The sequence below is a fragment of the Nocardia brasiliensis IFM 10847 genome (genome assembly GCF_000710915.1).
In the GTDB taxonomy this organism is placed as follows: domain Bacteria; phylum Actinomycetota; class Actinomycetes; order Mycobacteriales; family Mycobacteriaceae; genus Nocardia; species Nocardia brasiliensis_A.
Genome location: NZ_BAUA01000118.1, coordinates 1 through 92,441, shown reverse-complemented (window position 1 = coordinate 92,441; position 92,441 = coordinate 1). Strand labels below are relative to the sequence as shown.

Below are 92,441 nucleotides of genomic sequence, written 5' to 3'. Positions count from 1 at the left end.
GCTCTCGCTGGTCGGCACCGCGGTCGCGATCAACCCGGACTCCGATTTACGCGAGGTCGCGAAGAACCGGGGCTGGGAGATCCGCGATTTCCGCACCGGCCGCAAGGCCGCGAAGATCGGCGTGCCAACGGCTTTGGCGCTCGGCGCGGCCGGTGGCGCGGTGGCCGCGGCGGTCACGCGCAAACGCGATCACTGAGCAGGCACCCGCGAGCCCCGCACCCTCGGGTCCGGCGAACGCCGGAAACCAGTGCGGCCGAGGGGTTTACCGACTGGTGCCCGGCGTTCGCCGGGACGACGGGCGGCGCGCGGCGCACCCGGCGCCCGCCGCTACCCCGTAAACGGGTTGCGGCGCTTGGTGAGCAGTTTGTACAGCGTCGACTGGATGGTCTCGCGCACCTGGTCGGTGACCTCGAACATGGTCATCGGGTCGTCGGCCGCCTCCGGGTCGTAGCCGGTGGTCGGGATGGGTGTACCGAATTCGATGTACCACTTCGACGGCAGCGGTAGCGCGCCGAGCGGGCCGAGATGCGGAAACAGCGGCGTCACCGGGAAATACGGCAAACCGAGCAACCGGGCCAGCGGCTTGATGTCGGCCAGCTTCGGGTAGATCTCCTCGGAGCCCACGATGGAGCACGGGATGATCGGCACGCCGGTGCGCACCGCCGCGGCCACGAAACCACCGCGGCCGAACCGCTGCAGCTTGTAGCGATCGGCGTACTGCTTGCCGACGCCTTTGAAGCCCTCGGGGAAGACGCCGGTCAATTCACCTGCGCGGAGCAGCCTTTCGGCGTCTTCCCGGCAGGCCAGCGTGTGCCCGGCCTTCCTGGCCAGCGAGCCGAGCACCGGCGTCTCGAAGATCAGGTCGGCGGCCAGCAACCGCAGCGCCCGCTGCTTCGGATGCCGATCGTGGATCGCCAGCTGCAGCATCAGCCCGTCCAGCGGCACGGTGCCGGCGTGGTTGGCCACGATCAGCGCGCCACCCACCTCCGGGATATTCGCCATACCGCTCACCTCGGCCCGGAACCACAGCTCCGACATCGGGCGCAGCGCGGGCAGCAACACCGACTCCAGCAGGTGCTCGTCGAAACCGAACTCGTCCACCTGGTAGTCGCCGGTGAGCCGGCGCCGGGCGAACTCCGCGGTCTTGCCGATCTGCTTACCGATCGCGCCCCGCACCAGATCCGAGAGGGACTGCGGGGCAGGCGGTTCGGCGGCGGCGAGCCGCTCGGTCAGCGACGTCACCTGGCCGGGTGCCTCGCCCTGCGGGTGCTCGGGCCAGCGGCGGGCAGGCGGGCGGGGCCTGGCCTCGACCTGTATGTCGTGGAGTTGGATGACTTTCGCTACGTCGTTCATTGCTGTGCTCCCGTACCGGCCCCGAGCAGGCCGAGCAGTTTGGATTCTGCGGCATCGATCCATTTGGGGTCGATGACGGGTCGCGACGCTGCGCCCCCGATGAAGTCGTCGAAAGCCTGCACCGTCGTCCAGCGCGGCACGAAACCGAGTTCGGCCCGCATCCGGGTGGTGTCCAGGCCGCAACCGAAATGGAAATAGTCGAGCTGCTCGCCGGAGAATTCGCGCATCACCGGCCCCATCAGAATCCGCCCCGCGCTGCGGAACAGCGCGAACGGCACCGGGAACTCGATCCGCCCGGCCCGCCGCACCGCCTGCGACAGCGCCAGCGCGCCGTCACCGGCCACGTTGACGGTGCCGCCGCGCCCGGCGAGCGCTGCGTGCGCCAGGGCGGCGACCGCGTCCTCCTCGTGCAGCAGTTGCATCCTGGCGTCGCGGCCGAACACGGTCGGCGTGAGGGGGGACCGCAGATATTGCGTACCGCGCCCGGCCAGTCGCGGACCGACGATCGGTGCTAAACGCAGAATTGTCGTCGCGATATCGGGCCGGCGCCGGGCCAATCCGCGCACATACCCTTCGATTTCGATCATGTCGCGGGCGAAGCCACCGCTCGGCGGCGTGCGCGCGCTCATTTCCTCCGCGAATTTCGCGGGGTCCTTCGCGCTGCAGCCGTACACCGCGGACGAGGAGCGCACCACCACCCGGCGCATCGTCGGCGCCTTCTGGCACACCGCGAGCAGCTGCATGGCGCCGAGCACGTTGAGGTCCTTCATCACCGCACGCGACGCGCCGGCGGGCGGCTTGGCCAGCACCGCGGTGTGCACCACGGTATCCACGGCGCTGCCGTCGACGACCTTGCGGATCAATGGATTTCGGATATCCGCGCGGACGAACTCGGCGCGGCCCATCCGGCGCTGCAATTCCCGGCTGGGGGTCATGGTGTCGACGGCGAGAATGCGTTCGATACCGGGATCCTGCGCGAGACGAGCGACCACGTTGCCGCCGAAAAAGCGGCTCGCACCGGTTACCAACACCACCTTCGGTGTGTGTCCGTCCCGAACGTCAGAACCAGCCGGCACCGCATCCCACCTTGACAAGCCCCCACTTCGTTTGCCCCGCTCCTAGCGTAGCCGCTGCGTCTGTGCGTTCCGATGGGATTTACCTGGATCTAACGATGACTTCAATCACCGAAATACCGAAAGGCCCGCCACCGCTTCGGTGACGGGCCTCGCAGTTGACGCGCAGATCGTTTCGAGCGACCTGCAAGCAGTCGCTACGCCGGGCTTACTTGCCGAGTTTGCGCCGCTGCACACGTGTGCGGCGAAGCAGCTTGCGGTGCTTCTTCTTCGACATGCGCTTGCGGCGCTTCTTGATCACAGAACCCATAGGGTTGTTCCTCGCGTTCTCTCTACTCGGCGCGCACGCTACTCACGTGCGCCAACTGACCGGTCGCTCGGCAAGCCTCACGCCCAGTGCCCGCGCCGCCGGATACCTCGGGGCACCCCGAAGCGGTGCCACCGGCGGGCGAACACGAACCGAGGATCTATCGTACCGGCACGTCCGACGACCTTCGAAACCGCCTGATCGCTCGCCGCCGGAACGCCTCCGGCGACCGCCTGCGTCGGTGTGACCGCAGCCGTCTCAGCCCGCGTCGAAGTAAGACGTTTCCAGATAGTCGTGCACCGCCTTGGCATGCACCCGGAACGACCGACCCACCCGCACCGCGGGCAGCTCACCGGAATGCACCAGCCGGTACACCGTCATCTTGGACACTCGCATCAGGCTCGCCACCTCGGCGACCGTGAGAAATTGAGTGCCGCCGAGCATGGGTTGACCCTGCGCACCCGGACCACTCGGTGCCCGGGAACCGCTCCGGCTGCCCGAGGGACCGGAGCCACTCGAACTCCCTGAGCTACTTGCAGACATCTTGTTCGAAGACATCATTGCACCATTGACCTCCGGCACGTCCGCGCCGCCGGCTTCCCCACCGGCGGAACAGACACGCACGTGCTCCTTGAAGCTTAGCGGGACCAGTGGTGTTACTGCGACGGGAGTGAGAAATAAGCTTTTCCGATCGGAATCCGACCGGTCATCCCGTGGATGTGCGATGTTCGCCTCGCCGCCGTCTGGGCCCGATTTGCCCCGTCGGTCCGGATCCCGGTGGGAGCAAACTCACGGCGAGTCCGGCCTCTCGTCGTGTCGCGCGCCGAGGGCGCCCCGGCTCACGCTCCGGCGCCGACTCCGGTCCCGACGCCGGTCGGACCGTCGCTCACGCCGCCTTGCTCGGCGGAGCGCTGTTTGGCGGCGTGCAACGCCTCCAGGAACGCCGAACGGACGCCGCCGCGCTCCAGCTCACGGACCGCGGCCGCGGTGGTGCCCGCCGGCGAGGTGACCGCGGCCCGCAACTCGGCCGCACTCTGCTCGGACTCCTGCAGCAGCGCCGCCGAACCGATCATGGTCTGCACCACCAGTTCCGTGGCCACCTCGCGAGTCAGTCCGAGGCCGACGCCCGCGTCCACCATGGCCTCGACGATCAGGAAGAAGTAGGCGGGACCCGACCCGGACACCGCGGTGACCGCGTCCATCTGGGACTCCGCGACGGTCACCACCTTGCCGACCGCGCCGAGCACGTCGGTCACCAGTTCCAGCTGCTGGGCCCGGGCGTACCGGCCCGGCGCGATGACGCTCATGCCCTGACCGACCAGCATCGGCGTGTTCGGCATCACCCGGACCACCGGGAAACCGGCGGGCAGCTTCGCCTCCAGGCGCGCGGTCGGCACACCGGCCGCCAGCGACACCAGAATCTGGTCCCGATCGTTGCCCACGCTGGCGTTGTCGCTGAGGGCGGCCTTGCCGAGCGCGGTCATCACGGCGTCCACATCGGCGGGTTTCACCGCGACGACCAACAGGTCCGCGCCGACCGCGGCGTCGGCGACGGAATCGGTCACCCGTACCGAGAACTGCTCGGCGATCTGCGCGGCCCGCTCGGTCACCGGCTCGACGACAACCAGGTCCTTCGCCAGCCGTCCCGACTCGAGTAAGCCCGCGATCAGCGCCTCCCCGATGCGTCCGCCACCGATAACCGCAATTCTCGTCATGGGAGTCAAGGCTATGCGAGGGCGAACTCAGCGCTGTTGCGGGATGAGCGCCAGCTGCCTGCTCTGCGCTACGACGGCGCCGGTCGAGTCGAGCACCAACTGGTCCTCGTCGAACATGCGCTCACCCACCTCGTGCGTGGTCGCGATGATGCGCAGCCAGCCCGCGGCCGGCTTGCGCCGCAGGTAGGTGGCCATCTGCACGGTCGGCGCCCAGCCGAAATGACCGAGGTTCACCGGCACCGGCGGACTCATGTCCGCGCCCATCATCGCCATGAACATGGCGGTCTCGGTGTTCTGCTCGTCACCCGGACGCGGGCGCAGCCACAGCCGCAGCCGCGGCTCGCCCTGCTGACCTTCGAGGAAGCGGGCCCAGTCCCGATCGATGAACAGCTCGGCGCCCTGGCCGACGTGCACGACACTGCTCATCGGCGAGTCCGGCCCGTAGCCGATGGCGTCGGCGGGCGGTTCGACCGGCATGTCGTCGTGCTCGCGGGCGTAGCGCGGTTCGGCGTCGTCCAGGCGGCTGAACGTCAGCGCGGTACGCACCAGAGTCCGCCCGTGCTGCATCAGGTTGGTGTCGGCGAGGCAGATCTGCCGGCCGATCTTGCGGATATGCACCTCGTATTCGACCTCGCCCGGCTCGGGCGCGCCGAGGAAGTCCGAGCTGGCGGCGACCGGCGCCATATCGGCCAGCGCCGGGTCGGCAGCGCGCAGCCACTTCAGGCCTGCCGCGGCGCTGGCCGCGACCATGGTGCCGCCGTGCACCTTCTTGCCGATCGTCCAGACCTTGTCGATCAAGCCGAGGTAGCGACCGGTGTCGGGGGTCGTCGAGAGCAGTTCGGTCAGCGCCAGCACCCGACCGAACGGGGCGTCGGTCGCCGTGGCCTGCGTGAGATCCAGGTCGGCCGTCATCGTCACTCCTGTCGTCGACTCACCGCGTCGGCGGGCAGGGTTACCGTTCCGCGACATTCATACAGCGTAGAACGAACCCGCTCGGGCTTCCCGTCCACCCTCGGTCGCATACATCACACTGCCGTGCCCGATTGGATTCGGCCCACGCCGTCCCCGACGATTTCGGGTGCGCGGAAACGAATCGATGCACGGAATTACCGCACCTATTTTGTTGGGGTACAGATTATTTCGTAGCCGCACAGTCCACTTATGTTGCGGCGCAAGGATTCAGGGGTGAATTGCGGGTGTCGGCGCGGTCACGCCGTTGAGATGCAAGCGCGCGAACGCGAGCGTGCGATGCAACATCGCCGCGCGAGCCTGCGTGGTGCGCGCGTTCTGGGTATTGATCTCCGCCACCGCCTGCCCCGTGAAACCGGTGCGGACCAGCGTCTCGCACAGCTCGACGCACGGCTGGGTGCCCTCACCGGGGATCAGGTGCTCGTCGTGCGCGGCACCGCGACCGTCGGCGAGATGCAGATGCGCCAGACCCGGCCCCATCCGGGCGGCCAGCGCCAACGGGTCCGCGCCCGCCGTCGCGGTGTGCGAGAGATCCAGGGTGTAGTGCGCGAAACCGGTATCGGTCGGATCGTAGGACGGGCTGAACGCGGTGAGCCCGATGCCGGGGCCGCCGCGACGCTCCAAGCGCTTCACCGACCGCGCTCCGCGCCCGAACAGGGTGTCGGCGCGCATTGGAAACATGTTCTCCACCGCGACGACGACCTCGCTGTCGGCCTCGAGCTCGGCCACCTGATCCGCGAAATTCTCCGCGTACCTGCGCTGCCAGCGGAACGGCGGGTGCACCACCACGGTGCGCGCGCCCAGGGCCTCCGCGGTGCGCACGCTGCGTTCGAGCTTGGCGGCCGGGTCCGCGCCCCACACCCGCTGCGAGATCAACAGGCACGGCGCGTGAATCGCGATGACCGGGACGTCGTACTTGCGCGCATAGGACTGCACGGTGGCGATGCTCTGACTGGCGGGTTCGGCCCAGACCATCAATTCGACGCCGTCGTAACCGATTTCGGCCGCGTACCGGAAGGCGGCCTCGGTGTTCTGCGGATAGACCGACGCCGTGGACAGCCCGACCAGGATCTGCCGTCGATCCGCACCGCCGGCCGGTTCGCCGGGGGCGACGGCGGCCGGACGCGTCTCGGCGTCGACCGCATGCTGCCCGGCAATATCGGCCCCCTGCCGCGCAGCAGTGTCGGACGCCTGCCGCGCTGCGGTATCGGCCCCCTGCCGCGCTGCGGTATCGGGCGCGTGCCGCGCCGTGGTCTCGTTCGCCTGCCCGATCTTGCCCACAGCCGCTCCCCTGCCTCAGTTCGTACTGAGCAGAAAGGCTAGCGGTCCCAGCGTGACGAAGACGCCGACGACCACCGCGATCACCGTGCTCAGCACGTCATCGGTCCGGCGCAGAATCCGGACCAGGGCGACCAGACCGAGGATCACGATCATCGCCAGGGCCAGCGCCACCCAGGGCAGCATCTCCCACATGCGCTCGAAACCCTTGAACAGCAGCATGCCCGCCACGGCCGCGCCGGTGCTCTGTCCGCCCAGGATCAACCACTGCCGGCGGTTGGCGTCGAACTCGGCCTTGCGCGCGACGCGGGACGAGCGGCGGCGCGCGGCGGCCCGGCCCGGCTCGCGCTCCTCGTGCTCGTCGAGGTCGTCGTCGTCCTCGTCGACCAACTCGACCGGCTCGTAGAAATCGGTCTTGCCGTCGTAGATGTCGAGTTCGTCCTCGTGCGGCGCGGCATCGCGCTTCGAACCGCGTTTGCCTCGACCGGCATTCGCGCGTTCGGCTCGCTCGACCCCGTCCCGGAGCAGATCGCCCGCGACGGTCTGGCCGGAGAGCAACTGCTGGTCCTGGCTGGCCAGCGACCACGCGGCGGTCGGCAAGCCGCCGGACTCCGGGCCGAGGTCCTCGGGTTCCGGCGCGGCGGGTTTGTGTCTTCGCGCCGACCAGGCGGGTAACGCGCGCTCGCCGTTGCGCTGGTTGGATCTTCGTTCCAGCTCCGGCTTGGGTTCGGGGGTCGGCGCCCACGGCGCGGCGGTCCTGGGCTCGGGCGGCGCCTCGGCCGCGAAACCGTTCCAGGCGGCGGTCGACGGCCCGGCCTCGAGTTCGTCGGCTTCCGCGGCACGCCGACGCGCGGCTCGGCCGCCCGCACCGTTGCGGGGCTGCCTGCCGTTCGTGCCCGCCAGGTCCGGCAGCCCGCTGCTCGCGGCACCCGGCTCCGGGCCGAGATCCCGCAGCGGCGGGCGCACCTCGGTGGTCTCTTCTTCCGGCTCGGCATGCCTGCGCCGGCGACCGGACCGCGTCGAGGACTCCTCGGCGGGCGGGACCGCATACGGATTGGGCGAGGGCGCATACGGATTGGGCGAAGGCGCGTACAGCTCCCCGACCGGCGTGCTCGGCGAGAGCGGATCGGCCGCGGGCGTGTGCCGCGACGACGGCATCTCCCGTCCGGGCATCACCCGATTCGAGCGACCGGGCGGCGGATCGTCCTGCGGTTCCGGCTGGGCGTACGCGGCGAGCGGGTCGTACATCGAGATCGGGCCCGACATCGGCGAATACGGTTCCGGCGACGGCGCATACGAGACAGGTTCCGGCGCGGGCGGCTCGTACGACGGCGTCTCGTAGACCGGCTCGTCGGCCGCGTCGTCCGGTGCGGCATGCGACGACTGGCCGCTGCCGATGGCGGGCATGTCACCGGTCAGCTCGGCCACCGAGATGCCCCGGCCGCCGCGGCGGCGCCTGCCGCCGCCGGCCGACGACGCGCCCTGCTGCCCGTTACGGGCCAGCAGCTCGGCGACCGATAGCTGCTTGGAGTCATCGCTCATGACGAAACCGTTCCTATCGGCCCAGATAGCGCCACCCCATCGCCGGGCGCCGGGCGGCCGCTGTCGGTCGCCGGGCCCGGTATGGCTGTCGCTCGGGGTCCGCCGTTCATGTCGGTATCCAGTTTGCGCAGGATCAGCCCTTCCCGCAGCGCCCACGGACAAATCTCGAGGGACTCCAGCGATAGTGCCCGCATACTCGCCTCCGCGATCAATGCGCCAGCCACCAATTGCTGTGACCGATCGGAACTTACGCCTTCCAATTCTGCACGGTCGGCGGCCGTCATTCGCGAGATGAACGCAATCAGTTGGCGCAGACCTGAGCTGGTGAGTGTACGACGCACCCGCGGCCCCGCCGCAGAGGGTGCGGCGCCGGTCAGCCGGGCCAGCGAGCGGAAGGTCTTCGAGGTGCCCACCGCCAGGTCCGGTTTTCCGGCGTCGATCAGCTGTTTCGCGGGCAGCGCGAGCTCCGCGTCGAGCCAGTCGCGCAGCACGTTGACCCGGCGCTTACCCGGCGGGTCCTCGCGCAGCCACTCTCGGGTCAACCGTCCGGCCCCGAGTTGCAGCGAGAGCGCGACATCGGGTTCCTCGTCGCCGCCGTTCGTCATTTCCAGCGAGCCGCCGCCGATGTCGAGGTTGAGGATGCGGCCCGCGCTCCAGCCGAACCAGCGCCGCACCGCGAGGAAGGTCAGCCTGGCCTCGTCGACACCGGTGAGCACCTGCAGATCGACGCCGGTCTCGGCGCGGACACGCCCGAGCACCGCTTCGGAATTGGTGGCTTCGCGCAGCGCCGAGGTCGCGAACGGCATCAGCTCGACGCACCTGGAAGTCTCGGCGATGCTGGCGAATTCGGCGACGGTCGCGATGAGCCGCTGGGCGCCGGATTCGGTGATCCGGCCCTCGTCGTCCATGTTTTCCGAAAGCCGTAGCGTCGCCTTCGTGGAGCTCATGGGCATGGGGTGACCGCCCCGGTGCGCGTCCACCACGAGCAGGTGGACGGTATTGCTTCCGACGTCGAGTACCCCTAGCCGCACAAGAACACGGTACTGGAGTCGGCCACCCCTTCAGGCCAAGCCGGTGAACTGTTAGCGTCTGGCAGTGTGACGGTAGGCGCATCAGCCAATGACTCGGCCCGGCCCCGACCTGCGGGAAAGATCGATCCGAGCCCCGAGGTGGATCTGGATTTCCCGCGCGAGTGGATCGAGTTCGTCGATCCAGCAAACGATGAGCATCTCATCGTCGCCGATCTGACCTGGCTACTGTCGCGCTGGACGTGTGTCTTCGGCACCCCGGCATGTCAGGGCATCCTGGGCGATCGGCCCGACGACGGCTGCTGCTCGCACGGCGCGTTCCTTTCCGACAAGGACGATCGCAAGCGGCTGCAGAACGCTGTGAAAATGCTCACACCTGCGGATTGGCAGCTGATGGGCGAGGCGACCGACGCCGCGGGCAAGGTCACCAAGAAGGGCTATCTGGAGCTCGACGAGCTCGAGGACGAACCCGCGTTGCGCACCCGGCGCTTCGACGGCGCCTGCATCTTCCTGAACCGGCCCGGCTTCGAAGGCGGGGTGGGCTGCTCGCTGCACACCATGGCGCTGCGCCGCGGCATCGAGCCGCTGGAGGTCAAACCGGACGTGTGCTGGCAACTGCCCATCCGGCGCACCCAGGATTGGGTGGACCGCCCCGACGGCGTGCAGATCCTGCGCACCACGATCACCGAATACGACCGCCGCGGCTGGGGCCCGGGCGGCGCCGACCTGGACTGGTACTGCTCGGGCTCGCCGGACGCGCACGTCGGCAGCCGACCGGTCTGGCAGTCCTACGGCCCGGAGCTGAAAGAACTGCTCGGCGCGCCCGCCTACGAGGAACTGTCCAGGCATTGCCGGCGCCGAGAAGGGCTGGGGCTCATCGCGATTCACCCCGCGACCGTGCACGCCGATCGGCTGAAGACCGATCAGCCCGCCTAGCTCCGGTTTTCGCTACAGCGACAACTGATCTCGGATGCACATGGGTAACTCGCCGGGTACCGGCTGACGTGCACAGCACGCCGAAGTGGCCGGCGGGTGAAGGCACCGCGAAAAACGAGTCACTCGAATCGAGGTGTGCATTACGTTCATGTGGAGGGAGTGCGCTCGTCACCTGTTTAGGGTTTGATGTGCGGTCATGTCCAAGAAAGTTCTGACCATTGCGGCCGTTGCCGCAGGCGCAACGCTTTGCCTCACCGGTGTCGCCAACGCGGAGCCGAACGGCGACCCCGCCAAGTACTTCGATGTCACCACCAATTTCGTGCCGGCCAACACCCCCGAGGCGCTCGGCGCGGCGGCCGCGGGCAAGAGCGTGATCATGAGCCCCTACGGCACCGCGCGCACCATCGCGTGCCGCGGCACCAGCCCCGCGGACATCTACGACTGCCTGCAGGAAGACGATTTCGGGTGGATCACGTTGAGCAAGGTCGACGTGCCCGGCGTCGGCCCCACCTGGACCTACCTCGGCCAGCCCGCCGAGGGCGCCTGAACCGCACGCGCGACACGAACCCCTGTGCACCCGTGCACAGGGGTTCGTTCTTTGCGTCCTGCCCTAGGCCTCGAGCTTGTAGCCCAGGCCACGCACGGTGACCAGGTGTTCCGGCTTCGCCGGATCGGCCTCGATCTTCGACCGCAGCCGCTTGACGTGCACGTCGAGGGTTTTGGTGTCGCCCACATAGTCGGCGCCCCAGACGCGGTCGATCAGCTGGCCACGGGTCAGCACGCGGCCGGAATTGCGCAGCAGGTATTCGAGCAGATCGAATTCCTTCAGCGGCAAGGTGACCGGCTTGCCGTTCACCAGCACGGTGTGCCGGTCCACGTCCATCCGCACGGGGCCCGCCTCCAGCACGCCGCTCTCGTTGCCGCCGTCCAATTCGTCGCCCGCGCCGCGGCGCAGCACGGCCCGGATACGCGCGATGAGCTCGCGCGCCGAGTACGGCTTGGTCACGTAGTCGTCGGCGCCGAGCTCGAGCCCGACCACCTTGTCGATCTCGCTGTCGCGCGCCGTCACCATGATCACCGGCACGCCGCTGCGGGTGCGCAGCTGCTTGCAGACATCCGTGCCGCTCATGCCGGGCAGCATGAGATCGAGCAGCACGATATCGGCGCCGGACCGATCGAACTCGGCGAGCGCGGACGGGCCGTCACCGACCACGGTGACCTCGAAGCCCTCCTTGCGCAGCAGGAACGCGAGCGGATCGGCCAGCGACTCCTCATCCTCGACGATCAACACACTCGTCATCTGCGTGCCTCCACACCATTGGGTCGGCCCGGCCCCGTGGGGCGCGGGCTTGTTTCTCTCGTGCTCACCGTCGGTCCGGCGGAATCCTCTTCTCCGTCGGTCTCGTGGTGGGCAGGTATTCGCAGCGTGAACGTCGAGCCCGTGCCCAGCTTGCTCCACAGGGTGATCTCACCGTTGTGGTTGGCTGCCACGTGCTTGACGATAGCCAGGCCGAGCCCGGTCCCGCCGGTGGCGCGCGAGCGCGCCTTGTCCGATCGGAAGAAGCGCTCGAACACGCGCTCCTGGTCTTCTTTGGCGATCCCGATGCCGCGATCGGTCACGGCCATCGCGACATGATCGCCGCGCAACGAGCGGCTGACCGACACGTGCGAACCGGCCGGTGAGTACGCTATCGCGTTCTCGACCAGATTGGACAGGGCTGTGACCAGCAACGTTTCGTCGCCGAGCACCTCGAGCCCGCTCGGACGGTCGGTGCTGACGGTGATGCCGGCGGCCTCCGCGGCGGTCCGCGAGCGGTCCACCGCCTGCATAACGACGGTGTCCACGTCGACCACCTCGAGCTCGGGCAGCTTCTCCGCGCCCTGCAGCCGCGACAGCGCAATGAGTTCGGTCACCATTTTCCCGAGACGCCGTGACTCACCCAACACCCGCTGGCCGAAGTGCCGGACCGCCTCGGGGTCGTCCGCGGACTCGAGCATGGCTTCGGCCAGCAGGCTCATCGCGCCGACCGGGGTCTTGAGCTCGTGACTGACGTTGGCCACGAAGTCGCGCCGCGTCGCCTCCATCCGCGCCTGTTCGGAGTCGTCGTCGGCGAACAGCACGGTGAAGTTGGTGTCCTCGCGCGAGAGCTGACGGGCGACGCCGCGTACGGCGATCCGGCCGCGGCCGGGCACCGGATTCTTCGCGGTGAGATCGAATTCGGCGGACTCGCCGGTGGCGAGCACCTTCTCCACCGCGGTCCAGGCGCGCTCGTCGAGCAGTCGGTTGCGGACCAGGCCGAGTTCCTCGGCGCGCGGATTCACCAGCACCACGTCGCGGTACTCGTCGACGACGGCGATGCCGCTCTCGGAGGCGAGCACGATCAGGTCGAGCACCTGCGACATGGTCAACCCCGAGTCGGCCTGCCTGCGGGCGGCCTGCCGGGCGTTCATATAGGGAATCAGTAGCCCGCCGACTGCCAGCCCTACGACAGCCGCCAGGACTGCCAATAGCACCGCCTGCGGAACACTCACCTTTGAATCGTACGGTCGCGGAAGGTTCAACTATCGCGGGGTGCGCGATGTTTCGCGCAGGTCATAGCGCCTTCCGGCCCTGTTCGCCCCTTGTTTACGCGCCGTTCTCATCCGGCCCGCGCCCGGTGTGTCAGTCCACGTCCTCGCCCGCCATGGCCGCGTTCACCGCGCGGCCGTGTTTGTCCACCCAGTCGCCGAGCGCGTAGATCGGGGTGAGGAGGTCGCGGCCCGCCGCGGTGAGCTCGTACTCCACCCGCGGCGGCGCTTCGGCATAGCGGTGACGTGCGACGAGGGTCATCCGTTCCATCCGACGCAGGGTCTGGGTGAGCATCTTCTGGCTGATCCCGCCGATGGCGGTGCGCAGGTCGCCGGGACGCATCGGCCCCGCGCGCAACATGTAGACGACCACCGGTAGCCAGGAGTTGCCGAAGACGTCGACACCCATCCGGGCCGGGCAGTCGGACTCGAAATCGCCGTAGGGCGCGAACTCCACCTGGTCGGCGGTGATCGGCTCGGCGGGCACGGCGGTCATGTCTTCAGCTTGCCACCGCCGTCGCGCACCCGAGGGTGCCTATCGGAGTTCCTACCGTCGGTGCCGAAGACATCGCTGACTAGGAGTTGAGATGCGAATCGGAATCATCGGAGCCGGAGCCATGGCGCGCGCGCTCGGCGGCGGCTGGGTCGCGGCGGGCCACGAGGTACTGGTCGGCGCGCGATCGGCCGCGGCCGCACAGGAATCGGCGGCGGCGATCGGGGCGCAGGGCGGAAGTGTCCGCGCCGCAGCGGAATTCGGTGACGTGGTGCTGCTCGCGCTGCCGGTGGACGCGCTGGACGAGGTGCTGCGCCCGCTCGCCGGGCTGCTCGCCGGGCGCACGCTCGTCGACTGCACGAACGCCTTCGCGCCGGACACCGCCGCACCCACCGGTGCGGCGGGCTTCGTGCTCTCGGAAGCGGCTGTCGCCGAACGTATTGCGGCGATCGTCCCGGGCGCGCACGTGGTGAAAGCGTTCAACATGTGCGCGGCCGAGGTCTGGGCCGCCGAGGCGCGCGTGTTCGACGGGCGCAGACTGGCGGTGCCGCTGTGCGGCGACGATCCCAGGGCACTCGCCCAGGTCACCGCTTTGACCGAAGACCTGAAACTGCAACCCATTCCGGCAGGCGGCCTGCACCGGGCGAAATATCTGGAGGCAGTCTCGGTCTTCACCGTCGGCCTGTGGTTCGCGGGACATGATGCGCGCGCGGCCTTCCCGCCGCTGGCGGCCGCGTTCGCGGTCGTGGACTGACCGAGAAAACCCGGCCTGAGCATGCACTATCAACCCATACTCCGCGAATTCGAGCTTCGATGCGCGATAGGTGCACGCTCAGACCGGGTTACGGTTTACCAGCCCGGATTTCCGCGCACCGGGATATTCACGAAACTCGGCTGATTCGGATCGAGCAGCAGGTGCTGGGGCCGCAGTTCGCTGTCCACCACCAACGGCATCGGGGCCAGGCCGCGCGGGAAATTGCCCGCGTAGACGTCGACGCGCAGCCGGTGCCCCGGTTGCAGCACCGCCTCGATGCCCGGCACCGAAATGTCCAGTGCCGTCGGCTCGCCCGGTACCAGCGGCTGCCTGCTGTCCAGCGACAGGTCGGGCACCGGGTCGGTGTAGTCGCCGTTGGCCGACCGGGTGCTGCGCGCGTCATCGATGGCGCGCAGCGAGGACACCAGCTGGCCCGAAGACAGCACCGTCGAATAGCCGTCGGGGCCGACATCGTTCACCGTGACGTTCCAGTAGCCGTCGGTCGCGTCGTGCACCGTGTTGAGCCGGACCGCGATCGGGCCGGAGATGCTGGTCGGCTCCGCGACCGGGGCGCTGGTGAAGGTCAACGCGTTGAGCTCCTGGATCCGCGCGTCCTTGCTGCACCCGTCGATGATCGAGGTGACGCCGGCGCTCTCCTGCGCCATGTCACGCGAGCACAGGCCCGTCAAACCCGGTGCGACGGTGAGCCGATCGACGCTCGGGCTCGGCTGGGTGTACAGCGAACCGTCGTGCACGCCGGCGCCGGCCCCGCTCGCCGCGGCGGACAGATACATCCGCCGATGCTCGGCGCCGGGCTGCGGGAAGGAAGGCGCGGTGATCCACCCGCCGCCCTGCTGCTTCAGTGTCACCGGGCCGAATTCGTCGATCCCGTTGTCGATTCCCTTGAGCCACTTGTCGAACCAGGCGCGCTGCAGCACGTCCATCCGCGGCGGCATACCGGGTTTGCCGGACTCGTTGCCGTTGCTGATGTGGTAACCGTCGCCGACGAGCAGTTGCTTCCGGCCCGGTGGCAACTCGAGCCGCCGGTACACATCGGCCTGCGAGTTGACGAACACGTCGTGCCAACCGCCGCTCACGAAGGTGGGCACGGTGATTCGGCTCGGGTCGTTCTCCCAGGCCTGCCGGAACGGGCTGTCGGAGTGCAGCAGAGTCTGCACCTTCGGATCGAGCTGATCGATCTCCGGGGTGATCAGAATGTTCACCAGCGCATCGATGAAGGTGAACGGATCCGCGAGCCGGTCCATCAGCCACTTGTTGTCGAACTGCCCGCGCAGCGCCGACGCCAGGTCGGGCACCAGCTTGCCGCCGTTCACCGCGAGCAGCCAGGCGGGCATGAAGGTGATGCCGATGCCGCCGCCGGGTGCGACCAAGTCGCGGAACGGGTTCCGGCTCGGCACCACCGGGAACAGCGCCTTCAGCGCGGGCGGGTGCTTGGCGCCCGCTTGCAGCTGGTTGAGCCCGGAGTAGGAGACGCCGTTCATCCCGATATCACCGGTCGACCACGGCTGCCGCGACGCCCAGTCGATCACCTCGACGCTGTCCTGCTGCTCGCGTTCGCGCAGCAGATCCCAGATGCCCTGGGAGAAGCCGGTTCCCCGAACGTCGACCACGACCTGGGTGTAGCCGCTCTTGATCAGCTGCCGGTCCACCGTGAAATTGCGGAGCAGACCGCCGCCGAGCGCCTTGGTCAGGTCGGTGACGCCGGAAAACGGTGTGCCGGAGAGGTCGACGTCGCGCGCCACCTGCATCACCGCGTCCGACAGCCACGGGATCGAGATCATGCTGTCGGCGATCATCGAGCCGAGCTTGGTGTAGGGCGTCATGTTGACGATGGTCGGCGTCGGGGTCGAAATCGGTTGTCCCGCAGCGTCGGCCGGGTGGTAGACGTTCCCCTTGAGCACCGTGCCGTCGCTCATGGTGATCGGGACGTCCCATTCGATGAACACATTCGGGTACTGCTGCGGACCGTCCTCGGTCGCGGCCCACGCCGCACCGGTCGCTCCGCCGTCCGGGCCGACCGGGCTCGCGGTGGCCGAGGGCGAAAGGAAGGGGGCCAAGGCCACCGCCGCGACGGCCACCGCCGCGGTTCGGAGCGCATACCTCATTGAATCCACTCTCTTAGGGGAACGAATGCTCTCTAACTAGGGGAGGGAAGCAGGTACCGACCGGTCCGCGGAGCGAAATCATGAAACTTCGTGCATGGTCACAAAGGCGCGCCCCACCGCACCGGCACGTTCTCGACCGACGAAAAAGCGCCTCCGCTCGAAATTTTCGAAGCGAAGGCGCTCTTTCGGATCTTCGGTCGTGACTACCAGCGCGGATTGCCGCGCACCGGAACATTCACGAAGCTCGGCCGATTCGGATCGAGCTGGACATGCTGCGGCTTGAAGCCGGTGTCGAGCAGCATGGGCAGGATCGGCAGACCCTTCGGGAAGTTGCCCGCGAAGACGTCGATCCGCAGTCGGTGACCGGGTTGCAGGATCGCCTCGGTGGCGGGCAGCGCGATATCCAGAGTGGTCGCCTCGCCGGGCACCGTCGGCTGCCGCCGATCCAGCGAGGTGAACGCGCGCGGATCGGTGTAGTCACCATTGGCCGAGCGGCTGCTGTTGGCGTCGTCGATCTCCCGTAGCGATGCCATGATCTGCCCCGAGGACAACACAGTGGACTGCCCATCCGGCGCGACATCGTTGATCGTGGTCACCCAGTAGCCGTCTGCCGCGTCCTGAACGGTGTTGAGCCGCACCGCGATCCGGCCGGAGATCGAGGTCGGTTCGGCGACCGGGGCACTGGTGAAGGTCAGCCCGTTCGTCTCCGCGACCCGCGAGTCCTTCGCGCAGCCATCGATGATGGACAGGATGCCCGCACTACCCTGCGCGGCGTCGTTGGAGCACAGGGTGGTCAGGCCGGGACCGACGGTGAGCCGGGCGGTATCGCCGTTCGCCGCCGCCGTCAGCGAACCGTCGTAGGCACTACTCGCGGTGCCACTGGGGTTGGCGGACAGGTACATCCGCTGATACGTCGGCTGCTGCGCACTCGGGTTCGCGGCTTCGGTCGGCGCGGCGAACGAGTCGGTGGTGATCCAGCCGCCGCCCTGCTGGCGCAGCGTGATCGGGCCGTACCGATCGATGCCGTTGTCGATGTCCTTGAGCCACTTGTCGAACCACGCGCGCTGCAGCACGTCCAGTCGCGGCGGCAGACCCGGCTTGGCGTACTCGTTGCCGGAATTGACGTGATACGTATTGCCCATCAGCAGCTGCTTCTGGCCCGCGGGCAGCGGAATCTCGTTGTAGATCTTCGATTCCGAATAGGTGAACAGGTCGTGCCAACCACCGGTGACGAAGGTCGGGATGTCGATCCGGCTCGGATCGCCCAGCCAGCCCTCGCGCGGACGCGACCCGGAGGTCAGCAGTTCCTTGGCCCGCGGATCGAGGTCGTCGATCCGTGCCGTGGTGTAGACGTTGAGCAGTACGTCCATGAACGTCAACGGATCTCGCACCCGATCGGCCAGCCACTGCGTGTCGAACTGCCCGTTGAGCACCGACGCCAGATCGGGCACCAGTTTGAGGCCGTTGATGGCGGTGAGCCACAGGGGGATGAAGTTGAAGCCGAAGCCGCCGCCCGGCGCGAGCACGTCGTTCACCAGGTCGCTGCCCGGCACCACCGGGAAGATCGCCTGCAACGCCGCCGGATGCTTCTCGGCGGCCTGCACCTGGTTGATGCCGGAATAGGAGATGCCGTTCATGCCGATGCGGCCGTTGGACCAGGGCTGGCGCGCGGCCCAGTCGATCACCTCGACGGTGTCCTGCTGTTCACGCTGGCGCAGCATGTCCCAGGTGCCCTGCGAGAAGCCGGTGCCGCGCACGTCGACGACCACCTGCGAGTAGCCGCTGCGGATCAGCTGCCGGTCGACGGTGAAGTTGCGCAACTCGCCGCCGGCGAAACCCTTTGTCAGGTCGGTGATCCCGGACAGCGGGGTACCGGTGAGATCGATCGAGCGGAGCAGGCCGAACAGCGCGTCGGACAGGCCGGGGATGGCCTGCGCGTGGTCGGCCAGGTTCGACACCAGCTTGGTGTACGGCGTGAGGTTCACCACCGTGGGCGTCGGGGTATCGATGGGCCGGCCCGCGGCGTCGGCGGGGCGATAGACGTTGCCCTTCAACACCGTTCCGTCGCTCATCGTGATGGGGACATCCCATTGGATGTTGATGTTCGGGTACTGCTGCGGACCGTCCTGGGCCGCGGCCCAGGACGCGCCCGCGGCCCCGCCATCGGGACCGGTCGGCGTCGACGCGGCGGAGGCGCCGCTACTGAGGAAGGGGACGAGCATCGCCGCGGCAACTGCCGCGACTGTGACCCGCAACGCGTGCTTCATCGGACGTGATCCACCTCTCGGACTGGTCGAACGCCCAAAGTGTACATACCTACTTGTCGGTAATGACAAGGGGTAACAGGTAACCAATTCCGAATAGTGGTTCACATATAGCTACCGTTCGGCGTGAGTAGCGCCCAAAGCCCTGCTCGATGCGACCTCGCGCGAGCCCTACGAGCCAGAACACTCACTCACCGGCTAGCAGGTCGACCTCGCCAGTCCGCACTGGCAGCCAACGGGTAGCTGTGTCGCAAGACACTTTCGGCCGACACGGACTGTCGCACATCCGCAGCACTCCGGCAAGCCTGTAGCGATCTGCCGCCACCGTGAAACAGCAACGCGCTGCGTCCGATTCGGACGCAGCGCGTTGGAAGTCTCAGAGCTGTCGGCTATTTCCCGCCCTGGTTCGCGACGGCGGCGGCACCCGCGGCGGCCGCCTCGGGGTCGAGGTAGACGCCGGGACCGGTCGGGCGCAGGTTCTCGTCCAGCTCATAGCGCAGCGGAATGCCGGTGGGAATGTTCACACCCGCGATATCGGCGTCCGAGATCTGATCGAGGTGCTTGACCAGCGCGCGCAACGAGTTGCCGTGCGCGGCGACCAGCACGGTCTTGCCCGCGCGCACATCCTGCGAAATGGTCGACTCCCAGTACGGGATCATGCGCTTGACCACGTCGAGCAGGCATTCGGTCTTCGGCACCTCGATGCCCGCGTAGCGCGCGTCGCCGTCCTGGCTGTACTCGTCGTCCGGGTCGATCGGCGGCGGCGGGGTGTCGTAGCTGCGCCGCCACAGCATGAACTGCTCGTCGCCGTACTTGTCCCGGACCTGCGCCTTGTTCTTGCCCTGCAGCGCGCCGTAGTGGCGCTCGTTGAGCCGCCAGTCCCGCACCACCGGAATCCAGTGCCGGTCGGCGGCGTCCAGCGCGATGTTCGCGGTGTTGATCGCGCGGCGCAGCAGCGAGGTGTAGACGATATCGGGCAGGATGCCGTGCTCGGCGAGCAGTTCTCCCGCGCGTTTGCCCTCGGCGATGCCCTTGTCGGTCAGATGCACGTCCACCCAGCCGGTGAACAGGTTCAGGGCATTCCATTCGCTCTCGCCGTGGCGCAGCAGCACGAGGGTGTACGTCATGGGGCCCATCCTTCCATGGGTCGAGGAGCCGGTCGCAGCGTTCCCCCGCTGGTCCGAGCCCGGCCCGGGTCAGCCCGCCGCGTCGGCGGTGGCATGGTCCGCCGCGAGCACGCCCGCGCCGACCAGCGTGGCGCCGTTGGTCACCTCGGAGAGCACGACACTGATCTCGCGGGTGAAATCGAGGCGCGCGTGCTTGCGCAGCGCCGCGCGCAACGGATCCCACAGCGGCGCACCGGATTGCGCGAAACCCCCGCCGATCACCACCCGATCGACGTCGAGCAGCGCGCAAGCCGAGGCGATCGCCTGACCGAGTGCGGTGCCCGCGCGCTGCAGCGCCGCGAGCGCGATCCGCTCGCCCCGGCGCGCGTCCTCGGCCAGCTGCACGCCGGTGCTGCCCGGCCAGCCCTGTTCGACCGCCCAGCGCACCGACGACATTCCGCTGGCGACCGCTTCCACGCAACCGACGCCGCCGCACAGGCAGGGCACGTCCCAGCCCGGGACCACGATATGACCGATGTGACCGGCGTTGCCGGTGCGGCCGAGCAGCACCCGTCCGTCCGCGATGATCCCGCCGCCGATCCCCGAGGACACGGTGAGCGCCAACCCGTTCGGCACCCCGCGCAGCGCGCCGACGTGATGCTCGGCCAGCGCGAGGCAGGCGCCGTCGATGGCGAAGTGGATCGCGGCGCCGGGGAACAGCTCCCGCACCGATGCGACGATCGGGAAGCCGGCTTTCCATTCCGGGATGTTCAGCGGGCTGGTGACGCCGGTGCGCGTGTCCACCGGCCCCGCCGAGCCGATGCCGACAGCGGTGATCGTCGTCTCCCCCGCGACCTCGAGCAGCAGCGCGCGGCACGCCTCCCACACCGCCTCGGGCGGCACCTGGACCTGGCGCACCCCGCCCACCGTCCGGTCGGCCTGCGCGATACCCGCCGCGAACTTCGTCGCGCCGATATCGAGAGCGAGAACTGTCATCGGGCTGCCACCTTCATGATCGGAACCACAAGCGATTGTCACCCGCGCCCGGCACGGTCGCACCGTATCCGTGCCGATTGGCAAAGCATTGTGCAGCTCCGAATATCGTGCAGCGACGGCGCTCAGGGCTTGTCGGCGGCGTCCACCAGATGCTCGAAGGCGCGCAGGTTCTTCAGGGATTCCCCGCGCGAGACGCGCCACTTCCATTCCTTGCGAATGGATTCGGCGAAACCGAGTTCGAGCAGCACGTTGAAATCGGCGTCGACCGCCTCGAGGGTCTGGCCGAAGATCCGATCCAGCTCGTCGGCGGTGACCGCGTGCGTGGCGATCCGGCCGACCAGGTAGATGTCGCCGACCCGGTCCAGGGTGTAGGCCACGCCGTAGAGCCTGCGATTGCGACGCAGCAGGAACTTGTAGACGCCCTCGAAGTTCTCGTCCGGCTTGCGGCAGACGAACGACTCGATGCGCACGCCGTGCTTGCCGACGGTGAGCATGACCGTGGTCTTCAGTTTGCGCTCGCCGGGCAGGATCACGACGAAGGTCTCCGCGCCGGAGCGGCTGTATTCGATGTCCCGATCGCGCAGGGTCTCCTCGATCACCTGCACGGTGGCCTGCACCTCGGTCGCTCGCTCACCTGCACTCACTGACGTGCTCCCATCCGGCGCCGCCACAGCGCCCGCGATCTGGCCTGACCGGAGTCGAGGCTAATGCGTTCACCGGATACCCGTTCCCGGGTGTCGTCACGCACGAGACGTCCCGCGCCCAGCGCGGCCCGTTCCGCCCGGAAATCGTGCAGTGCGGCGGAGTAGCTGGTCAGCAGGCCTGCGGCGGTGTGTTCCCAGGAGAAGTTGGCGGCATGCTCGATCGCACGGGCACTCATCCGTTGCAGCCGCTCGGGATCGTCGAGCAGATAGCCAAGGGCGCCGGCCCAGTCCGGGGTGCGGTGGCCGGCCACGAGCAGCCCGGACTCGCCGTGGCGGACGGCGGTGCCGAGCCCGCCGACATCGGCGGCCAGCACCGGGGTACCGCTGGCCTGCGCCTCGATCGCGACCAGGCCGAAGGATTCGTTGTAGCTGGGCACCGCGACCAGATCCGCGGCCCGATAGACCAGCACCAGCCGCTCCGGCGGCTGCGGCGGCAGGAAGGTGACGCGGTCGGCGATGCCGAGCGCCGCGGCGAGTTCGATCAGCGCGTCGGGTCGCTCCAGGCCGCTGCCCGAGGGCCCGCCGACGATGAGCACCCGCAGGTTGCGCGCCCGCCCGGCGCGCAGCACCTCGGCGGCGGCGCGGACCAGCACGTCGGGCGCCTTCAACGGTTGGATGCGCCCGACGAACGCGACGATCTGCTCGTCGGCGGCCAGGCCGAGCGCAGCCCGCGCGGCCGCCTTGTCGCCGGGCCGATACCGGGACAGGTCCGCGCCCGGCGGCACGACATCGATACGTTCGGGTTCGGCGCTGTACAGCTCGACCAGCTGGCGCGCCTCGTCGTCGGTGTTGGCGACCAGCCGGTCCGCCTCGGCGATCACCTGCTTCTCGCCGATCTCCCGGGTCAGCGGCTCCGGACAGTCACCCTCCGCGAGGGCGGCGTTCTTCACCGCCGCGAGCGTGTGCGCGGTGTGCACCAGCGGCACCCGCCAGCGGTCCCTGGCCAGCCAGCCGACCTGGCCGGACAGCCAGTAGTGCGAGTGCACGAGGTCGTAGTAGCCGGGCTGATGCCTGGCCTCCTGCCGCAGCACCTCGGCGGTGAACGGGCACAGCTGAGTGGGCAGATCGCGTTTGTCGAGGCCCTCGAACGGGCCCGCCACCACATTGCGCACCAGCACGCCGGGGCCGGCCTCTTGCACGGGTGGGAGATTGGAGCTGGTGGCCCGGGTGAAGATCTCTACCTCGGTGCCGCGCCGGGCCAACTGCAATGCGGTCTGCAGCACGTAGACGTTCATGCCGCCCGCGTCGCCGGTACCGGGTTGCGCCAGTGGCGAGGTATGCACCGACAAGACGGCGACACGGTTCGGCCGTAGGTCCAGGCGGCGTTGACTCACACTATCCATAGTGCACGTTGCATTCCCCCGCTCAGAGCCCTCAGCCCGCCAAGTGAGAGCTATCACAAGCCTCCGGTGAACCGGCTCACAGTGCCGCGCCGCGCCTACCTGCGACGACTCCGCACGGTCCGGACAAACCGGAGCCAACTGGGGAAACGGCGGGCACGCGACGATCTCAGAGCCCGTCGGCGAACGCGCTCACCTCGGCCACGAAACGCGCCCGGTCCTCGATGAACAAGCCGTGCTGGGCGCCCTCCCAGTACGAGGTGCGCGCATCGGGCACCGCCTCCGCGATGTAGCGGCCGTTCTCGATCGGCACCACCGGGTCCGCGGTGCCGTGCAGGACCAACACCGGAATATCAAGTGCCCGTAGGGTTTCGGTGTTGTCGACGGTGCGATAGAACAGCGCTTTGCGCACCGCGGGCACGGTGGCCAGGCTCGCGCCGAACAACCGCTGGGCATCGGCGCCCTTGTCCGCGCCCGGACCGGTGTTGGCGTTGCCGAACGCGCCGAACGCCTTCACCGCGCGCCCCGCGCTCTCCTCGAAGACGCCGGGCATCGCGGCCTGCATCGCGGTACCGACCGCGGCGCCCGGTACGCCGCGGCCCAGGTTGGCCGTGGCACCGGTGTAGATCACGCCCGCGAGCGCGCCGGTGCCGTAGGCGGTGAGGTAGTCGCTGAGCACGATGCCGCCGTAGGACCAGCCCAGCAGGATCGCGCCGGTGTCGATGCGTTCGGCCGCCAGCACGGCCGCGATATCGGCGGCCCAGTTCTTCGGGTCGTCGTAGCCGGCCGCAGGTACGTCGGAGTAGCCGTGCCCGCGCAGGTCGACGGCGATCACCCGATAGCGCGTCGCGAGCTCGTCCGCGGCCCGGCCCCAGCAGAGCAGGTTGGCCGACCAGCCGTGCAGGAGCAGCAGCGGTCGCGCGCTCGCCGGGCCGGTGACCCGATAGACGATGTTCGTGCCATCCGCGCTCACCACGCCCCGTATTGCCATGCGGCTCAGGCTAACGGTGATCCCCGCAACAGCCCCAGCGTCGGTCGCGAACCCGGCCCCTAGGATCGCAGCCATGAGTACTCGCACCGCCGTCGTCACCGGAGCCAGCTCGGGGATCGGGGAGGCCACCGCCCGGGAACTGGCGAAACAGGGCTACCACGTGGTGGTCGGCGCCCGCAGGCTCGATCGCCTGCAGCGGGTGGCCGACGAGATCGGCGGCACCGCACTGGAACTCGACGTCACCTCGGACGAGTCGGTGCGGGCGTTCACCGACGCGATCGAGCGGGCCGACGTGCTCGTCAATAACGCGGGCGGCGCCAAGGGGCTCGCGACCGTCGCCGACGCCGACCTCGACGACTGGCGCTGGATGTGGGAGACCAACGTGCTCGGCACCCTGCGCCTGACCAAAGCGCTGCTGCCCAAACTGATCGCCTCCGGCGACGGTCTCATCGTCACCATCACCTCGGTGGCCGCGTTCGTCGCCTACGACAACGGCTCGGGCTACACCTCGGCCAAGCACGCGCAGGCGGTGCTGCATCGCACGCTGCGCGGCGAGTTGCTCGGCCAGCCCGTGCGGCTCACCGAAATCGCGCCCGGCGCAGTGGAAACCGAGTTCTCCCTGGTCCGCTTCGACGGCGACGAAGACCGCGCGGCCAAGGTCTACCAGGGCATCGACCCGCTGGTCGCGCAGGACATCGCGGAGATCATCGGCTTCGTCGCCTCGCGTCCGTCGCATGTGAACCTCGATCAGATCATCGTCAAGCCGCGCGATCAGGCCGACGCCGGACGCTTCGCCCGCCGCGACTGAGCGCTATAGCTGAAGCGAATAACTCACTGCGCGTTCGACGTTCGCTGAGCATTTGCCCGGCCGACGCCGGTCGAGCGCGGCCGTTAGCATCGGGACTTCGACTGCCAGCTCACTCAGATCGGAGTTGTTCGCCTCATGCTCAAGGGGTTCAAAGAGTTCCTGATGCGCGGGAACGTCATCGACCTTGCCGTCGCCGTGGTGATGGGCACCGCGTTCACCACGGTGGTCACCTCGGTGACCAAGGGCGTCATCAACCCCCTGCTCGCCGTTTTCGGCAGCACGAATGAGCTGGGACTGGGCGTCCAGTTGATCGCCGGCAAACCCGCGACGTTCATTCAGATCGGCCCTATCATCACGGCCTTCATCAACTTCGTCGTCGTCGCCGCGGTGCTCTACTTCGTGCTGATGGTGCCGATGAAGACCATCAAGAACCGGTTCGGCACCACCAAAGCCGCCGAGCCCACCGAGACCGAACTGCTCATCGAGATCCGCGACCTGCTCGCCGAGCGCCACGACGAGGTCCGCAAACAGCGCGCGGCCGATCGCGCCGTCGAGGCCGAGGTCGACGGCGAGACCGCCGGGCGGCGCTGACCGCGTTCGGTCAGCGGGGCGGACCGGGCGCGACCGGGGTGGCCGAAACGACCGAGGTGGAGCCGTCCAGGGCGGACATGGTTTTCCAGGTCGCCCAGTCGATGGTCCAGTCGTAGAGGTCACCGTCGGCGGCGGAAAGCTGGATCGAGGTGCCCGTGACCTCGACCGGGTCGCCGTAGAGCGCCGTCGGGAAGTAGGCCTGCGCGTCGGCGGGCGAGAGATTGATGCAGCCGTTGGTGACGTTCGAAGACCCTTGGGCGGACAGCGATTCCGGGTTGGCGTGGATGAATTCGCCGTTGTTGGAGATGCGCACCGCCCAGCGTTCGCGCACGTTGGTGTAGAAGGGCGGATTCGACATCATGAAGTCTTCGTACTTCTCGGTGACCACGTGCAAACCCGAGCGGGTCACGTTGCGCGGCTCGTTGCCCTCGCCGTAGCTGACCGCGAAATCGAACACGGTCTTGCCGTCGCGGACCACCTGCATGCGATGGCTGGGCGCGTTGGCCTTCACGATCTGGCTGCGGCCGATCCGGAAATCCGTGGTCAGGTCGGTGTAGCCGTAATTGCCGCCGCCGAGGTCGAGGCCGTACAGCTTCGCCGAGACCTGCACCGTGGTACCCGGCGTCCAGTAGTCCTTCGGCCGCCAGTGCACGCGCGAACCGTTGTCGTCGGGGAACCAGGCCCACGCGCCCTCGGTGGGCGGATCGGTGGTGATGCTGAGTGCCTTCTCCACCGCGGCCTTGTTCTGCACCGGCGCCTTGAACTGCAGGATGATCGGGGCGGCGATGCCGACCTCCTGGTTGTCGGCGATGTTGATGGTCGCCGGGACGGTGTTCTTCGGCGCGAGCGTGCTGAACTTGCCGTCGATCGGGATCGGCTTGCGATCGGTGCCGATCGCGGTGCCCGACCAGGTGTAGGTCGCGTCGTAGCCGAGCGGCTCGGTGATCTTGTAGCTGCGCTTGTCCGGCGAGAACTCGCCCGCGACCTGTTTGCCGCTCGCGTTCGTGAGCGCGACCTGATCGATCGTTCCGTCGGTGATGGTGACCGAGACCGGCGCGGTCGGGTTGACGCTCTTTGCGTCGTTCTCCGGCGCCAGGGTGACCTTGGCGACCGGGCCGGGGTCGCGCGCCGCGTTCTGGCTGCCGCCGTTGTCGCCGGCGCATCCGGCCACCAAGGCGACCACGACGAACAGCACGGCCGCCACGGCGGCCACCGGTCTGCGGATCACTGGACGGTTGTTCACTTCTTCGAATTTACGCGGGCCGATTCGGTCGACCGTCCAGCGAAGCGTGTGGTGTCCGTTTCATCGCGTCACAGCTCGACGCCCACCGTGACCGGCTCCGGCTCCAGGCGGATGCCGAACCGTTCGGCCACGCCGTCGCGCACGGTCCGGGCCAGCTCCACCAGATCCGCAGCGGTCGCCGCGCCCCGATTCGTCAGCGCGAGCGTGTGTTTCGTGGACAGCCGGGCCGGGGCGCCGGAGCCCGGGAACCCCTTCGCGAACCCGGCCCGTTCGATGAGCCAGCCCGCGGAGAACTTGACGCCGTCGGGCGCCGGATAAGTCGGCACCGTGACCTCACCCACATGGGCCGCGATCGCGGCCCGCACCGCGGGCACCCGGTCGGCGGCGACCACCGGATTGGTGAAGAAGGAACCGGCACTCCAGGTGTCGTGATCGGCCGGATCGAGCACCATGCCCTTGCCCGCCCGCAGACCCAGCACCGCGTCGCGGACCTCGGCCGCAGGGCGCGACTCGCCGTCGGCGGCGCCCAGCCGCGTCGCGAGCTCGCCGTAGCGCAGCGGCGCGCTCATCCCCTTCGGGTCGAGCGCGAAATCGACCGCGAGCACCACGGCGTCGTCGCGATGCTTGAGCACGCTGGTGCGGTAGCCGAAGCCGAGTTCGTCGGGCGTGACCCAGCGGATCGCGCCGCTCGCCCGATCCAGCAGCTGGACCCGGCGCAGCAGTTGCGCCACCTCGGCCCCGTAGGCGCCGACATTCTGCACCGGGGTCGCACCCGCCGAACCCGGGATGCCGGACAGACATTCGAGCCCGCCGAGGCCGGCCGCGACCGTCGCCGCCACCACCGCGTCCCAGTTCGCGCCCGCCTCGGCGACCACCCCGTCCGCGCCCAGCTCGACGCCGTCGGTGGCGACCCGCACCACCACGCCGTCGAAGCCCGCGTCGCTGATCAGCAGGTTGGAGCCGCCCGCGAGCAGCAGCACCGGCACACCCGCCGCGTCGAGCGCGCGCACCGTCGCGACCAGCGAGTCGGTGCTGCGGCATTCGGCGACCGTGGCGGGCCCGCCGACCCGTAACGTGGTCAGCTCCGCCAACGGCACCGCGACGCGGATCCGAGCGCCCGTGGCAGCCAGCACATCCGACGGCACCACACGTGAAGTTCGCACAGGCAGACGGTAGCGTGTCCGACCATGGCTACACCGCTGGCGTACACGGCCCGCTACTCGCACCCCGCTGCCGCCGTGCGCGCGGCTTTCGCGAACGACCAGTACTGGAAAGACCGGGTCGCCGAGGTCGGCGGGCCGAACGCCCGGCTCGACTCGGTGACCGTCGACGGCGACCAGATCCGCATCCACCTGGTGCAGGCCATCGCCGCCGAACTGCTGCCCGCCGCGATCACCGCGGTGCGCCCCGGCGACCTGATCATCCCCCGCGTCGAGACCTGGACGGGCGACAACGCCACCTTCCAGGCCACCGTCGAGGGCGCGCCCGCCGAGGTGCGCGGCACCATCACCCTCACCGATGACGGCGCGGGCTCCACCGCCGCCGCCAACGGCACCATCGAGGTCAAGATCCCGCTGTTCGGCGGCAAGATCGAGAACGCGATCGCCGAACACCTCACCGAGGTCCTGAAGAACGAAGAAGAGTTCACCAACACCTGGCTCGAGTCGCACTGATCGACCGGTCCGTAACGGCCGCAAGGTCGTTGACGGTCGACCTCAGCTGACCTGAGACACACGGCCCACCCGTCGCCCGACCGCCGCCCCTCATCGAATCGCTCCGCGATGCTGAGCTGAGGGGCCGCGAACCACGCCGCGGCCACGCGGCCGAAAACACCTCCAGTAATCTGTCCCCTCATGGCCCGTCGACTGGATTACTCCGCTCGCTACCCGCTGCACACCACCAAAGAGCTGTATGCGGCGCTGTCGAACCGCGACTATTGGGACGCGCGGATGGCGGAGATGCTGAAGTATTCCCCGGGTAACGAGGTCGCCTCGCTGGAGGGCGGTGACAGCGGGATCGATATCGTGCTGCACCACATTCTGCCGCGCGAGATGCTGCCGGAAATCGCGCAGGCCGTGATGCGCAAGGACATGGTGATCACCCGCAAGGAGAGCTGGGGTCCGTTCGGCGACGAGGAGATCGTCGGCAAGTACTCGGCCAGCATCCCGGCGGGGCCGGGCAGCCTGGGCGGCACCATCCGGCTGTTCCCCACCGACACCGGCTGCACCATGCGGTTCTCCTCGGAGGCGAAGGTGTTCATCCCGATGGTCGGTCCGCGCCTCGAGCAGCTGATGCTGGTGAACCTGGTGGATCTGTTCCGCGCCGAGGCCGAATTCACGGTGCAGTGGCTCGACGAAAATCACCCGACCAGCTGAGCAAACCGGTCGGCACCATCACCCGCGGCACCACCGGGGTGAATCGGCTGCGCCGCAGCGACCGCTGGCTGGTGCACGACGAACTGGTCACCGCCCGGCTGCTGGCGGCCCCCGATCCGCTGGTGGTCGATCTCGGCTACGGGGCGAGCCCGTGGACCACGCTGGAGCTGGCGACGCGGTTGCGTACAGTGCGCGCCGATGTCCGAGTGGTCGGGCTGGAGATCGATCCGGAGCGAGTGGTGCCCGGGCGGGACGGCGTCACCTTCGCCCGCGGCGGGTTCGAATTGGCCGGGCTGCGACCGGTTCTGGTGCGGGCGTTCAATGTGCTGCGGCAGTATCCGGAGGCGGCGGTGCCCGAGGCGTGGGCGACCATCCGGTCCGGTCTGGCACCGGACGGCCTGCTCGTCGACGGCACCTGCGACGAGCTGGGCCGCCGCTGCGCCTGGGTGCTGCTGGACCGCGCCGGGCCGCGCTCGCTCACCCTGGCGTGGGATCCGTTCACCGTCGAGCAGCCGTCCGATATCGCCGAACGCCTGCCGAAAGCGTTGATCCACCGCAATATTCCGGGCGAGCCGATCCACGCTCTGCTCACGGCGGCCGACCGCGCCTGGGCGCACGCCGCGCCCCTGGCACCGTACGGTCCGCGGGTGCGCTGGCGCGCCGCCGCCGAATCGCTACGCCGAGAAGGCTTTCCGATTCGAATCTATCGGCGGCGCATGCGTGACTGCGTGCTCTCGGTCCCGTGGGAAACGGTCGCGCCGAATCCCGGAATCGCCTGACCGACAACGGGTCACCGCGATCGCTACGCCCCGGACAGCGCCCGGTGCACCCGTTCGACCGCTCGGGCTGTCAATTGCGCACTGGCCAAACGTATTTCGTCAGCGGTGCAGCGGCTGATGGCGACGGCGTCGCCGATCACCTCGTCCAGGGCGGTCTGGCCGATATCGCTTTCGGCGAGGTCGAGCACCGTGCGCAGCGGCGTGGTGACCAGGAAGGGCCCCGCGGACTCGATCTCCGCGCCGATCAGCGAGCGGCGCAGCACCACCAGCCGCGGCGTCACCGGCGGCCGGCCTGCCCCCACCGACAGGTGCAGGAACCGGGGCCGCAGCCTGCCGATGCCGTGCAGGTCGGCGGCGCTGTGGTGGGAGACCGCGGCGGCCCCGTCGAACCAGGCCGCCCACATGGCGTATTCGTCGAGCGGACCGGTCGGCCATTCCGCCAGCCGCAGCATGCCGACCCCGGCCCTGGTCACGGTGCCCGCCCCGAGACCGGCCCGGACCTGCGCCTCGCAGCCGGTGCGCAACACCTGCCGGGTGGTGAAGAACCCGGCGTGCCGACCGGCCAATCGCCGCAGCACACGCCAGCCGTGTTCCGCGGATCCGAGAGCGCGGCCCACCGCATCGCCAGCCATGTGCATCAGGCTACGCCCGATTCTTGTGTCAGATGTCACAATCGAAGCCCTCAAAGACCCCTCAGAGACGGCACAGAAATGTGCGGAAGAATCGGCCGCATGAATACCAAGTCTCCGTCCAGCTCGACGATCAACCGGCGGACCCTGCTGATCGCCCTGACCGTGGTGGCGATCCTGCTGGCCACGGTGCTGGTCGGCGGCGAGGCGTACGCCCGGCACACCGTGTCCCGCTGCATCAGTACGCAATTCGAGAAGGAGATGGGGTCGAAGATCGATGTCGGCTTCGGCTTCAAACCGATGCTGATCACCTGGATCGACGGCAAGGTGCCCACTGTGACAGTGGACAGTGACGACACCAAGTTCGGTCCCGCCGTCGGCATGGTGGTGCACGCCGAATTCCACGATGTCGAGGTCGTGGACAACGGGCGCGGCGGCGGCGCCATCGGCAGTTCGTCGGCCGAGGTCACCTGGAGCAACGACGGCATCCGGCAGACGCTGGGCAACCTGGTCAGCGGCGTCCGGTCGACGCCGGGTTCGGACATGCTGTCGCTGGACGTGCTCGGCGGGCTGGCCCAATTGCAGGTGCAGCCGGTGATCAAGAACGGCGTCATCGAGGTGGAGACGATGTCGGCCCAGCTGCTCGGCATGGGCCTGCCGACCGACCTCGTGCAGGGCATCGTCGAGGTGTTCACGCAGAGCCTGCAGAGCTACCCGTACAACATGCGGCCGACCGAGGTGAAGGTCACCGACAACGGCATCGCGGTCAAGCTCGCCGGCACCCGCGCCGAACTGCCCGCCGCGACCGGCGACAGCAACGCCACCTGCGCATGACCGGATGAAAGCGGCCGAGCGTCAACGACTTCTACCCGCTGGGGGCCGAAATCGTCTGGCGCGCGGCCGGCCGTGGTCCGCTCAGGCCGAAAAGCCTGCCAGCACTTCGCGCGATTTCGACAATCCGAGTCGCGTCGCGCCCGCCGCGATCAGCTCCGCCGCGGCCTCGGCGGTGCGGATACCGCCGCTGGCCTTGACGCCGAGCCGCCCGCCGACGGTCGCCGCCATCAGCTCGACGGCGTGCACACTGGCGCCGCCCGCGGGATGAAAGCCGGTGGAGGTCTTCACGAAATCCGCGCCCGCGCGTTCGGCGGCCCGGCACACCTCGACGATCGCGGCGTCCGGCAGCGCGGCCGCCTCGATGATCACCTTCAGCACCGCCCGGTCGCCGATCGCCTCGCGCACCGTGACGATATCGGCGAGGACCGCGTTGTATTCGCCCGCCAGCGCGGCGCCGACATCGATCACCATGTCCACCTCGGCCGCACCCTGATCCACGGCCAGCCGCGCCTCCGCGCCCTTGACCAGCGAATGGTGTTTGCCCGAAGGGAATCCGGCGACGGTGGCCAGCACCAGCCCCGGCGCCCGCACCGGCAGCATCGACGGCGACACGCAGATCGCCAGCACCCCCAGTTCGCGGGCTTCGTCGATCAGCGCGGCGACGTCGGCGGGGGTCGCCCCCGGCGCCAGCAGCGTGTGATCGATCATGGCGGCCACTTCGGCCCTGGTCGGTGACGCGGAACTAGCCATGGCCCGAGAGTCTGGCACACCGGTGGCGAATTCCGTTGCGCGCCTGGCGACACTTCCCGCACACTCGTACTGGTGCCGGATCGACGGTAGTGACGCGGCGGCCGACTGGTTAACGTGTGCGGATGGGGCTCTACTTGGTTCGGGAGGAGACAACACCGTGCTGATCCGTCGCGAACGCGCCGACGACATCGCGGCGATTGCGGCCGTCCATCGCAGTGCGTTCGGACCGCAGGCCGCGGACCGCGACCCGGCTGCACCGCCGGACGCCGAACCGCCCGAGGTCGACCTGGTCGCCCGGCTGCGCAGCGATGCGGGCTGGATACCCACCCTCTCGATGGTCGCGGTGGAGTACGACACCGTGGTCGGTCACGTCTGCCTGACCCGGGCCGCGGTCGGCCCGTTCCCGGCATTGGCACTGGGCCCGATCGGTGTGCTCGCCGAGCACCAGGGCAGCGGGGTCGGCGCGGCGCTGATGCACGCCGTCCTCGGGGCCGCGGACGCGCTCGACGAACCACTGGTCTGTCTGCTCGGCCACCTGGACTACTACCCGCGCTTCGGCTTCGTCCCCGCCGCCCGGCTCGGCATCACCCCCGACGACCCATCCTGGGTCTCGCACTTCCAGGTCCGACCGCTCAGCGCCTACGACTCGCAGATCACCGGCGAATTCCGCTACCCGGAACCCTTCTACGACCTTTGACCGCGCCTTCGGCGGGCGAGATCACCACCTGACGCCACACCACGGAGCGAGCCCGACGAGCGACCGTTCGCGACCCCTCACTGAATCGCTCCGCGATGCTGAAACACGGGGCCGCGAACCACGCCGCGGCCACGCGGCCAATAGCATCAGGGGATGAGTTCCACCCTCCCCACCTCCGATGACCGCCGGTTCGTGCTGACCCTCGGCTGCCCGGACCGCCCGGGCATCATCGCCGGGATCACCTCGTTCATCGCCGGGTTCGGCGGGTCGATCGTGGAGGCGGGGTACCACTCGGATACCGACACCGGCTGGTTCTTCACCCGGCAGGCGATCAAGGCGGCGACGGTGCCGTTCGGGCTCGCGGAGTTGCGGGACCGGTTCGCCGAAGTTGCCGCGCGGCTCGGGCCCGAGACCGAGTGGCAGTTACTCGATTCGGGCGCCCGCCGCCGGGCCGTGCTGCTGGTCAGCAAAGACGGGCACTGCCTGCACGATCTGCTCGGGCGCGCGGTGAGCGGCGAGCTGCCCGCGACGATCGAGGCGGTGATCGGCAACCATCCCGATCTGGCCGGACTGACCGAAGCGCACGGCGTGAAGTTCCATCACGTGCCGTTCCCGAAGGACCCGGCCGAGCGCGGACCGGCGTTCGCGCAAGTGCGCGCGCTGGTCGACGCGTACGATCCGGACGCGGTGGTGCTGGCCCGTTTCATGCAGGTGCTGCCGCCGGAACTGTGCGCGCACTGGGCGGGTAAGGCGATCAACATCCACCACAGCTTCCTGCCGTCCTTCGTCGGCGCCCGTCCGTATCACCAGGCTTTCGCGCGCGGGGTGAAGCTGATCGGCGCCACCTGCCACTACGTCACGGCGGAATTGGACGCGGGCCCGATCATCGAGCAGGACGTCAGCCGCATCGATCACGCCGACGACGTGCGCGACATGGTCCGGCAGGGCCGCGATATCGAACGCGTCGTGCTGGCCCGCGGACTGCGCTGGCACCTGGAGGGACGAGTCCTGGTGCACGGCAAGCGCACCGTCGTCTTCAGCTGACGACGGGGACCGCCGCTCAGCCCGCGAGCTCGACGCGCTGACGCGCGGATTCGAGGATGTGGCGCAGTTCGTCGTTGAACTTCTCGTAGGCCTCGACGTTGCCCAGATGGCCGGTGGACAGCACCACGTACCGCGCCAATGTGCCGGTCTCCCGGACCATTTCGGCGATGCGCTGCGAATGCACCACCGGGGTCAGGTCGTCGAATTCGCCCGCGATCACGGTGGTCGGCACCACCAGGTTGCGCGCGGATTCGCCGACGTCCATGTGCGCGAGCAGTTTGCCGAACTCGGCCCGGACCCAGGCGCGGCAGCCGCGCACGATGTTCATGCCGTAGTCGAGCACGTCGCCCTTGGCCGCGGTGCTCATCACCTGACGCGCGAACAACCAGCGCACCGGCGCGATGGGCGGGAAGACGATCGGCGTGCCGAGGCCGAGGCTGCCGAGCAGGAAGGGCAGCGGCACTTTCAGCTGCAGCAGTCGCATGGGCCGGTTCAGCAGCGGCACCACCGTGGTCTCGAGGACCAGCCGATCGGGCGCGCTGTTGTTCAGCAGCACCGCGAGGGCCTGCTTGGCGACGCGCTCGGGGTAGCGCCCGGCCCACGCCTGCAGGGTCATCCCGCCGAGGCTGTGGCCGACCAGCACGGCCCGCTGGCCGGGCCGCAGGGCCGCGTCGAGCACGTCGGCCAGGTCGTCGGCGAGCAGGTCCATGGTCAGCGGGCTGGAGCCCGATTCGCTCTCGCCGTGACTGCGCAGGTCGAAGGCGATCACCCGGTACTCGCCGGCGAAGGCATTGATCTGGGCGTTCCAATATTCGATGCTGCAGGTCCACCCGTGCACCAGCACGACGACCGGGCGATCGGCGGCGCCGTAGGCGAGCACCCGCAGCCGGGCGCCGTCGCGGGTGACGACGGGGATCTCCTCGTGCGGGACGGTCGGCGGGTTGAACGCCGCGGTCGCGTAGGTACGCGAACGCAGGCTCGCACGGTGCGCGTCGAGCGCCCCCCGAATCTGTCCCGGGAAGTTCGCCAACGCAGACGGCAGCATTGCACGCATCGGACACTCCTTTGTGTTACTGCTCGATACAGTAACTCCGATCCGTGCCGCTTGCTAGTGCAAGCACGCAAAAAGTTATCGATTATTCGCGGCCGGAACTGCTCGACCGGCGAAAATCGCGGCGCTGCCGCGCAGGCTCACCAGCGCGGACCGCGCTGGATCTCGTCCACCTTGGGCCGCACATCGGCCAGGTAGACGCCGGTCGCGATGATCGCGGCGAACGAGAGCAGGCCCAGACCCGCGGGCGAGAGCAGCAACAGCAGTACCGCGACGCCGAGGATGGCCAGCCAGATCGGCTTGGTCAGCTTGTCTACCGCGGTGAACGCGTCGGGCCGCTGCCGCACGGCATGAATCAGCGCAAAGATCGTCGCGCCTAGTGCCGCAAGCCACAGCACGAGCAGGATCATCCCGGTCAATCCGTGCACCATATTCACCTCACCCATCATACGAGCAACGCCCCCGCACCTCAGGGTGTGCGGGGGCGTTGCCTCATCGATCTTCAATCACCTTGCGGCCCTACGGAATCAACCCTCCGTGCGGCAGGCGACGGGGCGTTGTCACGCCTTCTTCGGCGCCGCCTTCTTGGCGGGCGCGACCTTCTTGGCCGGGGCCTTCTTGGCGGCGGGCGCCTTGGCGACCGGCGCGGCGGGCTCCTCGGCGGCGGCCGGGGCGGTCTCGGTGGTCACCGTGACGACCTCGGCGTCGACGACCGGCGCGACGGCCTCGTCCTCGACCTTGGCCGGACGGCCGAGCAAGCCGTTGACCCGGCCCAGCACGTCCTCGGCGCGAGTGACGGCGTCGGTGTAGAGCGGCTTGACGCGCTCGATCTGCTCCTCGACCAGGTGGTTCGTGCGCAGCCGCTCGACCGTCTCCTCACCGCGCACGGCGAGATCGGCGTAAAGGTCGAGCACCTGGTGGTAGTACTTGTCGGCCAGCGCGCGCAGCTCCTCGGGGGTGAACTTCTCGCGCAGCTCGGCGAGGTCCTCCGGCAGCTCCGAGGGCAGTCCAGCCAGGCGCTCGCGCAGGGTCTCGAACTGGGCCTGCACGTCGGCGGGCACGTTGGCGAAGCGCTCGCGCGCCTCCTCGACCCGGGCGGAGACGTCGGTGGCTGCGGCGCGCTCACGCACCTGGGTGACGACATCGGTGACGGCGGTGTAGAGCGCGTCGCCCGCGCCGACGGTGGCGAGCAGCGGCTTGGTCACGGTGGGATTGGTCTTGTCTGTCATGGTGTTTCGTGCTCCTGGCGTGGCGGAGTTTCGGTATTCGTGCGTGGAACGGCGCTGTCCCCTTCCCCCCCGGGCTCGTTCCCTCCGTTTTCCCGGCGAAACGATTCATAGATCTCGAGCAGCACCTGCTTCTGCCGTTCGCTGATCGACGTATCGGCAAGCAGGGCATCGCGAACCGGGCTGTGTGCCCGCTGTTCGAGATAGCCGGCCCGGACGTACAACACCTCCGAAGACACCCGCAGGGCTTTGGCGATCTGCGCGAGTACCTCGGCGGACGGATTGCGCAACCCGCGCTCGATCTGACTGAGGTACGGATTGCTCACTCCCGCAAGGGTGGCGAGCTGGCGCAGCGAGACTTGCGCGGCCTCTCGCTGTGCCCTGATGAAGCCTCCGATGTCATGCGCCGCGTGCACGACGCGCGCCGCTTTTTCTCCGACGCCGGCCGATTGCTCGGCCGCACCTTCGGGGTACTCGGCGGAAACCTCGGGCTGGTCTGCCATCACTCACCTTCTGGCGGTTGTACGGGTTCAATTCTAGGTCAGGGTGCTAACTATTGCAAGCAGTCTGCTAGCACCCTCTCGGCAAACATTCGGCGCGGCTGTCGCTCAGCCGCCGAACATCAGCTGCGAGATCGTGTAGATCGCCAGGCCCGCAAGCGAACCCACGACCGTTCCGTTGATCCGAATGAATTGCAGGTCACGACCGACCTGCAATTCGATCTTCTTACTCGCCTCATCGGCATCCCACCTGGCAACCGTATCGGTGACCAGCGTCGAGATCTCCCCGGCGTAGTTCTCCACGAGATACCTTGCCCCGCGGTCGATCCACCCGTCCACTTTGGCACGCATGTCGGCGTCGTCGCGCAACCGCTCGCCGAGTTGCCGCACATTCTCGCCGACCTTACGCCGCAATGTGCTGTTCGGATCGTCGGCCGATTCCAAGATCAACCGTTTGGCCGCGCGCCAGGTCGCCTCGGCCATTCCGGTGATTTCCTCGCGGCCCATGATCTGCGCCTTGATCCGCTCCGCCTTTTTGATCATGGCGTCGTCGTGCTGGAGATCGTCGGCGAATTCCTCGAGAAAACGATTCGCCGCCAGCCGCACCTCGTGCTCCGGATTCGAGCGCACCTTCCAGGTGAACTCGACCAGTTCCCGATAGATCCGCTCGGACAGCAAGATGTTGACGAACTTCGGCGCCCACTGCGGCGCGTCGCGCAGCACGATCCGATCGATCGTCTCCTGCGAGCCGAGCGCCCACTGGTGCGCGCGCTCGGCGAGCAGATCGAGCAGCGCGAGTTGCCGGTTGTCGGCCAGCAGTTCGGCGAGCACCCGGCCGATCGGCGGACCCCAGAGCGGTTCGGCGATCCGCTTCACGATGGTCTGGTCGATGATCTGTTCCACGTCCTCGTCGCGCAGCACGCCGACCACCGCGCGCAGCAGGGTGGAACTCTCCTGCGCAACCCGGGCGGCGTGCCCGGGATCGGCCATCCAGCGCCCGACCCGCCAGGAGATCTGCGCCGAATTGACCTTCGCCGAAACCACTTCCGGGGAGAGGAAGTTGGTGCCGACGAACGCGCCGAGGCTCTCGCCGAGCTGATCCTTCTTCTTCCGGATGATCGCGGTGTGCGGGATGGGCAGGCCGAGCGGATGCCGGAACAGCGCGGTGACGGCGAACCAGTCGGCCAGCGCGCCGACCATGCCCGCCTCCGACGCGGCCCGTACGTAGCCGACCCAGTCCCCGCCCGAACCGCGCGATTCGAGCCAGCGACAGAACAGATAGATCGCCGTCGCCGTGGCGAGCAGCCCGGTGGCGAGCGCTTTCATCCGCCACAGATCCCGCCGTTTCCCCGCCTCGTCGAGGACGGCGGCGAAGCCGAGAGGCGCGGCCGCGGGCGGCGCCGGGGCCGCCTCCACCACCGCGATGTTGCCGGGAGCTTTCTCCATGTCCTCCATTCTGCTGTGCATACCCGGCACAGCGCCGCAGGCACAGAAGTTGTGCAACCCGTCGCACTGGGACCCAAACGCGCATATCACCGCCTGCCGGGACCTAAGCTTGAGGCGCACGGAGAATCCGACTAACAAGGGAGCCCACGCTGTCCACCGATGACCTTGTCGACGTCGGCGAGATCGCCGACCGACCGGCGGCGGTGCGCACCGGCCGAACGGACGGCCGCAAACGCCGATGGCGCCAGCACAAGATCGATCGCCGCGAGGAGCTCGTCGACGGCACCCTGGCCGCTGTGCGAGCCCGTGGCAGCAACGCGGGGATGGACGAGATCGCCGCCGAGATCGGCGTCTCCAAAACTGTGCTCTACCGCTACTTCTCCGACAAGAACGACCTGGTCCACGCGACCATGCAGCGGTTCATCGAGACCACGCTGATGCCGCGGGTGTACGGCGCGATCAGCCTCGACGCGGACGAGTACCAGCTGGTTCGCTCGGCGCTGGCGGAGTATGTCGGCACGGTGGACGAGGACCCCGAGGTCTATCGCTTCATCATGGGCAACGGCTCGGATCCGTCCTCGCTCGCCGAGTTCGAGAAGCTGTTCGCCGAGGTGGTCGCCGCGGTCATCATCGACCGCGCGTCGGCCAAGGGCATCCAGACCGACGGCGCGATGCTGTGGTCCTACGTGCTGGTCGGCGGCATCCAGCTGGCCACGCACTGGTGGACCACGAACAAGTCGATGTCGCGCGAGGAAGTGATCGACTACCTCACCATGATGACCTGGAGCGCCATCGACGGGATGGCGCGCGCCAACGGTTCGCGGGAGATCTTCAACGCGCAGCCGCATGTGCTGCCTACGCCGGGCGCCGACGCGGAAAACTGATCGCACGTCCGAGTTCCGGGTGCTAGCGGCGTGCCCGAACGAGCGCGGAAGTTCCTGGGCACGGCGCTAGCTGGGGTGCTAGCAAAAGTGTGACACAGGGCTCGACAACGCCGTGCGGTTGGCTACTCTGAACCCGAGCGGTGCGCCGAGTGCGCTGCGTCACCGCCCCGCGCGCCGGCACCAATGGAGGTACCTCGATGGCGAAGCAAGTACCGACCTCGCGGCTTGCTCGTGGCACCAAGCTCGGTGCCGTCGCAGCCAGCTCGGTGATCCGCACGCAACGCGCGCGGCTGTCGATGCGCGGCAGATCCGAGGCGGTGCGCGCGAAGATGGCCGAGGAGTCGATGATTCGCACCACCGAGCAGGTGGTCATGGTGCTCGGCACCATGAAGGGCGTCGCGATGAAGCTCGGGCAGATGATGTCGGTGCTCGATCTCGATCTGGTGCCGGAGGACCATCGCGAGCGCTTCCAGAAACGACTGGCGGTGCTGCGCAACGCGGCGCCGTCGGTGTCCTTCGAATCGATGCGCCAGGTGATCGAGGACGATTTCGGTCAGCCGCTGGACGCGATCTTCGCCGAGTTCGAGGCCGAGCCGATCGCCGCCGCCTCGATCGGCCAGGTCTACCGCGCCCGGTTGCGCGACGGTCGCCAGGTCGCGGTGAAAGTGCAGTACCCCGGGATCGACGCCGCCGTGCGCGCGGACCTGAAGAACCTGGCCATGTTCCGCCGGGTGCTGCAATCGGCGATGCCGTGGGTGACCCCGGCCGTGCTCGACGAGTTGCGGCTCAATATGGAGAGCGAGCTCGACTACCAGGCCGAGGCGAACACCCAGTTGCAGATCGCCGAGCTCTACGCCGGGCATCCGTTCATCGTGGTGCCCCGCTCGATGCCGGAGCTCAGCACCACCCGCGTGCTCGTCAGCGAATACGTGGCGGGCAAGGGCTTCGAGGAGATCCGCCAGCTGCCCGACGCCGAGCGCGACCGGATCGGTGAGATCATCTACCGCTTCTACGTCGGTTCGCTGTTCACCTTCAACGAGTTCTGCGGCGACCCGCACCCGGGCAATGTGCTGCTCGCCGCGGACGGCCGGGTCGGGTTCCTCGACTTCGGGTTGTTCAACCGGATGGACGCCGACCACGTGCAGTTCGAGCTGACCTGTCTGCGCGCGGCCGCGGAGGATCGCGCGGAAGACCTGCGCCAGTTGATGATCGAGCGCGGTGTGATCGATTCGCCGGACGAGATCGGCGCCGAGGAGTGCCTGGAATACGTGCTGGCCGCGTCCGAATGGTGTTTGATCGACGAGGATCTGACGATCACCCCCGAATTGGCCAGCGGCGCTTTCCTGCTCGCGGTCGACCCGCGGGCCAGCGAGTTCGCCGGGATGAAGCAGCAGAACCTGCCGCCGGAGCACCTGTTCTCCCGCCGGGCCGATTTCCTCACCTTCGGCATGCTCGGCCAGCTGGGCTGCACCGCGAATTGGCATCGCATTTCCCGGGAATGGCTCTACAACGAGCCGCCGGTCACCGAACTCGGTCAGGCGCACCATGTCTGGCTGGCCGATCATCCGCCGGTCGCGCCGAAGAAGTCGCGCACCAAGGCCGCCAAGGCCGCCAAGCCCACCAAGGCCGCCCGTCCCCAGGCCTGAACCCGCAGAACGGAAGACAATGGCAGACACTCGAGAATTCGACCTGGTCCTGTTCGGCGCGACCGGCTTCGTCGGCAAGCTCACCGCGCAGTACCTGCTCACCGCCGCACCGGAATCCGCGCGCATCGCGCTCGCCGGTCGCTCGCTGGACAAGCTGACCAAGGTGCGCGACGAACTCGGCCCGCCCGCCGCGGGCTGGGGTCTGGTGGTGGCCGATTCCAGCGATCAGTCCGCGCTCGACGCACTCGCCGCGCAGACCAAGGTCGTCGTCACCACGGTCGGGCCGTACCTGCGCTACGGCCTGCCGCTGGTCGCCGCCTGCGCGAAGGCGGGCACGCACTACGCCGACCTCACCGGCGAGCCGCTGTTCATCCGCGACGCGATCGACCAGTACCACGAGCAGGCCGCGCAGACCGGCGCGAAGATCGTGAATTCCTGTGGCTACGACTCGATTCCGTCGGACCTGAGCGTCTACCAGCTGTACCGGCGCTCGGTCGCGGACAACACCGGTGAGCTGGAGGAGACGACGCTGGTCGCCTGGCTCAAGGGCGGGGTCAGCGGCGGCACCATCGATTCCGGCCGGGCGATGATGGAGGCGATCGCCGCCGACCCGAAGAAGGGGGCCGTGCTGAGCCACCCGTATTCACTCAGCCCCGACAAGTCGATGGACCCCGATGTCGGCCGCCAGACCGACCAGGCCCTCTCGCGCGCCAGCGCCATCGACCCGAGCCTGGACGGCTGGGTGAGCACCTTCGTCATGGCGTCGCACAACACCAAGATCGTCCGCCGCACCAACGGCCTGCTCGGCTGGGTGTACGGCAAGAACTTCCGCTACCGCGAGGTGATGAGCGCGGGCAAGTCGCCCGCGGCGCCGCTGGTCGCGGCCGGCCTGGCGGGCGGCATCGTCGCGGGCATGGCCGCGGGCGCGGTGCTGTCCCGGGTGGCGGTGGGCCGCAAGCTGCTCGACCGCGTGCTGCCCAAGCCCGGTACCGGCCCCAGCGAAAAGGCCAGGGACAGCGGCTGGTTCACCATGAAGACGTTCACCCGCACCTCCTCCGGCGCGAGGTACGTCGCGACCTTCGCCGGCCAGGGCGATCCCGGCTATAAGGCGACCGCGGTGCTGCTCGGGGAGAGCGGGCTGTGCCTGGCCTTCGACACCGCGAACCAGCCGGAACTCGCGGGCATCCTCACCCCGGGCGCGGCCATGGGCGACGCGCTCACCGAGCGCCTGCGCGGCGCGGGCATGACCATCGAGGTCGAAACCGCCTGAGCCGCAGGCCGCACGAAATCTCCTGGGGCGTAAACGGTTGCCCCGTCGGACGAGATACCGGTAAGGGGTCACGGGCGACGGAGTGGAGATCTGGTGCGGTATTCCTGGCTGACGGCCGCCGTAGTTGCGGCGGTGACGATGTCGACGTTCGCCGGGGCGGGGGTCGCGGTCGCCGAACCCGGCTCCGCCCCGGTGGGATTGCAGGCCGACCTCGATCTGCTGATCCGGTCCATCGGTGTGCCCGGCGCCCAGCTGGTGGTGCGCGGCGCCGACGCGAACGCGCAGATCGACAGCGGCGTAGGCGATCTGGCCACCGGCGCGCCGTTCCCGGACAACGCGCAGGTGCGGATCGCCAGCAATACCAAGACCTTCGTGGCGACGGTGGTGTTGCAGCTCGCCGCAGAGGGCAGGGTCGAGCTGGACGCGCCGATCGAGCAGTACCTGCCGGGAGTGGTCAACGGTCCCGGCGGCGACGGGCACCAGATCACCGTGCGAGATCTGTTGCAGCACACCAGTGGGATACCCGACTACCTGGCCTACCTGGATCTGACCTCGGTCGACCGATTGCAGCGTCCGCGACCGGCCGCGGAGCTGATCCGGCTCGGTCTCGATCAGCCCGCGGTCTTCGCCCCGCGCACCAGTTCCGGCTATTCCAATACGGATTTCCTGCTGGCGGGCGAGTTGATCGAACGCGTCATGGGGGTACCGGTGGGGGTCGAGGTCACCCGGCGGATCATCATCCCGCTCGGCCTGCGCGACACCTACTGGCCATTGTTCCCGCTGGAGCACGTGATTCGCGCGCCGCATCCGCGCGGATACCACGCCTTCGACGGCGCGCTGGTGGACATCACCGATATCGATCCGGGCTGGGGACTGGCCGACGGCGCGATGGTCGCCACCGGCGCCGACCTCGGCCGGTTCTTCATGGCCCTGCTGTCCGGCGAACTGTTGCCGCCCGCGCAGCTGGCGCAGATGCAGCGCACCGTGCCCTCCGGCGACCCGCTCCGCGACGCCGATTTCGGTCTCGGGCTGTTCCGCCGGATCAACGCCTGCGGGATGGAGATCTGGAGCCACGGCGGCGCGATGAACGGCTTCTTGGTCGTCAACGCCGCCACGCCGACCCGCGCCGTCACGCTCAGCATGAACCTGCTGCCCGATCCGCTCACCACCGTGATGTATCAGGCGGCGATGAACAGCGTGCTCGACGCGGCCTTCTGCGCGGGCTGAACCCGGACGATCACCTACCCCGGCCCCGACTGCGAAAGGGCAGCCAGGTCAACGACACTCAGGAAGCACTGCCGGTGGGCGGACGCTGCCGTCGCGCTTCGCAGGCGGCGTGATCGGCATCCGGCTTGTCCTCCCCGGAACGGGCGCAGCCCTGTGCGGTGTATCCCCAGCGGTCATAACCCCACCGGTCGAATCCGTTGTGGTTGTAGCCGGATCGGTCGTAACCCCACCGGTCATAACCTGAACGGTCGAAGCCGGAACGGTCGAAGCCCTCGTCGTTGAAACCGTCGCGGCCGTAGCCGGACCGGTCGTTACCCCAGCGGTCCAGCCCGGAGCGGTCGAATCCGTCGCGGTCGTAACCGAATCGGTCATACCCGAACCGGTCGTAACCGGAGGAGTCGTAGCCGTCGGGACCGTACGGATCGGCCGGCGGCTTGGGCGCCGTGGTGGGCGGCGGGGTCGTCGGTGCGGGCGAGTTGGTCGGCGGGGGTGTCACCGGCGGGGCCGGGGTGACCGGCGCGGCGGTGGTGGGCGCAGCGGGCGCGGTCGTGTCCGGGGCCGCGAAGGCCGCCACCGGCGCGAGGGCCGAGGCTCCGATGACAACTGTCAGCAGGACCAGTCGCCGGAACTTGCGGCTACTTCTTCCCGGATTCACCATGTTCGACCTCCATTTCGAGCACAGGCGCGCATACCGCACCCCCGCTCCCCTATCGGCCGAACGCTCGAATTCGATACATACCAGTTACTTTCACGCCGTTGCCTCAGCCTATATCCCTTTGCTCTCATTCGGTGAGCGCTGCGGGACCGGCCTCAGCGCACCGGCGGGAAGGTGTCGGAGATCTGGGCGACCAGCCGCCACGGACGGTCGGTGTCGGTGGTCGCCTTGCCGCTGGTGAGCACGGCCCCGGCGAGCCCACGTGCCGGGTCGGCCCAGCCGTACTGGGTGGTGAGGCCGCTGCGGCCGAAGTGCGCGCGGGTGTCGCGGCCGAACTTCGATCTGCGACCGCCCAGTTCGTACCCGGCCCGGCTGACGCGGCCGGCGAGACCGGGCAGCCATTTCGCCGGTTGTACCGCGGCGCGCACGGTCTCGGGCCGCATGATCCGGATCCCGTCCAATTCGCCGCCGCGCGCGAGGATTTCGTAGAAGCGCGACAGCTCGGCCGCCGTGGTGACCAGGTTGCCGGAGGGCAGCTCCGCGGTGAGCAGCGCCCGCGTGCCCGCATCGGAGACCGCTTTGCCCATGCCGCCGCCGAGGGCCTTGCGCGCCAGGAACTTCGACACCCGCGAAGGTCCGGGACCGGTCTGCACGCTCGGCACGACCTGGTCGACCTCGGCGGCGTCGACGCCGAAATTGGTCCACCGGAACCCGAGCGGGTCCAGCACCTGCTCGGCCAGGTGCTCGCGCATCCGTTTGCCGGTCGCCCGCTGCACGAGCAACCGCTGGATGAGCCCGCCGGTCATCGCGTGATAGATCCGGAAGCGGCCGGTCGGCCAACTGGGCACCAGATCGGTCAGCGCGCGCACCGCCAGATCTTCGTCGACGATGAGCTGAAAACCCTTGTAGGGCGGGGTGATGAACGGCACGCCCGCCGAATGCGACAGCACGTCACCGATGGTGATCCGATCCTTGCCGTTGGCCGCGAACTCCGGAATGTAGGCGCATACCGGCTCGTCCAGGCCGAACGCGCCCTGTTCGGCGAGCATGCACATCACCGCGGCCGCGACCCCCTTCGCGGTCGAGAACCCGCAGAACGGGCTGTCCGGCGTGGCGAGCACCTGCACCGCGTCGGGCGCGTCGCCCGGCGCGTTCCCCCAGCCGTGCCCGATGGCGCGGTTCAGCACGATCTTGCCGTCGCGCCGCAGGCAGAGCTGGATGGCCGGGGTGGTGCCCATCCGGTACCAGTCGCGCACGGACTCCCACACCGCGTCGACCGCCGCGCGGGTCGAGCCCGCCGCGGCGGGGTCGTCCTCACGCCCCACCGTCGTCACCGAGTCCAGATCCTCGGCGACCGTCACCAAAGTGCCCGCCAGCGCGCCCATCCAGCCAGCATACGGACCTGTCACGGGCCGGCCGCGACGCTGCGCGCACCGCCGCCGGCCGGCAATCGTGCCCCTGGTCACAGCCGCCGAAGGCGCGCCCGCCGCGCCTTACCGACCGGTAGAGTGCCCATCCAATACCGCGGCAGGCAGTGGACCGAACAGAGGGGGTTCCCACATGGCGGTACCGGATACCGGGCAGGGAACGGCACGGCTGCTGTACGCGGCGGCCACCGGCGGCACGGGCAAGCCCTTCGAGTTGGACGCCGAGGTTGCCGAAAACCTCGCTGCCGCATGCGACAAGCTCGTCGAGGACCTACGCCGCGCCATGACCACCGGCCATCTGGTGACCGAAGTGACGGGCTTCCCGAACCTGCCCACCGGCCACGGCCTCACCCGCGGCTTCCGCGACAAGGGCAGGCAGTACCTGGACACGCTCGCGGCCTTTCAGGAGACGGCGCTGCTGTTCAAGGCCGCGTATCTGGCCGCGGGCAAACGCTTCGCCGACGCGGAGGCGGCGCACCGTGCCGCGCTCGCGGTGGTCACCGCGCATCTGGAATCGCGATGAGAGCAGCAGGGAACTGAAGCGATGGCAGACTCCGCAGCCCGGGCCGTCGCCGCGCTCATCCGCCAGGAGCTCGCCGGGTTACGCACCGGCGCAACCGATCCCGCGTACGCGGCGGATCGGGAGTTGTTCGGTTCCTATACCCACCAGGAGATCTGGGAGCTGGCCCGCGAGCCGCTGAACCCGGCCGCGCTCGGCCAGGTCGCCGCGGCCTGGCTGGCGAACGCCGGCGCGTTGGCCGAGGCGTTCCAGGCCTTCTCCGATGCCGCCAACCGCGAATTCGCCCGCTGGTCGGGCCAGACCGCCGACGCCGCGCTGCGCGCCACCCGGGAGTTCGTCCGCACCGGGATCGAGGCACAGGACGTCTGCCGTGCGGTGGCGCGGCTGATGGAACTGAACGCTGATGCCGCGCAGACCATTCGGAGCGCGATCCCGCCGCCCGAACCGTATCGGCCGCTGGACGATCCGGCCGCCGAGGCCGTCTACGGCGGCAAGCGGCGGATGGCGCACGACAGCGCCGCCGCCGATGTCGAGGCCGATGTCCGGGACACGATGACCTACGTCTACGCGCCGACCATGCCCGCCTCCGGCGACTGCGTGCCCCAATTCCTCGCCCCGCCCGACGGACCGCGACCGGCCGGCGACGGGGGCGGCGCGCGGTGAAATGGGTGCTGACCCCGGACGAGTTCTCGCATGTCTGGGAAAACGAGACGGGTCTGGATCGCAGGCCGTATCCGGTCAACATGGTGCCCGCGGCCACCGTGCGCACCGAATCCGAGTACGCCGCACTGCGTCTGCCGCAGCGCTTCGCCCGGCAGGCCGACCCGGACCTGGCCGCCGCGCTCATGCTGTGCGGCCGCACCGACGCCACCACCCTCACCCTGTCCGGGGAACGGAACACCCCGCCGCGCAACGGTTCCGGCGCCGATACCGAACGCATCCTGGCCTTCGCCGCGGTGGTGCACAATCACGCGGGCATCCTGGTCGCCACCCCGGAGAAGGTCACGGTGCTGATGTGCCACGCCCGTGCGGTGGGCGAGCGTCTGGTGCAGATCATCGGCCCGGCCCGCGCGGGGAAACTCGGCACCATGCGCGAGCCCCAGGACGCGGTGCTCGGCCAGGAACGCACCGAACCGTTCGGCGCCAACGGACAGCGTGGCGCCGCCCGCTTCCGGCACACGCTGCGCAAGCCGGTCGACGGGCGGGGCTTCCTGACCGTCACCGTCGAACCCGACAATCCGATGTCGCCGCCCACCCGCCATCGCACCTGGCTCGATTTCACCGGCGACGGCCGCTACCTGCTGACCACCTCGCAGGACCTCATCCTCACTCCGGTCTCGGACGAGGATTTCGCCGCGCAACTCGTCGCGCTCGCCCATATCCGGGGGTGACACGCTGCGCCGTCGCACCGACCCGCGCGGCGCGCACCTGGTTAGCTGTAGTGCATGGCTAAGAAGGGCTGGTCCGTTCCGGCTACCGAAGCGCTGCAGGCCGACGGCTTACAGATCGCCGAGCTGGACACCTCCGCGACACCGGGCTTCGCCGGTGACAAGGCAGCGGGGCTGGACCTGCTGGCCGAACGCACCACGGTGCTGTCCGCGCTGCAGGAACGGCTCTATGCCAACGGGCGCTCCGGCGACCTGCGCAGTGTGCTGCTGGTGCTGCAGGGCATGGACACCGCGGGCAAGGGCGGCATCGTCCGGCACGTGATCGGTTCGGTCGATCCGCAGGGTGTGGACCACCACGCGTTCGGCGTGCCGACCGAGGAGGAGAAGCGCCACCACTACCTGTGGCGGATCCGCAACGCGCTGCCGCGCGGCGGCCAGCTCGGCGTGTTCGATCGCTCGCACTACGAGGACGTGCTGGTGGTCCGGGTGCACAACCTGGTGTCGAAAAAGGAATGGGAACCGCGCTACGACGAGATCAACGCCTTCGAGCGGGAACTCGTCGACGAGGGCACCACGGTGGTCAAGGTGGCGATGTTCGTCTCGCTGGACGAGCAGAAGAAGCGGCTGCGCGAACGGCTGGACCGGCCGGACAAGTACTGGAAGTTCAACCCCTCCGATATCGATGAGCGCGGCTACTGGCCCGCCTATCAGGAGGCGTACCAGGCGATGCTGGATCGCACGTCCACCGAGTACGCGCCGTGGCACGTGGTGCCCGCCGATCGCAAGTGGTTCTCCCGGCTCGCCGTCACCGAACTGCTCATCGACGCCCTGGAGCGGCTCGACCTCGAGTGGCCCGCCGCGCAGTTCGACGTCGAGGAGCAGAAGCGGCGACTCGACAAAGCCTGAGCACTAGATGAGCGGGCGAACCTGTTCGGCGACAAAGCGAACGAAGCCTTCGGGATCCGGCTCGTCTCCGGTCGGCTGGATCACCACGGTGTCGGCGCCCGCCTCGGCCAGCGCGCGGACCGCGTCCGCGACCGCCTGCGCGTCACCGGCGACACCGGCCAGCGGCGGTGTCGTGGTGGCTTGGACGTGCGCGAGCCGCGCCGCCGCGTCCGGGCCGGTCACCGCGAGCAGGTTCGCCACCACCACATGCCGGTCGGTGCGGCCCGCCGCGGCCCGGCCTTCGTCGATCAACGCCCGAGCGGCCCGCACGCTGTCCGGGCCCGCGATCGAATCCAGCAGCGTCCCATCGGCATGCGACCCGCACAGCCGGATCGAGCGCGGCCCCCTGGCTCCCGCGTAGATGCGCGGCGGCGCCAGTGGCGGCCAGTCCAGGGCCACATCCTCGAGCTGCACATAACGTCCCGAGGTGGTGACCCGCTGGCCCGCGAGCAGGGCGCGCAACGCGTCCAGGTACTCGGCCAGCAACGTCACCGGCGACTCGACCCGCGCGCCCACCTGACCCATCCAGTCCAGCACGCCGTGCCCGACGCCGAGCAGTACCCGCTCGGGGAACAACCGGTGCAGCGTCGCGGCTTCCATCGCGGTCAACGCCACATTGCGCAGCGGCACCGGCAGCAGCCCGATGCCGATGTGCAGTCGCTCGGTCCACGCGAGAGCGGCCGCCGCACTGGCGATACCGCTCTCGAAGAAACAGTCCTCCCACAGCCACAGTTGTGCCAGCCCCGATTCCTCGGCGACCCGGGTGACGGCACGCAGCCGTTCCGGCGGATTTTGCGGACGAAACACAGCACCGAGAGCAGTCATCCCACCATTCTCGACCGGAACTCCCGAATACCCACACGGATTTTTCGGCGTCGCCAGTGCCCGATATTTCGGAATCTCTCAGGTTCGTTCACGATGATGTGGGCCGTGGCCCGACCACACGGGGACGAGTTCGCGCTCTACCATCGTGGCGGCAGGTACCGGCAGTCGAGCGAAAGGCGTGGTGAACGCACGGTGAGCAAGAACCCGGGTGGGAAGAAGAATCCGTTGCTGGCGGCGAATCGCGCCGACCGCAATCGCAAGATCTTCATCCAGGTGGCCGTGGCCGCCGTGCTGATCGGCCTGATCGCCGCGATCGGCATCGGTGTCGCGGTGAAGAAGGCCCGCAAGGACGATCCCGGCCCCACCCCCTCGATTCCGGCGGCCGCCAACGCATCCCCGGACGGGGTCACCGGCACCATCACCGACAACGGGGCGGTGCGCATCGGCAAGCCGAACGCGAAGGTCACCGTGCGGGTCGTCGCCGACCTGCAGTGCCCTGCGTGCAAGGGCTTCGAGGGCGCGAACGCCCAGGTGCTCGCCGACGCGGTGAACAACGGCACGGCCGCGGTCGAATACGACGTGATCGCCTTCTTGGACAAGGCGTCCACCACCCGCTACTCGACCCGCGCGGCGAACGCCTCGTACTGCGTGGCCGAGGCGGACCCGACCAAGTACCAGGCCTGGGTGTCCTCGATGTTCGCCCAGCAGCCGCCGGAAGGCGGCGCGGGCTTGCCCAACGACAAGCTGGTCCAGATCGCCAAGGACGCGGGCTATCCCGACGCGGTGGCGAACTGCATCACGGATGTGAAGTACGACAAGTACATCCAGGCCCGCACCGATGACGTGCTGAAGAGCGGCATCAAGTCGACCCCGTCGGTGTTCGTCAACGGCAAGCAGGTCGAGTCGAGTCAGGAGATCTTCGGGCCCGGCGGTCTCGGTCCTGTGATCGCCGCCGCCGCGGCGCAGTGATCACCGCCCCGCCCCGGGCCGCCTGGGTACTGCTCCTGGGCGGGCTGGCCGGCTGGCTGGCCTCGATGGCGCTGACCATCGAACGGTTCAAGCTGTTCACCGAACCGGGTTACACCCCGTCGTGCAGCATCAATCCGATCCTGTCCTGTGGCTCGGTGATGGTGACCGACCAGGCCGCGGCGTTCGGGTTCCCCAACCCGATCATCGGCATCGCGGCCTTCTCGGTGGTGGTCACCCTCGGGGTGCTCTCGGTGGCCGGGGTGGGGTTGCCGCGCTGGATCTGGGGCGGGCTGTGGCTGGGCACGCTGCTCGGTGTCGGCTTCGTCTGCTGGTTGATCTTCCAGAGCCTGTACCGGATCAACGCGCTCTGCCCGTACTGCATGGTGGTGTGGGCGATCATCACGCCACTGCTCGCGGTGGTCACCGATCAGCTCTGGGGCGGCTCACGCGGTCCGCTGCGGGTGCTCGCGGAATGGCGGTGGACCATCGTCGCGCTGTTCTACGCGGTGGTGCTGCTGCTGATCTTCCTGCGCTTCCAGGACTACTGGCTGTCGCTGTTCTGATCGGCTAGTTGGGGGTGCCGCGGGCGAGCACGACGGTCACCGTGCGGCGGTTGCCGCCGGTGTCGGTCACGTCGAGCTGAATCGCGTCGTCGGGTTTGCGCACGTTGATCGCCGAGTGCAGGGCGCGAGCCGAGGTGATCGCGCGACCGTCCACCGACGTGATCACCTCGCCGTGAGTCAGCCCGGCCGCGTGGGCGGGCAGCCCGTAGATGGCCAGATCGATCCGTGCCCCAACGGGTTTCGCGTCGGAGGTCAGCACGCCGAGAGTCGCGGTCGGCCCGATGTGCACGGTGTCGGTGGGCACGCCGGAACGGATCTGCCGCACCACCTGCATCGCGGTGTCGATCGGCACCGCGTATCCGTTCGGCGGCCTGCCCCCGGCACGCGCCGGATCACCGGAGGCGGCCGCGATCACCCCGACCACCGCGCCGTGCCGGTCGGCCAGCGCGCCGCCGGACTGCCCGGAGCTCACCGCGGCGGCCACCTCGAGCATGCCGGTGAGCGGCTTGCGGGACAGATCGGCGGAGTTGAGCGCGACGATGGTGCTGTCCAGATCGGTGAGCGTGCCCTGGATGGCGGTCGGCGTGCCGCCGATGCCGCCCGCGTTGCCGATCGCCAATACCTCGTCGTGCACGTGCAATTCGGCCGAGTTGCCGATGCGGGCCGTCGCCAGGTCGGCGGCGCCGGAGAGCGCGAGCAGCGCGATATCGGCGGCGGCGTCGTAACCGAGCACCATCGCGTCGTAGGTGCGGCCGTTGCCGACATCGGTCGCCGTCACCGTGTCGGCTCCCTTGACCACGTGATGACTGGTCAGCACCTGGCCATCGGCGGTGAGCACGATGCCCGACCCGGCCGCGCCGAGCCCGAACGGCCGCATCGACGCGCTGATGTCGACCAGCGCCGGGTCGACGGCGGCGGCGACCGCGACCGGATCGAGCGGCGGCGGTAGCTCGACCGGCGCGGCGATCTCGGCCGTACCCGGCGGCCAGCCGGGCAGTTCGCCTCGATAGCCGAGGAATCCGGCCACCGCGAGCAGCGCGGCGACGATCGTCGCCAACGCGCGGCCCCCATACCGTTGTTCGCTCATCGCTCTCCGCTCGGTCCACCTGCGCATTCCATTGTGGCTGGCGATGATCATGTCCGGGGGCTATCGACGACTCTGCGAGCCGCCGCCGTACGGAACTGTTTACCTGTCATGGTTGGCAACCGGGCGCATGCGACGGTAGGCATGTATGCATGACGACAGCAGCCGCATACGCGATATCCGCACCCGATGGCTCGTTCGAGAAGCAGACCATCGAACGCCGGGAGCTGGGCCCGCACGATGTGCTGATCGACATCAAATACGCGGGCATCTGCCACTCCGACATCCACACCGCACGCGGCGAGTGGGGCGGTACGAAGTACCCCTGCGTGCCCGGCCACGAGATCGCGGGCCTGGTCGCCGCGGTCGGCTCCGCGGTGCGCAAATACCAGGTGGGCGATCGTGTCGGGGTCGGCTGCATGGTCGACTCGTGCGGCGTCTGCGGCCCGTGTCTGGCCGACGAGGAGCAGTACTGCGTCCGCGGCGCCACCATGACCTACAACACGCCTGTCGAGGAGTCGGTACAGCCCGGCGGATACACCCTCGGCGGCTACTCCACCCAGATCGTGGTGACCGAGAACTTCGTCGTCGGCATTCCCGAGGGCATCGGGCTCGACGCGGCGGCCCCGCTGCTCTGCGCGGGCGTCACCCTGTTCTCGCCGCTGCGGCACTGGAACGCCGGGCCGGGCAAGAAGGTGGCCATCATCGGCATGGGCGGGCTCGGTCACGTCGGGGTGAAGATCGCCGCGGCGCTGGGCGCCGAGGTGACCGTGCTCAGCCACTCGCTGAGCAAACAGGAGGACGGCAAGCTGTTCGGCGCGAGCCACTACTACGCCACCAGCGACAAGCAGACCTTCCGCGACCTGCGCGGCCAATTCGACTTGATCCTCAACACCGTCTCGGCGGACCTGCCGATCGACTCCTACCTGAGGATGCTGAAGCTCGACGGCACGCTGGTGATCCTCGGCCTGCCGGAGAACCCGATGAGCATCAAGCCGTTCACCCTCACCGGGCTGCGCCGCTCGCTGGCCGGTTCGACGATCGGCGGTATCGCGCAGACCCAGGAGATGCTGGACTTCTGCGCCGCCCACGGCATCGGCGCGGAGATCGAGGTGATCTCCGCCGACGAGATCGACGGCGCCTACGACCGGGTGGTGGCCAGCGACGTCCGGTACCGGTTCGTCATCGACGTCTCGACCATGTGAGCCGCGAGGTATCCGTACCGGCGATAACGCGGTGAGACGGTCCGGTATGGGTACGTTTGCGATGTGGCCTCGGAAGAAGACGACAACGCGCCAGCGCCCTCGGACGCGCAGGCCCCGGTAGCGCCCGGCGAGGCCGTGGTCACCGCGGAGATGACGTCCACGCCGCCGCCGTGGCTGCTGCGCGCGTTCCTGCTCGCCGCGGCCACGGTGGCCGGACTCTTCGCGGGATTCTGGGCGCTGACCCGGTTGCAAGGCTTGCTCACCATCGTGCTGGTCTCGCTGTTCCTGGCCTTCGCCATCGAGCCCGCGGTGAACTGGCTCGCGCGCCGCGGCATGAAGCGCGGACTCGCGACAGGGGTGGTCTTCCTCGTCCTGATCTCGGTGGTCGTCGCGTTCTTCTGGACGCTCGGCTCGCTGCTGATCGACCAGATCACCACCCTGGTCAACAACGCGCCGGAGTACGCCGATCAAGGCATCGACTGGGTCAATCGGACCTTCCACACCCACATATCCGGCACCGACCTCGAGAAGTACACCAGCAACTGGAGCAAGTACCTCGAGGGCGCGGCCGGAAACGCCTGGGACATCAGCACGAAAGCGGTGAGCGTGGTGTTCCAGTCGCTCGGGGTGCTGCTGTTCACGTACTACTTCGCCGCCGACGGCCCGCGGTTCCGCAACGCCGTGTGCTCGCTGCTGCCGCCGCGCAAGCAGCTGCACGTGCTGCGCGCCTGGGATATCGCCGTGCAGAAGACCGGCGGCTACATCTACTCGCGCGGATTGCTCGCGCTCGCTTCGACTTTGGCGCACTACGTGGCGTTGCGGGTGCTCGACGTGCCCTCGGCGTTCGCGCTCGCGCTGTGGGTGGGCGTGGTGTCGCAGTTCATCCCGACGGTCGGCACCTACCTCGCGGGCGCACTACCGGTCATCGTGGCGCTGGTGCACGGACCGTCGGACGCGCTGTGGATCCTCGGCTTCATCGTCCTCTACCAGCAGTTCGAAAACTATGTGCTGCAACCGAGAATCACCGCGACCACGCTGGACATGCATCCGGCCGTCGCCTTCGGCGCGGTGCTGGCGGGCGCCGCTCTGCTCGGCGCGACCGGTGCGCTGCTCGCTATTCCGGTCACCGCGACGGTTCAGGCTTTCGCCGGGGCCTACATCCGGCGCTACGAAGTGCAGACCGATGTCGACCTGGACGCGCCGCTGCCCCCGCCGCCGCCCAAGCCGCACCGAAAGTGGGCCCGGCAGCTGACCATCCGTTTCACCGGCACCGATCGTTCGAAAGGCGCGTAGTCGCGCGCCGAACCGCTTGTCGGCGGGATGCACCGTGGCCGACCAACCGGGTGACGAACTCGCCGATCGGAGATGCCGGGCGCGCCGCGACCGATCGCCCATGCTGGTGCGATGGCGATTCTGCTGGCGCTGGTTTCCATGTGCTCCACGCTGGTCGGCGGATTCGTCGCGGTCCGCATCGGCGACCGCAGACACCTGGTGCTCGGGCTCGCCGCGGGCGTGATGCTCGGCGTGGTGTTCTTCGATCTGATCCCCGAGGCCCTGGAACAATCCGAGCAGGATGTGCTCGGCGTGCCCGCCGTGCTGATCGCCGCCGTCGGCGGCTTCCTCACCATCCACGTCATCGAGCGCGCGGTGGCCATCCATACCGGCCACGAACAGGAATTCGGCACGCACACACACGGTTTCGAGTCGGTCGGCGTGCTCGCCGCGGCCGGACTGATCTTCCACAGCTTCTTGGACGGACTCGGTATCGGGCTCGGCTTCCAGGCGGGCGCCACCGTCGGTGCGGCGGTGGCCATCGCCGTCATCTCGCACGACTTCGCCGACGGTTTCAACACTTTCACCATCTCGACGCTCTACGGCAACGCCCGCAAACGCGCACTCACCCTGCTCGGACTCGACGCCATCGCACCGGTGATCGGCGCGGTGGTCGGCACGCTCATCCATGTGCCCGAGGGCATGGTCGGCCTCTATCTCGGCTACTTCAGCGGCTTCCTGCTCTACCTCGCCACCGCCGACATCCTGCCCGAGGCGCACGCCGTACACCCGTCCCGCCTCACCCTGGCCTGTACCGTCCTCGGCGCCGCCCTCATGTTCGTCGTCGCCGCCCTGAACCACTGAGCCGGCGCATCCGACCCCGTGCGTCGATCGGCAAAGGTCCGACCAGCTGCGATAGCACCGCGCCACCCCGCTCACCCGGCGTATTCTTGCTCCCGGTTCGGCAGTCGAGAAAGGTTGGCCGTGGTGCGGTTGCAGCCGGGTTCGATGTTCGCGGGCTACACGATTCGGCGTCTGCTCGGTGCCGGCGGCATGGGGGTCGTCTATCTGGCCGGGCATCCCCGGCTCGACCGGCAGGTCGCGTTGAAGGTGCTCAGTGACGCGCTCAGCGCCGACGTGCGGGTCCGGGCGCGTTTCGAGCGCGAGGCCGCGCTGGCCAGCAGGCTGGATCACGCGAATATCGTGCCGGTCTACGACCGCAGCGGTCCCGGCGACGAAAACCTCTGGCTATCGATGAAATACGTCGACGGCGGCGATGCGAACGAGCTCCTCGCCGCAGCGGGCCGGCTGCCCGCCCCCCGCGCGACCCGCCTGATCGCCGAGGCCGCACAGGGACTCGACTACGCGCACCGCCAAGGTGTGCTGCACCGGGACATCAAGCCCGCCAACCTGCTGGTCGCCCGGGACGGCGAGGGCGTGGAGCGGGCGCTGATCACCGATTTCGGCATCGCGCGCACGCTCGACGACACCGTCACCCTGTCCGGCCTCACTGCGAGCATCGCCTACACCGCGCCCGAACGCTTTCGTGGCGAGCCGGGCGACCAGCGTGCCGATATCTATTCTCTCGGCTGCACGCTGTACCAACTCCTCACCGGCCGAACACCTTTCGAGCGCACCAACCAAGCGGCGGTGATCAGCGCGCACCTGAACGACGCCCCGCCCAGACCGACAGCGCTCCAGCCCGGCCTGCCCCCGGGATTCGACGACGTCATCGCCACCGCCATGGCCAAGGACCCCGGTGACCGGTATCCGAGCTGCACGGCCATGGCCATCGCGGCCGATCAGATCCTGGCCTACGCCCAGCGGGAAACCGTGGTCCGGCAACCACTTCCGCCCACCAGGCGACTCGAAGACCGCACCGGCCGCGGCGGTTCTCCCGCACCGCGCTCAGCGGTCGAGCTCGCCACGCGCGCTCAGACCTCCGATGTTCCGCTGGAGCTGTTGTGCGACACCGGGAATGTGTGGTCCCTCGCCTTCAGTCCGGACGGGGCCCTGCTCGCCGTTCCGAACGCAGACACCGTCGACCTGTGGGATCCGCGCACCCGGCGCTCCGTCGGCAGACCGCTGACCGGTCATCGGGAGAATGTCGCGGCGGTGGCATTCAGCCCGGACGGCACGCTGATCGCCACGGGCAGTTGGGATCACACAGCGCGGCTGTGGGATGCCCGCACCCGGCGGCCCGTCGGGCCACCGCTTACCGGACACACCGACTGGGTGCAGTCCGTGGCATTCAGTCCCGACGGCAGCCTCCTGGTCACCGGCAGCAGCGACAAATCGCTGCGGGTCTGGAACGTCGGCAACGGGGCGCTGTTCGCACCGCCGGTGACCGGCGACGACGCGATACACGCCGTGGCCTGCCAGCCGAGCGGCACGCTGATCGCCGCGGGCGGAGTCGGATTCACCATCGGCCTGTGGAACGTCGCCACCCGTCGCCCGGAACCGGGGCGGCTCACCGGCCTCGGCACCTATGTCAGCGATCTGGCGTTCAGCCCCGACGGCACCCTGCTGGCCAGCGGTCACTGGAACAGCACGGTCTGGCTGTGGGATCTGCGCACCCGCCGACGGATCGGCGACCCTTGGCCGGGCCACACGGACTGGGTGCGCACCGTGACGTTCAGCCCGGACGGCACCGTGCTGGCCAGCGGCGGCGACGATCAGAACGTGTTGCTCCGCGATGTGCGCACCGGCCGTGCGGTAGCCGCTCGTTCTGGCGAGGTGGGCGCTGTGCAGTCGCTGGCGTTCAGCCCGGCCCGCCCGTTGCTCGCCCTCGGCGGCGATGCTGTGCGGCTTTGGGATCTCGGCGCGGACTGAGTCGAGTCGGGCGTCGGCGAACGAAGGCCGCCCCCTGTCGGAACAGAGGGCGGCGCAACGTTTTCGGTTATTCGGCGGCGAGTGCGCGGCGACGGACTCGGCGGGCTGCCGCGACCAGGTTGCGCAGCGACGGCTCCAGTTGCCAGTAGTGCCGGGTCTTCAAACCACCGTCCGGATTCGCCCATAGTCGTTCGGGCGTGATGGCTTTCGCTGCAGCGGTGAGCAATTCGTCGAGCTCGTCGATGTCCGGGATGCGGGCCGACCGGCTCTCGTAGACACCGGGACCGACACCGTGACTCAGGCCGTGATCGGTGCCGCTGTCCGCCTCGAGCGCGTTGACCACCCATTCGATCGACCGGGTCGCGACGATCGCGGTGACGTCGGCGTCCAGTTCCTCGATCGCGTCGACCACCTCGGCCCGGCCGGAATAGCCGATGTGCGTATGGATCTGGGTGTCCGGCTTGACCCCGGAGGTGGCCAGCCGGAACGCGCCGACCGCCCAGCGCAGGTACTCCGGGCGCCCCTCGGGACGCAGCGGCAGCATCTCCCGGATCGCGGGCTCGTCGACCTGGATGATCGCGATGCCCGCCTTCTCCAGGTCCGCGAGTTCGTCCCGGATGGCGAGCGCCACCTGGTCCGCGGTCTCGTGCAGCGGCTGATCCTGCCGGACGAACGAGCGCGCGATCATGGTGACCGGTCCGGTCACCATGCCCTTGACCGGCTTGTCGGTCAGCGACTGCGCGTAGCTGATCCACTCCACCGACATCGGCGCGGGCCGCGACACGTCACCGTAGATGATCGGCGGTCGCACACAACGGGATCCGTACACCTGCACCCAGCCGAAGTGGGTGGTCGCGAAGCCGTCGAGCAGCTCGGCGAAGTACTGGATCATGTCGTTGCGCTCGTGCTCGCCGTGCACCAGCACGTCTAGCCCGATGTCTTCCTGCAACCGGATGGTCGACTCGATCTCGGCTTCGATCCGTTTGCGGTAGTCGTCGTAGGACAGCCGGCCCTGACCGAGTTCGTGGCGCGCCTGCCGGACCGCGGTGGTCTGCGGGAACGAACCCAGCGTCGTCGCGGGCACCGGCGGCAGGTTCAGCCTGGCCTGCTGTGCCTCCTTGCGCACCTCGTACGGTTCGCGCGAACGCATTTCCGGCGTCACCGCGTAAACCCGTTGCCGCACCGCGTGCTTCTGCTTGAAGTGCACCTCGGTCGGCCGCTTGCGCCACTTGTCCGACGGGCCCTCGGTGAGCGCCTTGGCGAGCGAAACCACCTCGCCCACCTTCTGTTTCGCGAAGGCGAGCCGGTCGGCCACGTTGCCGGGGATGTCGTACTCGATGAGCAGGTCGTAGGGCACGTGCAGCAGCGTCGTGCCGGTCGAGACCACCAGGTCGGGGCACACCTGCGCGAGCTGGTTCAGGTATTCCAGCGTCACGTAGCGGTCGGCGCGCCACACGTTGCGGCCGCTGATCACACCGGCGTACAACCGCTTCCGGCGAATACCCGGGATCGCCGCCAGGTCGTCGGGCCGGATGCGGTAGCTGGCCAGGTCGAGCCCGATCGCCTCCACATTGCTGGCAGCCAGGATGCGCAGCGCCTCACCGAAATCGCCGTACTGCCCGGTCACCAGCATCCGCGGGCGCAACGGCGCCTTCGCCAGCCGTTGGTAGGCCCGCTCGAACGCGGCCAGCTCGGCGGGGGTGCGCTCACTGGTGAACGCGGGCTCGTCGAGCTGCACGCAGGTCGCGCCGCGCTTGGCGAGGATCTCGAAGAGCTGTTCGTACACCGGCAGCAGCTTGTCCAGCAAGCTGACCGTATCGAATTCGTCCTGGCCCGGCGTCTGCCCCGCCTTGGACAACAGCAGCAGCGACAGCGGGCCGAGCACCACCGGGCGCAACTCGATGTGCTGCGCCTTGGCCCGGTCGAATTCGTCGAGCAGCGCCTCGGGATGCAGCGAGAATTCGGTCCCCGCTTCCAATTCCGGCTGCCGGTAGTGGTAGTTCGTGCCGAAGAACCGGACCAGTTCCAGCGGCGGGAGGTCGGGACGACCGCGTGCCATCAGGAAATAGAAGTCCAGCGGGTCCATCTCGTCGCGGTACGGTTCGAACCGCTTGGGCACCGCGCCGAACAACAGGGCGTTGTCCAGCACGTGGTCGTAGAAGGAGAAGGTATTGCCCGGCACCTGGGTCAGCCCGGTCGCGGCCAGCTCGTTGAACTGCCGTTCTTGGATGTCACGGCCCACCGCGAGCAGTTCGTCGCGGTCGAGCGCACCGCGCCAATAGGCCTCGAGGGCCCGCTTGAGTTCTCGATGCGGCCCGATCCGCGGATAGCCGAGGATGCTCGACCCGTAGCCGTCGGTCACGTTCACCATGAGCGCGCTGCTCCCTTCGATGGCTGCGCGGCGCCCATTGCCTGGAATGGACGCCGCACGCTAATGCGCCTGGGGTTGGATCGAAAGAGCTCAGGCTCGGTTGTACTGGTAGAAGCCCGCGCCGGTCTTCTTGCCGAGCAACCCAGCTTCGACCATACGCATGAGCAGCGGCGGAGCGGAGTACAGCGGCTCCTTGAATTCCTCGTACATCGAGTCGGCGATCGACTTCACGGTGTCCAGGCCGACCAGGTCGGTCAGCGCGAGCGGACCCATGGGGTGCGCACAACCGAGCACCATGGCCTTGTCCACGTCGTCCTTGGTGGCGAAACCGGACTCGACCATCCGGATGGCCGAGAGCAGGTACGGCACCAGCAGCGCGTTCACCACGAAGCCGGAGCGATCGGCGGAGCGCACGACCTGCTTGTCGAGCACCTCGCCGGCGAACGCCTCGGCCCGCTTGGACACGGCCTCGCTGGTCTTCAGCGTGGTGACCAGCTCGACCAGCGGCAGCACCGGGACCGGGTTGAAGAAGTGCATGCCGACGACCCGCTCGGGCTGGGTGGTGGCGACCGCGATCTTCATGATCGGGATGGAGGAGGTGTTGGAGGCCAGCACGGCCGACGGGTCGGTGACGACCTTGTCGAGCTCGGCGAAGATGGCGGTCTTCACCTTCTCGTCCTCGAGCACCGCCTCGACCACCAGCTGGCGGTCGGCGAAGTCGTTGAGGTCGGAGGTGAACCGCAGGCGCCAAGCGGCCTGTTCGCGCTCGCGCTCGGTGATCTTGCCGCTGCTGACGCCGCGGTCGAGGGAGCGCAGAATGCGGGCGCGGCCGGCGGCGGCCAGTTCCCGGGTCTGCTCGTAGACGAGCACGTCGACGTGCGCCCGGGCGCACACCTCCGCGATTCCGGCACCCATCTGTCCGGCGCCGATGATGCCGACGCGTTGAATCTTCTCGCTGCTCACGTCCCGCTCCTGCTGTTGGTCTGGCTAGTCGGTGGCTGGAGAGGGTGTGCTCTGGTGCGAGCGGCCTCTCGATCGTCCAAGGTATAGGGATGCCCTCCCCGCTGGGGCTGTTCAGCGGGGAGGGCGGTACACCCCTAATGGGGGATGTGGGTATTCACGTCGGGAACCTCATTCCCTAGGCGAAACCTCGGCTCAGTGGAACTGGCCCTCTTCGGTCGAGCCCTTCAGCGCAGCGGTGCTGGTGTTCGGGTCGACGGTGGTGGCGATGGTGTCGAAGTAGCCGGCGCCGACCTCACGCTGGTGCTTGATGGCGGTGAAGCCACGCTCGGAAGCGGCCTTGAACTCGCGCTCCTGCAGGTCGACGAAGGCGGTCATGCCCTCGCGGGCGTAGCCGTAGGCCAGGTCGAACATGCCGTAGTTGAGCGAGTGGAAGCCGGCCAGGGTGATGAACTGGAACTTGAAGCCCATCGCGCCGAGCTCACGCTGGAACTTCGCGATGGTCGCGTCGTCCAGGTGCGCCTTCCAGTTGAAGGACGGCGAGCAGTTGTAGGCCAGCAGCTGGTCCGGGAACTCGCCACGGACGGCCTCGGCGAACTTGCGCGCGACCTCGAGGTCCGGCACGCCGGTCTCCATCCAGATGAGGTCGGCGTACGGGGCGTAGGCCTTGGCCCGCGCGATGCAGGGCTCGATGCCGTTCTTCACGCCGAAGAAGCCCTCGGCGGTGCGGGTGCCGTCCAGGAACTCACGGTCGCGCTCGTCCACGTCCGAGGTGATCAGCGTGGCGGCCTCGGCGTCGGTGCGGGCGATGATCACCGAGGGCACGTCGGCGACGTCGGCGGCCAGGCGCGCGGAGGTCAGGGTGCGGATGTGCTGCTGGGTGGGGATCAGCACCTTGCCACCGAGGTGGCCGCACTTCTTCTCCGAGGCCAGCTGGTCTTCCCAGTGCACACCGGCGGCGCCGGCGGCGATCATGGCCTTCTGCAGCTCGTAGGCGTTCAGCGCGCCACCGAAGCCGGCTTCGGCGTCGGCGACGATCGGGGCCAGCCAGTTCTTGACCGAGTCGTCACCCTCGACCTTGGCGATCTCGTCGGCGCGCAGCAGCGCGTTGTTGATGCGGCGCACCACCGACGGCACCGAGTTGGCCGGGTACAGCGACTGGTCCGGGTAGGTGTGGCCGGACAGGTTCGCGTCACCGGCGACCTGCCAACCGGACAGGTAGATGGCCTTCAGGCCGGCGCGGACCTGCTGGACCGCCTGGTTACCGGTGAGGGCGCCGAGCGAGTTGATGTAGTCCTCGTTGTTCACCAGATCCCAGAGGATCTCCGAACCGCGGCGGGCGAGAGTGGCCTCTTCGACGACGGTGCCCTGGAGCTTCGACACCTGCTCCGCGGTGTAGTTACGGGTGACGCCCTTCCAGCGCGGGTTGGTGTCCCAATCCTGCTGGATTTCCGCAGCGGTCTTCGGGGTGCCGGCGTTCGACATCTCTGACTCCACTTCCTCGTTTAGGTCGATGTGCCCCACGGCCGAGCGGATAAACGACTCGAACTGCTGGAGCGGCAATTTGCAGGCTTGCTAGGCCCATGGGGTGTACTTCCACACGATTGCACAATGCGAAATGGCCGTCTACCTGTTGCTAATGTGAATCTCAGCTAGGTTTCCACACTGGTTTGCTAACTTTGCAAAATTTGCCTGTGAATTGCAAAGGTGGAACCTACCCGCCGGTAGCCCTGACGTGCGGTTTTAGCGTAACGCCCGTACTGTTTGGCCTCGACCGGTCGTCACTCATCGACCCCCGCGCGCATTCCGGTTTGTGAGGACGTTCACAAGCCGGGGCGGGTGCCGTAGGTGTGGCCCACGCCACCCGCGCCTGGGCCGAGCGCGTGGGGTCGGGCAGACTCGGCCTGGACGTACGTCCGGCTGCCCGCGGAAGGCAGCCCGCACCTCGGACCCAGGAGCCCTCATGCGGAAACCGGTCATCGCCGCGGCGGTCACCCTCGCCTGCGCCTTCAGCCTGCTGAATCTGCCCACCGCGGCGGCGACGCCGGTCGGCACCGTCGAATCGGCCGGCGCGCTGTCCCCGGCCGCGACGCCGCCGGGCGCGGCCCAGTCGAGTCGCATTCTGTACAGCTCGACCACCGCGAACGACGTGCCGACCACCGCGAGCGCGGCCGTCTACTTCCCGCCGGGCGCGCCGCCCGCGGGCGGCTGGCCGGTCATCGCCTGGGCGCACGGCACCGTCGGGATCGGCGACGACTGCGCGTACAGCGTCGCGGGGCCGAGCGCGGTCGAACGCGACTGGGCCTACCTGGGCACCTGGCTGAGCCAGGGTTACGCGATAGTTGCCGCCGACTACGCCGGGCTCGGCACGCCGGGCGAGCACCCGTATCTCGACGGGGTGGTCGAGGCGCACAACGTCGTGGACGCGGTCAAAGCCGCAACGGGACACTATTCGTCGCTGTCGAAGAAATGGGCGGTGGTCGGGCAATCCCAGGGCGCGGGCGCCGCGATCTTCACCGCGCGCTATGCCACCGAATTCGGCGGGCCGGAACTCGATTATCGCGGCGCGGTGGGCACCGGCACGCCCGCCTATATCGAAGACATTCTGCTGCCGCTCGGCCCGCACGTGCCGCCGGTGAAACTCAGCCCGCACACCACCGCGTACGTGCTCTACATCCTCAACGGACTGCGCACCACGTTCCCCGAGCTGGACATCGAGTCCTACCTGACCGACGCGGGCCGCGCGTGGCTGTCCACGGCCCGGACCGAGTGCCTGCTGCCGCTCGGCGACGAACTGGGCGCGAATCGCGTGATCGTGGGCGATCTGTTCAGCAAGCCGCTCGCGCAGATCCCCGACCTGCACGGGCTGCTGAGCCGCTACCTCGGCCTGCCCGAATCCGGTTACGACAAGCCGATCTTCCTCGGCCAGGGCCTGCGCGACACCGATGTGATCACGCCGGAGACGCTGCGCTTCGCCGCCGTACTGCAGGCGAACGGGCAGCCGGTCCAGCTGCACACCTACCCTGAGGATCACAGCGGCACCGTGAACGCCTCACTGCCGGATTCGCTGCCATTCGTGGCACGACTGTTCGGCTGAGCCGCGTGCCGTGGCCGCTCGTCGAGCGGCCACGGCACCACCGATCACGGAAAACCGGGGCCCTGGTTGCCGGACAGGCTGCTGAGCGCGCAGACCAGCGCCGCGAACGGCTCGGTGATACCACCGCAGCTGCCCGCGACCGACTCGGTCGCCACCGGCGTATGCGGTTCGAGCGGCAGGGGTGCCGCGCCGGTTCCGGCCAGGGTGGCGGCGGCGCTCAGTGGACCCGCGCGGGGTGCACCCGGCGCCAGTGCTCGGCGATCTCGATGCGGCGGGCGATCCAGACCTTGTCGTGGGACTGCACGTGCTCGAGGAAGCGTTCCAGGGCGGCCATGCGCGCGGGACGGCCGACGATGCGGCAGTGCAGGCCCACCGACAGCATTTTCGGATTGCCTTCCGCGCCTTCGCGATACAGCACGTCGAAGGCGTCGCGCAGGTGCGCGAAGAACTGCTCGCCGGTCGGGAAACCGGCAGGCGAGGCGAACCGCATGTCGTTGGTGTCCAGCGTGTACGGCACCACCAACTGGTCCGTCCCGTGCACGGTGACCCAGTAGGGCAGGTCGTCGGCGTAGGAATCGGAGTCGTAGACGAAACCGCCGTGCTCGACCACCAGCTCACGGGTGTTCGGCGAATCCCGCCCGGTGTACCAGCCGAGCGGGGCGGCCCCGGTGAGTTCGGTGAGGATGCGCACCGCCTCGGCCAGATGCGCCCGCTCGGTGTCCCGGTCGACCAGCTGGTAGGACTGCCAGCGCAGGCCGTGCCCGGCGATCTCGTGCCCGAGCTCGCGAAAAGCCGACACCGCCTCCGGATTTCGCTGCAAAGCCCGCGCGACCGCGAAGATGGTCAACGGCAACCCGCGCCGTTCGAACGCCCGCAGCACCCGCCACAGCCCGGCCCGCGATCCGTACTCGTAGAGCGACTCCATGCTCATGTGCCGATTCGGAAACGCCTGCGCCGGAGTCATTTCCGAGAGGAAGGTCTCCGAGTGCGGGTCGCCGTCGAGGACATTGTTCTCCCCGCCCTCCTCGTAGTTCAGCACGAACTGGACGGCCAGCCGCGCGCCGCCGGGCCACTGCGGGTCCGGCGGCGTCGGGCCGTACCCGACGAATTCCCGGTTCACCCGCCCAGCTCCCCGTAGAGGCGCAGCCGGGCCAGACCGCCGTCGGGATAGATGTCGAGGCGGACCTCCTCCACCGACGCCGCCATCGGCGCGATCGCGAACTGATGCCTGGTGTCGGGCAAAAGGTCGGTGCGCGGCAGCAATTCGAGCTCGGTGCCGTCGTTGGTGCGCCCGGTGAGCCGAGCCGCGCCCGGACTGTTGCCGAGGAAATACGAGGTGTCGATCTCGGCCAACCGGATCAGACCGGGACCGGCCAGCCGGATCCGCACCCAGTCGTTGCCGTCGTCGCGACGCCGCGCGGTCTCCCAGCCGTCCCCCATCCGCCGGGCCAGGCCGGGATACAACAGTTGATTCGGCGAGCTGTAGAAGCGGTTAGAGCAATCCAGCACCAGCGCACCGTTTTCCAGTGCCGCCAGATCGAGCGGGCCGAGGCCGAGCAAGCGGGGATCGGGACTGCCTTCGCCGTGCACCCGCAGCCGTGCCACCCCGCCGTCGGGATGCATGGTGAGCTTCACGTGCGTCCACCGTCGTTCGCTCGCGACGGCGAACGGGTTACGGCTGTCCCCGGCGACGGGGGCGCGATCGACCAGCGTCACCCAGTCCTCGCGGGCGGCAATGCTTTCCGCGGTCGGATAGTCCTGCACCTCCAGCGCGGACACCGATACCGCCGGCGGGTAGTTGCCCTTGAACCAGGCGGTGTCCACCACGATGCCGCGGATCACGCCGGGCACACCGAGCCGCACGATGGCCGAATCGTCGCCGGGCCGGCCACGGTGCCTGCGGGTTTCCCAGCCGTCGTAGACCTGACCCTTGTGCCCGAACGTCGAGGTCTGGTAGTCGGCCGGACCCGGATTGATCAAATTCTCCTTCTCCGCGAAGAATTCGTCGTTCGCCCAGATCACCGAGCCGCCCAGCGGGCGCACCGCCAGGTCGGGCAGCAGGGTGAAGTCCGCGTCGGTCATCGGGTCTCCTTCGGCAGCGGCGCGCGAGTGACCAGGGCACGCAGCACCGCCGTGGTCAGCTCGGGTGCGCGGGCGGTCAGTTCCGCCGGGGTGCGAGCCCCGCAGTCGAGTCCGCGTAACACGGTGGCGGCCAAGGCTTCCGCGGTGGCCGGCTCGTCCATGACGCCGCCCGAGCGCCGGTCGAGGTAGGCCTGCAACCGCGGCACGGCCACCTCGATCGCCTGCCGGAAGAAGTCGTAGGTCGCCAGCCAGCGGGTGACCAGGTGGCCCGGATGCATGTCCCAGCCCTGGTAGTAGCCGCGCCGCAGCGCCCGGCCGACCAGGCGGTGATGGTTGCGCAGCGCGGCCTCCGGCGCGGCATCGGGCACGATCTGGGTGGAGCCGTCGCACACCCAGACCCCGGTCTGCGCGACGGCCACCTGCATGACGGCCTTCGCGTAGTCGGCGGCCGGGTGATCGAGCGCCTGATCCGGGGCCGCGACGCCGCACGCGGCGGTGTAGTCGTAGGTGCCGAAATGCAGTGCGCTGCACCGCCCCTCGGCCAGGCCGAGCATCCGCGCGATGGGCGCGGTGCCGTCCGCGGCGATGATCGCCTGCGGGCTCTCGATCTGCAATTCGAACCGCAGTGCCCCCGCGGCGAGGCCGTAACCGCTCTCCAAGCCCTCGCACAGCGCGGCCAGCGCCCGAACCTGTTCCGCCGCACGGATCTTGGGCACGGTGAACACGAATCCCGCGGGCACCTCACCCATCGCGGCCAGCACCAACTCGAGCGTGCGCAGCGTGCGACCGCGCTCCGCCGCGGCGAGGCCCTTCGTCCGGATGCCGAAGCTGCGCGGGCGATCGGCCCGCTGTGCCCAGGCGGCCAGCACCGAGCCCGCCTCGTGGGCCGCCTTGTCCTCCTCGTCGTCGGCGCGGAACCCGTAGCCGTCCTCGAAATCGATGCGCAGATCCTGGATCGGATCCTGCTCGAGCCGTTTGCGCACATCGGGCAGCGAGCCGGTCGCGTCCAGCTCGGTCAGCAGGGCGGCGTGCTCGTCCAGCAGGTCGACGGCCGCCGCGCCCCACACACCGGGGGTGTCCTCGGCGATCCGGTCCGCGGGGACATACGCGACATGGATCGGCTGCGCCCTGGCGTCCGGTCCCGGATAGCGCGTGCGCAACTCGCTGTCGACGGTGTCGAGCATCGCATCGATCCGCGCTCGGACATTTTCCGGCAACAGTTTCACCGTGGTCCTCCTTCCTGCATGGCCCGCCAGATACGGTCGGCGGTCATCGGCAGCCGGTCCGGCCGCACCCCGACAGCATCGCGTATCGCGTTCGCCAGCGCAGGGGCGACCGGGTTGTAGGGGGACTCGCTCATCGACTTCGCGCCGAGCGGGCCCAGCGCATCGGCGGTATCGGCGAAATACACCTCGGTCCGCGGCACGTCCGCGAACTGCGGGATGTGATAGTGGCGCAGCGACTGTGTGGTGACCAGTCCCTGCGCGCTGCGCATGTCCTCGTACAGCGCGGTGCCGAGCGCCTGCGCGACGCCACCCTCGACCTGACCGCGGCACTGCACCGGATTGAGCACGGTCCCCGCGTCGGCGGCCTGGACGGACTGCAGGATACGGATCGCGCCCGTGTCCGGCCGCACCGCGACCCGGAAGGCGTGCACGTTGAAACTCACCGAACGGGGGCTGCCCGCGTGCTCCCCGTGCGCGGTCAACGGGCCGTCGGCCAGCAGCGCCGCCGCGTCGAAGAACTGGTCCGCACACCGGACGCCCGCGGCCTCCAGCACGCAGTCGTGTTCGGGCAGCCCGGCCAGTTTCGCCGCCCGCCCGAGCAGCAGCCTGCGCAGCTCCGAGGCCGCGGCATAGGTCGCCTTGCCCGCGACCACGATCCCGGTGGAGCCGAACGCGCCGGTGTCGTGGCCGACCAGGTCGGTGTCGGACTGCCGGAGCACGATGCGCGACACCGTGGTTTCCAGCGCGGACGCCGCGAGTTGCGCGTGCACCGTGCTGGTGCCGTTGCCGAATTCCGCGGTACCGACCCGGATCTCGTAGCGGCCGTCCGGCAGCAGGGTGGCCGTCGCGTCGGCGCGGTGGCCGCGCGGCGGAATGGTCGCGATCATGGACACCGCCATGCCGGTGCCGACTCGCCAGCTCGGATCCGGTGCGGCAACGTCGTTGCCGCGCAACAGTGCTCGCTCGGCCAGATCGATGCACTGATCGAGGCCGTAGCTGCCGAAGGTCAGGTCGCTCTCGTCCACCTCGGCGCCGACGAACGCGTCGCCCGGCCGCACCACATTGCGCCGGCGGAACTCGAACGGGTCTATCCCGAGGGCGCGCGCCAGGTCGTCGAGCGCGGACTCGATCCCGAATATCACCTGGCCGAGCCCGTAGCCGCGGAAGGCGCCGGACGGAATGTTGTTGGTGTACACAGCTTGTGCGTCCACCCGCTTATTGGCGCAACGGTAGACGCCGATCGATTCGCCGACGCCGTGGAACATCACGCCCGCACTGTGATTGCCGTACGCGCCGCCGTCGGCGAGCACGTCCACCGTCAGCGCGGTGAGCACGCCGTCGGCGCCGGCGCCCGCGGTGACCGCGACCCGCATCGGATGGCGGCAGGTGGCCGCGGTGAATTCGTCGCCACGGGTGAACTCGTACTGCACCGGGCGGCCGGTACGCAGCACCGCCAACGCGATGAGGTCCTCGGCGAGCATTTCCTGCTTCGCGCCGAAGCCGCCGCCGACCCGGGTGGCGAACACCCGCACCCGGTCCTTGCGCAGGCCGAAGATCTGGCACAGCTCGTCGCGCACCAGGAACGGCACCTGGGTGCTGCACCGGACGACCAGCCTGCCGTCGGCATCGAGCCAGCCGACGCCGCCGTGGGTTTCCAGGTGCACGTGCTGCCCGCGCGGCGAATGCCATACGCCGCTGACCACTTTCGCCGCCGCCGCGAGCCCCGCCGCGGTATCGCCGACCTCGCCGTGCACCTCGGCGATCAGATTGCGGCGCGGGTCCGCGATGCGTGCCGAATCCGGTTTCTCCGCATGCAGTTTCGGTGCGTCGGGCAGCAGTGCCGCCGCCGGCTCGAACACCGCGGGCAGCACCTCGTATGTCACCTCCAGCGCCCGGCAGCCCGCGCGCGCGGCCGCGAGGCTGTCCGCGACCACCGCCGCCACCCGCTGCCCCACGAACCGCACCGTCCGGTCGAGCACATACGTGTCATCCGGATCGTCGGCCCGCAACTCGTGCCGGGCCGTGGAGAACGCCACCTCCGGTGCGTCCGCATAGGTGAGCACCGCCCGCACCCCGGGCACCGCCGCGGCGGCGGCCGTCTCGATGGACAGAATGCGCGCGTGCGCGTGCGGACTCGGCAAGACCGCGAGGTGCAACGGCGCGCTCGGCGGCGAAACCGCCCCCACACCAGTCGGAATCCGGTCCGACGCGGCGGACTCCATCTCATCACCGGGCGCGACATCGAACGTGAACGCCTCGCCCCCACGCACGATCCGCGGACCGGCGGGCGCACCGACGCCACTCCCCACCCACCCGGCCCCGGGCAAGTCACCGCGCGTCTGCTCGGGAGTCAGGCCGTGGCCCCTTTCGGCCCGGTATCGGTCGCTACCGGTGAAAACCTGGTCCGTCCCATCGGCTACCCCGACGTCAGCTCCCGTCGACGACCCTGCGCAGGGCGCGACCCGTGACCCGGCACGGCTCTGCGCCGCCCCCGCGGCGGTTGCGTCGGCAGATCGTTCACACGCCACAGACCCAGCACACTGTTGCGGTCCGGCCTCCGGTGCCACCGAACCATGTTGTGCGCCGACGACGGCAGCGTGAGGCCGTGCGTCGGCGATGTCGGTCTCGACCGCCGGGGCAAAGGCGAGTGCGTCCGCGATGGCGCGGTAGCCCGTGCAGCGGCACAGGTTTCCCTTCATCAGCTCGGCGATCTCGGCACCGGTCCGCCCGCACGGTGTGGCTCCGGCGAGGCCGAGTCCTGCGGCCGTCACGACCATTCCCGCGGTGCAGAATCCGCATTGGAAGGCGGCGTGCTCGACGAAGCGGCGCTGGACCGGGTGGGGGTCCGCCGCGGTGCCGAGACCGGCGGCGGTGGTGACCGTGCGGTCGGCGGCGCGGTGGGCCGGAATGAGGCAGGAGTGCACGGGGACACCATCGAGCTGGACCGTGCAGGCGCCGCAATCGCCTGTGTCACAGCCTTTTTTGACAGCGAAGGTGCCCTGTTCGCGAAGCAGGGTGCGCAGGCATTGCCCCGGACGGGGGTCGACTTCGACCGCCCTGCCGTCGATTTCGAGTCTCATAGTGGATCCTGTGCGAGCTGTAGCTCGGCGGCGACCTCGCGGGCGAGCAGTCCGGTGACGTGCGCCCGCCAATCAGGCGCACCGTGCGGGTCGTCGAACCAGAGCAGCGGATCGAGTCCCGCGACCGATGCGTCGACCTCGGCCGTGCTGGGCACGTCACCGAAGTCCAGCACGATCGGCCGGACCGTAGCCGCACTCACGGTGATCGCGCACCGGCCGTCCGGATCACGCCGCCCCATCACGACCGCGCCGGAACGCCCCAGCGGCGCGAGCGCGATCTTCCGGAAACTCGTGCGCGCCCGCAAGCTTGCCGTCGGAACAGTTACCGATCGCAACACCTCACCGGGCAACAGCACATTGCGCTCGGGGCCGAGCACGAACTCCCGCAACGGAATCCGCCGGTCCACCCCGTCCGGGCCCCAGAGCAATGCCACGCCGTCGAGCGCGGTCAGGGCCGCGAGCACACCACCGGCGGGCAGCGACGAACAGATATTTCCCCCGACGGTCGCGGTCCGCCAGATCTTGTGCGATGCGAGCAAAGCCCGGCATCCTTGCGCGAAAAGCCTTGTCCCCGGCCAATCCTCGCGAAACACCGGCATGCCGAGTTCACGCCCCGGTCCCGCACCGGCCAGTTCCGCCAGCGTGCAGGTGGCCGCGATCTCCAGCCCCTGCGCCACCACGGTCACCGCGGGCCAGCCGAGGGCGGTGATGTCGACCAGCCGGTCGAGCCGGTCCTGTGGCTCGGCGAACAGGAATGTCCCACCCGCCAGCACCGCGCACGAAGCACTCAGCGCCCCCAGGTCCGCCCGTTCCCGCGCCACCAGCACTTCCCGGATCGTGTCCAGGTCCACCTCTCACCTCACTCCACTGCCGCTGCCGCCCACCCTAGAAGCGCGGAGTTGCCACGATGTTGCGCAAACTCCGCGCCGGATTGCGCGGCCGTTACCCCGTCGATCCGCCGCGGTCGGCGACCGGCCACGGCTCGCCCGGCCGACCGCGCACCGTCAGGTGTCCACCCGGTCCGCCCGAGATCAGTCAGAGGCGGCACTGTTCCAGTATCTCGCATACCCTCTGAACAGGACTTACTCAGCACGCCCCGGTGCTGGCGGCCTCGACACGCAAGTTCGTGCCCGGTGCACACTCGACACCGGGCAGCGGCGTGATTAATGTCCATCGCGGCTCGCTCGATGTGATATTTCCCACGCCGCCGACGGGCCATCCCTCACCGATATGCGTGGCCCGCAGCCCAGCTGTGGCCCGCCATGTCCTGACGCGGAAGGGCCACCGATAAACATCGATCAGCGGACGGCGTCTGCCGACCGAGAGCTGCCGGCCACGCCCGACGCGGAGCCGCCGTCCTCCTGGCTGATGACCGCGGCCGATTTCCCGCTTTCCGGCCCCGATCTGCACGTCCTGCGGCGCACGGTCCGGGACTACACCGAACTCGACCACCGGCTGCCCGACGGCGAGCAGTATCGGCGGCGCGCCTGCCAATGCTTCCGGCTCGACCTGACCCGCCTGACCACGGACGGCCCCGCCGCCTTCACCGCGATCGATCAGCCGCCGTGTGGGCAATCCGAACAGGTCGATCCGGTGGCGGACGGCATAGCCCGCCGCTTCACATTGATCCCGCCGGAGCATCCGGCGACCGAGCCGGCCAAGCAGATCGCCACCGCGGTGGCGCGGTTGCTCACCGCGCACCGGGTGCTCTCCGCTGCGGCCACCCCGGACTGCCTGGTCGACGCCCAATACCTGCGCCTGATCGCGCCGGCGGGTCCGGCGCCGGAGGGCAAGCACCGCGACGGCCTGATCGCGGGTTCCGCGCATCTGATCCGGCGAACCAATGTCAGCGGCGGCGTCTGCGCCATCTACGACCGCTACGACCCGGACCGCGGATTACGCAGCTTCGTGCTCGAAGATCCGCTCGACTCTTACGTTTTCGACAATGCGCGGGTGCTGCACTACACCTCGCCGATCACCGTGACCGATCCCGCCGCGGGCGCCGGGTTATGCGACGTTCTGCTGATCGGATTCCGGCGGCGTGCCTAGTTCGACGACGACCTTCGTCGACCAGTTGTCCCGCCTGCTCCCCGAGGCCGAGCTCGTGCGGCTGGCCGCCGGGCTCACCGCCATTGCCTCGGTCACCGGGCAAGAGACGCCGCTGGCGGTGCATGTCCGTAACACCCTGCTCCGCAACGATATTTACGCCTACCACCAAGAGGTACAACCCGGTCGCCTGCAGACGATCGCCCGGCTCGGCCCGGAAACCGGGACACCCGCGCTGCTGCTCAACGGGCACCTCGACATGGAACCGCTCGGCCACGACCAACTGCGGACGCCGTTCACCGCACGCCGCGACGGCGACCGGCTGTACGGCGCGGGCCTGCACGATATGAAGAGCGGCCTCGCCGCCATCCTCGGCGCCGCGATCATGGTGCGCCGCAGCGGTATTGCCCTGCGCCGCCCGCTACTGCTCGAGTTCGTCGTCGGCGAGTTGCAAGACGGCGCCGGCACCAGGCACGCACTGCGCAGCGGGCTCACCGCCGACGCCGCCGTAGTACCCGAACCCTATTCGGTACGCCGGGTGATCACCCGCACCGCCGGGGTCCACGAATTCGCCGTGGTCCGCGATATCGCCGAACTGCTCCCCCAGGTCTCGGATTTCCGGGTGCAGGACCGTGACCTCGCGCTGCCCCACTCCTACTGCGGCAACGAGACCACGCACCTGAGCCGTGCGGGCATCGAATGCTGCTTGTTCGGACCGCGCGGCGCGGGCCCGGACACCGAGCACCACGTGCTGATCAGCGAAATGCGCGCCTGCGCAGATACTTTGGCATTGCTGGTGGCCCGCCGCTGTGGCTGAGGGCCACCGCCCGCTACCCCGCCTTCGCGACCAGCGCGGCCTGCGCGGCGGCGACCGCCGCGCCGACGGCGTCCTCGTCGACCGTGACCAGTCTGCCGTCGCGCACCACCTCACGGCCGTTCACCAGCAGCGCCGCGAGGGGTGGCGCCGCGCCCAGCACGAGGGCGGTCACCGGATCGTCGATGCCCGCGTGGGCGGGGGTGTCGAGCCGCCACAGGGCGAGATCGGCGAGTTTGCCGGGCTCGATCGAGCCGATCTCGGCGGCCCGCCCGAGCACGCGGGCGCCGCCGATCGTGGCCAGCGCCAACGCTGTTCGGGTCGTCATGGCGCGGGGGCCGCCGCGATTTCGCGCGAAGAAGAGCGCGTTGCGCGGTTCCTCGAGCATCGAGCTCGCTTCGTTGCTCGCCGCGCCGTCCACGCCGAGGCCGACCGGCACACCCGCCCGCACCAGATCGGCGGTGCGCGCCACGCCCGCGCCGATGCGCGCGTTGGAAGTCGGGCAATGGGCAACGCCGGTACCGGTTTTCGCCATCGCGGCGATGGCGGTGTCGTCCAGATGGATGGCGTGCGCCCACCACACGTCCGAGCCGACCCAGCCGAGCTGCGCCATGTACTCGGCGGGAGTACAGCCGAATGTCTGCGCGCAGTAGTCCTGTTCGTCGATCGTCTCGGCGACGTGCGTGTGCAACCGGACACCCAGCTCGCGGGCCAGCACGGCGGATTCCCGGAGCAGCTCGGAGCTCACCGAGAACGGCGAGCAGGGCGCGAGCGCGATGCGCAGCATCGAGTCGAACGACGGATCATGATGGCGGGCAACGGCGTCCGCACTGTCGGCCAGGATGGTGTCGAGCGGCTGCACCACGTGATCCGGCGGCAGACCACCGGCGCTCTGCCCCAGATCCATCGAGCCGCGGCACGGGTGGAACCGCAGGCCGACCTCGGCGGCGGCCGCGATCTCCGCGCCGAGCACGTCGCCGCCCTCGCGCGGGAAGACGTAGTGATGGTCGGTGCTGGTGGTGCATCCGGTGCGCGCCAACGCGGCCAGCCCGCCGGTCGCCGCCACCCGCACCGCGTCCTCGTCGATACCTGCCCAGATGGGGTAGAGCGTGGTGAGCCATTCGAACAGCGTGTTGTCCGCGGCCAGACCGCGGGTGATCCACTGATAGAGATGGTGATGGGTATTCACCAGACCGGGGGTGAGCACGCAGCCTCGGCCGTCGATGCGGTGTGCCGAATGATCCACCGGCGGGGCCGCTCCCGGCCCGGCCGCCTCGATCCGGTTGCCGCGCACCACCACATGACCGTGGCGGTATTCGGTGCCCGCCGGGTCGACGGTGGCGACGGCACAGTTCTCGAGGACGGTCACGGCAACCATGCGGGGCCTGCCTCCGGTGCGTCGGCGCGCTGCAGGGTCGCATGGATCAGGCCGTACGGCCGGTCCGCCGCGTAGTAGACCTCGCCGTTGTTCTCGATGCCGAATCGCGCCAGGTCGTAGTCGAAGTGGTGCTTGTTCGGCGCGGCGAGCCGGATCTCGGCGAGCACCGGGTAGGCCTGCAGCGCGGCCTTGCCCATCTCGAACAGGGTCTGCTGCAACGCCTTCGAATGGTGGGTCGCGAAGGTCTCGACCAGTCGCGCGCGAATGCCCGCGTACACGTCGTCCCAGGCGATGCCGGTGGTCGCCGCGAAGCGCCACGCGACGACGAGGGTGGTGGCCAGCATCCGATCGTGGGTCGGGGCCAGCACGGTGAATTCGTCGCTGAGGAAGTCGGCGAACTCGGACCCGGTCGACTTGAGGATGGTCAGGTCCTTCACGCCGCCGATCACCCACGCCTGCCGGTCGGCGCCCGTGCCCGCCACCGTGATCGCCGCCGTGCGCACCTCCGGGCCCTGCCGCACCCAGGTGTGATCGTGTTCGCGGCCGTCGACCGTCACCCGCTGCCAGCCGTACTCGTCGATCTCGATCCGGGCGCTGGACACCGGCTCGATATCGTCGACGAAGTGACCGGCCAAGGCCAGCCCGTAGTCCTCGATCGTCTGTAGCCCAGGCTGTTTCGCGTAGGCGAACGCGGTCTGCTTCTGGGTGTCGGTGGGCAGCACCTTGCGCTGGTCACCGGCGTAGGCGTCGGCGAAGTCGCCGCGCAGTACGGTGGACACGTTCACATCGCGGATCTCGTGCCGCGCCGTCTCCCGCCGGATCCGCACCACGCGGTTCTCGGCCTTGCCGTATCGGTGGTCGGTGAGCACGATCGGCCCGGTCAACTCCATGCTGGATTCAGCTCCCTCGATAGGTGGAAAAGGCGAACGGCGACAACAACAACGGGACGTGATAGTGGCGCGCCGCGGTGACGGCGAAACTCACGCAGACCTCGGGGTAGAACGTCTCGACCTGCTGTGCGGCGAAGTAGGCTCCGGTGTCGAAGACCAGCCGATAGGTCCCCGCCGTCAACTCACCACCCAGTCCGGCGATCCGGCCGTCGGCGTCGGTGCTGCTCGAATCCAGTTGCCCGGCATCGCCGTACAGGGTCACGGTGATACCGGCCGCGGGCGTGCCGCGCATCGCGTCCAGCACGTGGGTGCTCAGCGTGCTCATGCCGCCGCCGTGAGCAGCGCGCGCAACCGGAGCCGATTGATCTTCGCCAATTCTGTTCGCATGACCCGCCTTTCGGTCTCGACATCGTTGTGCAGCCGGTCTTGCAGCAGCGCGAGCAGCTCGCTGCCGGTCCTCCCGCTCGCGCACACCAGGTACCGGTAACCGAACCGCTGCTCGTAGGCCCGGTTACCCGCCGCGAGCGCCGCGTGCACCTCGTCCGGTGCGCCGGCCACCCCGGCCTGCTCTCGCGCCGAAGCCGCCGAATGCGGCCGCTCACCGATCCGCGGATGCCCGGCGAGCGCCCGGTCGATCTCGGCTTCGGGCAGCCCGGCGAGCACGGTGTCGGCGGTATCGAGCACGGCGCCGACACTCGAGTATGGCCGTCCGGCGGCCAACGCGCGCGCCCACTGCGGCGACGAGCAACAGGCAAGCAACGCCTCGACGGCCGCGTCCTGGGGCATAGCGTCGAATCGGTCGAGGCCGTCCGCGTCGTCTGTCATCGGACCAGCATCGAATACGACCCGCCCGGCCGCCACCGGAGAGCGCCACCGGACGACCGGCGTGTCGCCGCCTGGAAACCTGGCGTTTCCGCCGCCGAGCAGCACTCTTGCGGCACGCGCCGGCGACGGTTCCGAGATACCGTCGTGGCATGGCTCTACCCGATCGTCCGGTTCCCGCGCCCGGCTGTGCGGGCATCGTGCTCGCCGCGGGGGCCGGAACGCGCTACGGCAAGCCGAAAGCGCTGGCCGAGGGTGGTGCCTGGCTGCGCGGCGCGGTGGCCGCGCTCCGCGACGGCGGCTGCGATCCGGTGATCGTCGTCCTCGGCGCGACCGGTCCCGATCCGGCGGCCGTGCACCTGCCCGCCGATGCCGTCGCCGTCTGGGCGGCGGACTGGGCCACCGGACTCGGCGCCTCGGTCCGGGCCGGCCTGATCGCCGCCGCGCGCACCCCGGTGCGCTACGCCGCGATCATGCCGGTGGATACCCCCGATGTCGGTGCGGCGGTGATCGCCCGGGTCACTGCCGCGGCTTTCGCGGCGCCGAGCGGCCTCGCCCGTGCTGTGTTCCACAACACACCGGGGCATCCCGTTGTGCTCGCACACAACCACTGGACCTCGATATGTCAGGAGGCCGTAGGAGATTCGGGCGCGCGCACCTATTTGGCGGGCCGGGCAGATATGGTGTGCGTCACGTGCGACGATTTGGCGACGGGCGTCGATCATGATTACCCGGCCTCGTCCGCACGGTGATCGGAGCGAGCTCATGCGGGACATCGTCGATGACCTACTGCGGGTGTGGCATTCCGGGCGGACCGGAGGACTGGCCACCATCGTGCGCACGATGGGTTCTGCCCCGTTGCCGATCGGCTCGGCGATGCTGGTCGATCCGGAGGGCGGCGTCTACGGCGCGGTGACCGACGGCGGTCTGGAGGAGATCGCCTACGAGGCGGTATTACAGGCGGCGCGTACCGGCCGGCGCGCGATGCACCGCTACGGCGTGGCTACCGGTATCGCGGGCGGTGCGGACCGTGACGGCATGATGGATGTGTTCACCGAACCGTTCTCGCGCAGGGACTTTCCGGAGTTCCCGCTCGTCGCGGCCGAGATCAGGGCGCACCGGCGGATCACCGTCTTCACCGTGGTGTGGAACTCCGACGCCGATCTCATCGGCCAGCACCTGGTCACCGACAAACGGCACAACACCGAACTGCTCGCGCTGCCGGATTCGGACGTGTTCGTCTCCTCGTTCGCGCCGCCGCCGCGCCTGATCATCTTCGGCGCCAACTCTTTTGCCGCGGCCCTGACCGTGCAGGCCAAGTTCCTCGGCTACCGCGTCACCATCTGCGATTCCCGGGAGACCTTCGCGCAACCGGAGAAGTTCCCCGGTGCCGAGGTGGTCGTGGACTGGCCACACCGCTACCTGAACACGCTGGCCGCGGCGGGCGAAATCGACGGCGACACCGGCATTGTGGTCACCTCGCACGATCCGAAGTTCGAGATCCCGCTGCTGACCGTCGCGCTGCGACTACCCCAGCTAGGCTATCTCGGCGCGATGGGTTCGCCCACCGTGCACACGCGACGCATGGAAGACCTGCGGGCGGGCGGCTTCGACGAAGCAACGCTCGCCCGTCTGCATTCTCCGGCCGGACTCGACGTCGGGGCGCGCACCGCGCCCGAGATCGCCGTCGCCATCGCCGCCGAACTACTCGCCGCCAGAACCGAGCAGACGGGGCGGCATTCGCTGCACACCCCTAGCCAGTCCCCACCGCTGAAAACGGCGGTGGGGCTGGGTAGTTAGCCTGGGGCGCTCAGCCTTTCAGGCCCGGATTCTCCGCGAAGACCTCACGCAGCACGGACAGGTCGAACAGCTGGTCGGCCTTGATGTCGAGATCGGCGAGCCGCAGCGCGGCGATGTTCTGCTCGATCAAGTTGTCGGTCATGCTCAACAGGCCGTTGGCGGCCGTGTCGGGCGAGACGACCAGATCGTTCTGTGCCACCGCCTCTTTCGTCTGCTCGTCCAGGTCGAGCTTCTGGTCCTTGCCGTACACCTCGACCGCGAGCCTGGCCGATTCGGCCGGGTTCGCCACCGCGTCCTTCCAGCCCTTGATCTCGGCGACCAGGAAGGCCTTGAGCTTGTCGCGCTCCTTGTCGATGGTCGCCTGCTTGACCGTGAGCGTCTCGGCCACCAGCGGCAGGTTGTAGTCGGCGAACAGGAAGTGCGTGTTCGCGAATCCCTTGGCGGTCAACGTGATCGGTTCGTTGGTCACGTAGCTGACCCAGCCGTCGACCTCGCCGTTGGCCAGCGGCGTCGGATCGAACTGCGCGGGCACGATGGTGACATCACTGGGCTTCAGGCCGTTGGCGGTCAGCAGCGCGTTGAAGATCAGCTGGTTGGTGTCCTGCACGCCGATCTTGCGGCCCTTCATGTCCGCGGGGGTCTTGATCGGCTTGGCCGCCGAGCTCACGATCGCGAAGGGGTTCTTCTGGTAGGTGGTCGCGATGATCTTCGCGGGCAGCCCCTCCAGCACCGCCTTGGCGGTGGTCTGCGGCGCGGACAGGCCGAGCCAGATCTTGCCGGTGTCGAGTCCGGCCTCGACCGAGGTGCTCGCCGCACCGCCGGCGATCAGGTTGACCGAACCGAAGCCCGCCTCCTTGAAGTAGCCCTTCGAGTCGGCGAAGTATTCACCGGCGAACTCGATGTTCTTCAGCCAGGACAGCTGTACCGCCACCGTGCCGTATTTGGAGCCGTCCGGGGTGGAACCGCCCGACGAGTCGGCGGCATTGTCGCCACAGGCGGCGAGCAGGCCCGCGCCGCCGAGTGCGGCGCCGGCCAGCGCGGAGTAGCGGAGCAGAGACCGTCGATTCAGTGCCGGCCCGAACGAGGAACGCTGTGCGGGTGTCATGCGGTGAATCTAGGTCGATCGCGTTTCATTTTCTTTGCTTTGACGTTCCGAGCACGGAATTTCGGGAATTTTGTCTTGTTCAGCGAACCGGCCGTTCAGGATCGTCCCGCGTCGGCGCCGAAGCGCGCGAGCACGAGATTCTCGATCACGCCGACGATGGCGTACAGCACCACCGAGACGATCGTGACGATCACGATCGAGGCCCACAGCTGGTTGTACTGGAAGGTCGGAATGGCCCGGATCAGGCTGGCGCCCAACCCCGTTCCGCTGCCGAGCCACTCGCCGAGCAGCGCACCGATCAGTGCGCCCGGCACCGAGATGCGGGCCGCGGCGAACACCGAGGGCAGCGCGGCGGGCACCGCGACCAGCCGTAGACCGGTCCACTTGGACCCGCCGTAGGCGGCGACCAGATCCATCGCTTGGCGCGGAGCGTTGCGCAGCCCCGCCATGATCATCACCAGCGCCGGGAAGAACACCACGATGGCGGTGAGCACGGTGACCCCGCCGAGCCCGCGCCCGAACACCAGCACGATGATCGGCGCGAGCACCACCAGCGGTACCGAGCGCAGGATCATCGCCACCGGCAGAAAGGTCTGCTCCACCGCCGCGAACGACACGAACAGCGCGGCCACCACCACCGCGGCCAGCATGCCGAAGCCGAACCCGATCGCCGCGTCGCGCAGGGTGATCTGCAGGTCGTCCAGGATCGTCGCGCGGGCGCTGCTCGCGCCCGGCGAGGTCACCAGATAGCGCCAGATGTCTTCGGGTGACTTCCCCACGCGCGGGCCGACCTGCGGGAACGCCTGCAAGAAGACGTACCAGATGAGCAGCATCAGGATCAACGAGGTGACCAGCGGGAACAGGAACCGCCCGAGCCGCAGCAGTACTTTCATCGCGCCTCCTGCGCAGTCCACGGGGCGACCAGCCGCGCGCCGAGCGCGACCACGGCGTAACCGAGCCCGGCCAGCGCGGCCGCGGCCAGCGCCATGCCCCAGGTGCGCGGCACGTTGTAGGCGGTCTGCGCGGCAGTCAACGCGACGCCGATACCGCTGTCGACACCGCCGAGATATTCGCCGATGATCGCGCCGAGCACCGCCGAGGGCGCGGCGATCTTCAACGCCGCGAAGGTATTCGGCAGCGCCGAGATCAACTGCACCCGATACAGCTGCTGCCACCGGCCGCCGCCGTACGCGCGCACCAGATCCAGGCTGGTCCGATCGGCGGAACGCAGACCGGTCACGGTGCCGACCATGGTGGTGAAGAAGCAGTACATCGCCGCGAGGAACACCGTCGGCGTGCGCCCGCCGAACACCACCAGGATGATCGGGCCCAGCGCGAGCAGCGGGGTGCAGTAGCTCAGGATCGCCAGCTGGGTGGCCAGCGATTCGATCTGCGGGATCAGCATGATCAGGATGGCCAGCGCGATGGCGAGCCCGTTGCCCCACACGAAACCTTGCAACGCGCCGAGCGCGGTGATCCGGAAATTGGGTCCGTACAGTCCCCAGCCGTCGGTGTACATGGTGTGCACCACCGTCCACGGACTCGGCACCGTGCCGCCCGCGACGCCGAGCGCCGCGAGCAGCCACCACACGCCGATCAGCCCGGCGACGCCGAGCAGGCCACCGATCCGTTTCATGCCCGCCCTCCGCGCGCTCGCCGGCCGCTCACGCGCCACCGCCGGTGCTCGCGGCGCCGGCCGCGCTGCCGAGCGCCCCGCCCGTGCCGGACTTCCCGAACAGCAGCTCGGACAGGTAGTCGTGCAACCGGTGGAATTCGGGGGTCCGCATCATCTCCGGGGTGCGCGGGCGCGGCAGATCGATCTCCACCAGTTCCAGCACCCGCCCCGGCCGCGGGCTCATCACCGCGACCACATCGGAGAGGAACACCGCCTCGGCGATGCCGTGCGTGACCATCAGCGTGGTCGCGGGCTTCTCCGTCCAGATCCGCAGCAGTTCCAGGTTGAGCCGCTGCCTGGTCATATCGTCGAGCGCGCCGAAGGGCTCGTCCAGCAGCAGCACGGTCGGCTTCACCACCAGCGCCCGGGCGATCGAAACACGTTGGCGCATACCGCCGGACAGCTGCGCGGGCTTGGCCTTCTCGAACCCGTCCAGCCCCACCAGCTGGATCAGATCGGCGATCAGGCCCGGGTCCGGCTGCAGGCCCGCGACCTGCAGGGGCAGCTTGATGTTCGACTCCACCGAACGCCACGGCAGCAGGGCCGAATCCTGGAAGGCGATGCCGAGTTCGTGCCGCCCCACCAGTTCGGCGGGTGTCTGGCCGTCGATCAGGGTTTTGCCCGCGGTCGGCGTCTCCAGACCGGCCAGGATGCGCAGCACCGTCGACTTGCCGCAGCCCGAGGGGCCGAGCAACGACAGGAAGGTCCCCTGTTCGGTGTGCAGATCCACCGAATCCAGCGCCTGCACGGTCTTGCGGCCCACCCGGAAGGTCTTGGTCAACCCGCTGATGTGGATGCCGGTGCCTCCGGTGGTTTCGTTCGCGGTGGTCATGACCCGGCCCCGCCGATATTTCGTGTACTGCGCTCCCTCATGAAGGTCACCCTAGAAGGAGCCCGTTGCACGGACATTGCGAATCGCGACCCCAGATTTCGCAATCGTTACGCGCAGCCGGGGCCGGACCCGAATTTCCGGCCCGGGCCGAGTGCCCGCCGCGAGCATTCCGTCGTCCCGCGCACAATCCGCCGCCCCGCGCGCAGGTCAGTCGAATGTGTCACAGGCGGACTCAGCCCTCGAAGGTCGTTTCGTCGGCGCTGGTGACCGCGGCCGTGCGGCCCGGCGCCCGCTGGTACTGCCAGTACAGGTTGGTGTGTGCGATGACCGCCTCGGGTGCGGGCGCGCCCCACTCGCTCTTGTCGAAGGTGGTGTGGCCGTCGCCGACCAGGGTCACGTCGTAGCCGCGGGTGAACGCGCCGTGGATGGTGGAGCGCACGCAGGCGTCGGTCTCGGCGCCGGTCACCACCAGCTTGCCGACCCCGGCCCGCGCCAGCAGCCCGGCCAGCTCGGTTTCCTCGAAGGAGTCACCGAAACGCTTGTGCACCAAGGGCTCCGACTCTTCCCGGACCAGTTCCGGCACGTATTCCCAGGCCTCGGTGCCCGGCACCAGGTCATCGGCGCTGTGCTGGATCCACACGACCGGCACCCCGGCGGCGCGGGCCTTGCCGATCACCGTGGCGATGTTGGCGAGGACGGCGTCGCGCCGGTACGCCTCGGCCACCACGCCGTTCTGCACGTCGATCACCAGCAGGGCGGTGTTCGGCCGATCCGGCAGCACGGTCATCTGGGTCCTCCGAGGGTCGAGCAGGTGCGCTGGCAACGACGCTCAGAGTAGCCCGGCCCACCGACCAACCTGGTTCAGTGCCGGGACAACCGCCCGAACACCACACCGGCCCAGGCGAATCCGAACGCGGCCAGCCCCACACACCACGCCACGGCGAGCACCGCGTGGTGCCCGGCACCGGTGGCGTTCAGCAGTCCGCGCACGGTTTCCAGCACCGGCGTGGCCGGCTGGTACTCGGCGAAACCGCGCAACCAGTGCGGCATCGTCGCGGTCTGCACGAACGCGCTGCTGATGTAGGGGATGAACATGATCGCGTAGGTGAGCCCGCCCGCCGCCTCGGGATTCTTGGCGACCAGCCCTAGCGCCACCGCGATCCAGGAGATCGCCAGGACGAACAGGGTGATCACGCCGAGCGCCGCGAGCCAACCGCCGAGCCCCGCCTGCGGTCGGTAGCCGAGGACGAGCGCCACACCCACCGCGATCGCGATGGCCGCCAGATTCCGGACCACGCTCTCCGCGACATGTCCGGCGAGCACCGCCTGCCGGAACATCGGCAGCGTGCGAAAGCGGTCGATGCTGCCCCGCGTCATATCGGTGGATACGCTCGTCGCGGTGATCGAGGAACCGAATCCGGTGCACAGCAGCATAATTCCCGGCACGACGTAGTCGAGGTACGGGCCGCCGACATCGATCGCCCCGCCGAACACATAGGTGAACAGCAGCATGACGAGCACCGGCATGAGCATCGAGATCACCAGCGTGTCCCTGCTGCGCAGGGTGTGCCTGGCACAGCGCCGGAACATGACGACGGTGTCCGCCAGCACGTGGTTGGTCACCGGGCAGCAGCCTCGACCAGGTCCGCGGCGTAGGCGCTCGCCCCCTCGGTGCGCAGGGTGCGCGCGAATTCCGCGGCCCGGGAACGGCGTTCGGGAGTGAGCAGGGCGGCCACGCCCTGTTCGAGGCGGCCCGTGGTGAGCTGGGTGAACTTCAGATGCGCACCGACACCGAGCCGTTCGACCTGACCACCCCACATCGGCTGCTCGAACGACACCGAGCACACCAGGGTCGGCAGGCCCGCGCGCAGGCTCTCGAACAGCGTGCCGATGCCGCCGTGATGCACGGCCGCGGCGCAGTGCGGGAAGACCACGTCGTGCGCGAACGGACCGACCACCTTCACCTCCGGACCGGCTTGTGCCGCCGCGACATCGAGGTCGCTCCAGCCCGCGCTCACCAGCGCGCGCACGCCGAGCCGGGCGGCGACCTCGGTGGCCATGGCGAGCACGGCGGCGGTATCCCGGATCGGCATACTGCCGAACCCGAAGAACACCGGCGCCTCGCCCGCCTCGATCCAGGACAGGATGCTCGCGTGATCGCCCGCCAGGTCACCGACCGCGGCCCTGGTCGCCTCGTCGAGGGTGAGGAAGCCGGTGAACGGCCTGCGCGCGCCCCATTCCTGCGGCAGACCCGGCACCAGTGCGGGGTCGTAGATCTGAATCTCCGGCACCTGCGCGCGGTCCAGCACCGCGGCCGTACTCGCCCGCGATTTGGGCAGGCCCAGCGTCGTGCGCAGATCGTTGAGGTAGCGCATGAACACCACGCGCCGCAGATTCTCGGCCAGCGCCCAGGTGGCCCGGTTGACCAGCGCGGGCGGATTCCAGTGCGGCGGAAGCGCACCCGGGAACGGATACACCCCGGTGCTGCGGCACGGGAAATAGTGCAGGCTCACCAGCGGCACCCCCATCGCCTCGGCGACCGAACTCGCGCGGTCCTCGGTGACGGTGCTGGCGACGATCAGGTCCGCGCCCGCACAGACCTCGATGACCTCCTGGTTCATCTGCTGGGCGTAGCCGGACATCTGCTTGGCCACCATCTGCATGAGCCGCAGCGTGTTACCCGCCGCCAACGCCCGCTGGCCCTCGTCCGAGCTGTAGAGCTGCTGCACGTCCGGACCGCACGGCACCGCGGCCAGCCCGGCGTCGGTGACGAAGTCGACCAGGTTGGGCGGCGCACCGAGCAGCACGTCGTGGCCGCGCCGGCGCAATTCGAGCCCGAGCGCCACCACCGGCTGGACGTCACCACGGGTTCCGGTCAGTGGGATCGCGATTCTCAAGGGCGCTTCTTTCCGCGTGCGATGGGCAGTCGGGAGAACTGTGGGCTCTACAGCAAAGCGTTCGCGTAGGTACCGTGCAATTGTGCACACTGCCGAGCCGACGGACTACCCACCCGAAATGGTGCTACCGCGTTCGCTGGCGGAGGTACCCACCGCACCGGGCCGGCTCCCGCTGGTAGGGCACGGTCTGCGCGCTTTGCGCGACGCGCCGGGTTTCGTCACGTCGCTGCCCGCGCTCGGGCCGATCGTGCGCATCTACTTCGGCAACCAGACCGGCTATCTGCTGACCACGCCGGACCTGGTCCGCGAGGCCGGGCTCGGCGACGGCGAACTCAACCGGGAAGACCTGCGCGAGGCGATCAAGGACATCGCGGGCGGCTCGGTGAACGTGCTGCGCGGCGCGGAGCACAAGCTGCGCCGCCGCATGATCGCGCCCGCACTGCGGCAGAGCAGGCTCGCCGAGTACACCAGGGCGGCCGCCGACATCGCGGAGCGGTGGTCGGCCGGGCTGCCCGCGGGCGGGCGGGTGAATCTGATGAAAGAGGCGCACGGCCTGGTGCTCGACACCGTGTCCTCGACCCTGTTCACCGCCGAATTCAGCGACGCCGCGCGCCGCGAGATCCGGGACAACGTGCCGTGGCTGCTCAGCCAGGTCATCCTGCGCACCGCCCTGCCGCCGCAGCTGCGCCGGCTCCGCCTGCTCGCCAACTGGCGGTGGCGGCGCAAGGCCCGGCACCTGCGTGGCGCGATCGGCGAGGTGGTGGCCGAATACCGCCGCCGCGACGAGGACTTCCACGATGTGGTGTCGGCGCTGATCCGGCACACCGACAGCGAGACCGGCGCGCGGCTGTCCGACGAACACATCATCGACGAGGCCATCCTGATGCTGGCCGGCGGTGTCGGCTCGATGGCGTCGCTGACCGGGTGGCTGTGGCACGAGGTGATGCACCGGCCCGAGATCGCCGAGCGCCTGTACGCGGAACTCGACGCCGTGGTAGGCGCCGGTCCGGTGCGCGCCGAACACATCAACGCGCTGCCGTACCTGAAACAGGTGGTGGCAGAGGTACTCCGGTTCTGGGGTCCGTGGATCAGCGCGGGCACCGCCGACGGCGACATCACCATCGGCGGGCTCACCATCCCCGACGGCGCGGCAATCATGTTCAGCCCCTACATGGTTCAGCACGACAGCCGCTATTTCGCCGACCCGGACACCTTCGATCCCGAGCGCTGGTCGCCCGAGCGCGCCGGCGATATCGACAAGAAGGCCAATCTGTCCTTCGGCGTCGGCAGGCGGCGCTGCCTCGGCGACCACTTCGCGTTGCTGGAGATCACCTTGGCCTCGGCGGCGCTGCTCGCCCGCTGGCGGCCCGAGCCGGACCCGAAGTACCGGGTGCGCGCGTCGAACAACGATTTCGTGCTCTCGCCGTCGGCGCTCCCGGTCGTTTTGCACGCGCGCGGACCCCGGCCGTGATTCGAATCCGCGCGAGCCGATATCCGGGCCGTGGATGGGATCGGTCCTCGCGCTGGTTGTACGACAGGTGAACCCGCTCCTCACGCTGCTCGACGCCAAGCTGCACATCGCCGGCTCGGAGATCCTCTGGCGCGAAGTGATCGGCAACGGATTCGGCCTCGCCTCCGCGATCGGCGGGATGCGGCGGCGGGTGTGGGCGTGGCCGATCGGCATCGCGGGGAACACGCTGCTGTTCACCGTATTCGTCGGCGGAGTCTTCAACACCCCGCAGCATCTGAACATGGCGGGACAGGCCGGGCGGCAGCTGATGTTCATCGCGGTCAGCGTGTACGGCTGGTGGAGCTGGTATCGGCACGCCAAGATCGAGACCGGCCTGGAGCACCGCGGCGTCGATCCACGCTGGGCGAGCAATCGGGAACGTCTGGTGCTGGTAGCGGCGATGCTCGTCGGCACCGCCGCGTTCGCGCAGCTGTTCGCCGCGATCGGCTCCTATGGTCCGTGGGCGGAGGCCTGGATCTTCACCGGATCGGTGCTGGCCACCTACGGCATGGCCCGCGGCCTCGCCGAGTTCTGGCTGATCTGGATCGCCGTCGACATCGTCGGCATCCCGCTGCTGGTGAAAGCGGGCTACTACCCCTCGGCCACCCTGTACTTCGTCTACGCGGGCTTCGTCGCCTGGGGTTTCGTCGTCTGGATGCGCAGCATGCGCCCCACCACCGCACCGGCCCCTGTACCGGTCGCGTCGGCTCAGTTGTAGCAGCCGCGTTCGTCACCCCGGCCGGAAAGTCCGCGAGCCGATCTGACCAGACCATAGATTTCGTAGCGGTGACGCGCGGCATTGGTGCCATCCGGCCGAACACACTCCGCGTCGCCATTGAGGACCTTCGTGGATGAATCGCCGCGCCGACGCCGGGGGTACTGGTGATCCGCCTTTGGAGGAGCACTTTCGCCATGCAGAGGACGGTGCGGCAGCGCTGGGCGGTGTCAGTGACGGGGCTGACGATCCCATGACCCGCGGCTTGCGCTGCGGGCAGCTTTGCCGCCGATTCGGTTAGGGGCGTGCCGGTACCCGGGCGTCTTCGGTAGGGCGCAAGACGCCGGAAAGTTGTTGTAGGGCTGCGGGAATCACCCAGTAGTAGACCCAGGTGCCGCGGCGTTCGCAGTCGATCAGGCCCGCTTCGCGCAGCACCTTCAGGTGGTGGGAGATGGTGGGCTGGGACAGGTCGAACTGCGGCGTGAGTTCGCAGACGCAGACCTCCTCGCCTGCCCGGGCCGTGATCAGGGACAGCAGGCGCAGCCGGACCGGGTCGGCCAGCGCTTTGAACGCCCCGGCCAGCTCGACCGCGGTCGCCTGACTCAGCGGCGAGGTCAGCGAGGCGCAGCAATCGGCGGAGGCGTACACCGGCAGATCCTGTTTCGACACACATCTATATTGACAGAACTCAATCCAAGGGCGCAATGTTGCATCGATAGATATCGATACAACCCGGTCGAAGGCCTGTTCTTCGCTCGGCTCCGACCAGTCAGGAAGTGATGTCATGACCGATCAACGCGAGGAACTCCGGGAAACCGTGCGTGCCCGCTACGCCCAGGCCGCGCAGACGGTGACCACCGGTGGGGTCGCCGAGGACTGTTGCGGCGCCGACCCGATCGCCGTCGACCAGCATTTCGGCGCGAGCCTGTACGGCGCGACCGACCGGGACCAGCTGCCCGTTCAGGCCGCGGCCGCGTCGCTGGGCTGCGGCAACCCGACCGCGGTCGCCGAACTCCAGGCGGGCGAACGGGTGCTGGATCTGGGCTCGGGCGGCGGCATCGACGTGCTGCTCTCCGCCCGCCGAGTCGGCCCCACCGGCAAGGCCTACGGCCTGGACATGACCGAGGAGATGCTGGCGCTCGCGCTGGCGAACGCCGCGCAGGCCGAGGTGTCGAACGTGGAGTTCCTGAAGGGACACATCGAGTCGATCCCCTTGCCCGCCAACAGCATCGACGTGGTGATCTCCAACTGCGTGATCAATCTGTCGGTCGACAAACCCGCGGTGTTCGCCGAGATGGCGCGTGTGCTCGCGCCCGGCGGCCGCATCGGCATCGCCGACGTCGTCGCCGCGGACGAGCTCACCCCCGAGCAGCGCGCCGAACGGGGCGACTACGTCGGCTGCATCGCCGGCGCGCTCTCGTTCACCGAATACCGAAACCACTTGGGCGCGGCAGGTTTCACCGAGATCGAGCTGACCCCCACCCACGAGGTGGCCGAGGGCATGCATTCGGCGATCATCAAGGCCGTCAAGCCGGCGACCGAGCCGGCCGCGGAGTCGTGCTGCCAGTGAGCCACAGCCGCGCCCTTTCCGGCTTCCCGCACCCGTTCCGCAGAAGTCAGTGGGTGCGGGAAAACAGAAGGGGCGCGGCTGAATTCAGTCCGCGCGGGCGGCGAGGACGGCCGCGAAGGTTTCGGAGATGGTGGCCGTGCGCTCGAAGTGATATCCGCGGTCGGCGGCGTGGCCCGCGTAGAGATGCCAGGCCGATGCGGTGAGCAGCCGGGCGATGGTCTCCTGGTCGGGGCGTTCGGCGGCCGGTGTACCGATGTACTGCGTGACGATGCCCTCGACCAGCCCGACCACCCCGTACACCACCGGCCGATACTCGGCGACCTCGATGCCGAGCAGCGCGCTGCCCGCGGCGAACTTCTCCCACAGCGTTTCCGCGACCCGGTGCCTGCCGATGGTGAGGCTGGTCTCGCCCGCCGCGTGCCCGTGCACCGAACCGCTCTGGCCGTACTGATACAGCTTCGGATGCGCCGCCGCCCAGTGCACCACGGTGCGCATCGCCTCGAAGATGATCTGCTCGAGCGTCTTGGCCGGGTCGAGCACGAGCACCGCCTCGACCTCGGCCACGTATTTCTCGAGGATGTACTCACGCACCCGGGAGTCCAGATCGTCCCGATTGTCGAACTGCCGGTAGACCACCGAGCGGGCCAGACCGGCGCGCTCGGCGATCTGCTGGATGGAAACCTCGACGTGTGGATCGTTGTCCTCGATCAGCGCCACGGCCGCCTCGAGGATCTGCGCCTGGCGGTTCGAGTTGTGCTCACGCCAGCGCTGTCCGCCCCCGCGCCTGCGATGGGTACGCATGCTGGCGGGCGGTTTCACCAGTCCGACTATACGGCGGTGTCCGCCCGCTCCGGTTCCGGCAGGAACCGCGGACGCATGGGCAGCGGCCCGTCGGGCCCGCCGGTGAACGAGTTCTGCCGACGGATCCGCTTGTCCGACACCGCGTCGAACTCCAGGTGCTGCGCGAAGGTCGCGACCACCAGCGCGGCCTCCATATTCGCGAAACCCGAAGCGACACACATCCGTTTGCCCGCGCCGAACGGCATGGTCGCCCGTTTGTGTTCGCGCTCGACGTTTTCCGGCAGGTACCGGCTCGGGTCGAATTCGTCCGGCCGGTCCCACACCCGGGTGCTGTGGTGCGCGCCGTGGATCAGGGTGATCACGGTGGTACCGGGCTCGATCAGGTAGCCGCCCAGCACATCCTGCTCTTTCGCGGTGCGCGCCAGGCCGACGACGGGCGGCAGCAGTCGCATGGTCTCGGCGACGACGGCCTGGGTCCACGGCAGCCGGTCCAGGTCGGCGGCCGTCGCGGGGCGTCCGCCCAGTACCGCGGTGACCTCGTCGCGCAGCCGGGCCCTGGCCTCGGGGTGTTCGGACAGCAGCTGCCACACCCAGCTCAGCGCGGTCGCGGTGGTCTCCATGCCCGCGCCGATGAACGTCATCAGCTCGTCGTGGATCTCCTGATCGGAATACTTGTAGCCGGTTTCCGGATCGGCGGCGTCGATCAGCGCGGCGAGCAGGTTGTCCTTGCGGTCGATCCGGCCGTTGCGGTGGTCGGCGATCAACCCGTCGACGACCTGCTCGGCGTGGCGCAGATCGCGCATGCTGCGCGGCTCGATCACCCAGCCCGCCGCCCGCATGATGCGCATCGGCAGCCGCGAGTTCCCGGCCTCGGTGCGGTGCCTGCCGTGCCGGTCCAGCCAGGTCCCGACGGAATGGATCGGATAACTGGCGTTGGTCATGAAACCGCGGCCGAAGAACCGCAGCAACCGGTACAGCGTGACTTCGGACATGGGCCCGGTGATATCGGTGCCGAACATCGTGCGCGACGTGATGTCCAAAGTGAGCCGGTTCATTTCGGCGTTGACGTCGACGATGCCGTCGCCCTGCGCCAGCCCCCGGATCCGAGCCACCGCGTCGGCGGCGGCCTCGACCATCACCGGCGCGAAGCCGTCGACGTTGCGCTTGGCGAAGATCGGCTGCACCAGCCGTCGATTCCGTTGCCACAGCGCATCGTTCAGGTCGGTGACCAGTCCGCGGCCGAACGCCACCGCGAGCATGTCGTAGTCGGGACTCTTGGTGTAGTTGCTCTGGTTCGACACCAGGACATGGCGCGCCAGTTCGGGGCTGCGCACCACGACGAACTTCTTGAAGGGCACCCGCGCGACGATCACGTCGTCTTCGCCTGGAAACGCGGTCACGTAGTCGAGCACCGTATGGTCGCGCACCCGCGGCAGGATGCCCAGCGACAGCTTGATCGACTCGCGCCAGCCGATCCGCGTGTGGTGCCACCGGATGAAGGTCGGCGCCCAGCGTGGTGGGTGCAGCGTCTTGTCTGCGACGGAATCGACGGTCTCGACCTCGGCCATAGCAGGCCCCCTACCACTCACATGGGACGTGTTGTCCCACTCACAGTAGTGAGACACAGCGACCCAGTCAACGGGCATCAGCCACCACCGCACACCCCGGCACCCGGACAGGCGAACAGCCCGGCACGATGGGCGCACCGGGCTGTTCGTCTGGGGATCGAAGGGTCACACCACGTCGACGCGCACTCCCGCCGAGCGGATCGCCGCGACCGCCATCGGATCGGCGTCGGTGTCGGTGACCAGCGCCTGCACCTGCTCGATGCTGCAGATCCGGGCCAGCGCGGTGCGTTCCAGTTTGTCCGCGGTGGCCACCACCATGACGTGGCGGGAACGGCGCACCATTTCGGTGGTCACGCCCGCCTCATCGATATGCCGGCACTGGGCGCCGCCCTCGGCCGAGATCGCGTTGACACCGAGGATCAGCTCGTCCAGCCGCAGTTCGGCGAGCGCGCGTTCGGCGAGGGGGCCGTGCAGTTCGTAGGACTCGCGGCGGGCCACGCCGCCGAGCACGACCGTGCGCATATGCGGGCGCAGCACCATCTCCCCCGCGATGTTGAGCGCGTTGGTGACGATGGTCAGCTGCTCGTCACCGGTGATGCCCAGATCGGTGCGCCCGGCCAGGGCCCGCGCCACCGCGGTGGTCGTGGTGCCGCCGTTCATCGCGATCACCGCGCGCGGATCCACCAGGGACGCAGCATGTTCGGCGATGCGCTGTTTGGCCTCGCCGCCGGTCTGGCGGTAGCGGGCGGGCAGGTCGTAGGCCACCGAGGTCGCGACCACACCGCCGTGCGTCCTGGTGGCCAGCTGCTGCTCGGCCAGCGCGGTGAAGTCGCGGCGCACGGTCGCCGAGGACACGCCGAGTCGCTCGGCGGCCTCCTCCACCGAGAGCCGCCCGGATTCGGCGAGCAGTTCCAGCAGGCGGTTCCACCGTTGCGGGCGGTCGGTCGGTCCCGTCATCTCACACCGCCTCGCACGCGACCTGCAGTTTCACTTGGCACGCGGACAATCTGATCACAGGCACCCCGCCGACCGTAGAGATTCCGGCGTGGCGATGCCAAGCCGAGCACTCCGGGCCCACCGCACCGAGCACTCCGCGGCCGGCGCACCGAGCACCCCGCGGCCAACGCACCGAGCACTCAGCGCCGCAGCTGTGACACCCCTGCCAGCGGCAGCGTGAGGAAGGACGCGGCGTGCGCGGTGCGCTGGATGTCGTACACACCGCCGAGCAGCGCCGGGTAGTCCTTCGGGTTGAAGATGTGCGTCGGCGCGTCACCGGTGGCGATCGTCACCTGCAACCGATGACCGGGCTGGAACACGTGGAACGCCGGGCGCACCTTCACGTCGTACTCGGTCACCTGCCCCGGCACCACCGGCAGCAGCGACTCCCGGGTACCTGGGTGGAACGCGCCGAGCACGCTGCCGTCCGCGGCCCGCCAGGTGCGCTCCTCGTCCAGCGCCCGGAAGTTCCCGGCGAGCTGCCCGTCGGTGAGCGCGAAGACGGTGCCGTCCGGCGCGATGTCCTGCACGGTCACGCTGAATGCCGCGGCGGGCGTGTTCGAGGTGGCGAAGAGCGTGGCGCCGATCGGCCCGGCGAGCACGGTCGGTTCGGTGAACGGCTCGGTCGTGTACTGCGGATTGTCCAGCAGCCCTGGGATATCCGGGTGCGCGGGGAACTGCGCGCACGGATCGTCGATCCCGGCCAGCGTGGTCAGCAGCTCGTAGACGCCGGAGAAGTTGCGGGAGAACGAGGCATTGCAGATGGTGCCGCCATTGACCGGGCTGAACCACACTTGGTCCGAACCCGTCTGGGCCCCAGGGTGTTCCGTAGTCAGCCGACCACCCTCCGCCAGATAGAGGTGCTGCGTGGGCGTTTCGCGGACCGGATAGGTGGCGCTCTCGATCACGTTGCCGTTGATATCGATCGCGTGCAGCGGCGTCGCGGTCTCATCGATGCCGTTGTGGTCGTTCTTCAGCCACCGATCGAACCACGCCAGTTGGATGGCGTGCATGTCGATGTCCGCGTTGCGCTGCACGCCCGGCTGGACGTGGAACCAAGGGCCGGTGAGCATTTGGAAGCGGCCGCTGGACGGCGCGTCGGCGGGCATCGGGCCGTGGTGCGAGCGGCCCGCGTAGGCGTTCTGCAATCCGGCGAAGGTCCGCGGCGTGCCGTCCTGCAGCAGGTCGTACTGCCCGCCGACCAGGTAGGTCGGAATCCCGTTGGATCCGATCCGGTCCAGCACATTGTCGATCGCCCGGGCTTCCCAATACGGGCCGTTGTACGCCCGGTCGCCGTCGACCAGCGCGTTGAGCACCGACGGCCAGGTGCCCTCGGCGCGCAAGTGCGCGAGCAAGTGATCGACGAAAACACCGGCCATCTTGCCGGGCTCGCGATACAACCCGAGGATCGGATCGAGCTGCGGCAGCACGGTGATCGGGAATTGCAGCATCGAGGCGAGGAACGCGATGTTGTAGAAACCGTCGTGCCCGAGCAGGTCCTGGAACGCGTGATTGCCCGCCATCAGCGGGAACATCGCCTTGACCGGCGAATCCGGTGCCAGCACACCGGCCGCGAACAGTTCGCTCATCCCGAGGTAGGACAGTCCCCACAGTCCGACCTCGCCGGTCGAACCGGGCAGCCCGGCCGCCCACTGGATCACGCGCTCGGCGTCTTCGCGCTCTTGCGGTTGCAGGATGCTCCACTGACCGTTGGACGAGCCGGTGCCGCGGATATCGACGACCACGCTGATGTAGCCCCGTTTGACGAAGTAGTCGCCGTAACCCGCGGCATCGCTGATCTGCTTCGCGACGTCGATGACACTCGGCAACGCGTTCTCCAGGAGCGGACCGAGCCCCTCGTAGGACAGCAACCGCATGAGCCCGGCGCTGTCCTTCCCGTAGGCCGACTGGGTCAACACGATCGGGAAGGCCCGGCGCGGGCGCGCCCGACGCCGTCCGGTCGGGTAGCGGACGTCGG

At 68.9% G+C, this 92,441-nt stretch carries 89 protein-coding genes and 1 pseudogene; 34 read left to right on the top strand and 56 right to left on the bottom strand.

From position 1 onward, the window contains the following. Positions 1-196, top strand: a pseudogene (locus tag NBRGI_RS25645) (HAD-IB family hydrolase); the annotation flags it as partial. Between the two features lie 131 nt (positions 197-327). Here NBRGI_RS25645 and NBRGI_RS25640 read toward each other — a convergent pair. The 9 genes from NBRGI_RS25640 to NBRGI_RS25600 form a co-directional block, all read right to left on the bottom strand. Then, a complete protein-coding gene (locus tag NBRGI_RS25640) occupies positions 328-1,353 on the bottom strand; it encodes a lysophospholipid acyltransferase family protein (protein WP_029899769.1) in 1,026 nt (341 codons plus the stop codon). Then, positions 1,350-2,429 (bottom strand): NAD-dependent epimerase/dehydratase family protein, encoded by a 1,080-nt coding sequence (locus NBRGI_RS25635; protein WP_051728027.1) that lies wholly within the window; start codon positions 2,427-2,429, stop codon positions 1,350-1,352. The genes NBRGI_RS25640 and NBRGI_RS25635 overlap by 4 nt, the downstream gene beginning before the upstream one ends. 205 nt (positions 2,430-2,634) lie before the next feature. Further along, complete coding sequence (locus NBRGI_RS46605; RefSeq protein ID WP_003402602.1) at positions 2,635-2,736, bottom strand: 30S ribosomal protein bS22; 102 nt, start codon at positions 2,734-2,736, stop codon at positions 2,635-2,637. A gap of 255 nt (positions 2,737-2,991) precedes the next feature. After that, complete coding sequence (locus NBRGI_RS25625; protein WP_370627833.1) at positions 2,992-3,276, bottom strand: helix-turn-helix domain-containing protein; 285 nt, start codon at positions 3,274-3,276, stop codon at positions 2,992-2,994. Positions 3,277-3,572: 296 nt separating this feature from the next. Continuing rightward, positions 3,573-4,448, bottom strand: coding sequence for a pyrroline-5-carboxylate reductase (gene proC / locus NBRGI_RS25620; RefSeq protein WP_029899767.1), 876 nt, complete (start codon positions 4,446-4,448; stop codon positions 3,573-3,575). A 27-nt stretch (positions 4,449-4,475) separates the two neighbouring features. Next, positions 4,476-5,360, bottom strand: a complete 885-nt coding sequence (locus NBRGI_RS25615; protein WP_029899766.1) for a thioesterase family protein — start codon at positions 5,358-5,360, stop codon at positions 4,476-4,478. Positions 5,361-5,627: 267 nt separating this feature from the next. Continuing rightward, positions 5,628-6,488 (bottom strand): sugar phosphate isomerase/epimerase family protein, encoded by an 861-nt coding sequence (locus NBRGI_RS25610; protein WP_029899765.1) that lies wholly within the window; start codon positions 6,486-6,488, stop codon positions 5,628-5,630. A gap of 225 nt (positions 6,489-6,713) precedes the next feature. Continuing rightward, complete coding sequence (locus NBRGI_RS48765) at positions 6,714-8,237, bottom strand: hypothetical protein (RefSeq protein ID WP_029899764.1); 1,524 nt, start codon at positions 8,235-8,237, stop codon at positions 6,714-6,716. Beyond that, positions 8,234-9,268 carry a Ppx/GppA phosphatase family protein gene (locus tag NBRGI_RS25600; RefSeq protein WP_029899763.1) on the bottom strand — a complete coding sequence of 345 codons (1,035 nt, stop codon included), beginning with the start codon at positions 9,266-9,268 and terminating at the stop codon, positions 8,234-8,236. Before NBRGI_RS25600 ends, NBRGI_RS48765 begins: the two co-directional genes overlap by 4 nt. Positions 9,269-9,334: 66 nt before the next feature. On the opposite strand from NBRGI_RS25600, the gene NBRGI_RS25595 reads away from it, so the two are divergent. Beyond that, the gene (locus NBRGI_RS25595; protein WP_081878226.1) at positions 9,335-10,201 is read left to right on the top strand and encodes a hypothetical protein; all 867 of its coding nucleotides are present in this window, start codon (positions 9,335-9,337) and stop codon (positions 10,199-10,201) included. A gap of 196 nt (positions 10,202-10,397) precedes the next feature. After that, positions 10,398-10,748 carry a hypothetical protein gene (locus NBRGI_RS25590; protein WP_029899761.1) on the top strand — a complete coding sequence of 117 codons (351 nt, stop codon included), beginning with the start codon at positions 10,398-10,400 and terminating at the stop codon, positions 10,746-10,748. A 63-nt stretch (positions 10,749-10,811) separates the two neighbouring features. Here the strand turns inward: NBRGI_RS25590 and NBRGI_RS25585 are convergent, their stop codons facing one another. From NBRGI_RS25585 to NBRGI_RS25575, 3 genes are all read right to left on the bottom strand, one after another. Then, positions 10,812-11,501: a response regulator transcription factor gene (locus tag NBRGI_RS25585; RefSeq protein WP_014988578.1), complete on the bottom strand. Its 690-nt coding sequence runs from the start codon at positions 11,499-11,501 to the stop codon at positions 10,812-10,814. Next, positions 11,498-12,733: a sensor histidine kinase gene (locus NBRGI_RS25580; protein ID WP_029899760.1), complete on the bottom strand. Its 1,236-nt coding sequence runs from the start codon at positions 12,731-12,733 to the stop codon at positions 11,498-11,500. Before NBRGI_RS25580 ends, NBRGI_RS25585 begins: the two co-directional genes overlap by 4 nt. 130 nt (positions 12,734-12,863) lie before the next feature. After that, positions 12,864-13,265, bottom strand: coding sequence for a winged helix-turn-helix transcriptional regulator (locus NBRGI_RS25575; protein ID WP_029899759.1), 402 nt, complete (start codon positions 13,263-13,265; stop codon positions 12,864-12,866). A gap of 91 nt (positions 13,266-13,356) precedes the next feature. On the opposite strand from NBRGI_RS25575, the gene NBRGI_RS25570 reads away from it, so the two are divergent. Continuing rightward, a complete protein-coding gene (locus NBRGI_RS25570) occupies positions 13,357-14,016 on the top strand; it encodes an NADPH-dependent F420 reductase (protein WP_029899758.1) in 660 nt (219 codons plus the stop codon). 95 nt (positions 14,017-14,111) lie between these two features. On the opposite strand, the gene NBRGI_RS25565 is transcribed toward NBRGI_RS25570, so the two are convergent. From NBRGI_RS25565 to NBRGI_RS25535, 7 genes are all read right to left on the bottom strand, one after another. Then, positions 14,112-16,142, bottom strand: coding sequence for a CocE/NonD family hydrolase (locus NBRGI_RS25565; RefSeq protein ID WP_029899757.1), 2,031 nt, complete (start codon positions 16,140-16,142; stop codon positions 14,112-14,114). 203 nt (positions 16,143-16,345) lie between these two features. Beyond that, positions 16,346-18,409: a CocE/NonD family hydrolase gene (locus NBRGI_RS25560; RefSeq protein ID WP_029899756.1), complete on the bottom strand. Its 2,064-nt coding sequence runs from the start codon at positions 18,407-18,409 to the stop codon at positions 16,346-16,348. Between the two features lie 386 nt (positions 18,410-18,795). Next, positions 18,796-19,533, bottom strand: a complete 738-nt coding sequence (locus NBRGI_RS25555; RefSeq protein WP_029899755.1) for a phosphoglyceromutase — start codon at positions 19,531-19,533, stop codon at positions 18,796-18,798. Positions 19,534-19,602: 69 nt separating this feature from the next. Next, positions 19,603-20,508, bottom strand: coding sequence for an ROK family protein (locus NBRGI_RS25550; protein WP_029899754.1), 906 nt, complete (start codon positions 20,506-20,508; stop codon positions 19,603-19,605). Between the two features lie 122 nt (positions 20,509-20,630). Beyond that, complete coding sequence (locus NBRGI_RS25545) at positions 20,631-21,152, bottom strand: YbjN domain-containing protein (protein WP_235211097.1); 522 nt, start codon at positions 21,150-21,152, stop codon at positions 20,631-20,633. Beyond that, the gene (gene mshA, locus NBRGI_RS25540) at positions 21,149-22,555 is read right to left on the bottom strand and encodes a D-inositol-3-phosphate glycosyltransferase (protein ID WP_029899752.1); all 1,407 of its coding nucleotides are present in this window, start codon (positions 22,553-22,555) and stop codon (positions 21,149-21,151) included. Before mshA ends, NBRGI_RS25545 begins: the two co-directional genes overlap by 4 nt. A gap of 166 nt (positions 22,556-22,721) precedes the next feature. Then, positions 22,722-23,543 (bottom strand): alpha/beta fold hydrolase, encoded by an 822-nt coding sequence (locus NBRGI_RS25535; RefSeq protein ID WP_029899751.1) that lies wholly within the window; start codon positions 23,541-23,543, stop codon positions 22,722-22,724. A 73-nt stretch (positions 23,544-23,616) separates the two neighbouring features. Between NBRGI_RS25535 and NBRGI_RS25530 the strand changes: the two genes are divergently transcribed. Beyond that, a complete protein-coding gene (locus tag NBRGI_RS25530; RefSeq protein ID WP_029899750.1) occupies positions 23,617-24,351 on the top strand; it encodes an SDR family NAD(P)-dependent oxidoreductase in 735 nt (244 codons plus the stop codon). A gap of 135 nt (positions 24,352-24,486) precedes the next feature. Further along, on the top strand, positions 24,487-24,942 hold the full coding sequence (mscL, locus tag NBRGI_RS25525) for a large conductance mechanosensitive channel protein MscL (RefSeq protein ID WP_029899749.1): 456 nt from the start codon (positions 24,487-24,489) through the stop codon (positions 24,940-24,942). A gap of 10 nt (positions 24,943-24,952) precedes the next feature. Here mscL and NBRGI_RS25520 read toward each other — a convergent pair whose 3' ends face one another. Both NBRGI_RS25520 and NBRGI_RS25515 read right to left on the bottom strand, forming a co-directional pair. Beyond that, on the bottom strand, positions 24,953-26,185 hold the full coding sequence (locus tag NBRGI_RS25520; protein ID WP_029899748.1) for a L,D-transpeptidase: 1,233 nt from the start codon (positions 26,183-26,185) through the stop codon (positions 24,953-24,955). A gap of 68 nt (positions 26,186-26,253) precedes the next feature. Next, positions 26,254-27,333, bottom strand: a complete 1,080-nt coding sequence (locus NBRGI_RS25515; protein ID WP_029899747.1) for a UDP-N-acetylmuramate dehydrogenase — start codon at positions 27,331-27,333, stop codon at positions 26,254-26,256. A gap of 39 nt (positions 27,334-27,372) precedes the next feature. Here NBRGI_RS25515 and NBRGI_RS25510 point away from each other — a divergent pair, with 39 nt between their 5' ends. From NBRGI_RS25510 to NBRGI_RS25500, 3 genes are all read left to right on the top strand, one after another. Next, complete coding sequence (locus tag NBRGI_RS25510) at positions 27,373-27,858, top strand: DUF2505 domain-containing protein (RefSeq protein WP_029899746.1); 486 nt, start codon at positions 27,373-27,375, stop codon at positions 27,856-27,858. A 180-nt stretch (positions 27,859-28,038) separates the two neighbouring features. Next, positions 28,039-28,560, top strand: coding sequence for a DUF2505 domain-containing protein (locus tag NBRGI_RS25505; RefSeq protein ID WP_029899745.1), 522 nt, complete (start codon positions 28,039-28,041; stop codon positions 28,558-28,560). Then, positions 28,530-29,339, top strand: a complete 810-nt coding sequence (locus NBRGI_RS25500; protein ID WP_235211096.1) for a class I SAM-dependent methyltransferase — start codon at positions 28,530-28,532, stop codon at positions 29,337-29,339. The genes NBRGI_RS25505 and NBRGI_RS25500 overlap by 31 nt, the downstream gene beginning before the upstream one ends. A 23-nt stretch (positions 29,340-29,362) precedes the next feature. On the opposite strand, the gene NBRGI_RS25495 is transcribed toward NBRGI_RS25500, so the two are convergent. Continuing rightward, the gene (locus NBRGI_RS25495; protein WP_036560766.1) at positions 29,363-29,971 is read right to left on the bottom strand and encodes a hypothetical protein; all 609 of its coding nucleotides are present in this window, start codon (positions 29,969-29,971) and stop codon (positions 29,363-29,365) included. Positions 29,972-30,070: 99 nt separating this feature from the next. Here NBRGI_RS25495 and NBRGI_RS25490 point away from each other — a divergent pair, with 99 nt between their 5' ends. Next, on the top strand, positions 30,071-30,802 hold the full coding sequence (locus NBRGI_RS25490) for an LmeA family phospholipid-binding protein (RefSeq protein ID WP_029899742.1): 732 nt from the start codon (positions 30,071-30,073) through the stop codon (positions 30,800-30,802). Positions 30,803-30,883: 81 nt separating this feature from the next. Here the strand turns inward: NBRGI_RS25490 and deoC are convergent, their stop codons facing one another. Then, the gene (gene deoC / locus NBRGI_RS25485; RefSeq protein WP_029899741.1) at positions 30,884-31,552 is read right to left on the bottom strand and encodes a deoxyribose-phosphate aldolase; all 669 of its coding nucleotides are present in this window, start codon (positions 31,550-31,552) and stop codon (positions 30,884-30,886) included. A 157-nt stretch (positions 31,553-31,709) separates the two neighbouring features. On the opposite strand from deoC, the gene NBRGI_RS25480 reads away from it, so the two are divergent. Next, entirely contained in the window at positions 31,710-32,249 is a 540-nt protein-coding gene (locus tag NBRGI_RS25480) for a GNAT family N-acetyltransferase (RefSeq protein WP_029899740.1), read from the top strand. Between the two features lie 153 nt (positions 32,250-32,402). After that, entirely contained in the window at positions 32,403-33,293 is an 891-nt protein-coding gene (purU, locus tag NBRGI_RS25475) for a formyltetrahydrofolate deformylase (protein ID WP_029899739.1), read from the top strand. Between the two features lie 16 nt (positions 33,294-33,309). Here the strand turns inward: purU and NBRGI_RS25470 are convergent, their stop codons facing one another. The 5 genes from NBRGI_RS25470 to NBRGI_RS25450 form a co-directional block, all read right to left on the bottom strand. After that, positions 33,310-34,347, bottom strand: a complete 1,038-nt coding sequence (locus tag NBRGI_RS25470; protein ID WP_029899738.1) for an alpha/beta fold hydrolase — start codon at positions 34,345-34,347, stop codon at positions 33,310-33,312. 137 nt (positions 34,348-34,484) lie between these two features. After that, positions 34,485-34,775 carry a DUF2516 family protein gene (locus NBRGI_RS25465; RefSeq protein WP_029899737.1) on the bottom strand — a complete coding sequence of 97 codons (291 nt, stop codon included), beginning with the start codon at positions 34,773-34,775 and terminating at the stop codon, positions 34,485-34,487. A gap of 129 nt (positions 34,776-34,904) precedes the next feature. Further along, positions 34,905-35,573, bottom strand: a complete 669-nt coding sequence (locus NBRGI_RS25460; RefSeq protein ID WP_029899736.1) for a heparin-binding hemagglutinin — start codon at positions 35,571-35,573, stop codon at positions 34,905-34,907. Next, entirely contained in the window at positions 35,570-36,073 is a 504-nt protein-coding gene (locus tag NBRGI_RS25455; protein ID WP_014988604.1) for a helix-turn-helix domain-containing protein, read from the bottom strand. Before NBRGI_RS25455 ends, NBRGI_RS25460 begins: the two co-directional genes overlap by 4 nt. A gap of 105 nt (positions 36,074-36,178) precedes the next feature. Then, positions 36,179-37,516 (bottom strand): DUF445 domain-containing protein, encoded by a 1,338-nt coding sequence (locus tag NBRGI_RS25450; protein ID WP_088607282.1) that lies wholly within the window; start codon positions 37,514-37,516, stop codon positions 36,179-36,181. A gap of 203 nt (positions 37,517-37,719) precedes the next feature. On the opposite strand from NBRGI_RS25450, the gene NBRGI_RS25445 reads away from it, so the two are divergent. The 4 genes from NBRGI_RS25445 (at position 37,720) to NBRGI_RS25430 (ending at position 42,543) form a co-directional block, all read left to right on the top strand. Then, positions 37,720-38,400: a TetR/AcrR family transcriptional regulator gene (locus NBRGI_RS25445; protein ID WP_148310950.1), complete on the top strand. Its 681-nt coding sequence runs from the start codon at positions 37,720-37,722 to the stop codon at positions 38,398-38,400. A 197-nt stretch (positions 38,401-38,597) separates the two neighbouring features. Next, positions 38,598-40,046: an ABC1 kinase family protein gene (locus tag NBRGI_RS25440; RefSeq protein ID WP_029899733.1), complete on the top strand. Its 1,449-nt coding sequence runs from the start codon at positions 38,598-38,600 to the stop codon at positions 40,044-40,046. A 19-nt stretch (positions 40,047-40,065) separates the two neighbouring features. Further along, positions 40,066-41,316, top strand: a complete 1,251-nt coding sequence (locus NBRGI_RS25435; protein ID WP_029899732.1) for a saccharopine dehydrogenase family protein — start codon at positions 40,066-40,068, stop codon at positions 41,314-41,316. 93 nt (positions 41,317-41,409) lie between these two features. Next, positions 41,410-42,543, top strand: a complete 1,134-nt coding sequence (locus tag NBRGI_RS25430) for a serine hydrolase domain-containing protein (protein WP_051728026.1) — start codon at positions 41,410-41,412, stop codon at positions 42,541-42,543. Positions 42,544-42,601: 58 nt separating this feature from the next. Here NBRGI_RS25430 and NBRGI_RS45455 read toward each other — a convergent pair whose 3' ends face one another. Both NBRGI_RS45455 and NBRGI_RS25420 read right to left on the bottom strand, forming a co-directional pair. After that, positions 42,602-43,201 (bottom strand): hypothetical protein, encoded by a 600-nt coding sequence (locus NBRGI_RS45455; RefSeq protein ID WP_029899730.1) that lies wholly within the window; start codon positions 43,199-43,201, stop codon positions 42,602-42,604. Positions 43,202-43,353: 152 nt separating this feature from the next. Further along, a complete protein-coding gene (locus tag NBRGI_RS25420) occupies positions 43,354-44,583 on the bottom strand; it encodes a serine hydrolase (protein WP_029899729.1) in 1,230 nt (409 codons plus the stop codon). 175 nt (positions 44,584-44,758) lie between these two features. Here NBRGI_RS25420 and NBRGI_RS25415 point away from each other — a divergent pair, with 175 nt between their 5' ends. Genes NBRGI_RS25415 through NBRGI_RS25400 form a run of 4 tightly spaced genes read left to right on the top strand, consistent with a single transcriptional unit; the run spans position 44,759 to position 47,439 of the window. Further along, positions 44,759-45,148: a hypothetical protein gene (locus NBRGI_RS25415; protein WP_029899728.1), complete on the top strand. Its 390-nt coding sequence runs from the start codon at positions 44,759-44,761 to the stop codon at positions 45,146-45,148. Between the two features lie 21 nt (positions 45,149-45,169). Continuing rightward, on the top strand, positions 45,170-45,808 hold the full coding sequence (locus NBRGI_RS25410) for a hypothetical protein (RefSeq protein ID WP_029899727.1): 639 nt from the start codon (positions 45,170-45,172) through the stop codon (positions 45,806-45,808). Beyond that, positions 45,805-46,536 carry an ESX secretion-associated protein EspG gene (locus NBRGI_RS25405; RefSeq protein ID WP_029899726.1) on the top strand — a complete coding sequence of 244 codons (732 nt, stop codon included), beginning with the start codon at positions 45,805-45,807 and terminating at the stop codon, positions 46,534-46,536. Before NBRGI_RS25410 ends, NBRGI_RS25405 begins: the two co-directional genes overlap by 4 nt. 54 nt (positions 46,537-46,590) lie before the next feature. Beyond that, positions 46,591-47,439: a polyphosphate kinase 2 family protein gene (locus NBRGI_RS25400; protein WP_029899725.1), complete on the top strand. Its 849-nt coding sequence runs from the start codon at positions 46,591-46,593 to the stop codon at positions 47,437-47,439. A gap of 3 nt (positions 47,440-47,442) precedes the next feature. Here NBRGI_RS25400 and NBRGI_RS25395 read toward each other — a convergent pair whose 3' ends face one another. Continuing rightward, the gene (locus NBRGI_RS25395) at positions 47,443-48,285 is read right to left on the bottom strand and encodes an LLM class flavin-dependent oxidoreductase (protein ID WP_235211095.1); all 843 of its coding nucleotides are present in this window, start codon (positions 48,283-48,285) and stop codon (positions 47,443-47,445) included. Positions 48,286-48,495: 210 nt separating this feature from the next. Between NBRGI_RS25395 and NBRGI_RS25390 the strand changes: the two genes are divergently transcribed. Continuing rightward, on the top strand, positions 48,496-49,272 hold the full coding sequence (locus tag NBRGI_RS25390; protein ID WP_036560757.1) for a DsbA family protein: 777 nt from the start codon (positions 48,496-48,498) through the stop codon (positions 49,270-49,272). Next, on the top strand, positions 49,272-49,835 hold the full coding sequence (locus tag NBRGI_RS25385) for a vitamin K epoxide reductase family protein (RefSeq protein ID WP_029899722.1): 564 nt from the start codon (positions 49,272-49,274) through the stop codon (positions 49,833-49,835). The genes NBRGI_RS25390 and NBRGI_RS25385 overlap by 1 nt, the downstream gene beginning before the upstream one ends. Positions 49,836-49,839: 4 nt before the next feature. On the opposite strand, the gene NBRGI_RS25380 is transcribed toward NBRGI_RS25385, so the two are convergent. Further along, entirely contained in the window at positions 49,840-50,922 is a 1,083-nt protein-coding gene (locus NBRGI_RS25380) for a S1C family serine protease (protein WP_029899721.1), read from the bottom strand. A 149-nt stretch (positions 50,923-51,071) separates the two neighbouring features. Between NBRGI_RS25380 and NBRGI_RS25375 the strand changes: the two genes are divergently transcribed. The 4 genes from NBRGI_RS25375 (at position 51,072) to NBRGI_RS45450 (ending at position 56,228) form a co-directional block, all read left to right on the top strand. Next, entirely contained in the window at positions 51,072-52,124 is a 1,053-nt protein-coding gene (locus tag NBRGI_RS25375) for an NAD(P)-dependent alcohol dehydrogenase (protein WP_029899720.1), read from the top strand. A 63-nt stretch (positions 52,125-52,187) separates the two neighbouring features. Beyond that, positions 52,188-53,417, top strand: a complete 1,230-nt coding sequence (locus NBRGI_RS25370; protein ID WP_029899719.1) for an AI-2E family transporter — start codon at positions 52,188-52,190, stop codon at positions 53,415-53,417. A gap of 111 nt (positions 53,418-53,528) precedes the next feature. Then, positions 53,529-54,260, top strand: a complete 732-nt coding sequence (locus tag NBRGI_RS25365; RefSeq protein ID WP_029899718.1) for a ZIP family metal transporter — start codon at positions 53,529-53,531, stop codon at positions 54,258-54,260. A gap of 123 nt (positions 54,261-54,383) precedes the next feature. Beyond that, a complete protein-coding gene (locus NBRGI_RS45450; RefSeq protein WP_148310949.1) occupies positions 54,384-56,228 on the top strand; it encodes a WD40 repeat domain-containing serine/threonine protein kinase in 1,845 nt (614 codons plus the stop codon). Positions 56,229-56,295: 67 nt separating this feature from the next. On the opposite strand, the gene metE is transcribed toward NBRGI_RS45450, so the two are convergent. The 3 genes from metE to aceA all read right to left on the bottom strand — a co-directional run bounded on the left by metE (position 56,296) and on the right by aceA (position 61,044). After that, positions 56,296-58,599 (bottom strand): 5-methyltetrahydropteroyltriglutamate--homocysteine S-methyltransferase, encoded by a 2,304-nt coding sequence (gene metE, locus NBRGI_RS25355; protein WP_029899716.1) that lies wholly within the window; start codon positions 58,597-58,599, stop codon positions 56,296-56,298. 90 nt (positions 58,600-58,689) lie between these two features. Further along, positions 58,690-59,562, bottom strand: a complete 873-nt coding sequence (locus NBRGI_RS25350; RefSeq protein ID WP_014988627.1) for a 3-hydroxybutyryl-CoA dehydrogenase — start codon at positions 59,560-59,562, stop codon at positions 58,690-58,692. Between the two features lie 192 nt (positions 59,563-59,754). Continuing rightward, positions 59,755-61,044, bottom strand: a complete 1,290-nt coding sequence (gene aceA / locus NBRGI_RS25345) for an isocitrate lyase (protein ID WP_029899715.1) — start codon at positions 61,042-61,044, stop codon at positions 59,755-59,757. Positions 61,045-61,522: 478 nt separating this feature from the next. Here aceA and NBRGI_RS25340 point away from each other — a divergent pair, with 478 nt between their 5' ends. After that, on the top strand, positions 61,523-62,656 hold the full coding sequence (locus NBRGI_RS25340; RefSeq protein WP_029899714.1) for an alpha/beta hydrolase family protein: 1,134 nt from the start codon (positions 61,523-61,525) through the stop codon (positions 62,654-62,656). A gap of 217 nt (positions 62,657-62,873) precedes the next feature. Here the strand turns inward: NBRGI_RS25340 and puuE are convergent, their stop codons facing one another. From puuE to NBRGI_RS25310, 5 genes are read right to left on the bottom strand one after another with little or no spacing between them, the layout of a single operon-like run. Further along, positions 62,874-63,776, bottom strand: coding sequence for an allantoinase PuuE (puuE, locus tag NBRGI_RS25330; RefSeq protein ID WP_029899713.1), 903 nt, complete (start codon positions 63,774-63,776; stop codon positions 62,874-62,876). Then, the gene (alc, locus tag NBRGI_RS25325; RefSeq protein ID WP_029899712.1) at positions 63,773-64,738 is read right to left on the bottom strand and encodes an allantoicase; all 966 of its coding nucleotides are present in this window, start codon (positions 64,736-64,738) and stop codon (positions 63,773-63,775) included. The genes puuE and alc overlap by 4 nt, the downstream gene beginning before the upstream one ends. Further along, entirely contained in the window at positions 64,735-65,922 is a 1,188-nt protein-coding gene (locus NBRGI_RS25320) for a DUF6986 family protein (RefSeq protein WP_051728028.1), read from the bottom strand. Before NBRGI_RS25320 ends, alc begins: the two co-directional genes overlap by 4 nt. A gap of 38 nt (positions 65,923-65,960) precedes the next feature. Further along, complete coding sequence (locus NBRGI_RS25315; RefSeq protein ID WP_029899710.1) at positions 65,961-69,044, bottom strand: molybdopterin-dependent oxidoreductase; 3,084 nt, start codon at positions 69,042-69,044, stop codon at positions 65,961-65,963. After that, the gene (locus tag NBRGI_RS25310) at positions 69,041-69,895 is read right to left on the bottom strand and encodes an FAD binding domain-containing protein (RefSeq protein WP_029899709.1); all 855 of its coding nucleotides are present in this window, start codon (positions 69,893-69,895) and stop codon (positions 69,041-69,043) included. Before NBRGI_RS25310 ends, NBRGI_RS25315 begins: the two co-directional genes overlap by 4 nt. A gap of 517 nt (positions 69,896-70,412) precedes the next feature. Between NBRGI_RS25310 and NBRGI_RS45445 the strand changes: the two genes are divergently transcribed. Together NBRGI_RS45445 and NBRGI_RS45440 are read left to right on the top strand one after the other, a co-directional pair. Beyond that, a complete protein-coding gene (locus NBRGI_RS45445) occupies positions 70,413-71,093 on the top strand; it encodes a 2OG-Fe dioxygenase family protein (RefSeq protein WP_029899708.1) in 681 nt (226 codons plus the stop codon). Beyond that, complete coding sequence (locus NBRGI_RS45440; protein WP_029899707.1) at positions 71,086-71,907, top strand: M20/M25/M40 family metallo-hydrolase; 822 nt, start codon at positions 71,086-71,088, stop codon at positions 71,905-71,907. Before NBRGI_RS45445 ends, NBRGI_RS45440 begins: the two co-directional genes overlap by 8 nt. Before the next feature lie 13 nt (positions 71,908-71,920). On the opposite strand, the gene NBRGI_RS25295 is transcribed toward NBRGI_RS45440, so the two are convergent. From NBRGI_RS25295 to uraD, 4 genes are read right to left on the bottom strand one after another with little or no spacing between them, the layout of a single operon-like run. After that, entirely contained in the window at positions 71,921-73,282 is a 1,362-nt protein-coding gene (locus tag NBRGI_RS25295) for an 8-oxoguanine deaminase (RefSeq protein WP_029899706.1), read from the bottom strand. Next, complete coding sequence (gene pucL, locus NBRGI_RS25290; protein ID WP_029899705.1) at positions 73,270-74,172, bottom strand: factor-independent urate hydroxylase; 903 nt, start codon at positions 74,170-74,172, stop codon at positions 73,270-73,272. The genes NBRGI_RS25295 and pucL overlap by 13 nt, the downstream gene beginning before the upstream one ends. Before the next feature lie 7 nt (positions 74,173-74,179). Beyond that, positions 74,180-74,497: a hydroxyisourate hydrolase gene (gene uraH / locus NBRGI_RS25285; protein ID WP_029899704.1), complete on the bottom strand. Its 318-nt coding sequence runs from the start codon at positions 74,495-74,497 to the stop codon at positions 74,180-74,182. Continuing rightward, entirely contained in the window at positions 74,494-74,997 is a 504-nt protein-coding gene (gene uraD / locus NBRGI_RS25280; protein WP_029899703.1) for a 2-oxo-4-hydroxy-4-carboxy-5-ureidoimidazoline decarboxylase, read from the bottom strand. Before uraD ends, uraH begins: the two co-directional genes overlap by 4 nt. A gap of 149 nt (positions 74,998-75,146) precedes the next feature. On the opposite strand from uraD, the gene NBRGI_RS25275 reads away from it, so the two are divergent. Both NBRGI_RS25275 and NBRGI_RS25270 read left to right on the top strand, forming a co-directional pair. Further along, positions 75,147-75,746, top strand: a complete 600-nt coding sequence (locus NBRGI_RS25275; RefSeq protein ID WP_029899702.1) for a nucleotidyltransferase family protein — start codon at positions 75,147-75,149, stop codon at positions 75,744-75,746. Positions 75,747-75,759: 13 nt separating this feature from the next. After that, on the top strand, positions 75,760-76,794 hold the full coding sequence (locus NBRGI_RS25270) for an XdhC family protein (RefSeq protein WP_029899701.1): 1,035 nt from the start codon (positions 75,760-75,762) through the stop codon (positions 76,792-76,794). 10 nt (positions 76,795-76,804) lie between these two features. Here NBRGI_RS25270 and NBRGI_RS25265 read toward each other — a convergent pair whose 3' ends face one another. The 7 genes from NBRGI_RS25265 to NBRGI_RS25235 form a co-directional block, all read right to left on the bottom strand. Continuing rightward, positions 76,805-77,899, bottom strand: coding sequence for an ABC transporter substrate-binding protein (locus NBRGI_RS25265; protein ID WP_029899700.1), 1,095 nt, complete (start codon positions 77,897-77,899; stop codon positions 76,805-76,807). A gap of 95 nt (positions 77,900-77,994) precedes the next feature. Beyond that, positions 77,995-78,792: an ABC transporter permease gene (locus tag NBRGI_RS25260; RefSeq protein WP_029899699.1), complete on the bottom strand. Its 798-nt coding sequence runs from the start codon at positions 78,790-78,792 to the stop codon at positions 77,995-77,997. Further along, a complete protein-coding gene (locus tag NBRGI_RS25255; RefSeq protein ID WP_088607102.1) occupies positions 78,789-79,535 on the bottom strand; it encodes an ABC transporter permease in 747 nt (248 codons plus the stop codon). The genes NBRGI_RS25260 and NBRGI_RS25255 overlap by 4 nt, the downstream gene beginning before the upstream one ends. A 28-nt stretch (positions 79,536-79,563) precedes the next feature. After that, positions 79,564-80,406, bottom strand: coding sequence for an ABC transporter ATP-binding protein (locus NBRGI_RS25250; protein WP_029899697.1), 843 nt, complete (start codon positions 80,404-80,406; stop codon positions 79,564-79,566). Positions 80,407-80,638: 232 nt separating this feature from the next. Further along, positions 80,639-81,193, bottom strand: a complete 555-nt coding sequence (locus tag NBRGI_RS25245; RefSeq protein ID WP_029899696.1) for a cysteine hydrolase family protein — start codon at positions 81,191-81,193, stop codon at positions 80,639-80,641. Positions 81,194-81,267: 74 nt separating this feature from the next. Next, entirely contained in the window at positions 81,268-82,029 is a 762-nt protein-coding gene (locus NBRGI_RS25240) for an ABC transporter permease (RefSeq protein ID WP_029899695.1), read from the bottom strand. Beyond that, positions 82,026-83,303, bottom strand: a complete 1,278-nt coding sequence (locus NBRGI_RS25235) for a glycosyltransferase (RefSeq protein ID WP_029899694.1) — start codon at positions 83,301-83,303, stop codon at positions 82,026-82,028. Before NBRGI_RS25235 ends, NBRGI_RS25240 begins: the two co-directional genes overlap by 4 nt. Positions 83,304-83,385: 82 nt before the next feature. Between NBRGI_RS25235 and NBRGI_RS25230 the strand changes: the two genes are divergently transcribed. Both NBRGI_RS25230 and pnuC read left to right on the top strand, forming a co-directional pair. Further along, the gene (locus tag NBRGI_RS25230) at positions 83,386-84,774 is read left to right on the top strand and encodes a cytochrome P450 (protein WP_148310948.1); all 1,389 of its coding nucleotides are present in this window, start codon (positions 83,386-83,388) and stop codon (positions 84,772-84,774) included. Positions 84,775-84,841: 67 nt separating this feature from the next. After that, positions 84,842-85,531, top strand: coding sequence for a nicotinamide riboside transporter PnuC (gene pnuC, locus NBRGI_RS25225; RefSeq protein ID WP_036560748.1), 690 nt, complete (start codon positions 84,842-84,844; stop codon positions 85,529-85,531). A gap of 294 nt (positions 85,532-85,825) precedes the next feature. On the opposite strand, the gene NBRGI_RS25220 is transcribed toward pnuC, so the two are convergent. Beyond that, positions 85,826-86,197, bottom strand: a complete 372-nt coding sequence (locus NBRGI_RS25220; RefSeq protein ID WP_029899691.1) for an ArsR/SmtB family transcription factor — start codon at positions 86,195-86,197, stop codon at positions 85,826-85,828. 115 nt (positions 86,198-86,312) lie between these two features. On the opposite strand from NBRGI_RS25220, the gene arsM reads away from it, so the two are divergent. Further along, a complete protein-coding gene (arsM, locus tag NBRGI_RS25215) occupies positions 86,313-87,098 on the top strand; it encodes an arsenite methyltransferase (RefSeq protein WP_029899690.1) in 786 nt (261 codons plus the stop codon). An 84-nt stretch (positions 87,099-87,182) separates the two neighbouring features. Here the strand turns inward: arsM and NBRGI_RS25210 are convergent, their stop codons facing one another. The 4 genes from NBRGI_RS25210 to NBRGI_RS25195 all read right to left on the bottom strand — a co-directional run. Next, positions 87,183-87,917 (bottom strand): TetR/AcrR family transcriptional regulator, encoded by a 735-nt coding sequence (locus tag NBRGI_RS25210; RefSeq protein WP_051728022.1) that lies wholly within the window; start codon positions 87,915-87,917, stop codon positions 87,183-87,185. 8 nt (positions 87,918-87,925) lie between these two features. Then, positions 87,926-89,467: a cytochrome P450 gene (locus tag NBRGI_RS25205; protein ID WP_029899688.1), complete on the bottom strand. Its 1,542-nt coding sequence runs from the start codon at positions 89,465-89,467 to the stop codon at positions 87,926-87,928. Positions 89,468-89,632: 165 nt separating this feature from the next. Continuing rightward, positions 89,633-90,424 (bottom strand): DeoR/GlpR family DNA-binding transcription regulator, encoded by a 792-nt coding sequence (locus NBRGI_RS25200; RefSeq protein ID WP_029899687.1) that lies wholly within the window; start codon positions 90,422-90,424, stop codon positions 89,633-89,635. Positions 90,425-90,603: 179 nt separating this feature from the next. Next, positions 90,604-92,441, bottom strand: a 1,838-nt coding sequence (locus NBRGI_RS25195) for a CocE/NonD family hydrolase (RefSeq protein WP_029899686.1), incomplete at its 5' end; no start/stop codon positions are given.

Coding starts and splice junctions, on each gene's coding strand:
- NBRGI_RS25200 (WP_029899687.1), bottom strand. CDS start 90,424: ATGACGGGACCGACCGACCGCCCGCAACGGTGGAACCGCCTGCTGGAA.
- metE (WP_029899716.1), bottom strand. CDS start 58,599: ATGGTGAACGTGACCGACGGCTACGGGTCGAGCATCCTCGGCTATCCG.
- NBRGI_RS48765 (WP_029899764.1), bottom strand. CDS start 8,237: ATGAGCGATGACTCCAAGCAGCTATCGGTCGCCGAGCTGCTGGCCCGT.
- NBRGI_RS25455 (WP_014988604.1), bottom strand. CDS start 36,073: ATGGCAGACCAGCCCGAGGTTTCCGCCGAGTACCCCGAAGGTGCGGCC.
- aceA (WP_029899715.1), bottom strand. CDS start 61,044: ATGTCGAACGCCGGCACCCCGAAGACCGCTGCGGAAATCCAGCAGGAT.
- NBRGI_RS25640 (WP_029899769.1), bottom strand. CDS start 1,353: ATGAACGACGTAGCGAAAGTCATCCAACTCCACGACATACAGGTCGAG.
- pucL (WP_029899705.1), bottom strand. CDS start 74,172: ATGGAGTTGACCGGGCCGATCGTGCTCACCGACCACCGATACGGCAAG.
- NBRGI_RS25440 (WP_029899733.1), top strand. CDS start 38,598: ATGGCGAAGCAAGTACCGACCTCGCGGCTTGCTCGTGGCACCAAGCTC.
- NBRGI_RS25275 (WP_029899702.1), top strand. CDS start 75,147: ATGGCTCTACCCGATCGTCCGGTTCCCGCGCCCGGCTGTGCGGGCATC.
- NBRGI_RS25575 (WP_029899759.1), bottom strand. CDS start 13,265: ATGACCGCCGTGCCCGCCGAGCCGATCACCGCCGACCAGGTGGAGTTC.
- NBRGI_RS25380 (WP_029899721.1), bottom strand. CDS start 50,922: ATGAGCGAACAACGGTATGGGGGCCGCGCGTTGGCGACGATCGTCGCC.
- NBRGI_RS25270 (WP_029899701.1), top strand. CDS start 75,760: ATGCGGGACATCGTCGATGACCTACTGCGGGTGTGGCATTCCGGGCGG.
- NBRGI_RS25245 (WP_029899696.1), bottom strand. CDS start 81,193: ATGACCGTGCTGCCGGATCGGCCGAACACCGCCCTGCTGGTGATCGAC.
- NBRGI_RS25260 (WP_029899699.1), bottom strand. CDS start 78,792: ATGAAAGTACTGCTGCGGCTCGGGCGGTTCCTGTTCCCGCTGGTCACC.
- NBRGI_RS25450 (WP_088607282.1), bottom strand. CDS start 37,516: ATGGAGAAAGCTCCCGGCAACATCGCGGTGGTGGAGGCGGCCCCGGCG.
- NBRGI_RS25560 (WP_029899756.1), bottom strand. CDS start 18,409: ATGAAGCACGCGTTGCGGGTCACAGTCGCGGCAGTTGCCGCGGCGATG.
- NBRGI_RS25565 (WP_029899757.1), bottom strand. CDS start 16,142: ATGAGGTATGCGCTCCGAACCGCGGCGGTGGCCGTCGCGGCGGTGGCC.
- NBRGI_RS25495 (WP_036560766.1), bottom strand. CDS start 29,971: ATGGCTGGCGATGCGGTGGGCCGCGCTCTCGGATCCGCGGAACACGGC.
- NBRGI_RS25615 (WP_029899766.1), bottom strand. CDS start 5,360: ATGACGGCCGACCTGGATCTCACGCAGGCCACGGCGACCGACGCCCCG.
- NBRGI_RS25465 (WP_029899737.1), bottom strand. CDS start 34,775: ATGGTGCACGGATTGACCGGGATGATCCTGCTCGTGCTGTGGCTTGCG.
- NBRGI_RS25585 (WP_014988578.1), bottom strand. CDS start 11,501: ATGACGAGTGTGTTGATCGTCGAGGATGAGGAGTCGCTGGCCGATCCG.
- NBRGI_RS25400 (WP_029899725.1), top strand. CDS start 46,591: ATGGCTAAGAAGGGCTGGTCCGTTCCGGCTACCGAAGCGCTGCAGGCC.
- NBRGI_RS45455 (WP_029899730.1), bottom strand. CDS start 43,201: ATGGTGAATCCGGGAAGAAGTAGCCGCAAGTTCCGGCGACTGGTCCTG.
- NBRGI_RS25420 (WP_029899729.1), bottom strand. CDS start 44,583: ATGGGCGCGCTGGCGGGCACTTTGGTGACGGTCGCCGAGGATCTGGAC.
- NBRGI_RS25590 (WP_029899761.1), top strand. CDS start 10,398: ATGTCCAAGAAAGTTCTGACCATTGCGGCCGTTGCCGCAGGCGCAACG.
- mshA (WP_029899752.1), bottom strand. CDS start 22,555: ATGGATAGTGTGAGTCAACGCCGCCTGGACCTACGGCCGAACCGTGTC.
- NBRGI_RS25315 (WP_029899710.1), bottom strand. CDS start 69,044: ATGAGACTCGAAATCGACGGCAGGGCGGTCGAAGTCGACCCCCGTCCG.
- NBRGI_RS25570 (WP_029899758.1), top strand. CDS start 13,357: ATGCGAATCGGAATCATCGGAGCCGGAGCCATGGCGCGCGCGCTCGGC.
- NBRGI_RS46605 (WP_003402602.1), bottom strand. CDS start 2,736: ATGGGTTCTGTGATCAAGAAGCGCCGCAAGCGCATGTCGAAGAAGAAG.
- NBRGI_RS25510 (WP_029899746.1), top strand. CDS start 27,373: ATGGCTACACCGCTGGCGTACACGGCCCGCTACTCGCACCCCGCTGCC.
- NBRGI_RS25625 (WP_370627833.1), bottom strand. CDS start 3,276: ATGTCTGCAAGTAGCTCAGGGAGTTCGAGTGGCTCCGGTCCCTCGGGC.
- NBRGI_RS25295 (WP_029899706.1), bottom strand. CDS start 73,282: ATGGTTGCCGTGACCGTCCTCGAGAACTGTGCCGTCGCCACCGTCGAC.
- NBRGI_RS25470 (WP_029899738.1), bottom strand. CDS start 34,347: ATGCGTGCAATGCTGCCGTCTGCGTTGGCGAACTTCCCGGGACAGATT.
- alc (WP_029899712.1), bottom strand. CDS start 64,738: ATGACCGACGCGGACTTCACCCTGCTGCCCGACCTGGCGGTGCGCCCG.
- uraH (WP_029899704.1), bottom strand. CDS start 74,497: ATGAGCACGCTGAGCACCCACGTGCTGGACGCGATGCGCGGCACGCCC.
- NBRGI_RS25265 (WP_029899700.1), bottom strand. CDS start 77,899: ATGACACCCGCACAGCGTTCCTCGTTCGGGCCGGCACTGAATCGACGG.
- NBRGI_RS25550 (WP_029899754.1), bottom strand. CDS start 20,508: ATGACAGTTCTCGCTCTCGATATCGGCGCGACGAAGTTCGCGGCGGGT.
- NBRGI_RS25375 (WP_029899720.1), top strand. CDS start 51,072: ATGACGACAGCAGCCGCATACGCGATATCCGCACCCGATGGCTCGTTC.
- proC (WP_029899767.1), bottom strand. CDS start 4,448: ATGACGAGAATTGCGGTTATCGGTGGCGGACGCATCGGGGAGGCGCTG.
- NBRGI_RS25365 (WP_029899718.1), top strand. CDS start 53,529: ATGGCGATTCTGCTGGCGCTGGTTTCCATGTGCTCCACGCTGGTCGGC.
- NBRGI_RS25205 (WP_029899688.1), bottom strand. CDS start 89,467: ATGGCCGAGGTCGAGACCGTCGATTCCGTCGCAGACAAGACGCTGCAC.
- uraD (WP_029899703.1), bottom strand. CDS start 74,997: ATGACAGACGACGCGGACGGCCTCGACCGATTCGACGCTATGCCCCAG.
- arsM (WP_029899690.1), top strand. CDS start 86,313: ATGACCGATCAACGCGAGGAACTCCGGGAAACCGTGCGTGCCCGCTAC.
- deoC (WP_029899741.1), bottom strand. CDS start 31,552: ATGGCTAGTTCCGCGTCACCGACCAGGGCCGAAGTGGCCGCCATGATC.
- NBRGI_RS25340 (WP_029899714.1), top strand. CDS start 61,523: ATGCGGAAACCGGTCATCGCCGCGGCGGTCACCCTCGCCTGCGCCTTC.
- NBRGI_RS25490 (WP_029899742.1), top strand. CDS start 30,071: ATGAATACCAAGTCTCCGTCCAGCTCGACGATCAACCGGCGGACCCTG.
- purU (WP_029899739.1), top strand. CDS start 32,403: ATGAGTTCCACCCTCCCCACCTCCGATGACCGCCGGTTCGTGCTGACC.
- NBRGI_RS25410 (WP_029899727.1), top strand. CDS start 45,170: ATGGCAGACTCCGCAGCCCGGGCCGTCGCCGCGCTCATCCGCCAGGAG.
- NBRGI_RS25415 (WP_029899728.1), top strand. CDS start 44,759: ATGGCGGTACCGGATACCGGGCAGGGAACGGCACGGCTGCTGTACGCG.
- NBRGI_RS25505 (WP_029899745.1), top strand. CDS start 28,039: ATGGCCCGTCGACTGGATTACTCCGCTCGCTACCCGCTGCACACCACC.
- NBRGI_RS25530 (WP_029899750.1), top strand. CDS start 23,617: ATGAGTACTCGCACCGCCGTCGTCACCGGAGCCAGCTCGGGGATCGGG.
- NBRGI_RS25255 (WP_088607102.1), bottom strand. CDS start 79,535: ATGAAACGGATCGGTGGCCTGCTCGGCGTCGCCGGGCTGATCGGCGTG.
- mscL (WP_029899749.1), top strand. CDS start 24,487: ATGCTCAAGGGGTTCAAAGAGTTCCTGATGCGCGGGAACGTCATCGAC.
- NBRGI_RS25320 (WP_051728028.1), bottom strand. CDS start 65,922: ATGCTCGACACCGTCGACAGCGAGTTGCGCACGCGCTATCCGGGACCG.
- NBRGI_RS25535 (WP_029899751.1), bottom strand. CDS start 23,543: ATGGCAATACGGGGCGTGGTGAGCGCGGATGGCACGAACATCGTCTAT.
- NBRGI_RS25460 (WP_029899736.1), bottom strand. CDS start 35,573: ATGACAGACAAGACCAATCCCACCGTGACCAAGCCGCTGCTCGCCACC.
- NBRGI_RS45445 (WP_029899708.1), top strand. CDS start 70,413: ATGACCGCGGCCGATTTCCCGCTTTCCGGCCCCGATCTGCACGTCCTG.
- NBRGI_RS25435 (WP_029899732.1), top strand. CDS start 40,066: ATGGCAGACACTCGAGAATTCGACCTGGTCCTGTTCGGCGCGACCGGC.
- NBRGI_RS25250 (WP_029899697.1), bottom strand. CDS start 80,406: ATGACCACCGCGAACGAAACCACCGGAGGCACCGGCATCCACATCAGC.
- NBRGI_RS25555 (WP_029899755.1), bottom strand. CDS start 19,533: ATGACGTACACCCTCGTGCTGCTGCGCCACGGCGAGAGCGAATGGAAT.